The 115343-nt window shown below is 52.0% G+C and carries 82 protein-coding genes and 2 riboswitches (2 of these 84 cut by a window edge); of the genes, 67 read left to right on the forward strand and 15 right to left on the reverse strand.

Annotated features, from left to right (window positions below; genetic code table 11):
- Positions 1-100, forward strand: the 3' end of a protein-coding gene (locus tag WFJ73_RS27325; protein WP_336776102.1) for an IclR family transcriptional regulator. The gene continues 644 nt to the left of window position 1, outside the view; the window shows 100 of its 744 coding nt (coding positions 645-744); the start codon falls outside the window, past its left edge; its stop codon occupies positions 98-100.
- A 253-nt stretch (positions 101-353) separates the two neighbouring features.
- On the opposite strand, the gene acnA is transcribed toward WFJ73_RS27325, so the two are convergent.
- A complete protein-coding gene (gene acnA / locus WFJ73_RS27330) occupies positions 354-3056 on the reverse strand; it encodes an aconitate hydratase AcnA (RefSeq protein WP_336776103.1) in 2703 nt (900 codons plus the stop codon).
- A gap of 189 nt (positions 3057-3245) precedes the next feature.
- On the opposite strand from acnA, the gene WFJ73_RS27335 reads away from it, so the two are divergent.
- From WFJ73_RS27335 to WFJ73_RS27365, 7 genes are all read left to right on the forward strand, one after another.
- Positions 3246-4613 (forward strand): amidase domain-containing protein, encoded by a 1368-nt coding sequence (locus WFJ73_RS27335; RefSeq protein WP_336776104.1) that lies wholly within the window; start codon positions 3246-3248, stop codon positions 4611-4613.
- Between the two features lie 25 nt (positions 4614-4638).
- Complete coding sequence (locus WFJ73_RS27340) at positions 4639-5766, forward strand: D-alanine--D-alanine ligase (protein WP_336776105.1); 1128 nt, start codon at positions 4639-4641, stop codon at positions 5764-5766.
- A 41-nt stretch (positions 5767-5807) separates the two neighbouring features.
- Complete coding sequence (locus WFJ73_RS27345) at positions 5808-6125, forward strand: hypothetical protein (RefSeq protein WP_015842440.1); 318 nt, start codon at positions 5808-5810, stop codon at positions 6123-6125.
- A gap of 6 nt (positions 6126-6131) precedes the next feature.
- Positions 6132-7148 carry a UV DNA damage repair endonuclease UvsE gene (gene uvsE / locus WFJ73_RS27350; RefSeq protein ID WP_336776171.1) on the forward strand — a complete coding sequence of 339 codons (1017 nt, stop codon included), beginning with the start codon at positions 6132-6134 and terminating at the stop codon, positions 7146-7148.
- A 112-nt stretch (positions 7149-7260) separates the two neighbouring features.
- Entirely contained in the window at positions 7261-8079 is an 819-nt protein-coding gene (locus WFJ73_RS27355; RefSeq protein ID WP_442955997.1) for a sulfite exporter TauE/SafE family protein, read from the forward strand.
- A gap of 175 nt (positions 8080-8254) precedes the next feature.
- The gene (locus tag WFJ73_RS27360; RefSeq protein WP_336776107.1) at positions 8255-9112 is read left to right on the forward strand and encodes an inositol monophosphatase family protein; all 858 of its coding nucleotides are present in this window, start codon (positions 8255-8257) and stop codon (positions 9110-9112) included.
- A 201-nt stretch (positions 9113-9313) separates the two neighbouring features.
- The gene (locus WFJ73_RS27365) at positions 9314-13801 is read left to right on the forward strand and encodes an InlB B-repeat-containing protein (protein WP_336776108.1); all 4488 of its coding nucleotides are present in this window, start codon (positions 9314-9316) and stop codon (positions 13799-13801) included.
- A 57-nt stretch (positions 13802-13858) separates the two neighbouring features.
- Here the strand turns inward: WFJ73_RS27365 and WFJ73_RS27370 are convergent, their stop codons facing one another.
- Together WFJ73_RS27370 and WFJ73_RS27375 are read right to left on the reverse strand one after the other, a co-directional pair.
- A complete protein-coding gene (locus WFJ73_RS27370; protein WP_336776109.1) occupies positions 13859-15484 on the reverse strand; it encodes a response regulator transcription factor in 1626 nt (541 codons plus the stop codon).
- A 63-nt stretch (positions 15485-15547) separates the two neighbouring features.
- A complete protein-coding gene (locus WFJ73_RS27375) occupies positions 15548-17275 on the reverse strand; it encodes a sensor histidine kinase (RefSeq protein WP_336776110.1) in 1728 nt (575 codons plus the stop codon).
- 162 nt (positions 17276-17437) lie between these two features.
- Between WFJ73_RS27375 and WFJ73_RS27380 the strand changes: the two genes are divergently transcribed.
- The 5 genes from WFJ73_RS27380 to WFJ73_RS27400 all read left to right on the forward strand — a co-directional run bounded on the left by WFJ73_RS27380 (position 17438) and on the right by WFJ73_RS27400 (position 30115).
- A complete protein-coding gene (locus WFJ73_RS27380) occupies positions 17438-18403 on the forward strand; it encodes an ABC transporter permease (protein WP_442955998.1) in 966 nt (321 codons plus the stop codon).
- Positions 18404-18421: 18 nt separating this feature from the next.
- A complete protein-coding gene (locus WFJ73_RS27385) occupies positions 18422-19300 on the forward strand; it encodes a carbohydrate ABC transporter permease (protein ID WP_015842448.1) in 879 nt (292 codons plus the stop codon).
- A gap of 135 nt (positions 19301-19435) precedes the next feature.
- On the forward strand, positions 19436-21217 hold the full coding sequence (locus tag WFJ73_RS27390) for an extracellular solute-binding protein (protein WP_336776111.1): 1782 nt from the start codon (positions 19436-19438) through the stop codon (positions 21215-21217).
- Between the two features lie 152 nt (positions 21218-21369).
- Positions 21370-22629, forward strand: coding sequence for an S-layer homology domain-containing protein (locus tag WFJ73_RS27395; RefSeq protein WP_336776112.1), 1260 nt, complete (start codon positions 21370-21372; stop codon positions 22627-22629).
- A complete protein-coding gene (locus tag WFJ73_RS27400) occupies positions 22622-30115 on the forward strand; it encodes a hemoblobin-interacting domain-containing protein (RefSeq protein ID WP_336776113.1) in 7494 nt (2497 codons plus the stop codon). The genes WFJ73_RS27395 and WFJ73_RS27400 overlap by 8 nt, the downstream gene beginning before the upstream one ends.
- A gap of 116 nt (positions 30116-30231) precedes the next feature.
- Here WFJ73_RS27400 and WFJ73_RS27405 read toward each other — a convergent pair whose 3' ends face one another.
- Entirely contained in the window at positions 30232-31542 is a 1311-nt protein-coding gene (locus tag WFJ73_RS27405) for a glutamate-1-semialdehyde 2,1-aminomutase (RefSeq protein ID WP_336776114.1), read from the reverse strand.
- A 550-nt stretch (positions 31543-32092) separates the two neighbouring features.
- Positions 32093-33154, reverse strand: a complete 1062-nt coding sequence (locus WFJ73_RS27410; protein WP_336776115.1) for an LCP family protein — start codon at positions 33152-33154, stop codon at positions 32093-32095.
- A gap of 253 nt (positions 33155-33407) precedes the next feature.
- Here WFJ73_RS27410 and WFJ73_RS27415 point away from each other — a divergent pair, with 253 nt between their 5' ends.
- The 12 genes from WFJ73_RS27415 to WFJ73_RS27470 all read left to right on the forward strand — a co-directional run bounded on the left by WFJ73_RS27415 (position 33408) and on the right by WFJ73_RS27470 (position 48526).
- Positions 33408-34490: an ABC transporter ATP-binding protein gene (locus WFJ73_RS27415; protein ID WP_336776116.1), complete on the forward strand. Its 1083-nt coding sequence runs from the start codon at positions 33408-33410 to the stop codon at positions 34488-34490.
- Positions 34487-35281 (forward strand): ABC transporter permease, encoded by a 795-nt coding sequence (locus WFJ73_RS27420; protein WP_336776117.1) that lies wholly within the window; start codon positions 34487-34489, stop codon positions 35279-35281. Before WFJ73_RS27415 ends, WFJ73_RS27420 begins: the two co-directional genes overlap by 4 nt.
- 6 nt (positions 35282-35287) lie before the next feature.
- Positions 35288-36079 (forward strand): ABC transporter permease, encoded by a 792-nt coding sequence (locus WFJ73_RS27425; RefSeq protein WP_336776118.1) that lies wholly within the window; start codon positions 35288-35290, stop codon positions 36077-36079.
- 38 nt (positions 36080-36117) lie between these two features.
- Positions 36118-36585 (forward strand): thioredoxin-dependent thiol peroxidase, encoded by a 468-nt coding sequence (bcp, locus tag WFJ73_RS27430; protein ID WP_336776119.1) that lies wholly within the window; start codon positions 36118-36120, stop codon positions 36583-36585.
- A gap of 155 nt (positions 36586-36740) precedes the next feature.
- Positions 36741-38036 carry a polysaccharide deacetylase family protein gene (locus tag WFJ73_RS27435; RefSeq protein WP_336776120.1) on the forward strand — a complete coding sequence of 432 codons (1296 nt, stop codon included), beginning with the start codon at positions 36741-36743 and terminating at the stop codon, positions 38034-38036.
- 73 nt (positions 38037-38109) lie between these two features.
- Complete coding sequence (locus WFJ73_RS27440; protein WP_336776121.1) at positions 38110-39132, forward strand: AAA family ATPase; 1023 nt, start codon at positions 38110-38112, stop codon at positions 39130-39132.
- Entirely contained in the window at positions 39129-40631 is a 1503-nt protein-coding gene (locus tag WFJ73_RS27445) for a DUF58 domain-containing protein (RefSeq protein WP_336776122.1), read from the forward strand. Before WFJ73_RS27440 ends, WFJ73_RS27445 begins: the two co-directional genes overlap by 4 nt.
- The gene (locus tag WFJ73_RS27450; protein WP_336776123.1) at positions 40609-43080 is read left to right on the forward strand and encodes a DUF4129 domain-containing transglutaminase family protein; all 2472 of its coding nucleotides are present in this window, start codon (positions 40609-40611) and stop codon (positions 43078-43080) included. The genes WFJ73_RS27445 and WFJ73_RS27450 overlap by 23 nt, the downstream gene beginning before the upstream one ends.
- Before the next feature lie 426 nt (positions 43081-43506).
- Positions 43507-44367, forward strand: a complete 861-nt coding sequence (locus tag WFJ73_RS27455) for a polysaccharide deacetylase family protein (protein ID WP_336776124.1) — start codon at positions 43507-43509, stop codon at positions 44365-44367.
- A 105-nt stretch (positions 44368-44472) separates the two neighbouring features.
- Positions 44473-46008, forward strand: coding sequence for a glutamine-hydrolyzing GMP synthase (guaA, locus tag WFJ73_RS27460; protein ID WP_336776125.1), 1536 nt, complete (start codon positions 44473-44475; stop codon positions 46006-46008).
- Between the two features lie 199 nt (positions 46009-46207).
- Positions 46208-47113, forward strand: a complete 906-nt coding sequence (locus WFJ73_RS27465) for an AraC family transcriptional regulator (protein ID WP_336776126.1) — start codon at positions 46208-46210, stop codon at positions 47111-47113.
- 81 nt (positions 47114-47194) lie between these two features.
- Complete coding sequence (locus WFJ73_RS27470) at positions 47195-48526, forward strand: prolyl oligopeptidase family serine peptidase (protein ID WP_336776127.1); 1332 nt, start codon at positions 47195-47197, stop codon at positions 48524-48526.
- An 80-nt stretch (positions 48527-48606) separates the two neighbouring features.
- Here the strand turns inward: WFJ73_RS27470 and WFJ73_RS27475 are convergent, their stop codons facing one another.
- Positions 48607-49836 carry a helix-turn-helix domain-containing protein gene (locus WFJ73_RS27475; RefSeq protein ID WP_336776128.1) on the reverse strand — a complete coding sequence of 410 codons (1230 nt, stop codon included), beginning with the start codon at positions 49834-49836 and terminating at the stop codon, positions 48607-48609.
- A gap of 114 nt (positions 49837-49950) precedes the next feature.
- On the opposite strand from WFJ73_RS27475, the gene WFJ73_RS27480 reads away from it, so the two are divergent.
- From WFJ73_RS27480 to WFJ73_RS27520, 9 genes are all read left to right on the forward strand, one after another.
- Positions 49951-52245 (forward strand): beta-glucosidase, encoded by a 2295-nt coding sequence (locus WFJ73_RS27480; protein WP_336776129.1) that lies wholly within the window; start codon positions 49951-49953, stop codon positions 52243-52245.
- Between the two features lie 166 nt (positions 52246-52411).
- Complete coding sequence (locus WFJ73_RS27485) at positions 52412-53281, forward strand: sugar phosphate isomerase/epimerase family protein (RefSeq protein ID WP_336776130.1); 870 nt, start codon at positions 52412-52414, stop codon at positions 53279-53281.
- A 20-nt stretch (positions 53282-53301) separates the two neighbouring features.
- Positions 53302-54402 (forward strand): Gfo/Idh/MocA family protein, encoded by a 1101-nt coding sequence (locus tag WFJ73_RS27490; protein ID WP_336776131.1) that lies wholly within the window; start codon positions 53302-53304, stop codon positions 54400-54402.
- 105 nt (positions 54403-54507) lie between these two features.
- The gene (locus tag WFJ73_RS27495; RefSeq protein WP_336776132.1) at positions 54508-56250 is read left to right on the forward strand and encodes a sensor histidine kinase; all 1743 of its coding nucleotides are present in this window, start codon (positions 54508-54510) and stop codon (positions 56248-56250) included.
- Positions 56251-56255: 5 nt separating this feature from the next.
- Positions 56256-57845 (forward strand): response regulator transcription factor, encoded by a 1590-nt coding sequence (locus tag WFJ73_RS27500; RefSeq protein WP_336776133.1) that lies wholly within the window; start codon positions 56256-56258, stop codon positions 57843-57845.
- 163 nt (positions 57846-58008) lie between these two features.
- Entirely contained in the window at positions 58009-58950 is a 942-nt protein-coding gene (locus WFJ73_RS27505; protein ID WP_127496270.1) for an ABC transporter permease, read from the forward strand.
- Positions 58951-58965: 15 nt separating this feature from the next.
- The gene (locus WFJ73_RS27510; RefSeq protein ID WP_336776134.1) at positions 58966-59856 is read left to right on the forward strand and encodes a carbohydrate ABC transporter permease; all 891 of its coding nucleotides are present in this window, start codon (positions 58966-58968) and stop codon (positions 59854-59856) included.
- A gap of 116 nt (positions 59857-59972) precedes the next feature.
- Complete coding sequence (locus tag WFJ73_RS27515) at positions 59973-61526, forward strand: ABC transporter substrate-binding protein (RefSeq protein WP_336776135.1); 1554 nt, start codon at positions 59973-59975, stop codon at positions 61524-61526.
- Positions 61527-61540: 14 nt separating this feature from the next.
- Complete coding sequence (locus WFJ73_RS27520; protein ID WP_336776136.1) at positions 61541-63814, forward strand: glycoside hydrolase family 3 protein; 2274 nt, start codon at positions 61541-61543, stop codon at positions 63812-63814.
- Between the two features lie 54 nt (positions 63815-63868).
- Here the strand turns inward: WFJ73_RS27520 and WFJ73_RS27525 are convergent, their stop codons facing one another.
- On the reverse strand, positions 63869-66793 hold the full coding sequence (locus tag WFJ73_RS27525; RefSeq protein ID WP_336776137.1) for an S-layer homology domain-containing protein: 2925 nt from the start codon (positions 66791-66793) through the stop codon (positions 63869-63871).
- A gap of 162 nt (positions 66794-66955) precedes the next feature.
- Here WFJ73_RS27525 and WFJ73_RS27530 point away from each other — a divergent pair, with 162 nt between their 5' ends.
- The 4 genes from WFJ73_RS27530 (at position 66956) to WFJ73_RS27545 (ending at position 72104) form a co-directional block, all read left to right on the forward strand.
- A complete protein-coding gene (locus tag WFJ73_RS27530; protein WP_336776138.1) occupies positions 66956-67813 on the forward strand; it encodes an AraC family transcriptional regulator in 858 nt (285 codons plus the stop codon).
- A gap of 112 nt (positions 67814-67925) precedes the next feature.
- On the forward strand, positions 67926-68891 hold the full coding sequence (locus WFJ73_RS27535) for an N-acetylglucosamine kinase (protein WP_336776172.1): 966 nt from the start codon (positions 67926-67928) through the stop codon (positions 68889-68891).
- 39 nt (positions 68892-68930) lie between these two features.
- Positions 68931-70244 carry a 6-phospho-beta-glucosidase gene (locus WFJ73_RS27540; RefSeq protein ID WP_336776139.1) on the forward strand — a complete coding sequence of 438 codons (1314 nt, stop codon included), beginning with the start codon at positions 68931-68933 and terminating at the stop codon, positions 70242-70244.
- Between the two features lie 221 nt (positions 70245-70465).
- Positions 70466-70566: riboswitch (purine riboswitch) on the forward strand.
- 152 nt (positions 70567-70718) lie between these two features.
- Positions 70719-72104 carry an NCS2 family permease gene (locus WFJ73_RS27545; protein WP_015842477.1) on the forward strand — a complete coding sequence of 462 codons (1386 nt, stop codon included), beginning with the start codon at positions 70719-70721 and terminating at the stop codon, positions 72102-72104.
- A gap of 288 nt (positions 72105-72392) precedes the next feature.
- On the opposite strand, the gene WFJ73_RS27550 is transcribed toward WFJ73_RS27545, so the two are convergent.
- Complete coding sequence (locus WFJ73_RS27550) at positions 72393-73466, reverse strand: phosphodiester glycosidase family protein (protein ID WP_336776140.1); 1074 nt, start codon at positions 73464-73466, stop codon at positions 72393-72395.
- Positions 73463-73888, reverse strand: a complete 426-nt coding sequence (locus tag WFJ73_RS27555; RefSeq protein ID WP_015842479.1) for a hypothetical protein — start codon at positions 73886-73888, stop codon at positions 73463-73465. Before WFJ73_RS27555 ends, WFJ73_RS27550 begins: the two co-directional genes overlap by 4 nt.
- 325 nt (positions 73889-74213) lie before the next feature.
- Here WFJ73_RS27555 and msrB point away from each other — a divergent pair, with 325 nt between their 5' ends.
- The 5 genes from msrB to WFJ73_RS27580 all read left to right on the forward strand — a co-directional run bounded on the left by msrB (position 74214) and on the right by WFJ73_RS27580 (position 78535).
- Positions 74214-75170: a peptide-methionine (R)-S-oxide reductase MsrB gene (gene msrB / locus WFJ73_RS27560; RefSeq protein WP_336776141.1), complete on the forward strand. Its 957-nt coding sequence runs from the start codon at positions 74214-74216 to the stop codon at positions 75168-75170.
- An 18-nt stretch (positions 75171-75188) separates the two neighbouring features.
- A complete protein-coding gene (locus tag WFJ73_RS27565) occupies positions 75189-75761 on the forward strand; it encodes a nitroreductase family protein (RefSeq protein ID WP_336776142.1) in 573 nt (190 codons plus the stop codon).
- A gap of 190 nt (positions 75762-75951) precedes the next feature.
- Positions 75952-76398 (forward strand): MarR family winged helix-turn-helix transcriptional regulator, encoded by a 447-nt coding sequence (locus WFJ73_RS27570; RefSeq protein ID WP_336776143.1) that lies wholly within the window; start codon positions 75952-75954, stop codon positions 76396-76398.
- A gap of 136 nt (positions 76399-76534) precedes the next feature.
- Positions 76535-76969: a MarR family winged helix-turn-helix transcriptional regulator gene (locus tag WFJ73_RS27575; protein ID WP_336776144.1), complete on the forward strand. Its 435-nt coding sequence runs from the start codon at positions 76535-76537 to the stop codon at positions 76967-76969.
- 48 nt (positions 76970-77017) lie between these two features.
- The gene (locus WFJ73_RS27580; RefSeq protein ID WP_336776145.1) at positions 77018-78535 is read left to right on the forward strand and encodes a DHA2 family efflux MFS transporter permease subunit; all 1518 of its coding nucleotides are present in this window, start codon (positions 77018-77020) and stop codon (positions 78533-78535) included.
- A 285-nt stretch (positions 78536-78820) separates the two neighbouring features.
- On the opposite strand, the gene WFJ73_RS27585 is transcribed toward WFJ73_RS27580, so the two are convergent.
- Entirely contained in the window at positions 78821-80107 is a 1287-nt protein-coding gene (locus tag WFJ73_RS27585) for a LysM peptidoglycan-binding domain-containing protein (protein WP_336776146.1), read from the reverse strand.
- Between the two features lie 253 nt (positions 80108-80360).
- A riboswitch (purine riboswitch) is annotated at positions 80361-80461 on the forward strand.
- Between the two features lie 190 nt (positions 80462-80651).
- Between WFJ73_RS27585 and purE the strand changes: the two genes are divergently transcribed.
- From purE to WFJ73_RS27665, 16 genes are all read left to right on the forward strand, one after another.
- Positions 80652-81137 (forward strand): 5-(carboxyamino)imidazole ribonucleotide mutase, encoded by a 486-nt coding sequence (gene purE, locus WFJ73_RS27590; protein WP_336776147.1) that lies wholly within the window; start codon positions 80652-80654, stop codon positions 81135-81137.
- Positions 81134-82300, forward strand: a complete 1167-nt coding sequence (purK, locus tag WFJ73_RS27595) for a 5-(carboxyamino)imidazole ribonucleotide synthase (RefSeq protein WP_336776148.1) — start codon at positions 81134-81136, stop codon at positions 82298-82300. Before purE ends, purK begins: the two co-directional genes overlap by 4 nt.
- Before the next feature lie 7 nt (positions 82301-82307).
- Positions 82308-83603, forward strand: coding sequence for an adenylosuccinate lyase (purB, locus tag WFJ73_RS27600; RefSeq protein WP_336776149.1), 1296 nt, complete (start codon positions 82308-82310; stop codon positions 83601-83603).
- 21 nt (positions 83604-83624) lie between these two features.
- A complete protein-coding gene (locus WFJ73_RS27605; RefSeq protein ID WP_127496241.1) occupies positions 83625-84524 on the forward strand; it encodes a phosphoribosylaminoimidazolesuccinocarboxamide synthase in 900 nt (299 codons plus the stop codon).
- Positions 84525-84884: 360 nt separating this feature from the next.
- Positions 84885-85127, forward strand: a complete 243-nt coding sequence (gene purS, locus WFJ73_RS27610) for a phosphoribosylformylglycinamidine synthase subunit PurS (protein ID WP_015842490.1) — start codon at positions 84885-84887, stop codon at positions 85125-85127.
- Positions 85128-85130: 3 nt separating this feature from the next.
- The gene (gene purQ, locus WFJ73_RS27615; RefSeq protein WP_116394138.1) at positions 85131-85826 is read left to right on the forward strand and encodes a phosphoribosylformylglycinamidine synthase subunit PurQ; all 696 of its coding nucleotides are present in this window, start codon (positions 85131-85133) and stop codon (positions 85824-85826) included.
- The gene (purL, locus tag WFJ73_RS27620) at positions 85804-88047 is read left to right on the forward strand and encodes a phosphoribosylformylglycinamidine synthase subunit PurL (protein ID WP_336776150.1); all 2244 of its coding nucleotides are present in this window, start codon (positions 85804-85806) and stop codon (positions 88045-88047) included. The genes purQ and purL overlap by 23 nt, the downstream gene beginning before the upstream one ends.
- On the forward strand, positions 88032-89510 hold the full coding sequence (gene purF / locus WFJ73_RS27625) for an amidophosphoribosyltransferase (RefSeq protein WP_336776151.1): 1479 nt from the start codon (positions 88032-88034) through the stop codon (positions 89508-89510). The genes purL and purF overlap by 16 nt, the downstream gene beginning before the upstream one ends.
- Positions 89511-89534: 24 nt before the next feature.
- Positions 89535-90578 carry a phosphoribosylformylglycinamidine cyclo-ligase gene (purM, locus tag WFJ73_RS27630; RefSeq protein ID WP_127496239.1) on the forward strand — a complete coding sequence of 348 codons (1044 nt, stop codon included), beginning with the start codon at positions 89535-89537 and terminating at the stop codon, positions 90576-90578.
- Complete coding sequence (gene purN, locus WFJ73_RS27635; RefSeq protein ID WP_336776152.1) at positions 90578-91189, forward strand: phosphoribosylglycinamide formyltransferase; 612 nt, start codon at positions 90578-90580, stop codon at positions 91187-91189. The genes purM and purN overlap by 1 nt, the downstream gene beginning before the upstream one ends.
- 35 nt (positions 91190-91224) lie before the next feature.
- Entirely contained in the window at positions 91225-92775 is a 1551-nt protein-coding gene (purH, locus tag WFJ73_RS27640) for a bifunctional phosphoribosylaminoimidazolecarboxamide formyltransferase/IMP cyclohydrolase (RefSeq protein WP_336776153.1), read from the forward strand.
- A gap of 129 nt (positions 92776-92904) precedes the next feature.
- On the forward strand, positions 92905-94173 hold the full coding sequence (purD, locus tag WFJ73_RS27645; RefSeq protein ID WP_336776154.1) for a phosphoribosylamine--glycine ligase: 1269 nt from the start codon (positions 92905-92907) through the stop codon (positions 94171-94173).
- A gap of 420 nt (positions 94174-94593) precedes the next feature.
- Positions 94594-95412, forward strand: coding sequence for an alpha/beta hydrolase (locus tag WFJ73_RS27650; protein ID WP_336776155.1), 819 nt, complete (start codon positions 94594-94596; stop codon positions 95410-95412).
- An 83-nt stretch (positions 95413-95495) separates the two neighbouring features.
- The gene (locus WFJ73_RS27655) at positions 95496-96563 is read left to right on the forward strand and encodes a DUF3048 domain-containing protein (protein WP_336776156.1); all 1068 of its coding nucleotides are present in this window, start codon (positions 95496-95498) and stop codon (positions 96561-96563) included.
- A gap of 230 nt (positions 96564-96793) precedes the next feature.
- On the forward strand, positions 96794-97405 hold the full coding sequence (locus tag WFJ73_RS27660; RefSeq protein WP_336776157.1) for a DUF47 domain-containing protein: 612 nt from the start codon (positions 96794-96796) through the stop codon (positions 97403-97405).
- Between the two features lie 29 nt (positions 97406-97434).
- Entirely contained in the window at positions 97435-98430 is a 996-nt protein-coding gene (locus WFJ73_RS27665) for an inorganic phosphate transporter (protein ID WP_015842502.1), read from the forward strand.
- 48 nt (positions 98431-98478) lie between these two features.
- On the opposite strand, the gene WFJ73_RS27670 is transcribed toward WFJ73_RS27665, so the two are convergent.
- Both WFJ73_RS27670 and WFJ73_RS27675 read right to left on the reverse strand, forming a co-directional pair.
- On the reverse strand, positions 98479-99822 hold the full coding sequence (locus WFJ73_RS27670) for a lytic polysaccharide monooxygenase (RefSeq protein WP_336776158.1): 1344 nt from the start codon (positions 99820-99822) through the stop codon (positions 98479-98481).
- Between the two features lie 391 nt (positions 99823-100213).
- Complete coding sequence (locus WFJ73_RS27675) at positions 100214-100783, reverse strand: hypothetical protein (RefSeq protein ID WP_336776159.1); 570 nt, start codon at positions 100781-100783, stop codon at positions 100214-100216.
- Positions 100784-101124: 341 nt separating this feature from the next.
- On the opposite strand from WFJ73_RS27675, the gene WFJ73_RS27680 reads away from it, so the two are divergent.
- From WFJ73_RS27680 to WFJ73_RS27705, 6 genes are all read left to right on the forward strand, one after another.
- On the forward strand, positions 101125-101415 hold the full coding sequence (locus tag WFJ73_RS27680) for a YerC/YecD family TrpR-related protein (protein ID WP_015842506.1): 291 nt from the start codon (positions 101125-101127) through the stop codon (positions 101413-101415).
- A 4-nt stretch (positions 101416-101419) separates the two neighbouring features.
- Entirely contained in the window at positions 101420-102193 is a 774-nt protein-coding gene (locus tag WFJ73_RS27685; protein ID WP_336776160.1) for a sirohydrochlorin chelatase, read from the forward strand.
- Between the two features lie 35 nt (positions 102194-102228).
- Positions 102229-103143, forward strand: coding sequence for a diacylglycerol kinase (locus tag WFJ73_RS27690; RefSeq protein ID WP_336776161.1), 915 nt, complete (start codon positions 102229-102231; stop codon positions 103141-103143).
- Positions 103144-103258: 115 nt separating this feature from the next.
- A complete protein-coding gene (gene rlmD / locus WFJ73_RS27695; RefSeq protein ID WP_442955999.1) occupies positions 103259-104758 on the forward strand; it encodes a 23S rRNA (uracil(1939)-C(5))-methyltransferase RlmD in 1500 nt (499 codons plus the stop codon).
- A 331-nt stretch (positions 104759-105089) separates the two neighbouring features.
- Entirely contained in the window at positions 105090-107237 is a 2148-nt protein-coding gene (locus WFJ73_RS27700; RefSeq protein WP_336776163.1) for an ATP-binding protein, read from the forward strand.
- A gap of 7 nt (positions 107238-107244) precedes the next feature.
- Positions 107245-107949: a response regulator transcription factor gene (locus tag WFJ73_RS27705; protein ID WP_336776164.1), complete on the forward strand. Its 705-nt coding sequence runs from the start codon at positions 107245-107247 to the stop codon at positions 107947-107949.
- A 188-nt stretch (positions 107950-108137) separates the two neighbouring features.
- Here the strand turns inward: WFJ73_RS27705 and WFJ73_RS27710 are convergent, their stop codons facing one another.
- From WFJ73_RS27710 to WFJ73_RS27720, 3 genes are all read right to left on the reverse strand, one after another.
- On the reverse strand, positions 108138-110510 hold the full coding sequence (locus WFJ73_RS27710; protein WP_336776165.1) for a flagellin N-terminal helical domain-containing protein: 2373 nt from the start codon (positions 110508-110510) through the stop codon (positions 108138-108140).
- A 180-nt stretch (positions 110511-110690) separates the two neighbouring features.
- The gene (locus WFJ73_RS27715) at positions 110691-110870 is read right to left on the reverse strand and encodes a carbon storage regulator (RefSeq protein WP_336776166.1); all 180 of its coding nucleotides are present in this window, start codon (positions 110868-110870) and stop codon (positions 110691-110693) included.
- 329 nt (positions 110871-111199) lie between these two features.
- Entirely contained in the window at positions 111200-111355 is a 156-nt protein-coding gene (locus WFJ73_RS27720; protein ID WP_336776167.1) for a carbon storage regulator, read from the reverse strand.
- A gap of 351 nt (positions 111356-111706) precedes the next feature.
- On the opposite strand from WFJ73_RS27720, the gene WFJ73_RS27725 reads away from it, so the two are divergent.
- Together WFJ73_RS27725 and WFJ73_RS27730 are read left to right on the forward strand one after the other, a co-directional pair.
- A complete protein-coding gene (locus tag WFJ73_RS27725) occupies positions 111707-114853 on the forward strand; it encodes a hybrid sensor histidine kinase/response regulator (protein ID WP_336776168.1) in 3147 nt (1048 codons plus the stop codon).
- Positions 114850-115343: the 5' portion of a response regulator gene (locus WFJ73_RS27730; protein WP_336776169.1), read on the forward strand. 637 nt of this gene lie beyond the right edge of the window; only the first 494 of its 1131 coding nucleotides appear in the window; its start codon is at positions 114850-114852; its stop codon lies beyond the right edge, outside the window. Before WFJ73_RS27725 ends, WFJ73_RS27730 begins: the two co-directional genes overlap by 4 nt.

The raw sequence follows: 115343 nt of genomic DNA on the forward strand, positions 1-115343 counted from the left end.
CGTGTCCGGACCATCCAGCCGTCTAACGATAGAGACGATGCGCGAATATTCGACGGTCCTAATTGAATTCGCCAAGCGTATGGGCACAATGATCAAGTAGGTAAGGTTAAAGTGGCAAACTCCGCATTTGAATGGGGTTCTGGTTAAGTGGCAAACTCCGCATTTGAATGTTCTTCCGATCGCCATTGCTCAGGGATTCCTTGGAATTAGGTTTAATTGTGTAGGAATCCCTTCACAAAAGCGAACGCTAACGCTTCTCCAGAATCATTCAAAATGCTCCGCTTGCCATTAACCTTTTTTAGAGGAAAGAAAAAGCGACTATGCTGATACTTAGCACAGTCGCTTTTGTTTGTTTACATGATCTGGCGGAGCACGGTTTGCAGGATCCCGCCATTGCGGTAGTAGTCGACGTCGACCATGGAATCGAGACGTACGGTTACGTCGAACTCGGTTACCTGGCCGTCTTCGCCTGTCGCTTTGACATGGACCTTCTGGCCGGGCTTCACGTCGTTGGAAAGCCCGCTAATATCAATGGTTTCGCGGCCGGTCAGGCCAACGGTCTTCCAGCTCTGGCCTTCAAGGAATTGCAATGGAAGCACGCCCATGCCAACGAGGTTGGAACGGTGAATCCGTTCGAAGCTTTCGGCGATAACCGCTTTGACGCCAAGCAGCAAAGTGCCTTTTGCCGCCCAGTCCCGGGAGCTGCCCGTGCCGTATTCCTTGCCCGCGATAACAACGAGGTTCGTTCCGTCCTTCTGGTACTTCATTGAAGCGTCGTAGATGGACATCACTTCGTTTGTCGGCAGATAGGTTGTTACGCCGCCCTCCGTACCCGGAGCCACCTGGTTGCGGATACGGATGTTCGCGAACGTGCCGCGCATCATGACCTCATGGTTGCCGCGGCGGGAGCCGTAGGAGTTGAAGTCGACTCGTTCAACATTGTGGTCGGTCAAATATTTGCCTGCCGGGCTGTCGGCTTTAATATTGCCCGCAGGGGATATATGGTCCGTCGTGACGGAATCGCCAAGCAGTGCCAGTATGCGAGATGACGGAATATTTTTAATGTCGCCGACATCCCCGCTCAGATTCTCGAAGAATGGAGGGTTCTGGATGTAAGTCGAATCCGGATCCCACTCGTAGCTTTCGCCCTTAGCTACTTCAAGTGCGTTCCAGCGTTCATTTTGCGTGAAGACGTTGGCGTATTTATCACGGAACATCTCAGGACGGACTGCCGATTTGATCGCTTCATGTACCTCTTCATTGGTCGGCCAAATATCCTTCAAGAAAATCTGCTTGCCGTCAGAGCCCGTACCGATCGGGTCCTTTGACAGATCGATATTTACTGTGCCGGCAAGAGCGAAAGCGACGACTAGCGGCGGCGACGCCAAATAGTTGGCCCGAACCTGGGCATGAATGCGGCCTTCGAAGTTCCGGTTGCCGGAAAGCACCGCCGCCACCGTCATATCATTGTCGGCGATCGCTTTGCTCACTTCATCAGGGAGCGGTCCGGAGTTGCCGATGCAAGTGCCGCAGCCGTAGCCGGTCAGGTGGAAGCCAAGCGCCTCGAGCGGTTCCATCAGTCCCGCGCGGTTGAAGTATTCCGTTACAACCAGCGAGCCTGGGGTGAGGGAGGTTTTGACGTATGCCGGTACCTTTAGTCCAAGTGCGACAGCTTTCTTGGCGACAAGCCCGGCGCCAAGCATAACGCTTGGGTTAGACGTATTGGTACAACTGGTTATGGCCGCAATTACAACAGCACCGGTGCCCATTTCGCTCTCCCGTCCGTCTTTATGGTGAACCTTCACTCTTTGAGTTTTATTTTCTTCGCTTAAGCCATAGCCGCCTTTTTCAACGGACAGGTTGATAATATCGTTAAAAGCTTCCTTGAGATGAGTGAGTTCAACGCGGTCCTGCGGACGTTTTGGTCCGGCAAGGGATGGCACAACCGTGGACAGATCAAGCTCCAACGTGTCCGTAAACACCGGATCCGGGGTTTCATCGGTGCGGAACATGTCCTGTGCCTTATAGTAAGACCGAACCAGTTCAATCTGTTCTTCATCCCGTCCCGTATCCCGCATGTACCGGAGCGTCTCCTCATCAACCGGGAAAAAGCCGATAGTCGCGCCGTATTCAGGCGACATATTCGCCACCGTTGCCCGGTCAGCCAGGCTGATATTAGACAGGCCGGATCCGTAAAACTCGACAAACTTGCCGACCACGCCTTTTTTGCGAAGCATCTGAGTAACCGTTAAAGCAAGGTCGGTTGCGGTGGAGCCTTCGGCTAAACTACCGGTCAGCTTAAAGCCGATAACTTCCGGCATCACAAAATAGAGCGGCTGCCCCAGCATCCCGGCTTCCGCCTCGATCCCGCCTACGCCCCAGCCCACAACGCCAAGACCGTTGATCATCGTGGTATGGGAGTCGGTGCCGACCAAGGAGTCCGGGAAGACGACCGTGTCATCGCCGATTTTTTTGGTTGCGGCAACGGAAGCCAGGTACTCCAGATTCACCTGATGAACGATGCCGGTGTCGGGCGGGACTGCCCGGAAATTATCGAAGGCGGTCTGCGCCCAGCGCAGAAACCGGTAGCGCTCCTCATTGCGCTTGAATTCAAGCTTGATGTTGTATTCAAGCGCTTCCGGAGTACCGAAGGAATCGATCATAACCGAGTGGTCGATGACAAGGTCAACCGGCACGAGCGGATTGATTTTTTTTGGATCGCCGCCGGCACGCTTGACGGTATCGCGCATCGCGGCCAGGTCAACAACAACGGGGACGCCGGTGAAATCCTGCAGGAGAATACGCGCTGGAATAAAAGGGATTTCCTTATCGATCCGGCCGTTGGCCCAAGAAGCAATCTGCTTCACATGCTCCTCGGTTATCGCGCGGCCGTCGAATTGGCGGACAGCGGCCTCGAGCAGTACTTTAATCGAAAAGGGCAGCTTGGATACAGGGCCCAGCCCTTGCTTCTCCAGCCCCGCGATCGGGTAATACGCATAGGTTTTGCCGGCAGCATCCAGCGTGCTGCGCTCGGCAAAAGGGTTGTTCGTGGACATACGTTAGTGACCTCCTAAAAGTTTGCGAAGCAAACTTACGAAAGCATTCGCTTAAAGTTTACGGTTCGCTTAAACATTCATCTCCTGTTTACCTCAGGTAGTGTTCCCAAGCCCCCTGGCGATTGTTACATGAAATCTTACATTTGCTCATATAATGAACCAGCAAATACAGGAATGGGAGGGGTAGCCATGTCTACGCGATCGGATCAAACAAGGAATCGTCCCGACAAGCAGCGGCCAAACAAAGCTTTAGTGCTCCAACCGGCGGCGGTGCGCACAAGTCAACCGTCCGGGTTCATATTGAAGGCGGATGAGCCCGAAACGCAGCGTCCTTCTGTCGTGACGCCGGAAAATACCGCCCGCGATCAGCGGGGCGGCCAATCGTCGCTGCCCGCTGGGCTACCCGTCCAATCCGCACCTACAAAGTCTGCCCAGCCGTCTGCCGGACATACCGCCGGAAAGCAGGCCCGGGGGAAGCTTTCTTCCTTGCTTCGTTCCTCCGAGCAATCAGGAGCGGAAAAAAGGGAGAAAGCAGGGGAGTGGAAGTCCGTTATATCCCAATATGTGAACTTATATAATAAGGCCGAGACGGACCAGCATTATGCCGCTCTTGATGATTATATAGAAGACAAAGACCACTGCTTGAGGCTTCGTTACCGTCTGGAGCGGCTGCGGGAAAGGGAGCTGTACCGCGGCGTGCTTCCCGCCAGGGGCGAGACCAAGGCAGAGCTTATTAAAGTGAACGAATCCTCTGCCGAAGTATCCGTTCTATTGAAGCTTCATATTAGAAGACAGATGGAACAATCGGGGCTGCATTATCTGGAGGAGAGAACCGAAATCGAGCGGTTATGGCTGAATCAGTCGGGAGGCGCCTGGCGCATCTTCCGGATTGAGCCCGTCATTGCGGAGCGAAGGCCGAGGTTCGGCGTTTCCGAGTACACCGCAGCGATGGAGGAAGACCTGGATCAGACGCGTGAAGCTTCGGTCTTCCGGTCGACTCCTTTTTTGAACACGGATCAATATCCTCAGTTGAAGCAACGCGTAAAAGGAATCCCCTATCGCCGCGAGCTGGCGGCAGCTTACGCCGACCGATGGTGGAATGAAGGGAATCCGGCTTACGAGGAATTCGACGTGAACTGCACTAACTATATTTCCCAGTGTCTCTTTGCAGGCCACGCGCCTATGAACTATACTGGTAAAAGAGAAAGCGGCTGGTGGTACAAAGGCCGAAACGGCGGTAAAGAATGGTGGAGCTACAGCTGGGCGGTGTCCAATGCGCTGACCAATTATTTATCCGGCAAGCGCAATTCCGGCCTGCATGCAACCGTGGTTCAATCAGTGGAAGAGCTTCAGCTTGGCGATGTCATCACCTATGACTGGAACGGCGACAACCGTTACCAGCATAGTACCATCATTACCGCCTTCGACGCGGCAGGAATGCCGCTTGTGAATGCGAACACGGTTCCGAGCCGGCATCGGTTCTGGGATTACCGGGATTCGTATGCTTGGACCGAGCAAACAAGATACCGTTTTTTTCATATTGCGGACCACTTCTAAAAATAACCATACCGGAGGATACCTAATGGGGCAGAAAGTACACTTAGGGTTGATTTACGGAGGGAAGTCGGGAGAGCATGACGTGTCGCTGCGGACGGCATTTGCGGTGATGGGGGAGCTTGATTACGCAAAATATGAAATAACGCCTTTTTATATTACCCGGCTAGGCGAATGGAGAGTGGGCTCGATGCTTGGCGGGCAGCCGGGAGCCATCGACGAGCTTCGGCTTGAGCCGGTGGACGGGGCACCGGTGCCGGTTGTGCCGGACCTTCCGCTTGCCCCGCTCCTCGACCGCCTGGCCGGAGGTGCTCCGGCGGGCGGGGGACAGCCGATCGACGTTGTTTTTCCGCTGCTCCACGGTACCTTCGGAGAAGACGGGACGATTCAGGGTCTGCTCGAAATTGCGGACATCCCTTTTGTCGGGGCGGGGGTACTTGCCTCCGCTGCAGGGATGGACAAGATTACGATGAAGAAGATATTCGCCTACGAGGGTCTGCCGCAATGCGTCTTCCGGTATTTTAACCGGGCGCAGTGGGAGAAGGACGCCTCCTTTTTTATTATGGAATGCGAAGTCGCCTTAGGTTACCCGTGTTTCGTAAAGCCGTCAAACCTCGGGTCCAGCGTAGGCATAACCAAAGCAAAGAACCGCGAGGAGCTGATCGCGGCCATCGATTTTGCTTTCCGGTTCGACCGCAGGGTCATCGTGGAGGAGTTCGTTGATGCCAGGGAGATCGAAGTCAGCGTTCTTGGAAATGACGATCCGAAGATATCCGTGCCCGGGGAAATTGCTCCGTCTAACGAGTTTTACGACTACAAGGCGAAGTATGTGGACGGTAAGTCCACCATTCATATTCCGGCGAATATTCCGAACAAAACGGCGGAAGCGGTGCGGGATATGGCGCTTCGGGCTTTTCTGGCCATTGACGGGGCAGGGCTGTCGCGGGTAGATTTCTTCCTCCGCAAGACGGACGGCCAGCTGTTCATTAACGAGGTGAATACGATGCCGGGCTTTACGCCAATCAGCATGTACCCGCTTATGTGGAAAGAGTCGGGCCTGCCGTACAAGGATTTGCTGGATAAGCTGATCGAGCTGGCGTTCAAGCGTTATGCCGATAGACAGACGATTGATTACGGAGGCAGCGGCGGCAACTAAACGAAGCTATAAATCGGACTATAGGGAAAAGAGGGATAGAGATGGGTTTTGCAACAGAGTTTAATTCCGTATGCAAATTCAAATCGGAGCAAGAGCTGTATGAATTGCTTGAATACGGTAGGGGCAAAATGGTGAAGAGCGGGTTCCGCGTCTTCCCGACCGGCCAGAAAGTAATCGCGTATACGCCTAATAACGAAGCGATTGCGATCGTTCGCATTCTCGCCTCCATTGCGGAAATCAATTTCCAGGGCGAAGAAGTGACGGAAGTGGAGATGGAGCTGGTGCGCAAGCTGACGGAAGAGGAGGCGCGCATCCAGACGGCTCTCGCGTACGAGATGTTTTTCGGAGAGAGGGTATAATTGACTATGATCGTCCGGTTCGGATTTGTCGCCATGAGCACGATTCTAGAGAATGCTTCGCCGTCTCGGACGATGACGTTCGCGAACTTTAGCAAGCTGAACGACAGAGAAGCCGGCATAAGGAAGATGGAGCGGATTGCGGAGGAAAACCTGCATAACACGCTTCGGATCATGAAGCATGCCAATGCCCATGACATTCATATGTACCGGTTCTCGTCCAAGCTGATTCCGCTCTCCACGCATGAGGATCTGCTGGACTGGGATCCGTTCCCCGTCCTTCGTCCTTCGATGAAGGAAATTGGCGACTATGCGAAAAAGACGGGGATGAGGACCTCCTTCCATCCCGATCATTTCTGCGTATTCAGCACGAATCGTCCCGATGTCCTGGTCAAATCGGAACGGGATCTCGATTATCATATCCGGATGCTCGAAGCGATGGAGCTGCCGGAGACCGTGAAATGCAATATTCACATGGGCGGAGCCTATGGCGATAAGAAGCTGTCCGGCGAGCGGTTCGTTCAGCAGTTCGGCGCATTGACTGACCGGTACAAGCATCGTGTTACGCTTGAAAACGACGATAAAACGTTTGATGTCAGGGAAACGATTGCGGCTGCCGAAGCCGTTGGCGTTCCCATGGTCCTCGATATCCACCATCATGCGGTGAACAGCGGGGATGTAACGATGGACGAGCTTTCCGCCGGCTTATGGCCGCGGATTGCCCGTACGTGGACGCTGGAGGAGCAGCGTCTCGGTCTTGAAGAAGGGGGCCTTCCGCCCAAAATCCATGCTTCAAGTCCAAAAAGCTTATCCGATCCCCGTGGGCATGCCGATAACGTGGAGCCGGGGCCGCTGGTGCAGTTTCTTCGGAGCGTTGCGGCTGCAACACCGCGGATCGACTGCATGCTGGAGGCGAAGCATAAGGATGCCGCGCTGCTCAAGCTAATGGAGGACCTAAAGGAACTAGCCGCGCAAGGAAACGGAATCCGGATCCTGGATGGCGGTACCGTGGAGATCGACCCTTAAGCGATAACACCGCCAAGGACCGCCAACAGGACGGCGTTGGCGGTGTTATTTTGTGAACAGATGGTACATAGTCTAGAGACATCATGAGCGGGAAAGCGGTGAAGGTAACGTGTTGGAATGGATTCTGCTGGTGCTGCTTGGCGTTGTGGCAGCGATGTTTGGCAGTATAGTAGGCCTAGGCGGCGGTATTATTATCGTACCCGTGCTTATGCTGCTGGGACCGCAGCTGACGGGGGGCGAGATCAGCCATGCCACCGCGGTGGGCACCTCGCTGACTATGCTTATTATTACGGCGCTTGCCTCTACGTTAAGCTATGCCAAGAAGAAGCTGGTCGATTTCAAAAGCGGCTGGCTGTTCTTTATTACGAGCGGACCCGCCGCCATGATCGGATCCGCGCTGACCAGCCGGTTTCAAGGCGCTGCTTTTTCGCTGTCCTTCGGTATTTTTATGCTGCTTATGGCCGGGCTGCTCGTAGCGCGCGATTATTTGAAGCCCATTAACCGGGAATGGCCGATCCAGCGTACGATCGTAGATGCGAAGGGGCAGGAGCACACGTACGGTTATGCGATTGTTCCCGCTCTGGCCATCGGGTTTGCGGTGGGTCTTATATCAGGATTGTTCGGCATAGGCGGCGGCTCCTTGTTTGTTCCGCTTATGGTGCTCTTGTTCCGCTTCCCGCCGCATACGGCGACCGCAACGTCTATGTTCGTCATCTTTCTTTCATCGATACTGGGGAGCGGCATGCACGGCTGGCTGGGAGAAATCAATTATTGGATCGTGCTGGCACTGGTGCCGGGCGCGTGGATTGGCGGGAAGCTTGGAGCTGTAATAGCCGGCCGGATGAGCGGAAAAGGCCTGCTCTGGCTGCTTCGGGTAACGCTGCTCTTGCTGGCCGCCCAATTAATCTACGAAGGTTTGACGAAGCTTTAACACTACGGTAATATTTTAAAAATATACGAAGTATACATTCTCTCTATACAACTTGCGCGAAACTTGCAGGGGAAGTCGTTCGTATAAGAAATGAACATGCAACTTTTTTAGAACCATTGAAAAGTTTAAAAGTCCTATGTTTGGTAAAATTATGATGAGAGTAGAGTGATGGACTGTGACTGTAAGTGATCAGCAGGGCACCGTCGTCGGAGGCAAAAGCTTCGCCGCCGTGGCGATTAACTGCGCGGCTAAAGCTGGAGAATGGATTAAGTCTAAGCTAGGAAACTATGAGAAGCTTGATATAAAGTATTCCGCTCATGATTTGGTGACGGAGGTAGACAAAGGCTCGGAGACGCTGATCAAGCGTCTTGTGCTGACGCATTTCCCTCATCATTCCTTCCTCGGCGAGGAAGGCGTTGAACCGGGGCCGGAAGCATCCGCACGCGCGCTGGAGGAAGTAAGCGAAGCCGAATATTTGTGGATTGTTGACCCGATTGACGGGACGACTAATTTCGTGCACGGCTTTCCGTTCTTTGTAGTCTCCATTGCGCTTGCCCATAAAGGCGAGGTTATTCTTGGCGTTGTCTACGATCCGATGCGCGACGAATTGTTTATTGCCGAGAAGGGCAAAGGAGCTTACGTGCACGGCAAGCGGATGAGCGTGTCCCAAGAGGACAGCCTGAAGACGAGCCTTATTGCTACGGGCTTCCCGGCAGATCTGGATTATGCGCTGCCGCTAAACATGAAAGGGCTGCAGGCGCTGGCGCCGCAAGTCCGCAATATCCGCTCGGGCGGTTCGGCAGCACTTCATATGGCGTATGTCGCGGCCGGCCGGTTAAGCGGCTTCTGGGAGATTGGCCTGAACAGCTGGGACCTGGCAGCAGGCGCGCTGCTCATTCAGGAATCCGGCGGTACCGTAACCGATACGCTCGGGCAGCCATACAGCCTAGGCGTCCGCAACGTCGCAGCGTCCAATGGCAAGATGCATCAAGCCTTCCTTGACGCGCTTGCGTCTGCGGATGCCGTGAAATAACAGGATTTATTAATAAATAGAGTTTTCAAAAACCGGCTATCAACGATAGCTGGTTTTTTCGTGTGCGTTGGCAGTGACCATAGCGCTATAAACCATAGAATAGGTCGTAGGTATAATATATTAGTTCGTTAGTATGGTATATGATACTGTGTAGCATTATCGTATTGGGTGTCATATTTGAGGATGGGGATGGGTCAAGCGATGAGTAAGAACAACTGGGGAAGCGCAAGAAGTCGTCATGCATTAAGCAGGAAAATAGCGATGATATTAATCTTTGCGATAGTAGCGGGTCTGCTGCCGGTATATGGCAAAGCCTTCGCAAGCGGAGGAACGGATGCGCTGGAAGGCTTGTCCTGGGTAGCAAAGCCGTCGGGCTCGACCGATTCTACGGATTCGTTCCGTACGGCGGCATTCGGCAACGGGAAAATCGTCGCAACGGGAACCCCGCCAATGCCGTTTATCAGCAGCAATCAAGGCGATATGCATGCGGGAAGCTTGTACCGCACTTCCACAACGGGCGCGGCATGGACGGCCCTGTCTACGGGCAATCACGAGATTAGAAGCCTGGTATACGGCGGGCCTGCTAATTTTGTGGGAGTAGGGTATTCGCAATATATCATGTACGGGCAACAAAGCTATCACGGGAAAATCATGACTTCCAATGATGGCGTGAATTGGAGTTCGTATACGCCTCCCGGCGAGTCGGGAGAAACGCTGTACGGCGTAACTTACGGAAGCGCAGGTTACGTAGCGGTTGGCGCGAGCAACGATATCAACTTTAATCAGACGCAAACGATTCTGACCTCAAGCAACGGGTATTCGTGGAGCCAGCAGTTGGCTGCAAGCGGTGCGCTTAATGCGGTGGTATTCGGCGGCGGAACCTACGTTGCGGTTGGCAGCGGAGGGACGATACTAAGTTCAACGAACGGCGTGAATTGGACATCGCAAAACTCGGGTGTCACAACCACATTGCGGGGAGTTACATACGGCAATGGACTATTCGTTGCGGTCGGAAGCGGCGGCAAACTTCTCACGTCTCCCGACGGAGCGAACTGGACGTCCATTACCCCGCCCGTAAGCGGCACGTTCTACGGAGCCGCATTTGGGGGCGGCACCTTTGTAGTCGTTGGCGGCAACGGCACGATTCTGAGCTCGACGGACGGTCAGAACTGGCAGCAGCGCGCAAGCGGCACAACAGCCGTCTTGTACGGAGCGGCGTACGTCAACGGAGAGTTTATGGCGCTTGGCTCGAACGGTACTATCCTTATGGCACAGCATAAGCTCACTTATACGGCGGAATCGAATGGTACGATTAGCGGCATTGCTTCGCAAGGAGTAAGGACGGGGGGAAGCGGTACTGCGGTAACGGCCGTAGGAAATACCGGTTACCATTTCCTCAATTGGAGCGATGGCAATACGAACGCAGCCCGGACGGACAACAATATTATTGGCGATGTCAGCGTAACCGCTAATTTTGAGATCAACGTTTATGGACTCAATTATTCGGCAGGCTCGAACGGCAGCCTTACCGGGGATGAATCTCAATCGGTCACGCATGGCGGGAATGCCGCAACCGTAACGGCCGTAGCGAATCCGGGCTATCACTTCGTAAGCTGGAGCGATGGCAATACGAATGCAAGCCGGACGGACAGTAACGTTACGGGCACACTAAACGTCACCGCGCAATTTGCGATCGATACGTTTAAGCTAACTTATACGGCAAACACGGGTGGCAGCATCGATGGACAAGCATCGCGGGTGCAGACCGTCGATTTCGGCTCCGATGGTCAAGAGGTAACGGCTACACCGGATCCGGGTTATCATTTCGTTAGCTGGAGTGACGGAATCGAAACTCCCAATCGCGTGGACCGCGATGTGAGAGCGGACAAGACTGCAGCAGCCAGCTTTGCGATTAACGAATATACGTTGACTTACGCGGCAGCGGACGGCGGGAGCTTGGACGGCCTAACCTCTCAGAAGGTCGCGCATGGCTCGAACGGCAGCGAGGTAAAGGCTATACCGAACCCCGGCTACAGCTTTGTCGGCTGGAGCGACGGCGTTGGGACGGCATCCCGAACAGACCTCGCAGTGGTGTCCAACAAAAGCGTAACGGCCACTTTTGCCATTAATCAGTATACGTTGACCTATACGGCCGGCACCGGGGGGAGCATTAACCAGGATGCCGCTCAAACCGTCGATTACGGAAAAGACGGAAAGATAGTAACCGCCGTGGCGGACGAGGGCTACCATTTCGCAGGCTGGAGCGATGGCGTGCTCACGGCATCCCGCCAAGAGAAAAATGTCCAAGCCAGCGTTGCGGTAACGGCCGTGTTCGAGATTAACCAATACGATCTGGCTTATACCGCCGGAGCGCATGGGACTCTGACCGGCGTTGTTCATCAGACCATAAACCATGGCTCTAATGGAACGGAAGTAAAGGCCGTAGCGGACACGGGGTATCATTTTGTCCGTTGGAGCGACGGCGTAACGACGGCCAGCCGCACGGACCTTAATGTTACGGGCAATCTGAGCGTAGCAGCGGAATTCGCGATCGACACGTTTACGCTCACCTATTCCGCGGGAACCGGGGGAAGCGTGACCGGAGATGCCACGCAGGAAGTCAATTACGAAGCCGACGGTACGGAAGTGCAGGCGGTGCCTGCAGTCGGCTATCATTTCACCGGTTGGAGCGACGGTGTTCAGGCGGATACCCGCCAGGATACCGGGATTGTGGCTAACTTGAACGTCACGGCGAATTTCGCGATTAACGAGTACGCGTTAACTTACACGGCGGGGGATCATGGAACGCTGACTGGCAATAAGCTTCAAACTGTCACTCATGGCTCGGACGGAACGGAAGTAACGGCAGCAGCCGATGCGGGTTATCACTTTGTCCGATGGAATGACGGCGTAACGACGGCTAGCCGCACGGACTTGAACGTGACCGGCGATCTAACCGTCACGGCGGAATTCGCCATCGATACGTTTACGCTCGCCTACTCCGCGGGAACCGGAGGAAGCGTGACCGGAATGGCAACGCAAGACGTCAATTACGGAGCTGACGGTACGGAAGTGAAAGCAGTACCGGCGGTTGGTTATCATTTCATTGCCTGGAGCGACGGTATTCAGACGGATACGCGCCAGGATACCGGGATTGTGGCTGACCTGAACGTCACGGCTGATTTTGCGATTAACGAATATACGTTGACCTACACGGCTGGCGATCACGGAACGCTGACCGGAGATAAGCTCCAGACGGTTACTCATGGCTCGGACGGAACGGAGGTTACGGCCGTGCCGGATGCCGGATACCGGTTCGCCGGTTGGAGCGACGGAGTGGGAAGCGCAACAAGAACGGATCTTAGCGTAAACGGCAACCTGACGGTTACGGCTTCATTTGCCGTAATCAGCAGCAACAACGGCGGCGGTAATTCGAATCCGGCATCCGGGTTCGAGATCGTCATCGACGGGAAGTCTTACCGCTTAGGCGAGCTGAAGTCTACCACGCGGGGAGAGCAAACGGTATCGACTCTCCATCTGAGAGCGGATCAGTTGAAGGAGATTCTGGCTTCATCGGATCAGCAGGTTACGGTTGTGCTTCCAATCAAGACGGAAGCGGATGTCGCCATTGGCGAGATTCCCGGCGATCTCCTGCAGCTGCTTATTCAGAAGCAGGCCACCTTGCGGATCGAAACGGAATATGCCGTATACGCATTGCCAACCGGGCTTATCGATTTAACGAAGCTGTTTAATGGCAGCGTAAATGCCAAAGATGTCACGGTTAACGTGGAAATCGGGAAAGCAACGGCAGCAATGACAGCATTGACGCAGAAGGCTGCCTTACAGAATCAGCTTAATCTGGCAGTATCGCCTGTTCAATTCTCGGTAATTGTTTCTTATGGCGACAAGAAGGTCGAGCTCTCCGCATTTGCTTCCTATGTAGAACGAATGATTGCTATTCCGGATAACATGGCTCAAAATCCGGAGTTAACGGCCATCGTCGTGGAACCGGACGGGTCTGTCCGGCCTGTGCCAACGAAGCTGGTCAGCATTGAAGGCAAGCGTTATGCCGTTATCAACAGCCGTACGAACAGCTTGTATGCGCTTGTGAGCAAGAGCGTTTCCTTCTCTGACATGAGTAATCATTGGTCCAAGAACGCGGTGAATGATATGGCGTCCCGCCTGATTGTCGGCGGAGCGGGAGACGGGTTGTTCTACCCGAACAAAGCGATTACCCGTGCCGAGTTCGCTGCGATTATCGTTCGCGCGCTGGGACTTCGCATGGAGTACGGCGCAAGCAGCTTCTCGGACGTAAAAGCATCGGCCTGGTATTCCGATGATGTTCAGACGGCATATTCGCATCAGCTCATTAACGGGTATCCGGACGGCAGCTTCCATCCGAATGACAGCATTACCCGCGAACAAGCGATGACGATTATAGCCAAAGCGATGACAGTGACGGGCATTCAAACGGATGTTCATGAGAGCAGCGTAAAAGCCCTGATCAACGCGTTCTCGGATAAATCGAAAATCTCGGCTTGGGCGACAAGCGGCATCGCGGCTTGCCTGCAAGCCGGAATCGTATCGGGACAAAGCGCTTCGATTCTGGCTCCCGCCGCGAATATTACAAGAGCAGAGGCTGTTGTTATGATTCAACGGCTGCTATCGAAATCGGATTTGATCGAATAAACGAAAAAGACGCTTCCTGTCCTTGCGATAGGAAGCGTCTTTTGTATGTGTGTACGTCTAATTTGTTACCTTATTCCGATATTCCTGAGGGGTGATGCCAAAATGCTTCTTGAACAGCTGGATAAAGTAGCTTGGCTTCTGATAGCCCAGCATAACCGAGATTTCATAGATTTTCTCATCCGTCTGGGCAAGCAGGTCGGCCGATTTCTCCATTCTCGCGCGAAGCAGGTATTCGCTGATGCCTTCGCCCGTCTCTGTCTTGTAAATCTTCGACAGGTAGGAAGGATTGAGATAAACATGCGCCGAGATGGAGTGAAGGGAAGCCTGCTCCAGATGACTATGAATGAACTCTTGTACCTTGCGGATAATGCTGGAGCGGGAGTCTTTATCCTCGGAGGTTACCGACTTGCGGTAAGAAGCGATTGTCCGGGCTGTCCATGTACGCAGGTCATCAACCGTATGAATCGGGCTGCCGTTCGCAAACGCATGAAAATCATCGCCAATCATATCGGACAGCCATTTCTTGTTCTTATGCGCCAGGGCGGCAAGCGTAGCCGCAATCGAGAAGTAGGCTTCCAGCACATGCTCCTGGGATCCCCGCCATTCCTCCTCAATCTCGCGGAAGATCGCTTCAAGCTTCTCGCCGGCGGCATCCCATTGGCCAAGCTCCAGCATCTGCAGCACGGAAGGCGGGCGGTACAGCTCGCCAAGCAGCTGCGGCGTGCCGCGCGTGGGCTCCTTCGCGAGCGACACGAACAACTCCTGCTCGCTGCCGATGAACTGGCGGAAGTTCGTAATGGAGGTCTGATAGAGAGGGCCAACGTCCTGCGGGAATACTCCTCTTTTGCTCGTAAGAATCGAAATGCCCACTTTGAGGTACGATTTCACGACATGCTGAAGCTGGAAGGCATGGCTTTCAATCCATTCATCCAGCTCGCTTGTTATCGTTGAACCGGCTTTAGCTTTCAGGAGACAAACGATAAAGCCGTTCGAATCCTTGCAATGCCACATGTCCAGCTGGTCGCCGAATACTTCCTCCGCGATATTGGCCAGCGCATAATCGATTAAAGCCTCGCTCTCGCCGTCATCGTAGAGATGGTCTTCGTCATCAATCCGGAGCAGCATCACATGGAAATCATCGTTCTCTTGGAATGGTACCGAATAAGTAGCAAGTTTTTTGGACAAGCGCTGCAGGGACAGCGGCTGCTTGCCGCTCAGCATATCCAGAAGCAGATATTCTCTCAGCTTCGGCAGCTGCTCCCGCAAGGAGTACATCGCGCGCTGCATCGAGCTGATCTCCAGCCACTCCTGTTCGAGCTCCTTAATCGCGCGGCGAACCGAAGTCAACAGCTCGTCGTCCGAAGCCGGCTTCAGCAGATAGTCGCTGGATTTCAGCTTCAAAGCCTGCTTCGTATATTCAAAGTCGGAGTAACCGGATAGCAGAATGCATTTGGTATGCTTCCAGTTCTGCTTGATTTCCTGAATAAGCTCCAGTCCCGTCATGCCCGGCATGCGGATATCCGTAATGACGACATCTATGGCATGTTCATGCAGCAGCCCAATGGCTTCCGGACCGGAATAAGCTTTATGGACAACGTCAACGCCGGCTTCCTCCCATGGCAGCATATCTGCCAGATCGTCCGCAAGTATCGATTGGTCGTCTACAATTAGAAGTTGGCGCATCTCGAATTCCCCCTAAAAAGAATAGCTCGCAAGCTAGTGCGTCAGCTAATAGAATGGCTTGCGTCATTGATTCCCTTCACTTTCATTAGGCCAATACAGCTCGACGGTAAGTCCGCCGTCATCGCCGCGGATCAGCCGGACTCCGGCTTCCTGTCCATATTGCAGAGTCATCCGCTGGCGCGTATTCCATAGGGCGCAGCCCTTGTCCTCCGTTGGCGGCATCGACATTTGCAGCTTTAATTGGGACAGCTGCTCCTCCGTTACGCCAACTCCGTTATCGGTGACGGTGATGACGTTGTACCGGTCATTTTGCGAGCCGGTAATGCGCACCTCGCCGCCGCCGATCGGCTCGAGGCCGTGCAGAACGGCATTTTCGACGATCGGCTGGAGGATTAACCGCGGAATTTCAAGCTCTTGCATCGCTTCCGGGATCGTAATGACGTAGGTCATATCCTGGACGTTCATCGCCTGAATCGCCAGATAGCTCTTCACCAGCTCCACCTCCTCGCGCAGGTAGGCCAGCTGCCTTTCGGATCTGGTAGTATACCGGTAATACCGGCTGAGATGCAGCGCAAGCTCCATAACGGATTCTTTTTCCCCAAGTCTCGTAAGACTGCGGATCAGGGAGAAGCAATTATAGAGGAAATGCGGATTAATCTGCGACTGCAGCTGCTTCAGGTTGGCATCCCTGGAACGGATCTGCTCCAGATACACGTTCTGGATGAGCTGCTCGATCTGGGAAGCCATGTCATTAAAGCTGACGAGCAGGAAGTGGAACTCGTTGTTCGGATGGAACACCTTCAGCTTCGGATATTCGCCTTTTTTCAGTTTCTTCACGCCTCGGATCAGCTCCCGGATCGGAACCTGTACGTTGGTGTACAGCACGTAAGCCGCAATCGTACTGCCGATAAGGAGAAAGACGATACAGATGTAAAAGAGATTGCTGTTTGCCGTAATCGGCCTGACAACGTCATCGATGGGAAGGTAGTCAAAAAGGTACCAGCCAAGCTCGGGCATGTACACGCTGTTGACGGTATATTCGATGCCGTCCAACTTAATGCGGGTATATTGCGATTCCGACAGCTTTTCCAAATCCACCTTGGCAAGCAGCTTCTTCTGCAGCTCGGTATCGGAGCCGTTAACCGCAAGAATCTTCCGGTCCGGCGAACTGAAGAAGACATCTCCCTTGCTTCCCGCCTTGAAGCGCTCCAGCGCCTTCACTAATTCGTCAGCCGCGAAGCTGACTTCGACGATAACTCCCGCATTGCCGGAGGTGCTGTCGTACGGCTCGCTTAGAAACCTTACAAACCTCGGATTATTCTGATAGTAGGGGGCAACGTTCTCGGTATATTTCCAGACCTTTGAATAGTTTTTCGCTACGAGATCTTTATCGTATTGCAGATGGAAGTCGGTTGAAACGAAGGTGTTGGTGGCCGGCGCATAGATGCTTATCGTTGTATCCCAATCGGAGGAGGCATTAATGAGCCGAAGCTTGTCGGCAATGCGAATCTTCTGATCCGTTTGTTCATATAGGGTGGCTATCTCCAAAAATTCGAGGGTACGGACGTTAATGTCTTCGGTTATCATAAGGCCGCTTTTCGCCAGCTGTTCCGCCGTTTCATCGGTCTGGGCCGCAAAGTAGGACAAGTCCTTGTGCATGGAGATTTCCACTTCGTTCATCACGACGTCCATGCTTGTCTTATTCGAAAACCAGTAGAGGGCGATAATCGGAATGAGCAGCAAAACGATGATGCCGACTATTTTTGTAAACGTATTCAATCGCAGCGACATGATGGTCCGTCTCCCCGCAGCAAAGTGGATGAAAACAAAAAATCCGGGTATCGTTCTAAAATCATTGGCGCAGACTTGGCGATTCCCCGATTGCTATACTTACTATACATCATGATGAAACTCTGTCAATCGACAAATAGAATAGCGGAAAGGACAATGGGGATGGGGACAACGACAAGGGCGATAGCCGGCAATGAGGTCTTGCGACAGGAGACCGACAAATCAAAATCGAGAGGTATTCTGAAGAGGACCTGGCCGCTTCATATCATGCTGCTTCCGGCGGTAATCCTGCAATTTATATTCGTGTACGTGCCTCTCGGAGGATTGGTTATCGCTTTTCAAGACTATAAACCGTACGATGGCATTTTCCATTCCAAGTGGGTAGGGCTTGAGCATTTCAAATTTATGTTCGATTATCCGGACATTAAGCAGGTTATTACGAACACGGCGCTGATCGCCGGATTAAAAATTATATGCGGCATTATCGTGCCGTTCGTGTTTGCGCTTTTGCTGAACGAGGTGAGCTTTAATCCTTTCAAGCGCACGGTGCAGACTCTGGTGTATCTGCCTTACTTCATCTCTTGGGTATTCCTGGGAGGAATCCTGAATGACATGCTTGCGTCGGACGGGATTATTAACTCGGTGCTTCATAACTGGTTTGGCGTGAAGGAGTCCATTCTGTTCCTGGGCGACGGCAACTGGTTCCGGTTTGTCGTTGTGCTTAGCGATGTCTGGCAGCAGTTCGGTTACGGCACAATCGTGTATCTCGCGGCGTTGGCGGGCGTGAATCCGGCACTCTACGAAGCAGCGGAAGTAGACGGCGCGACTCGCTGGAAGCAAACCTGGCATGTAACGATTCCATCGCTTCTGCCGATCGTAATCGTAGTAGGGACGCTGGCGCTTGGCAATATTTTGAACGCGGGCTTTGACCAGATCTTCAACTTGTATAATCCGCTTGTCTATAGCAAAGGCGACATTATAGACACGTTCGTATACCGTACGGGTATTCTGAACGGGCAGTACAGCTTGGCCACGGCCGTTGGTATCTTCAAATCATTAATAGGTTTTGTGCTCATTATCGTCGGTTACAAGCTCGCTCAAAAATATGCGGATTACAAAATCTTCTAGAAAGGGGTACCTGCGCACATGTATCAAAAGACATTCGGTTATCGGGCTTTCTCGGTATTCAACTATTTAATCCTGGCTCTAGCAGGCCTGTTGTGTATTATACCTATCATTCATATCCTCGCGATCAGCTTTAGTGCCAGTGCTCCTGCGAATGCGCATCTGGTCGGCATGTGGCCGGTGGATTTCAATACCGAATCGTATACGAAAACAATGAACAATCCGAACTTCCTCCGGGCGTTCTGGATCTCGATCGGGCGTACGGCGCTTGGCGCATCCATTACGCTGGCGGTTATCACGCTTGGCGGTTATGCGCTGTCGAAGGATACGACCGCTTTTAAGGCCCGCTCTCGCTACGCTTGGTATTTCGTATTTACGATGTGGTTCAGCGGTGGTATCGTACCCCTGTATATCGTCATTCGCAATCTTCATATGATGAATACGATTTGGGCGCTTGTTCTTCCGGGCTCCGTTGCCGTATTCAATATGATTCTATTGATGAACTTCTTCCGCGCCACGCCAAAGGAGCTGGAGGAAGCAGCATTCATCGACGGAGCGGGACATTTCTCGATTTTGTTCCGTGTTTATCTGCCTCTGGCTATGCCGGCAATTGCAACGATGTCGCTCTTTACGATCGTTGGCAACTGGAATGCGTGGTTTGACGCTTTGCTCTATATTAACGACTACCGTAACTATCCGCTCGCAACCTTCCTGCAGACGATTATCGTACAGCAGGACTTCAGCAAGCTGAATCCGGACGTGAACGAGCTGAAGAACATTTCCCAGCGTACGGTGAAGGCGGCTCAAATCTTTATCGGGATGCTTCCGGTTCTGGTCGTGTATCCGTTCCTGCAGCGGTTTTTCGTCAAAGGGATTGTCCTCGGGGCGGTAAAAGAGTAGAAAATAAGAAGATAACAAAATGGCATGTTACTCAAAATTATGGTATTTCTATCAGTAATAACCAAGACTATAGTATTACTTGAGAGTAAATAAAGCGCTCTCATGCTATAATAATCATTTTACGGGGGGAAAAAAATGCATAATTCAATGAAAAAGCTTATGCTCGTTTCGTTGACTGGCGTGCTTGCGGCAAGCCTTGCGGCATGCGGATCAAGCAACAATAATAACGGTAATAAACCATCTAACGACCCTGCGGCTACGAACTCCGGCAACGCGGCGGCAACAAACAATGCGGGTACGGACAACGCGGGAAGCGGCGCGGACGAGACGGGCTGGGACGGCAAGAAATACGTAGAGCCGATCACTCTGACAACGGTTAAAGGCGTAGGTACGAACTACTTCTTCAAAACGGGCGAAACGATGGAGAACAACGTTTTGCAAAAGTATATGAAAGACAACCTTGGCATTGACGTGAAATACGACTGGGTTGTAACGGATACAAACGACGCTTACAAAACAAAGCTTCGCCTGATGCTTTCCTCCGGCGAGAAAATGCCTGACGTTATTACGTACCGCGGCGATATGGAAACCGTAAATATGCTGATTGACTCCGGTCAATTCATGTCGGTTAACGAGCTGTTCGACAAGTATGCCGGCGATGAGTACAAAAAAGCGGCAGCGCTGAACCCGGATACCTTCCTTCCGGTAACGCGCGACGGCGAGAAAATGGCGCTTCCGGTTCTCGACTACGCATACAACGACGATATGGTTCTGTGGCTTCGTCAGGACTGGATGGATAAACTAGGCCTTCAAGCTCCTAAAACAGTTGCCGACCTTGAGGCCATCATGGATGCGTTCACTACCAAAGATCCGGACGGCAATGGCAAAAACGACACGTTTGGTATGGCTCTCGGCTTCAAAAACGGCTTCCTAAACTGGATGACGGACGTAAGCTGGCTGTTTGGCGCTTACGGCACAATGCCGGGCCAATGGAATAAATCGGCTGACGGCACGTTGTCATTCGGCTCCGTGGATCCGGCTGCGAAGCAGGCTCTCAGCACGTTGAAAACCTGGATGGATAAAGGCTGGATCTCGAAAGACTCCGGTCTGAAGGACGATACTTCCGGCTCCGAGTTCTTCACGAAAGGTCAAGCGGGCGCAATCGTAGGCCGCAACTGGCTGCCGGACTGGCCGTTTGGCGATCTGATCAACAACGTTCCCGGAGCGAAATACAAAGCTTACCCAATTCCTGCCGGTCCAGACGGTAAAATCGGTGCCCAAAGCGGCAACCCGTCCGTTAACGGCTGGATGCTGATCAACAAAAAAGCGGCTCATCCTGAAGCGCTGCTCCGTTACTACAACTTCTTCTTCGATAACTGGGCGAACCCGCAAAAAGGCAGCGAGTTCGAGAACGGCTTCGCGGAAGGCTACGACTGGGCGAAATTGCCGGACGGCACGATCACGAAGGATCCGCAAAAATATCCGGACCTGTTCCCGAACTATGCGGACCGCACGCATCTCGTAGAGCCAATCTACTACTCGCTGACATTCGAAGGCGCTCGTCAACCGGCTCTGTATGCAGACACTATGATCAAGCTGTATAACGGCGAAGCTCCAACAACGCCGTACGAAGAGCAGACAAAAGCCGTTCGTAAACCGGAAAACCTGGAAGCGATGAAGATCGTTATGGATCAAAAAGATATCCGCATGAAAAACTACTTCCAAGGTCCTCTGACGGAAACGATGAAGTCCAAAAACGAATTGCTGAACAAACTGGTGAACGAATCGTACTCCAAAATCATCTACGGTCAAGCACCGCTTGATTCGTTCGATACAATGGTAGAGAACTGGAAAAAATCCGGCGGCGACCAAGTAACGAAGGAAGTTAACGATTGGTACGCTTCGGCTTCGAAGTAATCTAGCAATAGCTGCTTGCAACAGGATAAGGAACGCCATATTTACGCCAGGCGTTCCTTTTCTTTTGCCGGTTATCCTTTTTTGAAAATTATGAAAACGTTTACAACTAGAACAGTCACCCTGGTCATCTTGCTCGAGAGGGGAAAACAGTGTTGACTAGAAAAAGAACAAAAAGGTTATTGTCGTTAGTGATGTCGCTCGTTATCGCCGTAAGTTACGTGCCGTCAGCCGTATTTGCGGCTTCGGATACAGCAGCGGTAGCCACAAGTGCTGCGGCGCCGGATGTTGCGGGGCATTGGGCTTCGCAGCAGGTAACGGATTGGACATCCAAGGGCCTTGTTAACAGTTATCCGGACGGAACGTTCAAGCCGGAGCAAGGCATTACGCGCGCGGAATTTACGAAGCTGATTAACAGCTTGTTTGGTTTTACGGCAAAAGGCGAGAACAGCTTTTCGGATGTAGGGGCTGAAGCATGGTATGCCAATTCGGTAGCGGCCTTGAAGCAAGCAGGCTTTATTAACGGTTATCCGGATGGAACCTTTAAACCAAATGCGGCAATTACAAGACAAGAGGCGGCAAAAATAGCTGCGGGACTGTTCGGATTGCCGGCAGTAACAGGCGCTGATCCGCTCGAAGCCTTTCAGGATAAATCACAGGTTGGCGCATTTGCGGTAGAGCCGCTGGGCCAATTGGTAAGCGGAGGTTATTTGAAGGGCTTCCCGAACGGGACGGTTCAGCCGCTTAAGTCGATTACCCGTGCGGAAGCGGTTGTTCTATTAAGCCGTCTAGCAGGTGAAGTTTACGTGAAGGCGCAGACGTACAAGGATCAAAAGCTGGCAGGCAGCGGGCTGGTGAACCTTGACGGCGTAACGATCGAGAATGCGGCAATCGGCGGGAATCTTTACTTGACCGCTGGGATTGGCGAAGGCGATTTTACGCTGAAAAACACGGAAGTAAAAGGAACCATTTTTGTCAGCGGCGGCGGGGTACATAGTATTCACCTGAACAATGTGCACGTGCCAACTATCGTTGTTGATAAGAAGGAAGGACCGGTACGCGTCGTTGTTGACGGCTCGGAGGTCGGAACGATGGATTTGAATTCCGATACGGTACTGGAAACGAACAATTCGGATATCGACCATTTGAACAGCAACAAATCGGAATCCAGCCTGAACGGCAAAAATTTGGACAAAGATAAATCATATGTCGTAGACAGCGGAACAGCTCAAAGCACCGGTGGCGGAAGCAGCAGCGGTGGCGGCGGAACGCCAACACCTGCGCCGACTGCAACGCCAACGCCAACACCAACGGAGACGGCAACACCAACGCCAACGCCAACTCCAACACCAACGCCGACCCCGACATCAACACCAACGCCAACGGATGAGTGGCAGATGGTGTGGAATGGATGAGTTTGACGGAACAGGCAGCAACCTCGATACGAATGGCGTAAACCTCGACAAGTGGGGTTATCAGCTTGGCACGGGTTCGCAATACGGCCTTGACGGCTGGGGCAATAACGAACAGCAAAGCTATGAAGCGGATAATATGAAGGTAGAAGACGGCAAGCTTGTCATTACGGCGAAAAAAGAAGCAAACAGCAATAATAAGCCCTATACTTCCGGCCGGATTTTTACTCAGAATACATTCACCAAAGCCTATGGCAAGTTCGAAGCCAAGCTGAAGCTGCCGAAAGGGCAAGGCTTCTGGCCAGCCTTCTGGATGATGCCGGCAACAAGCGAATACGGCACATGGGCGTCCTCCGGCGAGATCGACATTATGGAAGCGGTCGGCCGACTGCCGGGCGAAGTTTCCGGAACGATCCATTACGGCAAAGCCGCCCCGGGTAACCGCTATACAGGCAACAAATACAACTTCCCGAACGGAACGGATTTCAGCGGCGAGCATGTCTATGCCGTTGAATGGGAGCCGGGCGAAATCCGCTGGTTGGTGGACGGAGTTGTCTATCAAACGCAAAACAACTGGAATAGCTGGGGAATTGACCAGCCGGCGAAATACGCTTATCCGGCACCGTTTGATAAACCGTTTTACATGATTTTGAACCTGGCGGTTGGCGGTAACTTCGACGGCGGGAAAATGCCGCTGGACGACAACGCCCGGACGATGGAAGTCGATTATGTCCGCGTCTACGATAAGAAGGGCGGGTATTCGGCGGAAGGCCTTGAAGAGCCAAAGGTTGAACAAGAGGCTTTGCCCGATAATCATAAACCGGCCATTGACGGCAACTATGTGCATGATGTTAATTACGCGAATGGCTTTAAGACGGTAGCAACAGACTCGGATACCTTGGATCCGGAAAAATGGAACTTCGTGCATGTCCCTACTTATAACGGCAACGGCTCCATCGGAACCGACGTCATTGGCGGCAAAACGTATGCCAAAGCGGACATTACAGCCGGAGGCTCGCAGGACTATTCCGTGCAGCTCATCCAGAACGTTACCGTAGGAAAAGGCAGATACTACAAGCTTTCCTTTGATGCCAAATCCAGCACGAACCGGACGATGTCCGCCAAGATTGGCGGCGGCGCCGACCGCGGCTGGGCAACCTACTCGGATGTCCTGTCGGCAAGCCTGACCGATGAATTCAAAACTTACAGCATGACCTTCCAGATGGCTGCCGATACGGATGTTCTGGCTCGCCTGGAGCTAAATATCGGCCTGAACACCAATCCGGTCTGGATTGGCAACGTGAAGCTGGAGGAAGTGGACGCACCGGATCCGTACAACGAGGATGCGGCGAAAGAGCCGATTAACGGCAATCATGTATACAACGGCAATTTTGACCTCGGAAGATTGGACCGTCTGACTTATTGGCATTTCAATACGGCGGACGGTGCGGAGGCAACGGCCTCCGTTGATCCGGAAGACCGCGAATTCCAGGCGAATATTGCGAGCGGCGGAGCGGATGCTTCTTCCGTTACCCTGCTTCAAAAAGGCGTCAACCTGATTCCAAGCAACGATTATCAAGTGAAGTTCAATGCAAGAGCAGCTTCCGACCGTACAATTAAGGTTGGCATTCAGAAGCAGGACGGCACGAATGTGGTCGACCCCATTGAGGTAAACCTGACCAGCGCATCCGCTGTACAAACGGTGAACTTCAACTCCGCGGCTGCAGCCGACGACAAGGCGATTCTTGTCTTTATGCTTGGCGGCAGCGATGCGGATGTCACCATCGATCATGTGGTTATGACCCGTCTGACCAACAATGGCATCGGTGATTTGCCGCTCTCCGAGCAGTTCCCGCTGAAGAACGGCGACTTCTCGAACGGTAAAGCATCGTGGAACCTGCATGTGCAAGGCTTTTATGACGGTTGGGACAAAGTGACCGGCTATAACGAAGAAGCAGGCAGCATGAAGGTTAACGTAAGCAGCGTTGGCAACAATCCTTGGGATGTCATGCTGATGCAGAACGATTTTACTCTCCGCAAGGACAATACCTATGTTGTATCCGTAGATCTCAAATCAACCGCGGAGCGCGACGTGGAGATTGTCGTGGATAATGCCGGTGGACGCCTGCTCTCGAAGATGGAGCATCTGACGGCAGACTATCAGACGTTTACGTATGAGCTGCCCGTTACGGCAGATACGTTAGCTTCCTTTAAAGTACTTCTCGGCAAGCAAGCTGCGAACCCGTCAGGCGCACATGATGTGTACGCGGACAATGTACGCGTGGAAATCAAAGGCGCCCGCGAGAAGGCTTTCCTATTAAAGAACGGCTACTTCACGGACGGAGAAGCGAACTGGTCGAAACATATTCAAGGCGTCTACGATGGTACTTCGAAAGCAACATTTGATTTTACAAGCGGCAGAGCAAAGATCAATGTCGAGAATGTAGGCGCGAATCCTTGGGATGTGATGCTCTTCCAAGAGCCGCTTCCGGTGAAGAAGGATAACGCTTATATCGTAACCTTTGACGCAAGATCAACAGTGGCCAAAACCGTTGAGGTTATTGCGGAGAACGGCACTTATACCCGTTATCTGAACCAAAAATTAACGCTAGGCGAAACAACGAAGAGCTACGCCTTCGAGTTTACGATGCCTAAGGATGATACGGTAGGCTTGAAGTACCTCCTTGGCAAGAACGGCGATGCCCTGGCAGTTCATGATGTCTTTATCGACAACGTCCGCTTCGAGCGGAAAGGCGCCAAGGAAGCATTGGGAGAAAAGGTACCGCTCGTGAACGATATCCGCCTTACTTCGGCTCCAATCGTTACGCCTGATGTGACGGACAACAGCCTGGGCAAGGACATTACGCTGACCTTTGCATCCCAGCCGGGCTGGAGCAGCTCGATTAAAGCAATCGTCGTGGACGGAGCAGAGCTTGCGCCAGAAGATTACACGGTGGGAACAAATAGTATCACGATTAAAGCGAGCGTTTTTGCGTCCGCAGGCGATCACGTTATCGTCATTAAGGCAACCGATTACGAGTTGGGTCAAGTCACGCAAACGATCGAAGCGCAGCAAATGTGGAGCCTGGTCTGGTCCGACGAGTTTAACGGAAATGCCGTTACTCCCGATACAAACGGCGTCGATTTGACGAAGTGGGGCTACCAGGAAGGCAATGGCTCCGAATACGGCGTTGCGGACTGGGGCAATAACGAGCAGCAATACTACCGCAAGCAAAATATCGCCGTTGATCCGGCAACAGGCAACCTGGTTATTACCGCGAAAAAAGAGACGTTTAACGGCAAGCCGTATACGTCCGGCCGTCTCTGGACCAGCAATACGTTTACGAAGGCCTACGGCAAATTCGAAGCCCGGATGAAGCTGCCGGAAGGAACAGGCATTTGGCCGGCCTTCTGGATGATGCCTGCCGATAGCGAATACGGCGGATGGGCCGCTTCCGGCGAGATCGATATTATGGAAGCGAGAGGCCGTCTGCCGCATGAGGTCGGCGGAACGATCCATTACGGCAAGAACGCTCCGAATAACAAAGCAACGGGTGCAGCTTACACCTTCCCTGAAGGCGAATCGATCTCCGGTTATCATACTTACTCGGTAGAGTGGGAGCCGGGCGAGATCCGCTGGTATGTGGACGGCAATCTCTATCAGACGGTTAACAACTGGAACAGCTGGGGAGTCGATCAGCCGGATAAATACGCTTATCCTGCGCCGTTTGACAAACCGTTCTATATTATCCTTAACCTGGCCGTTGGCGGTCAATTTGACGGTAACCGACTCCCAGCAGATAGCGATCTGCCAGCAAAAATGGAAGTGGACTATGTTCGCGCCTACGAACTGACGGGCCGTCCTTACCGTACGCCGGTAGAACCGGATTCGAAGGACGAGATTCCGGCTAACGCGAAAGCAATTGTCGATCAGGATTTCGAGCATGGCCTGACCGATATTACGGATTCCACGCAGGCTCTTGACGCGAACTATTGGAACTTCCTGCATACGCCGGACTTTGGCGGCGCGGGTTCCGCGGTCGTGGATACCATCGGCGACGATAAGTTCGCCAAAGTATCGATTACCAGCGGCGGCAACCAGAATTACGCTCTGCAATTGATTCAGTATGCAACCATTACGAAAGGCCATGCTTACAAAATCAGCTTTGACGCCAAAGCATCGGCTCCAAGAAACATTAGTCTGAAGGTAGGCGGCGATGCGGATAACGGCTGGGGTGCTTATTCGGATAATTTCGATGCCGCGCTGACAACCAATCTGAAGCATTACGAATACCGCTTCCTGATGAATAACGATACCGATCTTGCCGCGCGGCTGGAGCTTAATCTTGGTCTCAATACCAATACGGTATGGATCGGCAATATCAAGATCGAAGAGGTTGACGCGGTATCCGAGCAAAACGGGGCAAAAGCGCCGCTTGGCAACGGTCAGCATGTGTATAATGGCAATTTCGATCTTGGCTCGATGGACCGTATGACGTACTGGAACTTTGAAACTTTAGGCGACGCGAATGGTTCGGCTTCGGTTGACCCTGAGGCAAGACAACTTGAAGCAGCCATTACAAACGGCGGAGACAATCCATCGGATATTACCCTAACGCAAAAAGGAATCAATCTTCTGCAAAACGATACCTATAAGTTGAACTTTAAGGCTTCGGCGGAATCGGAGCGTTCCATTAAGGTTTCATTCGTAAGCAAAGACGGCCATACGGTGTATGCTTCGAAGGACTTTACAATCGGCACGGCAATGGGCAATCAGGAGTTTGCGTTTACGATGCCGGTTGGCGTAACGGATGAGGAAGGGCAGCTTGTCTTTGGACTAGGCGGCAATGACGCGGATGTTGCGATCGACAACGTCTCCCTGATTCGCACGACGAATAACAACTTCGACTTCACGGGCATGGACCTGTTCCCGCTGAAGAACGGCGATTTCTTCGCCGGCCTTCTGAATTGGGAGCAAAATACGCAGGATGGCGGGGCTGCGCAATTTTCCACGGAGAATGGCGCTGCGAAAATCAATGTCACCAGCCTGGGCAACCAGCCGTATAGCAATATGCTGATTCAAGGCGGCATGAGCTTTAAGAAAGGCTTAACCTATACGCTGGAGTTTGACGTAAAAGCCTCCGTTGCCCGCGACCTGCAGGCAACATTGGAAAATGCCTCGTACGTCCGGAGATTTGATTCCGGCGTGCAAGCCGTAGGTACGGACTGGACGCATTTGAAATTTACGGTTCGCCCTACAGCCGACGAATTGCTGGCGCTTAAGATCATGCTTGGCAAAACGCCAGGCGGTGCGGTAGGTACCGTCTGGATCGATAACGTTGTGCTTGAAGTGGAAAATGCGCCGGTGAAGCGTCCGCCAACGATGGTAGCGGATAGCACGGATAATCTCGCTGGCCAAGAGATCACCATTCCTTTTGCGGATGATGCTGCCTGGAGAGGCGCTATTACGTCGGTGTCCGTAAACGGTGCGGCTCTGATTGCAACGCAATACACGGTCACAGCAGGGGCATTAACGCTCCATTCGGACGTCTTCTCGGTTGATGGCAACTATTCTGTGAAGGTAGCCGCGACCGGATACGGCGATGCGGTCCTGACGCAGCAGGTTTTCTCCGGAGATGGCAACCTCGTATTGAACGGCAGCTTTACGAACGGTACGGCTAACTGGGAATCATGGAAAGGAGCCGACGACTACTCTTCGATTTCGGTAGAGGATGAGAAGGCGGCAATTCAAATCAACTATAACGGCGGTCTGGACCCGCAATGGAGCGTTCCGTATACGTGGTCCACGCAGTTCATGCAATCCGGCATCAAGCTGAAAGCCGGCAAAACGTATGAGCTGAGCTTTAAAGCATGGTCGACCGTTAACCGTCCGATTCTGGTCGAGCTGACCGGATATAGCGGCAATCAGCAGGTGCTGTTCAATCTTACAGGCGATTCTTCTACCGTCTACACGAAAGTATTGAAGCCAACGGCCGACATGACGCTGACGGTGAAATACTTGCTTGGTAACGTGATTAGCGGGGACATCACAACCCCATCCGTCGAGCATACGATTCATATCGATGAAGTAGCTGTCCGCGAGAAGGTGTCGCCGCCAACGGTGACAGCAGATTCAACGGATAATAAGCTGACCTATCCGATCGAACTAACCTTTACGGATAATGCCGCTTGGAGAAGCGCCATTACAGGCATTACGATTGACGGGGCAACTGTGAGTGCAGGCAAATACACGGTTGCAGCAGGCAAAATCACGCTTGACGCATCCCTGTTCCCATCGATCAAGACGTATTCGATCGCCATTCTGGCTAATGGCTATGCGGCAGCGGAAGTATCGCAGGAAGTGAAGACCAACGCGAAGAACATCGCGCTTGGCAGCACGGCAACCGCTTCGACGAACAATCAGCCTGCGTCGAACGCGATTGACGGCAAGGCAGGAACAAGATGGGAGAGCGCCGCACAGGATCCGCAGTGGATCTCGCTTGACCTGAAGAAGCTTTACAAGCTGGAAAGCATGACGCTGAGCTGGGAAGGGGCTTACGGCAAGACGTATACGGTTCAAGTCTCATCGGCGGAAACGCCGGGGGATAACGATTGGACCACCATCTTTACCGAGCCTTCCGGCAACGGCGGTATCGACAATATTACGCTGCACGGCGAAGAAGCACGCCATGTGCGGATCTACGGCACGGCAAGAGGCACGCAATGGGGCTACTCGTTATGGGAGGTTGAAGTATACGGCAATCCTACGAATCCCGATCAGGTATTGCCGCTTGGCCCAGCCATGACTGCGGATTCTACCGATAATAAGGTTGGCAATAGCATTGACCTTGCCTTTACCGGCGATTCCGCATGGGAAAGCGCGATTACGGCTGTTAAAGTAAACAACGCCGCTCTTGCAGCCAGCCAGTACACGGTTGCAGCAGGCAAAATCACACTGAAATCAGGCGTATTCGCCGCAGCAGGCAGCTACACGATTACGATCGCGGCAACAGGTTATGCCGATAACGAAGTGACGCAAGTCATCGCAGCGGATGTGAATCTTGCGCTGGGCAAGTCAGCCGTTGCTTCCTCCGTGCAGGGTGCATTCCTGGCGGCTGAAGCAACGGACGGCGATTCCGGCTCGAGATGGGGAGCGGATTGGACGACAAACACGGATAACCATCCGGAGTGGATTTACGTGGATCTTGGTGCCGTAGAGTCTTTCAGCAAGCTTGTCCTGAACTGGGAAGGAGCTTACGGCAAATCGTTCGACATTCAAGTGGCTCAGCCTGGTGCCGATCTAACCGATAACGCGAGCTGGACGACAGTCCATTCCGTGTCGGGCCAATCGCTTAGCGGAGACGGACTGAAGCAGATTATAAATCTGGATGTTCCAACGCAAGGCCAATATGTTCGAATCTATGTAACGGAGAAGGGCTTTGCTCCATACGGTCCTTCTTTATATGAAATCGAGATCTATAACAGCTAGTAAAGGTGGGCATAAGACCCTCTGAGGGTCCTATTTGCCTATCAGGGCCGCTAGTGTTCTAATGCAGAGCATATGAAAAAAAGCTGTTCCGGTCACGGAACAGCTTTCTGTATTCGTTATAGTTTCGAGAAAGCATGCTCTGCAGCAACAAGAGTAGCTGCGATGTCTTCTTTCGTATGGGCGGTGGTCAGGAACCAAGCTTCATATTTGGAAGGGGCCAGGTTGATGCCCTGCTCCAGCATAAGCTTGAAGAAGCGGCCGAATATTTCGCCGTCGGTATCCTGCGCCTCATCATAGTTGGTCACCGGATGGTTGCAGAAATGGGTCGAGAAGGAACCGCGGATCTGGTTAACGGTCAGCGGAATGCCATGTTTTTCCGCCGAGGCGCGCAGGCCGTCTGCGAGCGTTGTCGCCAGATCGTTCATGCGGTCATAGACGCCTGCTTCCTGGAGCACCTCGAGGCACGCGATTCCGGCCGAGATGGAAGCGGGATTGCCCGCCATCGTCCCTGCCTGATAAGCAGGGCCAAGCGGAGCAACTTGCTCCATAATTTCCTTGCGGCCGCCATAAGCGCCAATCGGGAGTCCGCCGCCGATGATTTTGCCAAGCGCGGTAAGATCCGGCTCGATGGCTCTGAAATCCGGGAAGACATTAAACGTTTGCGTAGTGCCGTAGTGGAAGCGGAACGCCGTGATTACCTCGTCGTAAATAACAAGGGCTCCGGCTTCGCGAGTCATTTTGCATAGGCCTTCCAGGAAGCCGGGCTTAGGCATAACCATGCCAAAGTTGCCGACAATCGGTTCCACCATAACGGCAGCCGTATCGTCGCCCCAGCGCTCCAAAGCTTCCTTCAAAGCATCCAGATCATTAAACGGTACCGTGATTACCTCATGCGCGATGCTGGTCGGGATGCCGGCGCTGTCCGGAATGCCAAGCGTAGAAGGGCCGGAGCCCGCTGCAACGAGGACAAGGTCGGAATGGCCGTGGTAACAGCCGGCGAACTTAATGATTTTATTGCGCTTCGTGAATGCGCGCGCAACCCGGATGGTTGTCATAACGGCTTCTGTGCCGGAGTTAACGAAGCGGACTTTATCCAGAGAAGGAATCGCCTCCTTCAGCATGCGGGCCATCTGGATTTCCAGCTCGGTAGGCGTACCGTACAAAGTTCCGTTCTGAGCCGCCCGGACAATCGCTTCCGTAATATGCGGATGGGCGTGTCCCGTAATAATGGGGCCGTAAGCCGCCAAATAATCGATATAGCGGTTATCGTCGACATCATAGAAGTAGGCGCCTTCCGCGCGTTTCATGAACACCGGCGCTCCTCCGCCAACCGCTTTGTAAGAGCGGGAAGGGCTGTTGACGCCCCCAACGATATGCTGCAGCGCTTCCTCGTAAAGCGCCTCTGAACGTTTGCGTTGCATAGACATGAAAGAAATCCTCCGTAGTTCGTAATATGTAAGCCGATTGCATACGCAAGCAGCCTGAATGAAGAAAAATCGACACTTCCCATTATCGCGCAGTCGGAGCAAAAAGCAAAGTGATGCTCAAGGGCGCTTCTTGCCAAACACCTGTCTATCTTCTCGTTGTAATCTATGGGCAACGCAAGCTGCGTGATCTTTATCCGCCAATGCATGGCTATGCTGCTCATTTACCTTGTACGAAATGCAGTATAGTTGCCCCAGGAAAAGGCTGCGGTCAGTTATGCTGTACAAAATGCAGTATATCACTCGGAATCCAGCCCAATTGGGTGGTTAAATCTATAATATCCTGCATTCCGTGCAGGATATAGCTGCCTACTGGGCTCAAATACGTGAATATGCTGTACTTCATGCAGTATAACGCGCGACAGCTAATGTTTAAACAAATGAATGGTTAGTGAGTTATAACTTTAACCGCATGAATGAGAAAGGACCAGATCTCGCCGGTTAGCGGGTATCTGGTCCTTTTTTTGTAAAGCAAACTCCCTTTATCTATATCCTATTGTGCTGTGCTGTTGCTGGTTGCATTTGTAGTGGTATCGGTTCCGTTCTCGGCACCCGGCGATGGGGATGGAGTAGTCTCTGTATCATCCTTCGCCAGCGTATCTTGAACCGAAGTCTTCAGTTCATCCAAGTCGCGAACGCCAATGACGGCTGCTCCGCCTACATGCTCCTCAGCAATATTGTCCATTGGAGGAATTTGCTGCGTGCCCGCCAAATGGGAATCTACGCCCAGCTGGCCAAGCTTCAGCATATCGGTAACCTGGAGGTTCGTCTCGATGTAAGGCGATACGCTGTCCAGAATCTTTTTCATCTGGACGATGTTCCAGCCCGATTTAAGCTTGTCGGCTACAGCGCCTAAAAATTCGCGTTGACGCTCGGTACGGGTGAAGTCGCTCATTGCGTCGTGGCGGAAGCGAACGTATTGCAGGGCTTTGTCGCCGTCCAGCAGCTGATAGCCCTTTTTCAGATCGATATCATATTTATTTTTGTCGGCGTTATCTGTATAGTGCATATCCTTCTCAACATCGAAGTATACGCCGCCGATTGAGTCGACTAAGGCTTTGAATCCTTCAAAATCCGTGTACACATAATATTGAATGTCGAGTCCAAGCAGGTCGCCAACGGTCTTCATGGCCAGCTGCGGACCGCCAAGCGTAATCGCCGTGTTGATCCGGCCTTTGCCGTGACCTTCGATATCAACGTAAGTGTCCCGGAGGACGGAGAATAGATGCGCTTTTTTCGTAACCGGGTCAAAGGATGCGATCATGATTGAATCGGACCGCGGTACCTGATTTTCTTCCAAACCGCGGGCGTCGCCGCCGAGAAGCAGAATATTGACGCGTTCCTTGCCCTCCCATTTCGGAGGCGCCTCAGCAGTAGTGTTGTTTTCGAATTGTCCAAACCGGGAATCTTCTTTGTTCTTGCTGAAATTGTCTAACGAATTATATACGCCGGTACCCCAGTAAACCAGGCCAGCGATGGCAATAACTATAACTACGAGAAAACCGCTAAGTACCCATTTCCAAGGTTTTCTTTTCTTTTTAGCCTTTGTAGCCATGACTGTAGTAGTGCTCCTTTCAGCAACTCATCCTGCAAAAGTGTGTAAACCCAAATCAGACAGGCGAACCATCGCTCCCGAATCGATGATGCCTGCCATTTACGCACAACAATAACTAATGTAATATTACATATCATAAAATTATAAAGCGGAACGATAGATAGACGCAAGTTTTATCGTTTCCCTTGGAAAAAACTCATAATTCCCCGGGAAATGTCGACCGTTCATAACGGAGAGGAGATTATTCGAGCTTATGCTGGCGATTGATGTCAAAGATCTGCGAAAGCAGTTTAAAGTACAAAAGAACAGAGAAGGACTGTCCGGCGCGCTGAAAGACCTGTTCAAACGGGAATACAACGAGGTTACAGCCGTAAAAGATATATCGTTTCAAATTCCGCAAGGCGAGATTTGCGGTTATATCGGCGAGAATGGCGCAGGCAAATCGACTACGATTAAAATGCTGACCGGCATTCTGGTACCGACATCCGGACAACTTAAAGTGAACGGTTATGTACCCTTCAAAGACCGCGAAAAATTTGTCGGAGGGATTGGCGTTGTTTTCGGCCAGCGCTCCCAACTTTGGTGGGATATCGGTGTTATTGAGTCTTTCCAGTTGCTGCGCAAAGTATATCGCGTATCCGAGCAGGATTTCCGCAAAAGATTGGACAACCTCGTAGAACGCCTTGATCTCGGCGATTTGCTTAACCGTCCGGTCCGCAAGCTAAGCCTTGGGCAGCGGATGCGCTGCGAGCTGGTTGCGTCGCTGCTCCATAATCCGTCGATCCTGTTCCTCGATGAACCAACCATTGGTCTGGATATCGTGGTGAAGACGGAAATCCGCGAGTTCCTGAAGGATCTGAACCGTGAAGAGGGGACTACAATTCTACTTACGACTCATGACCTTCAAGATATCGAAGCCTTGTGCTCGCGTGTCATTATGCTGGATGACGGCCGGATTATTTATGACGGCGGACTGGAAGAGCTGAAGAACCGCTGGAGCAAAGGACGCGAGATCCAGTTCCAATTCGGCGCGCCAACGTCCCTTGCGAAGCTGCAGCTGCTAACGGCAGGTCTGGATGTTACCTGGACGATGAGCGAGCAGGGCGCCTCGATGTGGCTGCCGCATACGATTAACGTGTCGGACGCGCTTGGCGTAGTCGTAGGCGGGGCGGATATCCGGGATATCAAAATCCTTGAGACCAACACCGACGATATCGTGCGCGAAATTTACCGCTCAGGTTCAGCGTCGGCATCTGCGGCCGCAACGCTGCGGGAAGCCGAGTCTCCTAAGCGGGAGGCCGAGGCGGAGCCCGAGAAGGAGACTTCTCTCCGATGATGAGCGCTTACGTCGATTTTATCCGAATCCGGTTTCTGACCATGCTGGCTTACCGCGTTAATTATTATAGCGGTATCATTATTTATGCGATTAACATTGGAGCGTATTATTTCCTCTGGAAAGCGATTTTCGGCTCGGCCGAGACGCTTCAGGGCTTTACGCTTGCTCAAATGACAACGTATATTGCCGTGTCGTGGATGGCGCGCGCCTTTTATTTCAATAACCTGGACCGAGAGATTGCGAACGATATCCGGGATGGAAGCATCGCCATGCAGCTGATCCGGCCGTATTCGTATTTGCTCGTCAAAATGATGCAGGGACTCGGCGAAGGCTTGTTCCGCCTAATCCTCTTTATGGGCCCGGGACTTGTTATCGTCTGTCTGCTGTTCCCGGTTAAGCTGCCGAAGGATCCGGCTGTATGGATTGTATATTTCATTATGCTGCTGTTCAGCTTGTTCATTAACTCGCAGCTTAATATTTTGACCGGTCTTGCGGCCTTCTTCGTGGAAAATAACGAGGGAATGATGCGGATGAAGCGGGTGCTGGTCGACCTGTTCTCCGGCGTTCTTATACCAATCGCTTTCTTCCCGGGTTGGCTGAAGGGGACGATGGAATGGCTGCCATTCCAGGCGATTACGTATTTGCCAAGCGCCGTGTTTACCGGGCGTACCCCGATGAGCCAAGCTTGGGGCGTTCTAGGAATTCAGGCGTTGTGGTTCGTTATTTTGCTAGTGCCCATCCTATTTACTTGGCGTGCGGCCCGCAAGCGGCTGTTCGTGCAAGGAGGTTAATTCAATATGCTGTATGGCGTGTTATTCTGGGAATACATTAAAAACTATGCCAAGACCCGTCTGACCTACCGGGCCGACTTCTGGGTCGAGGTTCTGTCAGACTTGATGTTCCAAGGGATGAACTTGGTCTTCATCCTTGTCGTGTTCCAGCATACGCCTTCGCTTGGCGGCTGGTCGGAGTCGGAGGTTATTTTCGTATACGGCTTCTTTATGATTCCGTACGGAATCTTCTCCACCTTCTTCGGGATGTGGAACTTCAGCGAGCGTTATATTGTAAAAGGGGAGATGGACCGCATCCTGACGCGTCCTGCCCATAATTTGTTCCAAGTGCTGCTCGAAAACGTGGATCCGCCATCCCTGATTGGCTCCGTGGTAGGAGCGGTTATCATGGCCGTCTGCTGGAATGATCTTGGACTGGCGTTTCACTGGTATTATGTCTTGATTATGCTGCTGTTCGTGCTTGGCGCCGTGCTTGTGTATGGCGGGATCTATACGGCGCTGTCGGCGATCTCGTTCTTCTCGGATGCGCCGACGGGCATCGTACCGCTTATTTACAACGTACAGAACTATGGCCGTTATCCGGTCAACATTTATAACAAAACGATTCGGTTCGTTCTGACCTGGCTGCTGCCCTTTGCTTTTGTAGGCGTAATTCCGGCATCGTATTTCCTGGATAAAAAGGCGGATGATTTGTCTCAGCTGGCCTGGTTTACGCCGGTTATGGGCGTTATCGTATTCGGGCTGGGACTTGCACTGTGGAACCATGGCGTCAAGCGGTACCGCGGCGCGGGCTCGTAGGCCCAGCAGGTTAAGGCAGGTATTGGAGGTTTAGTGGTATGAGTACGATAGAAGTAGGCAAAAAAGCGCCAGATTTCAAGCTGCCGGCATCAAACGGCGAGACGGTGAAGCTGAGCGATTACCGGGGGAAAAAGGTTGTCCTCTATTTCTACCCGAAGGACAATACGCCTACCTGCACGCAGCAGGCTTGCGATTTCCGCGATGCGTATCCCGCTATGGCGGACACCAATACGGTCGTGCTTGGCATTAGCCCGGATCCGGTCAAGTCGCATGAGAAGTTTATCGGCAAGCAAAACCTGCCGTTCCTGCTCCTGTCGGACGAGAATCATAAGGTATGCGAGAAGTACGGCGTATGGCAGATGAAAAAGCTGTACGGCCGCGAGTATATGGGCGTTGTCCGCTCCACCTTCCTCATCAATGAGAAAGGCAAGCTTGTCCGCGAGTGGCGCGGCGTAAAAATCAAAGGCCATGTCCAGCAGGTGGCAGGCGAGGCGGCAAAACTCTAATGATTGAAAGACGGGTCCTATGGGCTCGTCTTTTTTTGTTTGCGCGGACGGAAAAACATACGAAATGAATGATTATCGGGGCATTTGCTAGATTTGCCGCTCATATACTCTACTAGTTTGATTACTTACGAGAGTAGAGAAGGGTGGCAGATGAGATGCGATTGCTGGTGCAGACGGGATTATGTTTGGTTGTGTTATGGTTTGGGCTGCTTGGAGCCGGTCCGGTAACGGAGGATCAGGGGGAGGCAGCAAGCGAGCTGGCGCATGCGGGGCTGGCGAGCGAGGTGGCTGCCGCTGCCGGGAGCTCTGCGGAAGGACCCGTTGCGCATCAGGAAGAAGGAGCGGGCAGTCTCATTCTAGCGGATCAGCTGGTTAATTATAGCGCGGAGGAAGCAAAAACAGCGGCAGCCAAGCCAACCGTCTATTTGACGTTTGACGATGGCCCAAGCGAGAAGACAAAGGAAGTTCTCGCTATCCTGAAGCGGGAGGGCGTGAAGGGAACCTTTTTTATGCTGGGCAACGAAGTGAAGCAGTATCCGGATATCGCAAGGCAGGTCGTGAAGGAAGGCCATGCCATCGGCAATCATACGTACGATCATGTGTATAAAGAGCTGTACAGCAGCTTTTCCGCGTTCGCCAAGCAGGTTATGGATACCGACGATGAAATCTATAAAGTGACGGGGATACGGACCAATCTGCTTCGTGCGCCGGGAGGGACGTTTGGCAATTTTGACCAAGGTTATTACGATGCGCTTGCCAAGGCCGGCTATATCGTCAACGACTGGAACGTCGACAGCGGCGACTCGGCGCGGGTAGGCGTGCCGGCCAAAGAGATTATAAATACCGTTAAAAGCTCCAGGCTGTCCAGCAAGGTCGTTGTGCTGATGCATGACAGCTCCATCCATGGGGAGTCGGTAAAGGCGCTGCCGGAAGTGATCGGTTTCTTCAAAAACAAAGGCTATCAGTTCGCGGTCTTAACCGATCAGGTCAAGCCGATTCAATTCCGCCTCTCGCCATCGATGAAGTGGAAGCGCCCCATGGTAACGGCAGCGGAGACGCAGACTTTAGTTCAATATACGGCCCGGACGAGAACGCACCTTCCCGAGCCAAATACCCAAAGCTTAATCATTCATGCCGGCGGGGAAGACATTCCTTTTGCCCCGCAGGATTACAGGATGTTGAACGGCACCATTGATGTTCCTCTGCGACAGCTGGCTTTAGGGCTTCATGGCATTATCCGTCTCGACATGGCAAACGGAGTCGTCGAGGCCATGGTAAACAATCAAAGCGCAAGCTGGACGGCAGCGGAGGTAGGAGGCAGCGGAACGTCTCTGCCGAGCCGGATTATGGTGCCGTTAAGAGAGACGCTTCAGCAGTTTCATTTTGGTATAAGCAGAATAACGGTTACAACGGATAAAAGAGAGATTTGGGTCGAGCCGTCTTCCGTCTAGCAGGTCTAAATAGAGAGGCACATGGCGATACTGAAAGATAGAGAAGCTATTTTTCAGGAGGTCGATGATAGAGATGATCGTGCCGAAATTCGAAGGCTTGCAGGGAAGAGCGGAAGCGCAGTCTTGGCCGGAGCCGCCGCAGGTGCTGCTGCAAAGGCTTATTCATAGAGTAGATCAGGTGTTGCTAGGAAAAAGAGAAACGGTTACCCAGCTTCTGACGGCTATGCTGGCCGGCGGCCATGTGCTGCTGGAGGATGTGCCGGGCGTGGGGAAAACGATGCTGGCGGGCGCTTTTGCCCGCGTGCTGGGCGGGGAATTCAAGCGGATCCAGTTCACCTCGGATATGCTGCCTGCGGATGTGATCGGCGGAGCGGTCTGGGACAGCCGGATCAGCGAGCTTGTCTACCGGCCGGGGCCGATTATGGCCAACATTGTTCTGGCGGACGAGATTAACCGGACTTCGCCGCGTACGCAATCGGCGCTGCTCGAAGCGATGGAGGAGCGGAGAATCAGCGTGGAAGGGGAAACCCGCAAGCTGCCGGAGCCGTTTGTGCTTATCGCGACGCAGAACCCGTTAAGCTACGAAGGGACCAATACGCTGCCGGAAGCGCAGCTGGACCGTTTCATGATGCGGTTGTCCATTGGTTACCCGTCTATGGAAAACGAAGCAAAAATGCTGGAGCAGTATGCGTCCGGCTCGAGGCTGGAGCCTCATCAGCTGCGTCCGGTCCTTATGCTGGAGGAGTGGCTGCGGATGCAGCGCGAGGTGCGGCAGGCGCATGTCCATCCCGGACTGCTCGAATATATGGCAAAGGTGACGGATGCGACTAGACGCGCGCCCGAGCTGGAGCTGGGATTAAGTCCGCGCGCGGGACGCGACTGGCTTCGCGCGGCTCAGGCAAGAGCTTACGTAGAGGGAAGAAGATACGTGCTGCCGGATGATCTGTTCGCCACCGGGGAGGCTGTGCTGGCGCACCGGCTGAACGGTATAAGCGCCGGGGGAAGACAGGTATCCGAAGCACTGATCCGGATTATGAGAAGTACGCCATTGCCCGCGTCTATTGCCCCCGGTCAAGCCGCAGGGAGGCAGAAATGAAAAGGCAGGGAAACGACTCGAATGTCATGATCGCGAAAGCGGCCAAAAGACAGCCGGCGCAAGGCTTCCCACCTTCGGCCGCCAATAAAACGAAGCTGGCCGGAGCAGGAAAGGCCGGAACGGGAGCGCAGGAAGCGGTTGTAGACGAACCGGTGCATTTTGCGCGTCCTTCGGTTTACCGTACCCGTTGGGGTGCTTGGCTCCTCATATCGGCCGGCTGGCTGCTGAGTCTGGCCGGCATGTTTAGCCGGGGCGGGGCGGTGGAGACTTTTATGCTGATTGTGCTGAGTCTGCTTCCGTTGTTATCGATTGTTATGCCGCTGCTCTCGATCCTTGGCCTGACGGTCAGCCGGGTTATCCCGGAACCCAAAATCAAAGACGGCGACGACGCGGTTATACGTCTGACGTTAAAGCGTTCTTCCGTTGTGCCTTTTGTATGGATAGCCGTTCACGACGGCATGACCAATATCAGCAAGGCAAAAAAGACGCGCTTGGACTATCGTTACCTTGTGGCGCCTTTGCTGCGCAAAGAGGTGGAGATCAGCTATTCCGTTCTTGCCGTGAGGCGCGGGGAGCATCAATTCGGCCAGGTAACCGTAACGGTTGGCGATTGGCTTGGCCTTACGGCTTTTCACAAAAAGCTGGAATGTCCGGGATCCTTAATAGCCGTCCCCGCGCTTCCGGAGCAGCAAAGGCGCCGGGCAGAGCAGCTGCACGGCGCTGTGGCGGAGCAGGTATCGGGCGATTCTTCGGCGGCTTTTATAAGCGACGGCGGAGAGATCAGCGACATTACCGCGGACAGGCTTCTGCAGCAAGCCGGAATCGGACCGGACAGCAGACCGTACCGGGAAGGGGACTCGATGCGGCATATTAATTGGCGGGCTGCGGCCAAAGGACGGGGGATGTTCACGAAGCAGCATCTGCTCGAGCAGCCGGCCGAGATTATTATGATCGCGGACACGCACAGCGCTGCGTTTAATCATGACGGGCGGCTATTTGACGCTTCCCTGGCATGGCTGGCAAGAGGAATTGAACAGGCGGCAGCGGACGGCTGCGATGTCCGGCTCCTTGCAGGGACAGTCGGTACTGAAGGGGCAAAGGAGAAGCAAAAGCGGGGCGGCCAAGCCGGTCAGCAGGCTAATCAACTGCTGGAACGGCTCGCGATGCTGAAGCTCACGAAAGCGGCGGTCTCCGTTGACAGCCTCCGGATAGAGCTTGGCCGTCTGAAGCCCGGCGGGGTGATCCATGTCTATACCGCGGACTGGAGAAGCGGCCAAAGCTGGATTCAGCTTGCCGCTTATGCGGCTGATCAGAAATGCGGAATCCGTCTGCATGTCGTCACGAAGCAATCGGTTCTCACGTTTGCGATGCGCGAGCAGCAGCGCCTTCTGGAAGAAGCGGGATTGTCCGTCAACTGGCTTGCTTATCCGGATAAGATGAACCGGCCGACGCAAATTGCGGAAGGAGGCAGCCAGCATGCGAGACAATACTCCCGATAACGGGTCGCTGGGCTTCCGGGTACTAACGACCGCATTGTTATTTGGCCTGTTAGCCGAATGGCTGCTGCCGTGGCTTCATTACAAGGAATGGGCGGATGTCTACCAGATTGGCCCGCTGCTGACGGTGGTCGGCTGCGTGATGGTTATGGGGCTTTTTCGCCCGGCCTGGTATATGTCGCTCCTCATGAACGGCTTCTTATGCGTCATGACCATCATGCTTCTATTTAAAGGAAATGACGAAAACGCGCTGCAGTGGCTGGCGAATTACCCCGGCATGCTGCTGGGAGATATTAAAGAGCTGTTCACCTACGGCATGTGGACGATGACCAGCGAGCTGAGGACGCTGCTGCTTTTCGTAGGCTGGGCTATGCTGGCTCCTGCGCTGCAGGCGCTTGTATGGCTGAGGCAGGTTGCACTGGGCCTGACGGCGATTACGGTCTCTTACCTGCTGATTCTTCATACTTGGGTGGGCATCGACGTGTTTAACGGCTTGCTTCGCACAACGGCTGAGGGCTTGCTGTTAGGAGCCGTAGTAACGATGGCCAGAGTAAGGCGGATGCAGGGCGGGGGAAGCGAATTCGACCGTCAGCTCCATCCGAAATGGCTGGCTGCCGGCGAATTTCTGGTGCTTTTATGCGTGGGTGTCGGAATGCTCCTATCCAGCGGGCAGCCGAGGCAAACGGAGCCTTCGGCATGGACGGTAAACGCTGCGAATCGGCTTGAACAGGCGATGGTGGAGCTTGGCAAGGACAATTATTCGGCTGCCATGCAGGCGGCAATCGGTACGGCTGGGCAAGGCCGCGGCATGACCGGGTATGGCTTCGACGACCGGGAGCTTGGGGCGTCCCTATCCCAGGACGACACGGTGGTGTTCAGCGGTTTTTCACCGGTTCAGACCTACTGGAGAGGCGAATCCAAAGCAGTCTATAACGGACGCGGCTGGGACAGCAGCTGGAGCGGGAAGGTCCTGCATCCGGTGGAATACGGCGATAAGCCGTCCGAGCTTGCGGCCAGCACTACCGGGGATAACCGAACCATCCGGCAGACGGTCATTATGACCGAGCCTTCAACTTCGCTGGGATTGCCGCTCTTTTTCGCGGGGAGCGGGGGACGTGTGCTTAGTCTGTCGGCAATTGATCCCAACCGGCAATTAAGCACGTATGTGGAGGATGAGCTGGCAGGCGCTCTGTATGCGGCGGATAAGGAAGCGCAGGTAGAGCGCTATACCGTCGAAAGCCGGCTTCCGGTAACGGATACCTCCTTGTTGCGGGAGGCGGGCAGCTCCGCTTCTGCCGGAGAAACCGCGGCGCTTACGCAAACCGAGGAGACGGATCTGTCGGATTATTTGCAGCTGCCGGATTCTTTGCCGGATCGCGTGAAGACGCTGGCTGACAAGATTGTCGGCGGCGCACGGACCGACCGTTACGATCAGGTGAAAGCGGTCGAGCAGTATCTGAAAAATAGCTATACGTATTCGCTGGATAGCACGGTTCCGCCAAAGGGAGCGGACTTTGTCGACTACTTCCTGTTTGAGCAGGAGCGCGGTTATTGCGTGCATTTCTCCAGCGCCATGGTTGTTCTTCTCCGCGAGGAAGGGATTCCGGCGCGATGGGTAAAAGGTTTTGTATCCGGTACGCCGGTATCAACGGCGGGCGCGGATGCCGCAAGCGCAGCCGGGACCCTCTACAACGTACGCGCGAAGGATGCGCACGCTTGGGTAGAGGTGTACTTCCCCGGCGCAGGCTGGGTGCCGTTTGACCCGACGCCGGGTTTTGCCGGCGGCATGGGGCCAGCGGGTGCGGACGCCGGGGGATCGGCGTCCGACGGGTTGTCATCGGCCGGCGGAGCTGCCGATGATGCGGGGGCGCCAGAGCATGCCGATGCCGGAACGGACGGCATGCTGGCGCAGTTTGAGGCGGCGGTGGATCACGCCGCCTCGGCCGTAGCGCGAGGGGCGGATGCCCTCGCGCAGGCGGCGCGGAGCGCCGCCCATGGCGCGGCTGCGGCTTCGCCCGCCGCGCTGGCCGCCGCAGGCGCGGCCGCGCTGCTCTTCGCGGCCGGCCTTGCGGCAGCGACGCAGCGCAGGCGGCTTCGCCTCGCGCTCGCGCTGCGCCGGTACGCCGCGGCGCATGGCGCAGGCCGCGCCGGCGCAGCGCAAGAGCAGTTCGCCGCCGTATCCGCCGCGGCGTGGGTCCTGCTCGGCCGCCGCATGATGGCGCGGCCGCCGCATCATACCGCGCGCGAATACGCGGACGCCGTGTCGGCGTCGATGCCCGGCGCGCGCGCCGAAGCGCTCCGGCGATTCATCGCCTGGGACGATGCCGCCCGGTTCGGGCAGCGGGGCGAATGGACCGCCCCGCCTCCGGAGGAGCTTGCCGCCGCGATGAACGCGCTGCTCGGCAGGCCCGTCAAAGCCGTTCCGGCGGCCTCTGTGCAAACCGCCGAATAATCAAATCCCGTCCCCCGGATGTTAACCGGGGACGGGATTTTTTTGCATGAACCGTGGAATTGTTCATCCAAAGTGACCAGTTTGAAGAAGATAAGGCCCTTTAGGGACCTTAACACCCCAAAAGAAGCCGTTACTCTGCAGTTTAAGGTCCCTCAGGGACCTTAAAACTCACGAAACCGCGAAATTGGTCATCCAAAATGACCAGTTTGAAGAAGTTAAGGTCCTTTAGGGGCCTTAACACCCAAAAAGAAGCCGTTACTCTGCAGTTTAAGGTCCCTCAGGGACCTTAAACTCACGAAACTGCGAAATTCGGCATCCAAGTGAGCAATAGCACTTTCCCAACCGTATGCATACTCTCCCCGACAGTTGCCATGCTAATAAAATGGAAAACTACAACATGATTACGTACAGAAGGGGGATTTTCCATTGATTCGATTACTTGCGGCTTTCGTTATCGGTGCTCTCCTTATTTCATCAGCAACGGGATGCGCGAGCCATCACGAGAAGGAACAGGGTAGGAATACACAGCCTCAGCCTAATGCGTATTCGGAAGAAGAAATTCCTATTCAAATACAGAATGAAGATGATACGCCCGAGCTGGTAGGCGGCCCGGAGGATGTAGTCCGCAAGGAAGAGCCGCTGACGCTGGCGGAGCTCCGCAAGAAGTACAAAAGCATTTTTTTGCTGCAGGGCGACTCCAAGGAGAAGCGCGTGGCGCTGACCTTTGACGACGGTCCGGACGAGACCTTTACGCCGCTGGTACTGGACGAGCTCAAAAAAGCCGGCGTCAAAGCGACTTTTTTTGTCGTGGGCAACCGGATTGAAGCGAACCCGGATATTTTTCAGCGGATGGTGAACGAGGGACATGCGATTGGCAATCACTCCTACAGCCATCCTAATTTTTTGAAGCTGTCCGACGATAAATTCAGGGGGGAAATCGAAAAGACCGACAGGCTGATCAAGACGTATATCGGTTATCTTCCGTCGCTTGTGAGAGCGCCTTACGGGGGAGTGACGGAGAACCAGATCAACTGGCTGGCCAGCATGGAGAAAAAAATCATCAATTGGAACGTGGATTCCCTGGACTGGAAAGGGCTAAACGCCGATGAAGTGTACGCCAATATCATGAATGCAACCAAGAACGGAAGTATCGTTTTGCAGCATTCCGCGAGTGGCGAGGACGGGGATCTGACAGGGACGGTTGAAGCGCTTGGATGGGTCATTGCCCAATTAAAGGAAAAGAATATGGAGCTCGTAACCGTACCGGATCTCATTCATTTGCAATAATGCACCGAAAAGTCGACATAAATCGGGTTTTGCCCTGCTCCCCTACCTTGACTCGTCCAAAGGGCTATATATATAATTACTACATTAATTGAGGGAGGCTCGGTAATGAACAAGAATGAAATTATCATTGTACTCGACTTCGGGGGACAGTACAACCAGCTGATCGCGCGCCGCATCCGCGACTTGGGCGTATACAGCGAACTGCTGCCATTTAACACGTCGGTAGAACGGATCCGCGAACTGCAGCCGAAAGGCATCGTATTCTCGGGAGGACCGGCAAGCGTTTATGAAGAAAAGTCCCCATTGGTAGATCCGGCAATTTATGATCTGGGCGTTCCAATCTTTGGTATCTGCTATGGCATGCAAATGATGTCGCATCAGCTCGAAGGCAAGGTCGAGCGTGCCGGCAAACGCGAGTACGGTAAAGCGGAAGTGGATTTTGCGGAAGGCAGCCATCTGGCACAAGGCCTGGACGCGCGTCAAACGGTATGGATGAGCCATAGCGATCTTGTAGTCGAGCCGCCTGCGGGCTTCCGCGTCGACGCAAGCACCGAGCATGCTCCAATCGCAGCAATGAGCAATACGGATCGTAAATTCTACGCGGTACAATTCCATCCAGAGGTTCGTCACTCTGTGTATGGCAACGAAATGATTCGTAACTTCCTATACAATATCTGCGGCTGCGAAGGCAACTGGACGATGGAATCGTTTATTGAAGATACGATTCGAGATATCCGCAACCAAGTTGGCGATAAAAAAGTGCTGTGCGGTCTGTCCGGCGGCGTAGATTCCTCGGTTGTTGCGATGCTGATTCACAAAGCGATCGGCGATCAATTGACATGCATGTTCATCGATCACGGTATGCTGCGTAAAGACGAGGCTGAGAGCGTAATGGAGACGTTCGTTGGCAAGTTCGATATGAAAGTTGTGAAGATCGACGCAAGCGAGCGCTTCCTTGGCAAGCTGAAAGGCGTTACCGACCCTGAGCAAAAGCGTAAAATTATCGGTAACGAGTTCATCTACGTGTTCGACGAAGAGTCGGCTAAGCTTGGCGAGTTCGATTTCCTCGCACAAGGCACGCTGTACACCGATATCGTCGAGAGCGGTACGGCTACGGCGCAGACGATCAAGTCGCATCACAACGTGGGCGGATTGCCTGAAGATATGAAATTCGAGCTCGTTGAGCCCCTGAAGACATTGTTCAAGGACGAGGTTCGTAAAGTAGGCGCAGAATGCGGTCTTCCAGACGAAATCGTTCACCGTCAGCCGTTCCCGGGTCCGGGTCTTGCGATCCGTGTTCTTGGCGAGGTAACAGAAGACAAGCTGCATATCGTTCGCGAATCCGACGCTATTCTGCGCGACGAAATTGCAAAAGCCGGTCTTGACCGCGAGATCTGGCAGTACTTCACGGCTCTGCCTGGCATGAAGTCCGTTGGCGTTATGGGTGACGCTCGTACGTACTCGTACACAGTCGGCATTCGCGCAGTAACGTCCATCGACGGCATGACAGCTGACTGGGCACGTATCCCTTGGGATGTTCTCGAGAAAATCTCCGTTCGTATCGTTAATGAAGTGGACAACGTTAACCGTATCGTCTACGACGTAACGTCGAAGCCACCGGCAACAATCGAGTGGGAATAGGATTTAATAAAGATGATCTCTGTATTAAACAGAGGTCATCTTTTTTTATCCCCACCGGCTAGTTTGCCGAAAAAAGTCAACTTTGTGCTATAAAATAATCAATTTCTTGTTCGAAATTTTGGATGCAAACCTTTATTATATAATACGAATGAGGATGCTATATCCATTGTATGCGTCTATTTACGCTGGAGGTTATGGAATGGAATACAAATATGAAATGGTAAAAACCGATGGTCAGTTACCTGTTAAAGTTATCATTCATACCGCAGACGTACAGATGCATATACCAAGACATTGGCATGAAAGCATTGAAATATCCTATGTTCTCTCCGGGAAAATTGACGAAATCTACATAGACGGCAAAGTATATGAATCCCTGCAGGGGGATGTTGTTTTAATCAATTCCAACGCCATTCATTCTTTTTCAGTGAATTCGGGGAAAAATCGAAAGGCGGTCACCTTGCTTATCCCTTATGAGTTTATTGAGAATATTTATCCCGACATCGATCAAGCTTCATTTCATTGCATATCCGCAGGCGATACGGGAAGAAAGCTGCAGTTTGAAGAGCTGCGCAGCAATATCCATTCCATCGTGGACGCTTACGAGAAGATTGAGATTGATCCTTTGGCTTATATTAAAGTAACCAGTTTGTCCTACGAGTTAATTTATATCCTATTAAAAAACTTTAAAATTCAAAAAACGAACAACGGTAAAATTACAACGCAGAAATATTTGGAGCGGTTGTCCATGATCGCGGGGTATATCAAAGAAAATTATCGTCAGAATCTAACGATTGACCATCTCTCCACCCGGTTTCATTTATCTGCTGAATATCTGTCCCGATTTTTTCATAAACACACAGGCATGACCGTCTTGCATTATATTCAGGCTGTCCGTCTTGAAAAGTCGTATGCCGATCTCATGAATACGGATTACCCCATCCTCCGGATTGCATTAAACCACGGCTTCCCGAATGAAAAGTCCTATATCAGGGTGTTTAAAGCGTTCTTCCATGAAACGCCCTATCAATATAGAAAAAAGAGAAGCTGCAAAAGTCAGGATTTGACCATAGACAAGATAATAAAAGATGGGATTAGGAGCTAATCTTTTTTTAAAATAAAATAAGTAAGCGCTTTCTATTTGTGAAGGTTTTCAAATCTGACAGAAGACCAGGAGGTAGTTAGCATGTTAATGGCAATGAAAAAACGCGGAAGAACGGCACTTTTATGTACCTTGGCAGTTTGTACGACCCTTTCGTTTGGCACGGGAACCCTGGATGCGGAAGCGAAGGCGGAGCCGGGATCATACCGGACAGTGACGGAAATCAAGGATTGGGGGCCTGCGATAACGAAGGTCATTGTCGATGTAGGCAAGCCGATCCCGGTAAAATCCATAGCGGCGGATACGTTCAAAGTACATGTGGTCAGAAGCGATTTCCGGCAGGAAAAGCCGTTTTTGGAAGAAGGGGACCGTAAAGTAACAAAAGCTTATGTCGCGGATAAGGATGGAAAGGCCGCAGTAAAAGAAGGGAAATACGTTGTGCTCGAAATGGAGATCGGCCCGACAGTAACGTTAGGATCGGCCATGAATTTCAGTATGAGCACCTATCTTAATGATTGGATTGAAAGCAAGTATACGATTGCTCAGCAAAAGGACATCGTTACGCCGTCAGGGAAAGTTTCCGGATTAGTGATGGATACCTTAGCAGGCGAAGTAAGAGTGCTCGTGGACGATTTCTCGACGGGCAAAGCTTCCTATGATGGCGTTCAATTAACTTATGCTCATTATTCGCCGGTGAAAGACAAGAAGAAGAACCCTTTGATTATTTGGCTTCATGGCATGGGGGAAGGCGGCACGGATCCGACGCTTGCCATTGCCGGCAACAAAGCCGTTAACCTTGCTTCCGAGCAGATTCAATCCTATTTTGGCGGTGCTTACGTATTGGCCCCCCAAACGCCAACCTATTGGATGGATGGCTTGAGCGGGTTCGGAGACGGTACTTCCAAATATGAAGATGCGCTAATGAAACTCATTAAAGATTATGTCAGCACGAACAAAGACATCGATCCAAGCCGGATTTATATTGGCGGGGATTCTAACGGCGGGTATATGACCATGCTGATGATCCGCGACTATTCCAAATACTTTGCAGCGGCTTTTCCGACATGCGAGGCGCTTAAGGATTCGCTCATTACGGATGCAGACATTCAGAGCATGAAAAACCTTCCGATCTGGTTCATAGCGGCAAAAACGGATAAGACCGTTCCCGTCCAGGATTACGCCGTTCCGACCTATAACCGATTAGTCGAGGCGGGAGCCAAAGATGTTCACTTTTCCTTGTTCGATCGTGTAATTGATACTTCCGGCTTGTACAAAAAAGCGGACGGTACGCCGTTCGAATATGACGGACACTGGTCATGGATTTATGTGTATAACAATCAGGTTGCTGAAAAAATAAACGGAAAAAAAACAACGCTTATGACATGGCTGGCCAGTCAGTCTTTAAATAAAAAGTAATTTGCATTTTCGTATAACAATGCCGTAATGAAAGGGGCTGCCCCCAAGGCCAACGGCTGGGGGGGCAGCCCTTCTTTTATCTACAACGTAGCCCGATAATGCTTCGGCGTCGTTCCCGCGTGTTTCTTGAACACCTTGATGAAATGCGCCTGATCGTAAAAGCCCAAGCGGGATCCAATAGACGAGATGTTATCTCCGGTCATTTGAAGCAGCTTTTTGGCCTCCTCGATTCTTTCTTTTTGAATATAGCAAGCGATGGTCTGGCCGGTTTCTTTTTTGAACAGATGCATGAGGTAACCGCTGTTCAGCCCCGATACGGCCGCCAGCTTATCTACCGTAATTTCTTCGTAGAGATGGGTGTAGATGTATTCCCGGCAAGCCTTGACGGGTTTGGACAAAACATGAATACGGCATTGCTCGACCCTCTCCGCAAAATCCAGCAGCGCGCCTTCCATGGCAGCCCTCACCGTCTGGATGTCGTGAAGCTCCTCAATTTGCTGAATGTACAAATCGCTCAGCATGTAAGCCTGCTGTTCGTACAGGCCTCCTTCAATCGCTGCCCGCATCCCAAGCGCGATCCCGCAAATCGCCAGGTTTTTTAGACTGCGGATATGACTGCGTTTGGATAACACGCCGGCCCCGTCATAGGAAAACTCCGCTAATTTGATCATCAGCCCCGCCGGATCTCCTACCCGGATCAGATTAAAAAACTTTTTTTCTTCCATCAAGCTTTGGTGAAAAGTGAGCGACTCCCGATGAGCGGATATGGTCCGTTCGACATCTCTTTTGAAAGCCTGTGGCTGCGCGTATTTGAAGCAGTATTGAAGCACATCGGTTATCTCCAGTGACTCTTGATTAACAAGCAGGCTGGTCAGCACGCAGATATGAAGCAGACGCATCCGATTGACCTTGGGCAGGCTTTCCCAATAAGCGGCCCAGTCAGGCATTTCCCGGTACGGGATTTGATAATCGTTCAGCTGCTTGGCCCTATGCTCTCCTGCCGGAAGCTCCTCCATGGAAGGGCCGACTATAATAAAAGCCCTGTTCATGCTTTCACGCTTGACGGGGATAATGATGAACTGCTCCCAAAAGTTGGTCGTGCGAATCGAGGGGAATTCCGTCTCCGGCGCGAGAAGCGATTGAGCCAGCCCCTCCAGATCGGAAAAGAGCGGACTTAACGGAATGGCTGCGGCGGCAGCTGCGTCTATAGAAAGCTGATTGTTCTGGGTGTAAAAAACGGGAAGGCGGCAGCTCTCCTGAATCAGCTTGCATAATTGAGAAAGATCGCGTGAATAAATGGCATGCTCCACGTTATACCCACCTCAGAACGGTACAATTTTTCTGATTATTATACCATAAAAGTAAGCGCATTCATGCGAAAATGAAGGCGAGAATTGCGAAGATTTCTTAAAGGGGGATTTCAGATGGAGCGCGATATTCAGGCACTAATCGCCGAAATGACACTGGAAGAAAAAGCAGGCATGTGCTCGGGCCTCGATTTTTGGCGGCTTAAAGGCGTGGAGCGATTAGGCATTCCAAGCATTATGGTGACGGATGGACCGCATGGACTGCGCAAGCAGCAGGGCGGAACGGATCATCTTGGCATTTTCGAGAGCGTGCCTGCGACCTGCTTCCCTTCTGCTGCCGGGATGGCAAGCTCCTGGGACCGCAAGCTGATCGCAAGCGTTGGTGTGGCGCTTGGTGAAGAATGCCAGGCCGAGGATGTCGCCGTCCTGCTTGGGCCGGGAGCCAATATTAAACGCTCGCCGCTTTGCGGACGCAACTTCGAATATTTTTCCGAGGACCCTTATCTATCCTCAGAGATTGCGGCCAGCCACATTAACGGCGTTCAGAGCCAAGGCGTAGGCACCTCGCTGAAGCATTTTGCCGTGAACAATCAAGAGCACCGCCGGATGGGCGTCGATGCGGTAGTCGATGAGCGCACGCTGCGAGAAATTTATTTGGCCAGCTTCGAAGGCGCGGTACGCAAGGCTCAGCCTTGGACGGTTATGAGCGCTTATAACAAGGTGAACGGCACGTATGCTTCCGAAAATCCTTACCTGCTTACCGATATATTGAAGGATGAATGGGGCCATGAGGGTCTTGTCGTGACGGACTGGGGGGCGAACAATAACCGCGTGGACGGCCTCGCTGCCGGTCAAGAGCTGGAGATGCCGTCAAGCGGCGGCGTTAATGACCGGAAAATCGTCGCAGCTGTACAGAACGGTCAGTTGTCTGAAGAGGTGCTCGACCGCGCGGTTGAACGGATTTTGAACCTTATTTTCAAGAGCGTGGATAACAGGAAGCCGGAGGCCGATTACGACCGTGCGGAGCATCATGCGCTAGCCCGGAAGGTTGCCGGGGAAACGATGGTGCTGCTGAAAAACGAACAAAATCTGCTCCCGCTGCAGCAAAATCATAAATTGGCCGTTATTGGCGCATTCGCGCAAAAGCCAAGATATCAGGGCGGCGGCAGCTCCCATATTAAACCGACGCGGATCGATGTGCCGTTTGAGGAAGTTCAAAAGCTTGCGGGTGATGCCGCTTCCGTTGCGTACGCGCAAGGCTATCATGCGGATAGTGACGATATCGACGAGAGCTTGCTTGAACAGGCCGTTGCAGCTGCCAAAGCTGCCGATGCCGCCATCATCTTTGCGGGATTGCCGGACCGTTACGAATCCGAGGGTTACGATCGCAAGCACCTGCGGATGCCCGCCAATCAAAATCAGCTTATTGAGGCGATTGCCGCCGTGCAAAGCAACGTGGTGGTCGTTCTGCTGGGCGGTTCCCCGGTCGAGATGCCTTGGATTGGCCAGGCGGGATCGGTGCTTGAAGCGTATCTGGGCGGCCAAGCCGTTGGCGGCGCGATTGCGGATGTATTGTTCGGCATCGTAAATCCAAGCGGCAAGCTGGCCGAGACGTTCCCGGTGAAGCTCAGCGACAACCCTTCGTTTCTGTTCTTCCCTGGCGAAGGCAACCGCGTCGAATACCGCGAGGGAATCTTTGTCGGGTACCGCTATTACGACACGAAGCAGGTAAAGCCGCTGTTCCCGTTTGGACATGGGCTTAGTTATACGTCGTTTGCTTATTCCAACCTCTTGCTGAGCCGGAAGGAAATGCGGGACACGGATACCCTGGAGGTACGGGTAACGGTGCAGAATACCGGCGACCGGGCAGGCAAAGAAATCGTGCAGCTGTACGTGCGGGATGTGGACAGCACCTTCATGCGTCCAACGAAAGAGCTGAAAGGATTCGCCAAGGTTGACCTGCAGCCGGGCGAGACAACGACGGTAACGCTGACGCTGGACAAACGCTCCTTCGCTTATTACAACGTGCAAATAAAAGACTGGCATGTGGAGTCCGGCCAATATGAAATTTTGATCGGGCGTTCCTCCGAGGACATTGCGCTCCGCGATACCCTTAACGTCGAATCTACCGTTAAAGTAAAAACAAATGTCGACCGCAGCACGCTGCTTGCCGATCTGATGAACGACCCGGACCGGGCGCCGGTTGTGCAAGGGCTCATTCAGAGCTTCCAGTCGGGCATGGGCGTTTCGATGGACAGCGATTCGATGAAAGACGCGATGGGCGAAGGCATGGGCGAGATGTTTGCCGAGATGATGAAATACATGCCGCTGCGGGCGATGGTCTCTTTCAGCCAAGGCGCTTTTACGGACGAGATGCTGGATGAACTTCTAGCACAGCTCAATCAACTCTAATTATCGTGATGTGCGGAAATTCAAAAGGATGATGTCGGTTACGCGAAAGAGAGTTTGGCTCCAGTTCGTTATGATACAGATGAACGATAAACCATCGATCACGATAGAGTTGATGCTTACGAAGTAAGAATTGCTTCACAATTCTTTTTAGGAGGCTGGCCAGAAAATGACGATGAAAGCGGGCATTAATATTTTTTCGGTGTACAGGGAGCTTGGCGAGGATTACTTTGGCACTTTGCAAAAGGTTGCCGAAGCAGGGTATGAGAATATCGAGCTGATCAGCTTTAACATGAAGTCCTTCACGCGTTATATCGACGAGATTCCGATGGAGTCGCTGCGGGACAAATGCCGGGAGCTTGGCCTTACCGCCATAGCGGTTCACGAAGGAGCGCAACCGGGAGCAGATTTGCTGGCGAATGATTGGGATGGCTTGATGAGCTATTACGGCGGGATTGGCTGCGAACGGATCGTGCTGCCCTCCGTCTGGATTTCCAATCGGGAGGATACGCTTAGAGCCGCGGAGCAAATGAACCTGATCGGCAAAAAAATGAAGGATAACGGCTTCGGGTTCTATCTGCATAACCATGCTCATGAATTCAAATCCATCGGCAACGAAACGCTGTTTGATGTCCTGCTCGAGAATACGGATCCTGCTTATCTGAAATTCGAGGTTGATTTGGCGTGGGTGATGCGTGCGGGGCTCGATCCCCTTCAGGTCCTGACCAAGCTTGGAGAGCGCTGCGATATCATTCACCAGAAGGATTTGGCTCACGAGCTTAAAGGCCAGCTTAATATATTGGAGGCTGCGGAGCGGGAAGGGGACAATATGCAAAGTCCGTTCGAGGCTTATCAGAAATACGTGGGTCCTCAGGATTTTGTTGATCTTGGCACCGGCCGATTTGATTTTGCAGGCGTTTATGAACAGATCCGTTCGATGGGACTTGTACAGTATGCCTTGGTGGAGAACGAGGGAGAGTCTGCCGATAAGTTCGCCAGCATCCGCCAAGATTTAGAGATTATAAGAAAGTACATATAAAAACAGGAGGTGGATGCGAGATGACAAACCAAAAATTAAGAATCGGCATCATCGGCTGCGGCGGTATCGCCGTTCAAAAACATATGCCGTCGCTGGCCAAGCTGCCGCATTTGGGAGAAATGGTCGCGTTCTGCGATATCGTGGAAGAGCGTGCGCAAAAGGCGGCCAAGGATTTTGGCGGAGATAACGCCAAGGTTTATACCGACTACAAGGAGCTGCTGAAGGATAACTCCATCGATGTTGTTCATGTGCTCACGCCAAACCTGCAGCACTCCTTCATCAGCGTGGATGCGCTTGAAGCGGGCAAACATGTGATGTGCGAGAAGCCAATGGCGATTAACTCAATCGAAGCGAAGAAAATGGTCGATGCCGCGGAGCGAACCGGCAAAAAGCTGACAATTGGCTACCAGAACCGGTTCCGCAACGATTCCCAGGCGCTCTATAAGGCTTGCCGCGAGGGTGAGCTTGGCGATATTTATGTGGCCAAAGCGCATGCCGTCCGCAGACGCGGGGTTCCGACTTGGGGCGTATTTCTCGACAAGGAGCAGCAGGGCGGCGGGCCATTGATCGATTTGGGCACCCATGCGCTGGATTTGGCGTTATGGTTCATGGACAACTATAAGCCCGTATCGGTATCCGGCTCCGTGTTCCATAAGATGGCGGATAAATACGAAGGCAATATGCTGGGTCCTTGGGACCCGGAAAGCTATAAGGTCGAGGATTCGGCATTCGGCTTTATTAAGATGGAGAACGGCGCTACCATCTTCCTGGAGTCGGCGTGGGCTTTAAATACGACGGATTCGAGAGAAGCGATGACAACGCTTTGCGGTACGGAGGGCGGAGCGGAGATGAGAGCAAGCTCCGTCATGGGCAAGTCGGATGTTATCTTTAACAGCGTGAAGCATGGGCAGCTGGTGGAAACAAAGCCGTCCGTCAGCGGAGGCATTGCCTATTTCGGTCCGGGAGCCGAAGAGGACGGCGTAAAAGAAGCGAGACAATGGCTGGAATGTATTCTGAATGACACGGAACCTCTTGTGAAGCCCGAACAGGCTTACGTGGTGACGCAAATCTTAGAAGCGATTTATAAATCGGCTGAAACAGGAAAAGTTGTAGAGTTCTAACCAACCTCCCGTTCCTGGAACCTTCCATTACACGGGAAGGTTCCTTTGTTTTTAGCTAGAGATTCCTATGCTTATACTCCAAAGGCGCAAGGGGATGGATGCCGCTTGAAACCATTCAACCGGACCGTGTTTAATTCGCTACACATTAAGCTTATAGCCGGAATCTTCCTTATTATTGCTCCGATGGTTTCCTTTCTGATTTATAACAATTTCTATTCGATGGATGTTGTCCGCAATCAGGTTGCGCAGTCAAACAGCAATATGCTCAATCTGTACATGGGCATCATCGACAACAAGCTGAACGATATCGACCAGTACCTGCTAAAATTCGCCGCCGAGGAATCCGGACTAATTCTTCTCGAGAGCTCCTCCAAATCGGATGTGGACGGGTACAATCTGGAGCGGATCTGGCTGTTCAGCAAATTGAGAGACAACACGATTTATTACAAAGGGCTCGACTACCTTTTCGTTTATTCGCCGGTGAACGATGATTTACTGTTCGCTCCGAAGGTAGCGGGGTCTGCCGATTCGGGTAACGAACCGATCCAAAAGGCAATTATCGGGATCCTGCGCGATACTCAAGCTTCGAAGAACGCCAGCGTTTCTTACGACCGTTGGGCTGTGCTTCCCATGCAGCAGCAGGATTATCTTCTCCACATTCAAAAGGTCGGCGGCCTGTACATAGGGGCCGGAGTGAACGCTTCCGAGGTTATGGGTCCTCTTGATCTTCTTGATCTGGGAGACGATGGAAGGGCGCTTCTTGTGGATGGAGACCATGCAGCCGTACAAGACAAAGCCTTTATTAATGGACATGGGATCGACCTTGCCTTTCAGTCCGACGACTACCGTCTTACCGGCAACAAGCAGCAATATCTCGTCATTGGGAAAAATTCAAGCATCGGGGATTTCGGGCTTGCGGCGGTTGTTCCAGACGATACGATTCTGGAACGGCTGCCTTACTTGCAGAGGGTTATTCTGCTTATGGCGACAGGCTCCATTCTCATCTTGCTTGCTTCAATCTACTTCCTTCGCAGGGTAGTCCTGCTGCCCATCCGCCGGATTGTTACCGCGATGCGCAAAATCAAGGAGGGCTACCTCGAGGCGAGAATACCAGACCGGCCCACCTCCAATGAATTCGAGCTGATGAATAAGACCTTCAACAGCATGGTAGGCGAGCTCCAGCAATTAAAGATTGACGTTTACGAGGAGCAATTGAACAGCCAGCGCGCGGAGCTAAAACAGCTTCAGCTGCAAATCAACCCGCATTTCTTCTTGAACAGCCTGAACGTCGTCTACTATATGGCCCAGGAAAAGAAGTACGACCTGATTCAGGAGCTTTCCCTGTCGCTTATTCGTTACTTCCGGTTCATGTTTCGCAGCCAGACCGATTATGCGCTGCTGCAGGACGAGCTTAGTCTGACCGAGCACTACCTGAAAATTCAAGGTTTTCGGTTCCCCGGCAGCTTGTCCTACACCGTGACTGCCGAGGACGGGCTGCAGGATTGCGTTATTCCGCCTTTGATTATCCAGAGCTTTGCCGAGAACACCATTAAGCATGCGGTAAATACGGATGAGCCGACCCATATCGAGATCGCGATCGGAAAAGAGACGGAGACAGGGAAGCTGCATATCCGGATCCGGGACACGGGCTGCGGCTTTTCCGAGGATGTCTTAAGCAAGCTGAGCGAAGGAATGAATCTGACGAATGAGGGCGGAGAGCATATCGGAATCTGGAATGTCCGGCGCAGACTGCGTCTTCTGTATCGTTCGGAGGCGGAAATCACGTTCTCGAACGATCAGGGAGCCGTTATCGATATGATTTTGCCAATGTACAAGGAAACGGGGTAAGCGCTATGTACCGGTTATTGATTGTGGATGACGAAGCGATCATTGCGAATGGCATTAAAGCAAGCATGAATTGGGATTGCGTCAGGGTTACCTCCGTCACGATAGCGAGCAATGCGAGGCAGGCCAAGGAGAAATTCATGGAGCAGCCCTTTGATATTATGATTTGCGATATCGAGATGCCGCAGGGCAACGGACTTGAGCTTTACGAATGGGTGAAAGAGCATTATCCGCAGACGGAATGTGTTTTTATTACGTGCCATGCCGATTTTGGGTATGCCAAAAAAGCGCTGCAGCTTGGCAGCTTTGAGTATTTATTAAAGCCCGTGCCCCCGGACGAATTAAAGCTTGTCATGTCGAGGCTGATCAAGAAAATCAGGGATGAGAGGGAAGCGGCCGGCAGAGAGGCGGAGAGGTTCTGGCAGGATGTGCTGAATCAGGCTATCCCTTCAAGCAAGGATAAAATGATGGAGGTCATCCGGAAGCAGAAGCTGTCTTATACCGGATCGATGGAATTTCTGCCTGTCTTGATTCCGATCTCGCATTGGGAGAAGCCGTTATCCGTCCGCGATGCGCAGCTAATGGAATACGCGCTTCGCAACGCCATGGAGGAGATTGTCGTGCTGCGTTCTCCCCATGCTCAAATCGTCCGGATCAGCCCGGAGTATTTCATGATTGTTTTCCCGCGCGAGAAGGCGGAGGACCATGATCCATTCCGGAAGGAAATTCAAGGCCGCTGCATCGATTTTATCAAAGGCTGCAATCAATATTTGGGCTGCCATTTGTCCTGTTATTTCGGTAAGCCCGTACCGATGCATGAAGTGCGGAATATGGCCGAGCAATTGATGACGTTCAAGAAATGCCAGGTTAATATCGTGGACCGGGTAGTCTTCTATAACGGGCAATTGAAGGACGATTGCGAATGCCATCAGATTCCTTTGCCTCCCATACCCGTATGGTCGGAGCTAATCAAGCAAGGGAATATGAAGCAGGTCATCGATGAGGCGCAGCATTATCTGGATGCCTGGAAGCGGATCGATAACCTTGGGGTGAAGGGGCTGCAGCGCTTTTACCAAAACTTTCTGCAGATGATGTTTCATGCGCTGCAGCAGCACGGAATGCGCGCGGATGATATCTTCTCGGATCATTTGACGCCTGCGCGGGCTTTGGCCGCTACCCGGAGCGTAAACGATCTGCAGAGCTGGGTGAAAGGGATGCTTGAGGCAGCCCTTGATCATATCAACAAGGTTGATGCGAGCGAGACGATTATCGAGAAGATCAAGCGGTATATTGCTCTCAATCTCGACCAGGAGCTGTCGAGGCAATATATTGCCGATTATGTCGGGCTAAGCCCGGATTATATCGTAAAGCTGTTCAAGAAAGAGACGGGTTTATCCGTCTCGGATTATATTTTGACCGAACGGATCAAGCTTGCGAAAGAGCTGTTGGCCAAGACGGATACAACGATCAGCAACGTGGCCCTTGCGGTAGGGTTCTGCAATTTCTCGTATTTCTCCACGCTGTTCAAGAAGGAAGTAGCGATGACGCCCCAGGAGTATCGAAGGGTGAAGCAGCCGGCAATCAGGGCCTGCAGGTAGACTTGCGCCATGTCGGAAACTCGAAAACAGGATGACGGATTCTTGGAAGCCCGGGTTGCATGCCTTAAGCTACTATGAAGCTATGAAGAACAACTCATCCTAAAAAGAGGTGGTCAAGTCCGTGAATGCCAATACTCGAATTGCTGCCGTGGAGCAGGTCTCAATGCGGACGAAGAAGCGTTCGGCTTTTGCAGTAAAGCTCAAGAAGATTATGAAATACCGGGCTCTCATTCTGATGGCGCTGCCAGGTCTGTTGTATCTGTTCATTAACAATTATTTGCCGATGTTTGGCATCGTGATCGCCTTCAAAGACATCAACTTTGCAAAAGGAATCATGGGAAGCGATTGGATCGGATTTAAAAACTTCGAATACCTGTTCAAGACGCAAGACGCTTATGTCATCACACGGAATACGCTGCTGTACAACATTGTGTTTATCCTGCTGAACACGACCATTGCGTTTGCGCTCGCCATTATGCTTAACGAGATCCGCAAGCGCTTTTTATCCAGAACGTACCAAACGCTTATCCTTCTGCCGTATTTGATTTCCATGGTTATTGTCGGGTACCTGGTGCTTGGGTTCCTGGATGTCGAGAACGGCTTTATGAACAAAACCCTGCTTCCCATGCTTGGCATGGAGCCGATCTCCTGGTATTCCGAGACCAAGTATTGGCCTTGGATTCTAACGATCGTTAACGTCTGGAAGGGCGTCGGCAATTTGTGCATTATCTACTTGGCGGCCATTATCGGCATCGACCAGGAATATTACGAAGCGGCTACGATCGATGGAGCGAATAGGTGGCAGCAGGTGGTTAGAATCACCTTCCCGCTTGTTCTGCCGGTCATCACGATTATGTCGCTGCTGGCCATCGGCCGGATCTTCTACTCCGACTTCGGCTTGTTCTATCAGGTGCCGCTTAATACGGGTTCGCTTATGCCGGTAACCAATACGATCGATACGTACGTATACCGCGCATTGATTAATCTCGGGGATATCGGGATGTCCTCGGCGGCCGGTCTCTATCAGGCTCTGGTCGGCTTTATTCTCGTCATCGTTTCCAATGCGGTCGTGCGCAAATTCAACAAGGACAACGCTTTGTTCTAGAAAGGGGAAGTTTTCATGCAATCATCCGCTAGAGTTTATCAATGGCTGCTCAACCTCGTCATGATTGTATTTACGCTGTTTTGCCTGATGCCGATCTGGCTGCTGTTTTCTTCCTCCTTGACCGACGATATGGAGCTTGTCCGCAGCGGTTATGCGTTTTTTCCGGATAAAATCAGCTTCTCGGCCTATCAATATTTATGGAATACGTCTTCGGAGATTGCCAGAGCATACGGCATTACGATTCTTACAACGGTCATTGGCACGGCAGCCGGCTTGTCGCTAACCGCCATGGTGGCGTACCCGCTCTCGCGAATAGAGATGCCTTTCCGCAATTCTCTCGCGTTCTACGTATTTTTCACCATGCTGTTTAACGGAGGGCTTGTGCCTACGTACCTGCTGTACACGAACTACTTTGATTTTAAAAATACGCTTCTTGCCTTGATTATCCCCGGTTTGCTGATGAACGGTTTTTTCATTATTCTGATGCGCACCTTCTTTGCGACCTCCATCCCGACGGCGATTATTGAATCGGCCTATATCGACGGGGCGAAGGAATGGAAGATCTTCTACCGGATTGTGCTGCCGCTTTCCACTCCGGTGCTGGCTACGGTAGGCCTGTTCTATGTCATTCTTTACTGGAACGACTGGTTTAACGGCCTCATTTATTTAACGGACAGCAAATATTACAGCTTGCAGAACCTGCTTAACCGGATCCTGCTGGATATTCAATACCTGCAGTCTTCAACGCAATCAGGCAATCAGGCCAGCAGCCTATCGGCCAGAATACCGCTCGCCTCGATGCGGATGGCAATGGCGGTGATCGGAGTTGTTCCGCTGCTTGTTGCTTATCCGTTCTTCCAGAAATATTTTGCGAAAGGCCTGACGGTCGGAGCCGTAAAAGGATAACGGCTTGTCGGAAAATGAAAAGCAGCCGGACGGAATTGTGAAAGCCCGCTTCACCGGTTTCCGTTATCCTAATCAATGTAATCGCTTACAGATGATATTTTTGGGAGGTCATTGAGATGAAAAAGATGCGTTCCGTAAGTTTGGCTTTAGCACTGACGTTGTCCGTTACGGCGCTCGGCGCATGCAGCGGCGGAGGAAACAACGGTGGAAATGGCGGCACAGCAAGCAGCGGTTCAGGCACGGAAGCAAGCAGTTCGAATGGAGGCGGAAAGGAAGCGCTAAAGCCGGTGAAGCTGGTCATGGTTTTTCCGGCTGCGGGTGAGCCCAAGGATTTGCAGCTTGTCTCCGACGAGATCAACAAGATTACGAAAGAGAAAATCAACGCAACGGTTAAGCTAGTTCCGATCGGCTGGGGGGCCTGGACGCAGCAAAGAACGTTAATGATGTCGGGCAAGGAGCAGGTCGACTTGATTCTGAGCGGCCTCGGAACCTACAGCCAGGATGTAGCGAAAGGCCAGTTCCTGGAGCTTAACGATTACTTGGAGAACGAAGGCAATGGCATCAAGGAAGCGCTGGACAACCTTGATCCGGGATTTCTGAACGCAACGAAGATCGACGGCAAAATTTATGCCGTGCCGAGCATCAGGGATTTGGCGGCGGACTTCGGCATTACGATGCGCAAGGATCTGGTAGACAAATATAACATCGATACAACCTCGATCAAATCGCTTGACGATTTGGATGCGATTTTCAAAACGATCAAGGACAATGAGCCGGACGTCGTTCCAACCGTAAAATACGGCCAGTCGATATTAGACATCTACGTGCGAAGCGCATTTGACACCTTAAGTGACGGGTTCGGCGTCCTTCCCGGCAATGACAATAACTTGAAGCTTGTTGACATGTATGAGACGCCGGAATATAAAGAAATGCTGAATACGGTTAGAAGATGGTATTTGGCCGGTTACATCGCGAAGGATGCCGCGACAAGCACGGAAACGCAATACAACATGGTGAAAGCGGGCAAAGCCTTCTCGTGGCTTTCCCATATGAAGCCGGGCATTGAAACGCAGGAGTCCAGAAATACGGCTAGAGAAATGATATCGGTACATTTCAAACCGGCGATTTCAACAACGAGCGATATCACCTCCATTATGTGGAGCGTAGCAAGAAACTCCGCGGATCCTTCGCGGGCTATGATGCTGCTTAATCTGATGTATACGGACAAGGACCTCATTAATCTGTTTGACTACGGGATTGAAGGCAAGCATTACACGAAAGTATCGGATAACGTGATCGATTTCCCTCAAGGCGTCGACGCTACCAACTCCGGCTATAACCTTCAGCTGGGCTGGATGTTTGGCAATCAGTCGCTTTCCTACATCTGGAATGGAGATAGTCCGGATCTGTGGAACGAGTTAATGACATTCAACAAGAACGCTACGAAATCAAAAGCAATGGGCTTTATCTTTAACGCGGATGCCGTAAAATCGGAAATTGCAGCCGTAACCAACGTTACGAATCAATACAAGGTCGCCCTTGAAACGGGTACGGTTGATCCGGAGACCCAGCTGCCGAAATTTATTGATCAGTTGAAAGCGGCGGGTATCGATAAAATTATCGCGGAAAAGCAAAAGCAGCTGGATGCATGGGCTGCATCAAACGGCTAGGAGGTCCCCCCCGAATGAAGAACCCGATTGCTGCAACGCTTGAGCAGGCGAATATTCAATATGTAACGAATGAAGGCGGTCCTACGCTGGGGTATTGCCCGGCATCCGGTGTTGAAATTATTGAACAGGACGGACTTAAATTTAAGGATTTAAGCAAGGACGGACAATTGCATCCCTACGAGGATTGGAGGCTGACTGCCGACGAACGGGCGCGGGATCTTGCCTCCCGGATGACGATTGAGCAGATTGCCGGGCTTATGCTGTACAGCAGCCATCAGAACGTGCCTTCTCCAAGCGCCGGATTTTTTACGGGAACCTATGGAGGCAAACCATTCGAGGAAGCTGGAGTAAAGGCCTGGACGCTTAGCGATCAGCAGGCAGCTTTTCTAGCGCAGGATTACGTACGGCATGTTCTCGTTATGGCGATTAGCAGCAATAGGGACGGCGCGCTCTGGAGCAACCAGATGCAGGCTTTTGCGGAAGCCGAAAGCTTGGGTATCCCGGTAAACATCAGCTCGGATCCCCGTCACGGCATCGATATCGGCGCGGAGTTTACCGGCGGAGCGGGAAGCCGCATCTCGAAATGGCCGGAGACGTTAGGACTTGCGGCAACCTTCGACCCTGACATCGTTCGGCAGTTCGGGGAAGTTGCTTCCCGGGAGTATCGCGCGCTTGGCATCGCGACGGCCTTGTCGCCGCAAATCGATATCGCAACGGATCCGCGCTGGTTCCGGTTCAGCGGCACGTTTGGCGAGGATCCTCTTCTGTCGACGGATATGGCAAGGGCCTACGTGGACGGGTTCCAGACATCGGATGAAGGATCGGCGGATGGCTGGGGGCAAGGCAGCGTTAACGCGATGGTGAAGCATTGGCCGGGCGGCGGTTCGGGAGAAGGCGGAAGGGATGCGCATTTCGGATTTGGCAAATACGCCGTCTATCCTGGCAATAACTTTGAGGAGCATCTCGAGCCGTTCGTAAAAGGGGCTTTTAAGCTGGAGGGCAAGACCGGCGAAGCATCCGCGGTAATGCCTTATTATACGATTTCACACGGACGGGATGAAGTTTATGGCGAGAACGTAGGCAATTCGTACAATAAGTATCTCATTACCGACCTGCTTCGCGAGAAATACGGCTATGACGGCGTTGTCTGTACGGACTGGAACATTACGGCCGACGAGGGTGCAGCTATCGAATCCATGTTTGGCGGAAAATCATGGGGCGTAGAAGGACTTTCCGTCGCTGAACGCCATTACAAGCTTCTTATGGCCGGCGTCGACCAGTTCGGCGGCAATAACGATTCGTTGCCCGTGTTGGAAGCCTACCGGATGGGCGTCGTTGAACACGGAGAGGCTTATATGCGGGAACGCTTCGAGAAATCGGCGGTACGCCTGCTGAAGAATATTTTCCGCGTTGGTCTGTTCGAGAATCCTTACCTCGACTCGCAGCAAAGCGAGAAGCTTGTCGCAAGCGAGCCTTTCGTTAGCGCAGGCCACGAAGCGCAGCTCAAATCGGTAGTTATGGTGAAAAATAAAGATCAGGTGCTGCCGCTTAAGCCCCGCAGCCGCGTGTATATTCCTAACAGATACACGGCGCCGGATAAGCATTTTATCGGATTTACGATTCCGGAGCGCGATGAAGCTCCGATCGATCTTGCTTTAGCCGAACAGTTTTTCGATATCGTAGAGGATCCGGGCGATGCGGATTTTGCAATCGTGGCGATTCGCGGAGCGAAAGCGGGATTGGGCTACAGCCGGGAGGATGCGGCTGCCGGCGGCAACGGCTACGTGCCGATCAGCCTGCAATACAGGCCTTATACGGCGGAACATGCGCGCGAGACAAGTCTAGCGGGGGACGCCAGGGAGCGGGATGTGTTGAACCGTTCATACAAAGGCAAAACCGTATCGACGCATAACGAGTCCGATCTGGATCTTGTGCTGGAAACGAAGCGCAGGATGGGAGAAAAGCCGGTAATCGTCACTTTGTTTCTTATCAATCCGACCGTGGTGGAAGAGTTTGAGGCTTCCGCAGACGCGATTCTCGTTCACTTCGGTTCCAGCGACAAGGCGATGCTGGAGCTGCTGTCCGGACAAGCGGAGCCATCCGGCTTGCTGCCGCTGCAGCTGCCTGCGAATATGAAGACGGTTGAAGAGCAGTTCGAGGATGTGCCTCATGACATGGCGTGCCATGTTGATGCCCAGCAGCATACGTATGATTTTGGCTTCGGCATGAACTGGCAAGGCATCATCGAAGACGACCGTACCCGTAAATACGGTAGAAAGCGTTCATAACAGGTAAAAAACTCCCTTCCGGCTGCTATCTTGCAGCTTGAAGGGAGTTTTTAATTAAATATTTAGGGCATTGAGCAAGGCGTAAGCGACCTTCACTGCTTCAGCGCGTGTCAGGGTGTCATCCGGGCGGAAGGTACCGTCCGGATAACCGCTCACGATACCCGCGGCTGTCGTTTGACTTACGGCATCAAGAGCCCAAGCCGGAATAGCATTTGCATCGTTAAATGTCTTGCCGGTGCCGGACGGAGCGATGCTGCCAGCCTTCAGAACGCGTGCGGCGATTACCGCGATTTCCGCGCGTGTGATTCGCTGCGATGCGTTAAAGACGGAGCCGTCTTTCGTATCGAAGCCGGTCACATAGCCGGCATCGGTAGCTGCTTTCACTTGCGCTTTGGCCCAAGACGGAATCAGGCTGTCATCGGCGAAGCGGGTTGTACCGGTTGCGGCAGGCAGACTAAGCGAGTCTACCAGCAGCTTTACCCATTCTGCGCGCGTGACCGGCTGGTCCGGACGGAACGTTCCGTCTTCGTAACCGGAGATCACATTCATGCCGATTAAGCGGTCGGCATAAGGTTTTGCCCAGGATGCGTTAAGATCCGGGAAGGTTTGAGGCGCGTAGCCGAACACGCCGAATTTCGTGAAATGCTTAACGTCGACCGTAATGGTGCTACCATTTGCGTTACCGCCGAGGAAAATCCATTTCTTCAGCTTTTCGTTGTAGTAGTAGACAGCAGGCTGGCTGTTTGATGCGGCCGAATTTATCGCGTAGTTAAAGGTCAATTCAACCGACTTGCCGAACGTTGTACCCGCATTGCTTGTCATCTCTACGATTGGGCTCAGCGCCTTTAGTGAACCAAGCGGCGGCTGCTGCTCCGAGGAGAGAACCTGCGCGCCGATTGTTCCGCTTGCGGATACGGCCCCTGCCGGTATCTTGAAGGCGATCACGTCTTTCAAGCTGCCTTCCGCGCCTTTGGCCGGGTCAACGGTAACGGAAACGGACGCTGCCGGCGTGTTGCCAGGTGAAGTTGTATTTCCGCCGCCGCCCGGAGTCGAAGTTGACGGCATCGCTTTAATCGTAATGGCAAAGGTTTTGGAATCCGACGAATCGCCGCGTGAAGCGGTTGCTTTAAGCGTAACCGTCGCGTCAGGCTGTCCCGCAGCAGGACGGCTCATTTTGGCGATACCATTTTCAATTGCGACTGCGTTTGCTTGGTCAGCCGTTTCCTCCCAGGCGATTACCGCGCCATGCTCTCCTTCGGAAGGGAGAATGATATTCTCGGTAACCGCATCCGTATTGCCAAGCGTCAGCTTGTTGAGCGTATCTTGCACCGCTTGTTCATCCGTGTACGCAGCCGTATCCACAAAGATGGGATTCGAGTAGAACCACAGGTCCTGATAGTTGCGGTTGTTAATCTCGTTGAACCGGGCCGCAGCGTCGGCGGTTGTTGTTTTTGGATCGATGAGCGGATTGCCGTCCAACGTTTCGCCCGGCACATTCATTCCGAGATTCGTACCTCTCAGACGGAAATACTGATCCTTGCTTGCTTTCGGCAGGTCGTAAGTGATGACGTTGTAGCCGTTTGCGTCGGTTGTCCAATCCTCGCTAGTGAAAGTGGCAACGACACGGGTGGAATCATTCGTATCCTTGTCGTAGGCTGGAGTTCCTTTCTCCGCCGGGCCGGTCACGTCGCCTGCAATCAGGTCGATATGGTCAACCGCCGGTTTCGCGCCGCCGGATTGGCCGCTGTTGATCGGATTCTCGTAGTTATTCGTCTCCGGGCTTTTGAACTTGATCGTAAGCGTAAGCTTATCCCCTTCGGTTGCCTGCAGGGTTCCGCCCATTTCGGCATTTGCGCCGCCGTCCGCAAGGCGGAAGTCCAAGGCGTTAATCAGGTCGCCAAAGACGGAGAACGATTTACCCGAGCGCATGCCGTTCAGAATATCCTGCGTGGATTTTCCTTCGCTCCAAATATAGTTTTTAGCGTATTCGCCCGGCCAGTAGCCGCTAGAGTTGGTGTCGATGGTTTTGAAATGGTAGTCCGAATTCGCGAAATTCCAGAACTTGCGGCCTTCGCCAAGCAGGGAGTCCCATACGCCGCCAACCTTCGCTACCATGTAATCGACACCGCCGTAGGAACGGTTCTTGTAGTTGTCGTTAGCGGTAGGATTAGCGGGGTCGTATGCCGAGTTATACCCGCCGCGGTCCGGCTCCATTTGATTTCCGAGCATCCCCTCGAAGCCAAACGCGATGTCCGGTGCTGTATTGTTAAAGTCGCGGAAGTCTGAAATCTTGTATTTGCCTACGCCCCGGGAAGGATGGTTGACGATCATGTAGCTGGTCTCCGGGTAATTGCGTTTGAGCCAGTTAATCGCGGATAGACTGTCCGCATGCGTGCTGTACGCCCGGCTATCCGCGGCCTGCCACTGCAGAACATCGGCAGGGTTAAACCAGGCTGCATCGCGGTTCGTGAACAGGTACTCGAATTGGTTCGCGGCTTTCAGTGCTGCTTCGGAGCCGGGTTCATCCGTAAGAATGCCAACGGAGCCATGCTCATGTGACGGGATATCCCATTCGAAGCCGGAGAAGATTGTCTTACCCGCATATTTGCCTGCATCCTGCAAAGCTTTTATTTTTGGAACCTGATATTCGAGCAGCCCTTTCGATAACGGAATAGGACCGCCGGGAATGTCGGCGCCCGTATCATCCCGCTTGGAGGAGCGCAAATGATCCGCCAGCATGATGAAATCGAGGCCGTAGGTTGTCAGGCCGTGATCAAGCACCGATTCCAGTGAGCTCTGGGCATCGTCGGATTCAATCGTATGGGCATGGAATTCACCGGTTAACCATTGGCCCTGATCTTGCGTGGCGATTGTATCGGCTGCCGCGGCTTTAGGAATGGGGACTGCAAGGCCTGTAGACAGAATACTTGCCGAGAGAACCATAGGAAATACGATTCGAGCTTGCTTGTTAAATTTCAAAACGTTATTACACCACCAGTCTGCAAATGTGTTGCCCAAGATGAAGTAGGGGCATGATCAAGTGTACAAGTCTAACATCAAGGGGGTGTTAGGTGATGGAGTTGTTATGTTAGTTGAATGTAAAATATACTACTAGTAACTACTCTCCCAGGAGGTCCTGCCATGAAGCCGATCCCTACCGTCTCCCGCGATTTGATTGCGCTGCCGCCGACTTTTCCGATCGTCATCTCGCAGTCGGAAGGGGTCAGCCCGCTGTTTCAGCGGCTGCATTGGCATACGGCTCTGGAGATTAACTATATTAATCGGGGAAGCGGCTACTATCTGATTAACGGTACGAGGCATGACTTCCGGGAAGGGGATATTCTTCTTATCAACTCGAATGATCTGCACCGTGCTTTCGAGACTGAAGGGCTGGTTATGACAATCATTATGTTTGATCCGGCGTATTTCGCCTTGGAGCAGCGTTATGATACGGAGCTTCTGATCCCCTTCCGAGAGATCGGGATACGGTTCGATAACCTGCTCGACCGGGGTCATCCGATGCTGCCTCGGCTAGGTGCGGCGATAGAGGAGATGCGTTGCGAATTCTCCTGCCGGGAGCCGCATTTCGAGGCGGTAATCCGGTCGCAGCTTGTACAGTTTATGGCGTTCGTTAATCGTTACTTCGCAAGGGAACAGGAGCGTCGTTCGTCCCATATCCGAGGAATGGATACGATACGCTTAGCGCTGAACACCATAGAGGCGGATATTTCCCACCCATGGACGTTAAAAGAACTGGCGGCTGCCGCTCATCTTAGTCCGTCTCGCTTCAGCGCCTTGTTTGTTCAGACGGTTGGCACTTCGCCGATGGATTATTTGATTCAGCTGAGGCTGTCCGCGGCGGTTAGTCTGTTGGAGTCCTCAGACAAGAAAATTATCGAAATCGCGGAATCTACGGGATTTCGCAATTTATCCAATTTCAACAGGCTGTTCAAGCAGCATATCGGGAAGCAGCCGTCGGAGCTTCGTCCTCATCACTAATCTCAAAAACAGTAAAATTGTATCGGAACATCGTTCTTTGTTGGTAGAGGAGCGGTGTTCTTTTCTTTTATTCTCTATATATATCTTTTATAAAGCGGTAAGGGGCGTGGCAATAATGCTGTTTCTTGGAGTAGATGCCGGCGGAAGCAAGACGCATGCTTTGCTTGCGGATGAGAACGGCCGCGTGCTTGGCAGGGGTAGCGGCGGTAATGGCAACCATCAGACGGCCTTCGAAGCGGCAAGAACGGAGATTGACCGGGCTTGCGCGGAAGCGCTTCGGCAGGCTGGCGCTGCCATAGAGGAAGTCGAATTTGCTTACTTCGGCCTAGCCGGAGCGGACCGCGAACCGGATTACGCGATTCTCCGTCCAATGATCGCATCGCTGAATTTCCCCCGCCACGACATTGCTTGCGATACGATGATCGGCATGCGCGCGGGTACGCATCAAGCCTATGGCGCGGTCATTATCAGCGGTACGGGATTTAACGCCGCGGCGCGTAATGCCAAGGGCGAAGAGCTGCAGTACGGTGGCTTCGGCTATTTGTTTGGAGACGGCCAAGGTTCCGGCACGGATCTGGCGATTCATGCTTTTCGCTCGGCGGTACGAAGCTGGGAAGGACGTGAGCTCCCGTCTATTCTGACGGAGCTGGTGCCCCGGCAGATGGGTTATTCCTCCGTCCGGGAGATGTACGAGGATGCGCTTGATAACGGGGTTCGGCCAGCGAAGCCGCTGTCGCAAACGATGTTTGAAGCGGCTTCGCTAGGCGACAAGGTGGCCATCCGGATTCTTGAAGAAGCCGGACACGAGCACGGGAATGCCGTCAATGCCTTGATCCGAAGGCTTGGCATGGAGCAGGACAGCTTCGACGTTGTCTTAACGGGAAGCGTGCTCGCCAAAGGCAGCTCTCCGCATATGGTTGATGCGATCAAAGCATCGGTTGCCGCCGCGGCTCCGCACGCAAACATCGTAAAGCTCACGATCGATCCGGTCATTGGCGCGTTAATGAGCGCGATGGACAGCAGCGGCGTCACGATTTCGGCGGAGACGGATGCGGCGTTACGCCGGATTGCGTTTTAAAAGTTTGGGTAATCATTCTTTTTTAAGGAGAAAATGTCCATGACTATAAGCAGACAAGGATTAAAGGTTGCCGTGATCGGAGGAGGCTCCTCTTATACGCCGGAATTGGTAGAGGGTTTTATCAAACGGTTTGACGAGATGCCGATCCGCGAGCTATGGCTTGTTGATATTGAAGAGGGACGCCGTAAGCTGGAAATTGTCGGAAAGCTGGCGCAGCGGATGGTTGAGCAGGCAGGTGTGCCAATGGATGTGCGCTTAACCTTGAACCGCCGTGAAGCGATCGCCGGAGCGGACTTTGTCACGACGCAGATGCGCGTTGGTCTTCTGGAAGCAAGACGCCGGGATGAGCATATTCCGATCAAGCATGGCGTTATCGGCCAGGAGACGACAGGTCCGGGAGGGATGCTGAAGGCGCTTCGGACGGTTCCGGTTATATTGGATATTTGCCGGGATATCGAGGAGCTTGCGCCTAATGCGTGGATGCTGAACTTTACGAATCCGGCCGGCATTGTGACGGAAGCGGTGCTGAAGCACAGCAAGGTGAAGACGGTTGGGCTATGCAACTCGCCGATCAACTTCCAGAAGTATCTCGCCAAGCAATACGGCGTCTCGGAGAGTGAAGTGCTGCCGGAGTTTGTGGGCATCAACCATCTGCACTGGATTACGTCGGCCTACGTAAACGGCGAAGACAAACTGCAGGAGATGATTGGGGGAGGAAAAGATTACTCGGCCACTAACGTCACAGCCTTCGATTGGGATCCGGAGTTCCTGCGCTCGCTTGGCGCGCTTCCAACCTATTATCTGCGTTACTTCTACATGACCGACACGATGTACGCCGAGATGAAGGAATCGCTTGAGAAGAACGGCACGCGCGCCGATGTGGTCAGCCGGGTGGAGGAAGAGCTGTTCGAGCTGTACAAGGATGTTAACCTGAAGGAAAAGCCGAAGCAGCTGGAGAAGCGGGGCGGAGCTTTTTATTCCGAAGCGGCGGTCAATCTGATGTTTTCCCTTTACATGGACCGCAAAGACATTCAGACGTTAAATGTCCGTAACGGCGGCATTATTGATTTTCTGCCGGAGGATGCGAGCATTGAGGTGAACTGCGTGGTGACGGCGCAAGGTCCGATTCCATTGCCGCTGCAGCGGGTTCCCGAGCAGATCAAGGGGCTACTTCACGCGGTAAAGACTTACGAGTCGCTTACCATCGAAGCAGCGGTGACGGGAGACCGCGGGGCTGCGCTTCAGGCCATGGTGCATCATCCCCTGGTGCCAAGCGTTTCCGTAGCCAAAACCTTGCTTGGCGAAATGCTGGAAGCGAACAGGAAGTACCTGCCGAACTTTTTCGAAGCCTAACCGATCATTCTAATGCCGCATTCGTGCGGCATTTTTTGTCTTCACAATGTCCTTTTCACCCCATCAATCGCTCATGGATGTAACTTTATACCAGAACCGGGACGAATGGACTACCAGTATTTCGGTAAAAGACGAATGTTAGCTTTTCGAAACAAGACGAACGTTCGTAAAAATTCATTGACAAGCTGCAGGTTCCTTATTATATTAATTTACGGATAACAACTAATTAAATAATAACTTTTCGTATAATCTCAAGAATTGGCTTGAGAGTCTCTACTCGATCACCGTAAATGATCAGGCTACGAAACAGTGGAAGAGTTGCCGCGCTTTGTTATTCCATTTTAACGGAATGACATTGACTCGGTCCGCGGTATACTTTTCCCCTTTTTGCAGAGCCTAGGAGATAAATGCGTATTTGCGCATCTTTTCCTAGGCTTTGTTGCTTGTACACATTTTTGGGGGGTTAATGGGAAAATGGAACGGTTCTTTAAGTTCAAGGAACATGGTACAAACTTCAGAACGGAAATTATGGCGGGTCTGACTACCTTCATGACGATGGCTTACATTCTGGCAGTCAATCCGATCATCCTGACGCCAACGGGTCTCGACTGGACGGCAGTATTCCTGGCAACGGCAATTGCGGCAGGTATTTTCACGATTGCAATGGGCTTGTTCGTTAACTTCCCGGTCGCTTTGGCGCCTGGTATGGGCCTTAACGCTTACTTTGCTTCAACCGTTATTGCTTCGCAGGCTACTGATAAGCCAATCTCGGTTGCCATGGGTCTGACAGCGGTATTTATCTCGGGTATTATCTTTATCATCCTGACACTGACGCAAATTCGTCAAATGCTCATTACGGCTGTACCGGACAGCTTGAAGCATGCGATTACGGTTGGTATCGGTTTGTTTATTACGATTGTAGGCTTGAAAGGCAGCGGCCTGATGACGGTTGCCGTAACAGCCTTTGGCGATATTAAAGCAAATGCATATACGGATGTTTCCGGTTCGGAAACGGTTATCCATATCGGCAGCTTCGCAAACGAAACGGTTATTATGACCGTCGTTGCCCTGTTCATTATCGGGATCCTGATGGTTATGCGCGTACCGGGCGCAATTCTGTGGGGTATCCTCGGCACTACCGTGCTTTCGATCATCCTTGGTCAAGTTGATTTCAAAAAAACCTTTACGAATCAAACATGGGTGCCTGACTTCTCCACAATGAACATCGGTCACTTCGACTTCCCTGGCGTATTCGAGGTTGGTATCGTAACGGTCGTCCTGACGTTCACGTTCGTTGAATTGTTCGATACATTCGGCACGCTGGTTGGTACAGCGAACCGTGCAGGCTTTATGAAAGATCCGGTTGAAGGCAAAAAACGCGTCGGTAAAGCGATGTTCGTTGACGCCGTGGCCGTAAGCGGCGGCGCATTGCTTGGTACAAGCACGGTAACGGCTTTCGTGGAAAGCTCCGCCGGGGTTGCGCAAGGCGGACGTACAGGTCTGACTTCGATCACTACAGGCGTCTGCTTCCTGCTTGCGATCTTCCTTTCGCCGGTTGTGGCGCTGGTTCCTGCGGCTGCAACTAACGCGGCACTGATCATCGTTGGCGTATTGATGCTTCAATCGGTGAAGGAAATCGACTTCTCCGATATGGTATACGCGATTCCTTCGTTCCTGACGCTGGCGCTTATGCCTTTCACTTACAGCATCGCTAACGGTATCTCGTTTGGTATCGTGTCTTACGTTGTTCTGGCGACAGTCGGTAACGTATCGAACAAAGGCAAATACAAAGTTCACTGGCTCATGTGGATTCTGGCTATTCTTATCGTTGGCCGCTACGTGATCATGGGAACAGAATAGTATTATAATAGAAGAAACAGAAAGCAGCGCTGGACCGGCGCTGCTTTTTTTGTTGCCTGCTGCCCGGAGCGAAACGGCGTCAAGGGGTGGCAACGTTGTACGCCTCGCTCGATAAGGCAAGCGGCGTGAAAGTTCATAAATAGTGAAGCTTGCCTTATTGTTGGTCAGCGGTCATTATTGCATCCCGTTTGCTAGGCTGCGTGGGGCCAAAAAAGAGACCACTCTCATCATTTGTGAGAGTGGTCTCTAGTCCATTGCGTTTAAATGGCAGTTGCCGACAACGGCTTGTTATTTAAAAAATAAAAAGTGCGTCGGAAGCTTTCTAAGCTGTCCGTCGGAAGGCTTGTTAATAACGCGTCCGTTCCAGATCAGCGACGAGGAGCCGCCGCCGTCCAGGTTGTAGCCGTCGACGGCGCCGAACCGCTGCAGCAGAAGCTGCATCTCGGCTAGCGTTGCGCCGGAGCTGCCGCCTTCGTTGCGGCCGTCCGCTACGATGATAAGCAGCTGTCCGTCCTTGTAGTTGGCAATAACGGTGCGGGGCGCACGAGTTGGACTGCCCTGCCACTTGCTTGGTATCGTTGTTGGATTACCGTTCTTCAGAAGCACGGGAACAAACGATGCGCCAAATTTGACGTTTAGATTATCCAGCTGCTGCTTGCTTGTGAATTTGCCGCCAACCAGCTTATTGCTGGCGTTAAGACCAACAAAGAACAGGTCGGCACGGGTTGGCTCGAAGCCTTCTACATAGTCGCCGTTCAAAATGGTTGTGCTGAGCGGGTACCGCTTGCCTCCTCCATCGGCAAAGCCGCCTGCATTAACGCCGGCCACGGCGCCGTAACGTTGTACGGCAGCCAGCGTGGTTTCGGCACCGCCTACCTTATCGTTGCCGAGTACCATTTTCATCGCGTCGCCTGACTTGAGTTTAATTTTCATCGCATAGCTTTGGAAGTTGTCGGCCTTTATGTAGAATAACTGCGCGGTCAGCTTGTCCGAGCTGATCGTTCCCGAAGGGGCTCCAAGCCGTCCGGTAATGATTCTGTCGTAAATGACCAATGGGCGGTTAGCCTGGGTAGTTGCCGTATTGACGATCTGTTTCATATCGGCGTTTGTCTGGTTATACAGCTTTAGCTGCTTTTTAATGGAGGCGCTTGTCGCTGCCGCGGTCTGATGGGCCTGATCGAGTCCGCTGGCAACAGATTTCGTATGGTCTGCGGCAGCCTCTTGCTGAGTACCGGCCTCCGGGGAAATGCTGTCCGGTAGGACAATGGAAATATTCGTGACCATAAGCCATAACAACATCGCGACAAACGGTGTGCAGGCCAGCAGCATCGTTCGGTTCAGTGCTCGGATGGATAACGTCATTTGAGCACATCCAGATTTTTTTGCAGTTCGTTCAGCTTCTTTTTCACTTCGTTTAATTGCGTGTAAAGCTTATTGCTGTTATCGGTTTTGACATCAGCATTATCCTTTGTGAAGGTCAGCAGCTCGTTAAGGGCTTCTACCTTGGATTCCAATTGCGACAGCTCTTCTTTATAGCCGGTTTCCACTTTGGCAATCCGGTCATCGTATTGCTTTTGCATCTCGGCAATTTGTGCGGCTGTCTGGCGTTCCACGTCAGCAGAAATCTGCTTCTGGACATGCTCGCTGTACAGCTTGGCACCGGTGAGGCCGGCAGCAATCAGAATAACCCATACACATACAAAGATGACAAAAGCACGCTGCTTCGTAGCCTTGCGCGATTTCGTTTCATAAGAAGCATTTGTTTCTAAAGCGGTATTGCTCATGGGCGTTCACCTCGTTTTCCGTTAATAAGGAAGTGAACGGACTGCAAAAACAGCATTTAAGCTAGTCTATCATGTTAGACGAACGAACGATGCCCAAGGTTAAGGCTGTCACTACATTGTAACAAAGATTGCTAGGGAAAGAGCCAATCATTTTGTGGGAATTGAAGGATAAGGTATAATAATAACAATTACGCTAAGTTCACGCTTTCGAAGCATGAATTATCACAATTGGCTTAAAAAATTTGCAATTTGGGTGAAAATTCATTAAGCGTATGCTTACGAAGCAAGAATTGCTTCGCAATTCTTTTTAGGAGGTAATCAAAACATGACCACAGCTGTAGAACAAGCCATGTTTGCCGGAGGATGCTTCTGGTGCATGGTATCGCCGTTTGAAGAAACACCGGGTATTTTGTCCGTTGTATCGGGTTATTCCGGAGGCCATAAAGCAAATCCAACGTATGAGGAAGTATGCTCCGAAACAACCGGTCATGCGGAAGTTGTTCATATTACTTTTGATCCGTCGATTTATTCCTATGAGAAGCTGCTGGACGTGTTCTGGCATCAGATTGATCCGACCGACGCTGGCGGCCAATTCCATGACCGCGGGGAATCCTACCGGACGGCTATCTTCTATTATAATGAAGAGCAGCGCCAGAAGGCGGAGGCTTCCAAGGCGGCTTTGGCGGCAAGCGGCAGATTCGACAAGCCGATTGTTACAGCCATTGAGCCGGCGAAGGAGTTCTACCCGGCGGAGGACTATCATCAAGGTTATCATCGGACGAACCCGTTCCGTTATAAAATGTATCGCAAAGGCTCCGGCCGCGATGCCTTCATCAATAAGCATTGGACGGTTAAGAAGGATGAAGGCGAGCTTCGCTCCCGTCTTACTCCGCTCCAGTACGAAGTAACGCAGAACAATGCGACCGAGCGTCCTTTTACGGGCGAATTTTGGGATCACAAGGAAGAGGGCTTGTACGTCGACATCGTCTCGGGCGAGCCGCTCTTCACATCCCGCGAGAAATACGATTCCGGTTGCGGCTGGCCAAGCTTTACGAAGCCGGTGAAGGAAGCGTCCATTACGGAAGTGCTCGACACCAGCCACTTCATGGTTCGTACCGAGGTGCGCAGCAAAGAAGGAGATTCCCATCTGGGCCATGTATTTGACGACGGCCCGGGACCAAACGGACTCCGCTATTGCATTAACTCCGCTTCGCTCCGATTTATCCCGGCGGCGGATCTGGAGAAGGAAGGGTACGGCGAGTACGTCAACTATTTCAAATAAGCGATTGGGGGAGAAACAATGCATATTGAAGAAGCGATCCGAACGAGACGTTCCATTGGGCGCGTCAAGCAAGATCCGGTTGATCGAAATCTGATTGAGAAGGTGCTGGACGCGGCAACTTGGGCGCCCAGCCATCATAACACGCAGCCTTGGAGATTTATCGTAATGACCGGTGACGGCCGTGCCAAGCTCGGCGAAGGTTATGCGCGCGTCGCTCTTGCATCGCTTGGAGCAGGGGAAAGCCCCGAGCTGGAAGAACGTCTCCGCAAGGAGCGCATTAAAGCGTACCGCTCGCCAGTGGTTATTGCGGTGGTCTGCTCGCCGTCCGCTGATCCGCGGGCTACATTGGTGGAGGAAATTGCCGCTTCGCATACGGCTGTGCAGAATTTGCTGCTTGCCGCACACGCGAATGGGCTGGGAGCAATCTGGCGTTCCGGCGACCCGATGTACCATCCGCTTATGAACGATACGTTTGGTTTGGCTGAGAACGAGCAGATCGTCGCGCTGGTTTATATGGGTTACCCGGATATGACTCCGCCGGAACCAAAACGCACGCCGGCAGCGGAAAAAATAACTTGGCTTGAATCTTAATCTTAAGCAAAACAAGGCGCCCGTAAGGGCGCTTTTTTTGTTGTCCAATCGGGAAAAATAAACTCGGACAAGATAGAACAAATTTTTCAACAGCAAATACTTTATTTATAATTAATTTAGTGTTAAAATATTCAGAGTTAATGAAATTGCTTTGCATAATGTACTGACCGTCGCGAAAGGGGTGAGGGGAATGACCAATGCCAGCGAAGAGTTAATTAATCTTATCGGCCAGTTCCGATTGTTTCTGAAAAATGTCACGACCGAGTGGAGCAAGAAGACGATGGCCGGCATGAACACAACGCAGTTCAAGCTGTTATACACGCTTCATTCATCCGGTCCCTTGAAAGTGTCGGAGCTTGCCGATTTGCTTGGATTGACGTCCGGCGCCATTACGGGTATTGCCGACAAGATGCTGGCGGAAGGCTTGATCAGCCGCGAACGAACAGCCGATGACCGGAGAGTGGTCATTATTGCTTTGACTTCGGCAGGCGATAAGCTTGTTAACCAGGTCATGGAATGTCACGAAGAAATATTTTCTTCTTTTTTCAACGGCCTTCCGGAAGAAGATCTTCAACATTTGAGAAGAATTTTCTCGAAGCTGACGGCCAATATGGATGAAGGCAAGCCGGAAAAATAATTTTGCATGGACGGATTGACTGATTCACAAAAAAGATATATAGTAGTAAATGCTTTGTTAATAATTTATTTAGTATTAAAATATTAAATGCTAATGGATTATCGGTTCAAGCAATCGGCGGGAAAGGAGAGAGGCAATGACGACTGCCAATGAAGAGCTGATAGGTTTCATGGGACAATTCAAGACGTTCCTGAAAAACGTAAACAACGAATGGAGCCGGAAAACAATGACGGGCATGAACTATACCCAGTTCAAGCTGTTGTTTACCCTCCATACATCGGGCTCCCTCAAGGTTTCCGAACTTGCCGATATTCTCGGACTGACCTCCGGTGCTATTACGGGTATTGCCGATAAGCTGGTGGCGGAGGATTTGATCAGCCGCGAGAGGGCAAAAGACGACCGCAGGGTCGTATACATTGAATTAACGGCTAAGGGCAAGGATGTGGTTGACGACATTCTCGAGTCGCAGAAAGAGACATTTTCCTCCTTTTTCAATGTATTGCCGGAAGAAGATATTCAGCATCTGAGGAGAATTTTCACCCAGCTGCTTGCGAATATGGATAACAAATAGCGTTTCCGCTTGAATCACAGAAACATAGAAAAAGGAGAGAAAGACCCTATGAGTAATGCTGTAGCGGCATTAAAAAGAGGCCCGATCGTCGCATCGGTGCTTATCGCAGCCTTCGTAGCGTTATTGAGCCAGACGCTCCTTAACGTTGCGCTTCCGAGTATCATGACTGACCTGAAGGTCAGCGCGAATACGGTACAATGGCTGTCCACCGGTTATTTGCTTGTCAATGGCGTCCTTATTCCAATTAGTGCTTATTTGATCAGCCGGTTTTCAACCAGATCATTGTTTGTCGTAGCAACAAGTTTATTTACGGTAGGTACCATTGTCAGTGCCTTGGCACCGAACTTTGAGACCCTGCTTACAGGCCGTATTATTCAGGCAGCGGGCGCAGGTATTCTGATGCCGCTGATGTCTATCATCTTCCTGACGATTTTCCCGATTGAACAACGCGGTAAGGCAATGGGTATGATGGGGATCGCGATGATCTTCGCACCTGCCGTTGGCCCAACGCTGTCGGGTTGGGTTGTTGAGCATTACGATTGGCGTGTTCTGTTCTACATCGTATTGCCGCTGTCGCTGTTCGGCTTGATTTACGGCGCTATTTCGATGAAAAACGTTACGCAAACAGCGAAATCCAAGCTGGATGTTTTCGCCGTTATTTTGTCTACTCTGGGCTTTGGCGGCCTGCTGTACGGCTTTAGTGACGCAGGTACGGACGGCTGGAACAACGCAACCGTGTACACAAGCTTGATCGTTGGCGTTATTTCCTTGATTGGCTTTGTATGGTACCAGCTTGTTGTTAAGAAGCCAATCCTTGAAATGCGCGTCTTCAAGTTCGGCATGTATTCCCTGACTACCGTCATTAACGTCATTATCACAATGGCCATGTTCTCGGGTATGATTTTGCTTCCGATTTATTTGCAAAATATTATGGGCTTCACGCCGCTTAAATCCGGTCTGCTTCTGCTGCCAGGCGCAATCCTGATGGGTATTATGTCGCCAATCACCGGTATGATCTTCGATAAAGTCGGTGCTCGCTGGCTGGCGGTTGCCGGTCTTATTATTACCGTTTACTCGTCTTATGAATTCAGTCAGTTGACGGATCATACGACTTACGGTTACCTGATCACCATGTACACTTTGCGTATGTTCGGTATGTCCATGCTGATGATGCCGATCCAAACGGCAGGCATGAACCAGCTGCCGCAGCGCTTGAACGCACACGGCTCGGCGATGTCGCAAACGCTGCGTAACGTAGCGGGCGCTTTGGGTACGGCGTTCCTCGTTACGCTGATGACGAACAAAGCGGCTTCGGAAACAAAGCATATGGTTGCAACGCAAGGTATTGATCCTAACGATAAAGCGGCAATGGCTCATGTAATCCAAGAAGCTACGATTACGGGTATCAATCACTCGTTCGTTGTAGCAACTTGGTTCGCTGTTGCGGCGCTCGTACTGGCCTTCTTCATCCGCAAAGTTAAGCCGCATGAAGAACCGGCTACCGTAGTAAGCGCATCTTCCGAGGGTCAAGCGAAAGCTCAGCTTGCCGCGACCCAGTCGAAATAAGGATTGGTTAAACGCCAAGCTGCGCATTCAAATGTTCTTCCGATCGCCATTGCTCAGGAATTCTTTTGATTGAAAAAGTTTGATGATGGGATCCCTGAGCAAAAGCGAACACTACGTTTCTACAGAATCATTTGAAATGCTACGCTTGGATTTAACCAATGGGTGAATAAAAACGGCCGTGCAGTTTAATTTCTGCACGGCCGTTTTTGTTTTTTTATTAGAGCGGAAGCTGCATCGTTAAGGCTTTGGGACGGATTAGGCAGTTTACGTCTTTAACCTTTTCCCTTACTTTACGGGCTTATAAACATGAAAATTATACTCCAACACCTGCCAAAAGGCAGGGAACGGGACATCAAGCACCCAGGTGCTCACCCCTCGCAGATGATAGCATTTGACCAGATCAAGCTTCGCCTGCACGCTCCTCGCATCCTCGAACCAGACTTGATGGTCGCGCCCGTACTCATCCCTGTAACCGTAGTACGGCGATTCGGCGATTGTATCGTACTGAATAGCAGCGCCGTACCTGGCAGCTCTTCGCACCGCATTGCCCGAACTGACGGACATCGCCCAATCCTGACCCGGGATATAAGGAAGTGTCCAGTCATAGCCGTAAAGCGGCATCCCGAGCATAATCTTGTTGGAAGGAATCAGCGATATCGCATAGTTTAACACTTTGGCCACTTCATTCCTTGGCGCAATCGCCATTGGCTGTCCGCCTGCCCATCCCCATTCGTAAGTCATGAGAATAACAAAATCCAGAATCCGGCCTTGCTCGGCGTAATCCTGCCCTTCGAAGAGCTGTCCGTCCTGATCAGGTGAACTAACCGGCGGCAGGGTGGAGGAAACAAGGCATCCGATGGCATGAAGAGAGCCGGCAAGCCGCTCCAGGAACTGATGATACAGTTTGCGGTCGGCAGCCGGAATAAAAGCAAAATCTACGTTAAGTACCCAATACTTGTTCATCCGCATGACGTAAATGATCCGCTGGATCAGACGTTCCTTTACGGCTTCGTTCGTTAAAATGAAATGAACCAGGCTTGGGCTGAACGCATAGCCGTCAAAATTCGTAATCACCATCATGGGTGCTGCCCTTCCGCGGTAAGCTTCCCGAATAGTCGGCAAATCATTTAAAGCGCTTAGCGAGCCGTCCGGCCTAACCTGATAACTGAAGGGACTAAGGAAGGTCAGATGTCTGGCTGCAGCGGCTGCACTGGCGGTGATGCCCGAAGCCGAGACGGCAGGCTCGGCATAACCATTCGCTTCAATAGTCATCTTGCGCGGATTCGGAATGCGGAGCCTCATGCCGGGAAGAATAAGGGCGGGATTAGTAATATGGTTAACTCTGGCCAGCTCCTGCAGGGTGATGCCGTATTTTTGCGATATCGTCCATAAGGTTTCTCCCGGAATAACCTGATGGCTGTCAGCCTCAATGGGGATAATAAGCGATTGCCCGGCGACGAGAGGCTCGGTTGCCTGCATGCCATTGGCGGCAAGGATAGCTTCCGGGGACAGGCCATACTGCAGCGCCAGACTCTGTACGGTATCCCGCCCTTTGACGGTATAGATCAACATCGCCTCTCGCCTCCTTTAATTATTCGGATTCTTCTCCTACTATTCTATTCGGCAACTCCCCTAACTTAAAACCATGCCAAATAAATAGATAACGGCAGGAAAAGGAAAGGGAGATAGTTGCAATTTAAGACAAAAGCGAACTTTATTTGAACTCGTTTATTTTAATGTTCGTATTTTATACGCTTTTCATTGACAGACATAGGGGGATTGGATAAACTGAAATAGGTTAAGGCGGAACATTCGTCGAATGCTCCCTAAATAGGTTGAAAGATCTCGTATATCCTCGGGAAAAAGGCCCGAAAGTTTCTACCCGAAAACCATTATTTTCGGACTACGAGTTTGATGGAACAAATATACAGGTTGCCCCTTTAACAGGGCAGCCTTATGCTGTCTTTGCATTGAGAAACTCTTGTAATTGAAGTAAAGACAAATTGTTGCCATCTGCTCGGGTCCCGGCAGCATCCATAGAAAGTATGGTTGCGGCGCGGGATTTTTACGTTTCGCGAGATATACACAATTTATAGATGAAGGAAGGTTTGAACGCATGTCTGCGAAAGTAGGCGTCATCATGGGCAGCAAGTCGGATTGGGATACAATGAAACTTGCCTGCGACGTGTTAGAAGAGCTGCAAATTCCTTACGAGAAAAAGGTTGTTTCCGCTCACCGGACACCGGATTTAATGTTCGAATATGCGGAATCGGCTGCAGAACGCGGTCTTAAAGTAATCATCGCGGGTGCCGGCGGTGCCGCGCATTTGCCGGGCATGGTTGCTGCGAAGACGATTCTGCCGGTAATCGGCGTGCCAGTCAAATCCTCGAATCTGAGCGGTCTTGATTCGCTTCTGTCGATCGTGCAAATGCCGGGCGGCATTCCGGTTGCGACGGTAGCCATCGGCAATGCCGGCGGTACAAACGCCGGACTTCTGGCCGCTCAAATGCTGGGTGCTTTCGATCCTGAAGTACAAGCACGGGTGGAAGCGCGGCGCGAGCGGATCAAGCAAGAAGTGCTGGAAAGCAGTGAGACATTATGATGATGGAAGATAACAAGCGAACGCTTCTGCCGGGCAGCACCATTGGCGTGCTGGGCGGCGGACAGCTTGGCCGGATGATGGCGCTCGCAGGCAGCGCGATGGGATACCGCTTTGTAGCGCTTGACCCGACAATCGATGCCCCTTGCGGACAAGTGGCGGACCAGATCGTAGCTGCTTACAACGACCGCGAAGCGGCCCGTGAGCTGGCGCGCCGGGCGGACGTCATTACGTACGAGTTCGAGAACGTCGATGCCGATGTGGCCGCGATGCTTATGTCGGAATCGTACGTGCCGCAGGGCAGCGAGCTGCTCTATACGACGCAGCACCGGCTTCGCGAGAAGCGTGCGATCGAAGCGGCGGGCGTACGGGTTGCCCCGTACAGCGAAATCCGAAGCAGCGAAGAGCTTCGCGCCGCGGCCGAAAAGTTTGGACTTCCATGCGTGCTGAAGACGGCAATGGGCGGTTATGACGGCAAAGGGCAATGGGTGATTCGGAGCTTTGACGAAATTGAAGAAGCGTACGAGACGTTAAGCCGTGCCGGCGTAGAGCTAGTGCTGGAGCAATTCATTAAGTTTGACAAAGAATTATCCGTTATTGCGGCAAGAAGTCCTCAAGGTGAGATAAAAGCGTTCCCCGCTGCGGAAAATATTCATGTCGAGAATATTTTGCATCTGTCGATCGTGCCGGCCCGCATTGCCGAGAGCGTTCAGCAGGAAGCGGAGAAGCTGGCGATCAAGATCGCGGAAGGGCTTGGCGTAGTTGGCCTGATAGCCGTGGAGCTGTTCCTGACGGCCGATGGCGAGCTGTTTGTCAACGAGCTGGCACCGCGTCCGCATAACAGCGGCCACTATACGATGGAAGCTTGCCGGACCTCGCAGTTCGAACAGCATGTGCGCGCGGTATGCAATCTGCCGCTGGGCGATACGGGGCTGCTTACGCCGGTTGTTATGGTGAACGTCCTTGGTCAGCATGTAGAGCCGCTGCTTGCGCGGATGGCGAAGCATGATGAAGCGGCGGCAAGATTAAACGTTGCGCCGAAGGTTCATCTGTACGGCAAGAAGGACGCCGTATTCAAACGGAAAATGGGCCATGTAAACGTGCTTGCCGGCGATGTGCAGCAGGCGCTTGATTGGATAGAAGAGACAACTATTTGGAAGGTGTGAACGGTACATGTTAGAGCGTTACAGCAGACCGGAAATGAGAGCAATTTGGACGGAGCAGAACAAATTCCAGGCATGGCTTGAGGTTGAGCTTTGCTCCTGCGAGGCTTGGGTTGAGCTTGGCGTTATTCCGAGAGAAGACGTAGAGGCGCTTCGCAAAGCGGCTACTTTTAATATCGACCGCATTTACGAAATCGAGCAAGAAACCCGCCATGACGTAATCGCGTTCACTCGCGCGGTATCCGAGACGGTTGGTCCGGAGCGCAAATGGGTTCACTACGGCCTGACTTCGACTGACGTTGTCGATACGGCGAACGGCTACTTGCTTCTTCAAGCAAACGCGATTCTCAAAAAAGACATCGAGCGCTTCATCTCGATCCTTCGCGAGAAAGCGATCCAATACAAAGATACGCCTATGATGGGCCGTACGCACGGCGTGCATGCCGAGCCAACAACGTTTGGTCTGAAAATGGCGCTGTGGCATGAAGAGATGAAACGCAACCTTGAGCGTTTCGAGCATGCATCGAATGGCGTTCAATTCGGTAAAATTTCCGGTGCCGTTGGTACTTACGCGAACATTGATCCGTTCGTTGAAGAGTTTGTTTGCAAAAAGCTCGGCATCAGCCCGGCTCCAATCTCAACGCAAACTTTGCAGCGTGACCGTCACGCTGAATACATGGCGACGCTTGCGCTTGTTGCAACATCGCTTGATAAATTCGCTACGGAAATCCGCGCTTTGCAGAAGAGCGAATTCCGTGAAGTGGAAGAAGCTTTCGCAAAAGGCCAAAAAGGCTCGTCCGCAATGCCGCATAAGCGCAACCCGATCGGCTGCGAGAACATCTCCGGCCTGTCCCGCGTAATCCGCGGCCACATGCTGACCGCTTACGAGAACGTACCGCTCTGGCATGAGCGCGACATCAGCCACTCGTCCGCGGAACGCGTTATTTTGCCGGATGCAACGATGCTTCTGAACTATATGCTGAACCGTCTGGGCAACATCATTCAGAACCTGACCGTGTTCCCTGAAAATATGAAGAAAAACATGCAGCGCACGTTTGGCGTTCCGTTCTCCGGCCGCGTGATGACAAAACTGATCGACAAAGGCCTCAGCCGCGAGCAAGCTTACGACACGGTTCAGCCGCGCGCAATGCAGGCGTGGGAAGAGCAGCGCCAATTCCGCGATATTATCGAATCGACACCGGAAATTACAAGCCTTCTGTCGGCCGAAGAGATCGATGATGCTTTCAATCCGGCTTGGCACTTGAAGCATGTGAATACCATCTTTACGCGTCTTGGCTTGAACTAAAGGGCAAAGGGGATTCGAGGAATGACTGCACAATCGCAAGCTTTATCCACGGCGGCGGACTACATCAAAGCTCCGCTGCTGTATAAAGGCAAGGTTCGCGAGCTTTACGATCTTGGCGAGCATTACCTGATCGTCGTGACGGACCGCATCTCGGCATTCGATTATGTACTGGATCCGGCTGTCCCGCAAAAGGGCAACGTGCTGAACCGCCTGTCGGCTTTCTGGTTCGAGCAAACGGCCGATATTCAGACGAACCATGTCGTACACACGGACGTCGAGAAGCTTGGGGATATCGTTACGGCGCCCGAGCTTCTGAAGGACCGGATCATGGTGACGAAAAAAGCGGAGCGTATCGACATTGAATGCGTCGTTCGCGGCTATATCACAGGCGGCGGCTGGAGACAATACCAGCAAACGTCCGCGATCAACGGCATCGAGCTTCCGGAAGGCATGCGCAAGAACGAACGCTTCCCTCAGCCGATCTTTACGCCGGCAGCGAAAAACGACGTTGGCCACGATGAGGACATTCCGTTCGAGAGGATGCAGGAGATGGTAGGCGCCGAGCTGGCCGAAGAGCTTCGTGATCGCAGCATCAAGCTGTACGAATTCGCTCACGAATATTGCGCGAAGCATGGCATTATCCTTGCCGACTGCAAATTCGAATTCGGACTGATCGACGGCAAAGTCATTCTGATCGACGAGATCTTCACCCCGGATTCCTCGCGGTTCTGGGCGGAGAGCAACTACGCTTACGATATCGAGATCGACAGCATGGACAAAGAACCGGTCCGTACTTACCTTCTCGGCTCCGATTGGGATAGAGACAGCAAACCGGCTCCTCTTCCTGAATCCGTCGTAAACGAAACAACAAATCGTTACCTCGACATTTATAGCCGTTTGACCGGCCGTTCGTTGGTATAAGATCGCAATTATATAGTTTATGAATTTATCTTCTGTTCTTAGATTTTTTTGTTCTTATAGGTTTTGGCGTTAAAGGCGCGCTAAGCGCCACAAAACGCCCAGCTACGGTACACACGACTACCCGGGAGTGACTTTTTGGACCGGCGGGAGCCGGGAGTGAGGGAGCAAGGGTGTCTGTCGCAGAGCGACAGCGCTCGCCTTTGAAATTCGGAAAATATCAGCTTAGCAGATTAAATGAAATTTTCCGATTTCAATAGCGACGTAGACAGACACCCTTGCGACCGAGCGACCCGAGCGATCCACCCAAACGCCGCGCCAAAACCACCGCAACCGGAAAAACCATTTTCAGGAGGCCCTACTATGAAAGCAAAAGTCTACGTCACGATCAAAGAAAATGTACTCGACCCGCAAGGTCAAGCCGTTCAAGGCTCGCTGCACACGATGGGCTTCGCGGAAGTTGATAAAGTCCGCATCGGTAAATACCTGGAGCTTCAGCTCGACACAAACGACCGCGCGGAAGCCGAAGCTCGCGTGAAAGTCATGTGCGAAAAGCTGCTGGCAAACACGGTAGTCGAAGATTTCCGTTTTGAATTGGAGGGATAATCGATGAAGTTTGCGGTTCTCGTATTCCCTGGTTCCAACTGTGACATTGACTGCTTCAAAGCGGTAGAAGATACAATCGGCCAAGAGGTTGATTATGTATGGCATACAGCGACTGACCTTTCCGGTTACGACGCGATTCTTGTACCTGGCGGCTTCTCCTACGGCGACTACCTGCGCTGCGGCGCAATGGCTAGTTTTGCTCCCGTAATGAATGAAGTTGTAAAAGCTGCAGAGCAAGGCAAGTTTATCCTTGGCATCTGCAACGGTTTCCAAATCCTGACCGAAGCTAACCTTCTGCCAGGCGCACTGATTCGCAACACAGGTCTTAAATTCCGTTGTCAGCAGCAACTGCTTGAAGTGGTAAACAACGGAACAGCATTTACGAACCAATACTCGCAAGGCGAGATTATCGATATTCCGATTGCGCACGGCGAAGGCAACTACTATTGTGACGATGCAACGCTGGCCGAGCTGAAAGCAAACAACCAGATCGTATTCCGTTATGCGGGCGACACGAACCCGAACGGTTCGGTAGAGAACATTGCGGGCATCAGCAACAAGAAGGGCAATGTCGTGGGCATGATGCCTCACCCGGAGCGCGCGGTTGACCAAATCCTCGGCTCGGAAGACGGCAAACGGATGTTTACATCGATTTTGAATGCATGGAGGGAACAACATGGCGCAGCAATTAACGGCTAAGGAACCAACAGCCGAACAAATCGTCGAGCAAAAGATTTATCAACAATTCGGTGTATCGGATTATGAATTTGAGCTTATCTGCGGTTTTCTCGGCCGTACACCTAACTATACGGAAATCGGCGTATTCAGCGTTATGTGGTCCGAGCATTGCGCGTACAAGAACTCCAAGCCAATCCTGAAGAAATTCCCGATTACAGGCCCTCGCGTCCTGATGGGACCGGGCGAAGGCGCGGGTATCGTGGACATCGGCGACAACCAAGCGGTTGTATTCAAAATCGAATCGCATAACCATCCGTCCGCGGTTGAGCCTTACCAAGGCGCTGCAACGGGCGTAGGCGGCATTATCCGCGACATTTTCTCCATGGGCGCACGTCCGGTAGCTCTGCTGAACTCGCTTCGTTTCGGCAAGCTGGAAAATGACCGCGTGAAATACTTGTTCGAGAACGTCGTAAGCGGCATCGCCGGCTACGGCAACTGTATCGGTATTCCTACCGTTGCAGGCGAAGTGATGTTCGACGAGAGCTACGAAGGCAACCCGCTCGTTAACGCGATGTGCGTAGGTCTTATCGATCATGACAAAATCCAGCGCGGCGTAGCAAAAGGCGTTGGCAACCCGGTATTCTACGTTGGTCCGGCAACGGGCCGCGACGGTATCCACGGCGCGACATTCGCATCGGTTGAGCTGTCCGAAGAGTCCGAAGAAAAACGTACCGCGGTACAAGTCGGCGATCCGTTCATGGAGAAGCTTGTTATGGAGTCGACGCTTGAGCTGATCAACTCCGGCATCGTACTCGGTATTCAAGATATGGGCGCAGCGGGCCTCACTTGCTCGAGCGCAGAGATGGCTTCCAAAGCCGGTAACGGCCTGGAGCTGTACCTGGATGAAGTTCCGCAACGCGAGACTGGCATGACGCCTTATGAGATGATGCTGTCGGAATCGCAAGAACGCATGCTGTTCGTTGTTGAGCCTCAGCATGAAGCGCAAGCGCAAGAAATTTTCGATCGTTGGGGCGTTATCTGCAAGAAGGTTGGCAAAGTTACCGACGACGGCCGTCTCCGCCTGTTCCACCAAGGCGAGCAAGTTGCCGACATGCCGGTTAAAGCTCTCGTTGACGAGTGCCCGGTATACAACAAGCCATCTTCCGAGCCTGCTTACTACCGCGAGAACGCGAGCGTGGACGCAGCTGCTTTCGAAGAAATTACCGACCTTAACGGTGCTCTTGAAAAAGTACTCGCTTCGCCGACTGTGGCAAGCAAAGAGTGGGTATATAACCAATATGACTACATGGTTCGTACGTCGACAGCCGTTCAACCAGGCTCCGACGCGGCGGTTGTTACGATTCGCGGTACCCGCAAAGGTCTTGCGATGACGACGGACTGCAACGGACGTTACGTATATCTTGATCCTGAAGTAGGCGGCCAAATCGCCGTGGCGGAAGCTGCGCGCAACATCGTGTGCTCCGGCGCAGAACCGCTTGCGATTACGGATAACCTGAACTTCGGCAGCCCGGAGAAGCCGGAAGTATTCTGGCAGATCGAGAAAGCCGCAGACGGCATGTCCGAAGCTTGCCGCGTACTTGATACGCCGGTAATCGGCGGCAACGTCAGCTTGTACAACGAGAACGCAAAAGGCGCGATCTACCCGACGCCGGTAATCGGCATGGTTGGTCTCGTGCATGATGTGGATCACATCATGACTCAAGGCTTCAAAAAAGAAGGCGACGTTATTATCCTCGTAGGCGAGACGAAGGCAGAGCTTGGCGGCAGCGAGCTGCTCTACGCTCTGAACGGCTCGGCAGCGGGACGTCCGCCGCAAATCGATCTGGCAACAGAGAAGAAGACGTTGAATTCTATTCTGACAGCGATCCAAGGCGGTCTGGTTGCTTCGGCGCATGACCTGTCCGAAGGCGGTCTGGCGGTTGCGCTGGCTGAATCCGCAATCAGCGGCGGCATTGGCGCAGAAGTAAACGTTGCAACGGATCTTCGTCCGGATCACCTGCTCTTCAGCGAATCGCAATCGCGTATTCTGCTCTCGGCAACACCTGAGAAAGCTGCGGCACTGCAAGCACATTTGAACGAGCAAGGCGTAGTGAATGCAGCAATCGGCACTGTCAAAGGCAACAGCCTGACCATCAACGTAAACGGCAAATCCGGCGTAAACGCACCGGTACAACAACTGGAGAAGGTTTGGAAGGATGCGATTCCATGTCTGATGAAATAAAACAGCTGAAGCTGTGGACGGGAAATCATTACAACGAAGGCATTGGCCGTGACGATATATTTGATAAATTGCGCGAGGAGTGCGGCGTGTTCGGGGTCTTTAATGTCCCGAATGCGTCCTCCCTCAGCTATTACGGCCTTCACGCCCTGCAGCACCGCGGCGAAGAAAGCGCGGGGATCTGCGTAGTCGATACGGAGAACGGCAGCCGTTTTGCCTACCATCGCGGCATGGGTCTTGTGAAGGAAGTATTCGATAAAGAGCGGATCCAGTCGCTTCCCGGCAACCGCGCTATCGGCCACGTTCGTTATTCGACCGCGGGCGAGAGCAAGCTGGCGAATGCGCAGCCGCTTATTTTCCGTTATCGGGACGGAGATCTGGCAGTCGCAACAAACGGCAACATCGTTAATGCGCCGGAGATCCGCAAGGAGCTGGAGAGCCAAGGCTCGATCTTCCAGACTTCGAGCGATACCGAAGTTATTGCCCACTTGATCGCACGTTCGCCTAAGAGCTTCGAGGAAGCGGCGAAGGATGCGCTGCAGCGCATTATCGGGGGCTTTGCGTTCCTGATCATGACAAACGACAAGCTGCTCGTGGCTTCCGACCCTAACGGTCTTCGTCCGCTTGTGATGGGCAAATTGGGTGACGGATACGTCTTCTCTTCCGAATCCTGCGCATTCGAATCGATCGGTGCCGAGTACGTCCGCGACGTACAGCCGGGCGAGCTGCTGTATCTTGATGCGGACGGCATGCGCGAGGATCGTTACGCGGAAGTGGAACGCCGGGCAACCTGTGCAATGGAGTACATCTATTTTGCCCGTCCGGACAGCGATATTAATACAATCAACATCCATTCCGCGCGTAAGCGGATGGGTAAACAGCTTGCGATGGAGTCCTTCGTGGATGCGGATATCGTAACCGGCGTACCGGATTCGAGTATTTCCGCCGCAATCGGTTATGCCGAGCAAACGGGTATTCCATACGAGCTTGGATTAATCAAAAACAAATACACGGGCCGCACCTTTATTCAGCCTTCTCAAGAGCTTCGCGAGCAGGGCGTCAAGATGAAGCTATCCGCCGTGCGCAAAGTCGTGGAAGGCAAACGCGTCGTGATGATCGACGACTCGATCGTACGCGGCACGACATCCCGCCGGATCGTGAACATGCTTCGCGAAGCTGGCGCGACGGAAGTGCATGTGCGGATTACATCGCCGCCATTCAAGAACCCTTGCTACTACGGCATCGATACGCCGGATCGCAAGGAGCTGGTTGCTTCTTCGAGAACGGTGCAGGAAATGTGCGAAATGATCAATGCGGACTCTTTATCATTCCTTAGTCAAGAAGGCTTTATCGATTCGGTAGGCGGCAATGACGGCGCGTATAACCGCGGCATGTGCCTCGCTTGCTTCGATAACGATTATCCAACGCCGGTAAACGAAGAGTCGGATAAGAGCTGCAGCTGTTAAAAGTATAAAAAGGGGTTGACTGGTGTGTCAGAAGCGTACAAAAAAGCCGGTGTCGATATTGCGGCCGGCAATGAAGCAGTCGAACGGATGAAGAAGCATGTTAAGAAAACGTTCCGCCCGGAGGTACTGACGGATCTCGGCGGCTTTGGCGGCTTGTTTGGCCTTAACAAGGACAAATACGAAGAGCCTGTGCTCGTATCGGGAACGGACGGCGTTGGCACAAAGCTGAAGCTGGCGTTCTTGATGGATAAGCATGACACAATTGGCGTTGACGCGGTTGCCATGTGCGTAAACGACATTATCGTACAAGGCGCTGAGCCTCTCTTCTTCCTCGATTATCTGGCATGCGGTAAAGTCGTTCCGGAAAAAATCGAAGCGGTAGTCAAAGGCATCTCCGACGGCTGCGTGCAAGCAGGCTGCGCCCTGATTGGCGGCGAAACGGCCGAAATGCCTGGCATGTACCAAGGCGACGAGTACGATATTGCCGGCTTTACGGTTGGCGTAGTGGATAAAAAGAAAATTATCGACGGCACAACAATCGCTCCCGGCGACGTTGTTCTCGGATTCGCTTCGAGCGGTATTCACAGCAACGGCTACTCGCTGGTACGCCGTCTTCTTCTCGAAGAGTGCGGTTACGCGCTGGACCAACGTCTGCCTGAATTAAACGATGAGGTTCTTGGCGATGTGTTGATCGAGCCTACCCGCATTTACGTAAAATCGGCTTTGAAGCTGATCGAGCAGGTAAACGTAAAAGGCATGGCGCACATTACGGGCGGCGGCTTTATCGAGAATATCCCGCGCGTTCTTCCGGAAGGCGTAAACGTCAATATCGAATACGGTTCGTGGCCGATTCTGCCTGTCTTCCAGCTTATGCAGGACAAGGGTGCAATCACCAACCGCGACATGTTCACAACCTTTAATATGGGCATCGGGTTAGTCGTAGTGGTTCCAGCAGATCAAGCGGAGAAGGCCCTTCAAGTGGCGACTGAGCTTGGCGAAAAAGCATACCGAATCGGAACAGTAACGGAAGGCAGCCGCGTAGTTACGTTCACGGGAGCGGACGTTTAATGGGAACACTCCGAATAGCCGTCTTCGCGTCAGGGCAAGGAACGAACTTCCAGGCCCTGGCCGATGCGGTGCAGCAAGAAAGGCTCGATGCAACCATCGAGCTTCTTGTTTGTGATAAGCCTGCGGCGCCGGTTGTTGAACGGGCTCGCAAGGCAGGGATTGATACCTTTGTGTTTGTTCCCAAGGAGTATCCGTCCCGCCAGGCTTACGAAACGGAAATTCTCGCGGAGCTTCAGCGCCGCGGCATTGAGCTGGTTGTGCTTGCGGGTTATATGCGCATTATTACTTCCGTGCTCGTTGAGCCTTATTACGGCCGAATGATTAATATCCATCCGGCTTTGCTGCCTTCTTTCCCCGGCGTAAACGGAATCGGACAAGCGCTCGAATACGGCGTGAAGGTGACTGGCGTTACCGTTCATTATGTGGACGGGGGAATGGACAGCGGACCTATTATCGCGCAAAGCGTTGTTGAAGTGCAGAACGGCGACACCGAGGACACGCTTGGCGAGCGTATTCACGCAGCCGAGCAGCAATTGCTGCCCCGGGTTGTGCAGTCCATTGCAGAGGGACGCGTAACGCTAGAAGATCGTATCGTTACGGTTAAACTTTAAATATATAAGTACCTATTTTGAGGAGGCAATTTCGCGTGGCAATTCGTAGAGCGTTAATTAGTGTATCGGACAAGACTGGCATTGTTGAATTTTCTCGTGAGCTGGCAGCTCAAGGCGTGCAAATCATCTCGACAGGCGGTACGTTTAACCTGCTGGAGAAGGAAGGTATCCCGGTTATCGGTATTTCCGACGTAACAGGCTTCCCTGAAATTTTGGACGGCCGCGTTAAAACCCTTCACCCTGCGGTTCACAGCGGACTGCTGGCGATTCGCGACAATGAAGAGCATCAAAAGGTTATGCAGGAGCTTGGCCTGGATTACATCGACCTTGTGGTCGTTAACCTGTACCCGTTCAAGCAAACAATCGCAAACCCTAACGTGGAATATGAGGACGCAATCGAGAACATCGATATCGGCGGTCCTACCATGCTCCGTTCTGCTGCGAAAAACCATGCATTCGTAACGGTAGTTGTTGATGCTAACGATTATGCGGCTGTCATTGAAGAAATCAAAGCCGGCGGCGACACAACCCTCGAAACTCGCAAACGTCTGACGGCAAAAGTATTCCGCCACACGGCTGCCTACGATGCGCTGATCGCGGACTACCTGACCAAGCAAGTTGGCGAAGAGCTGCCTGAGTCTTACACGGTTACTTACGAGAAAGTGCAGGATCTGCGTTACGGCGAGAACCCGCATCAGAAAGCGGCGTTCTACAGCAAACCGCTTGCTCCTGTCGGCAACATCACAACGGCTGAGCAGCTGCACGGCAAAGAATTGTCCTACAACAACATTAACGACGCGAACGCGGCGCTTGCGATCGTCAAGGAATTCGACGAGCCAGCCTGCGTAGCCGTAAAGCATATGAATCCATGCGGCGTTGGCATTGGCGCTGACATCCATGAAGCGTACCAAAAAGCATACGCGGCCGACCCTACTTCGATCTTTGGCGGTATCGTTGCGGCGAACCGTACAATCGGCGCAGAAACTGCCGAGCTGTTGAGCCAAATCTTCCTCGAAATCATCATTGCGCCGGACTTCACGCCTGACGCGCTGGAAGTGCTGACGAAGAAGAAAAATATCCGTCTTCTTAAGCTAGGCGAGCTGGCCGGTTCCGCGGCTGAACGCAAATCCGACTGGCTGTCGACAACGGTTGACGGCGGCTTGCTTGTCCAAGAGAGCGACGTTCGCAGCCTGACCGAAGCGGATCTGCAGTTGGTTACGAACCGCAAGCCGACGGAAGAAGAGCTGAAACAATTGCTCTTCGGATGGAAAGTTGTGAAGCATGTGAAATCGAACGCGATTTTGCTGGCGAAAAACAACATGACCATCGGCGTAGGCGCAGGTCAAATGAACCGCGTTGGCGCAGCGCGTATTGCCATCGAGCAAGCGGGCGAGCAAGCTGCGGGAGCGGTACTTGCTTCCGATGCGTTCTTCCCAATGGGCGATACGGTTGAGCTCGCCGCAAAACACGGCATCACCGCAATCATCCAAACAGGCGGTTCAATCAAGGACGAAGAGTCGATCGCCGCAGCGAATGCGCATAACATCGCGATGGTGATGACGGGCGTTCGCCATTTCAAACACTAAGATAAGCAAAGCTTAAGGTAGCGGAGCTTCTTGTCGCAGCGTGCACGGGTAAGGCATGCGGCGGCAGGACTGCTTCGCTATTAAGCATTTATATTCGCTCACTATCATATCAGGGGGTATATCGAAGCAATGAGAATTTTAGTTGTTGGCGGCGGCGGACGTGAGCATGCGATTGTCTGGGCGCTGAAGAAAAGCGAGAAGGTCAAGGAAGTATTTTGCGCACCGGGCAATGCGGGTATTGCGCAAATTGCCGATTGCGTGCCGATTGCGGTTAACCAATTCGACGAGCTTGTGAAGTTTGCGAAGGATGCGGCGATTGACCTCGTCTTTATCGGTCCGGACGATCCGCTTGCAGCGGGTATCGTAGATGCGTTCGAAGCGCATAACATTCCGGTATACGGCCCGAACAAAGCGGCAGCCGAAATCGAAGGCAGCAAGATCTTCATGAAGGATCTGCTCCGCAAATACAACATTCCTACTGCGAAATACGAGACGTTCACCAATTACGAGTCGGCTCTTGCTTATTTGCGCGAGCAATCCGTTCCAATCGTCATCAAGGCGGACGGGCTTGCGGCAGGTAAAGGCGTAACGGTTGCTTACTCCATGGAAGAAGCGGAGAAAGCGCTGAAGGAAGCGATGGTCGACAAGGTGTTTGGCGAAGCCGGCAACCAGATCGTTATCGAGGAATTCCTGGAAGGCCAAGAGATGTCGATCCTTGCATTTGTAGACGGCGAGACGGTAAAAGCGATGGTACCGGCGCAAGACCATAAGCCGGTATTCGATAACGACAAAGGCCCGAACACAGGCGGCATGGGTACCTATACGCCTCTGCCTCATATCGATCAGGCCATCATCGACGAATCGATCGAGAACATCATCAAGCCAACGGCAAAAGCGATGGTGAGCGAAGGACGTCCGTTCCGCGGCGTATTGTTCGCCGGTCTGATGATCACGAAGGACGGTCCAAAAACAATCGAATTCAACGCGCGTATGGGTGACCCGGAAACTCAAGTTGTTCTGCCTCGTCTGAAGACCGAGCTGGTTGACGTGGTACTCGCATCCCTGAACGGACGCCTGGACCAGCTCGAGCTGGAATGGAGCGACGAAGCAGCGGTATGCGTTATCGTCGCATCGGAAGGCTATCCGGCTTCGTATCCGAAAGGTCGCGAAATTACCGGCCTTGATGCGGCCGAAGCGCAAGGCGCTCTCGTATTCCATGCGGGAACGGCGGAGAAAGACGGCAAGATCGTAACGAGCGGCGGACGCGTGCTTGGCGTGGTAGGCCGAGGCCGAGACATTGCGGAAGCGCGTGCCCGCGCTTACGAAGCGGTTAGCGTTATTCATTTCGATGGCATGCACAGCCGTACCGATATTGCAGCAAAAGCGCTGAAGGGCTAAGCTCTTCGGGCAGCAAAAAGACCTTCTTCTGGCCAGCGGGGCGGAAGAAGGTCTTTTTTCATTAGATCGGTTACTCCTTGTAAAACAACAGGCTGCGTTCAAGGATGATATATACTACGGCAACCACGATGCCGGCGAGCAATAGAACCGTCAGCCAATGGTCCGTTAGCCAGGATATCCACATCGGCATAGGAATCATCTCCTTGGTTGGACATTAATGTGCTGATTATAGATTGAGCAAGGAGCCGCACAACTATTCCTCCCGAAGAGCATTTTATATTGTCGACCCCTCATCATTCGGACAGAATAACAGTATTGACACGATCCTCGTCAGGATGATAATATGAACCCAATAGAATTCATAGTAAACGGGTAGGAATTATAGATAATAAGAATGGAACCGCAGGAGGACTTATCGTTATGGAGAAACAATTATTGCTGCGTCATGAAGAGCTCGAGCTTACCGCCACGCTTCATTATCCGAACGATCACCAGAAGGACAATGCCAAGAAGCAGGCCATTATTATATGCCACGGCTTTATCGGAAGCCGCGTAGGGGTTGACCGGCTGTTCGTAAAGACGGCAAGAGCGCTTGCGGCGCAAGGCTCTTACGTGATCCGGTTCGATTACGGCGGCTGCGGCGAGAGCAACGGGGATTACGGGGCGCTGGGCTTTGACAGCATGATTGATCAGACCCGCACGGTGATTGATTATATTGCCGGCATGGATTGCGTGGACCCAAGACGAATTGTTCTGCTTGGGCATAGCCTTGGAGGTGCGATTGCGCTTCTGACGGCGGTAAGGGATAAACGCGTCAAGCGTCTGGTTATGTGGTCGCCTGTTGCGTATCCGTTTAATGATATTGTAAGGATCGTCGGCCGCGCAGGTTATGACGAGTCGGTTCAGAAGGGCAGTACGGATTATGCGGGCTTTACGCTGCAGCCGGTGTTCTTCGAATCGCTGCTGCAGCATCAGCCGTTCCAAGCGGCAACGCGCTTTGGCGGAGAAGTGCTGCTTGTCCACGGCACTAGCGATGATCTGATTCCGGTTGATTACAGCTTCCTGTACCAGAAGGTATTCTGGACGCGCAGCGACGGGTTATGCGACAAGGAGATTATTTTCCAAGCAAACCATACGTACTCCACCCGCCATCATCAGGAGGAAGCGATCCGCGTAACATCCGAGTGGCTGGAAGGGCTTGATAAGAAACAGCAGGAATGGCATAACTGGAGTATTTAGGAAGACATGTCCCGCTTTTTATGTTTAAATGATAGTAATTGTTTTTTGTACGCTATCATTCTCTACTAAAAGGCGGGGAACTTATGGGAAGTCGTTTTCGCAGGGCATGGTTGATCAGCTTGGTTATTCTACTTGTTTTCGTATCCGCTTGCGGCGGTTCAGGCAAAAATACGGGAGAAACAGGACCTTCTCCCACATTATCCGAGGAACCGGAGGCTGCACCATCGGCTGAACCAACGCCGGAGCTTTCTTTCACGGCCCCTCTTACCGGGCTGAAGCGTGAAGCAGAAGCAACAGCGCGCCCTGTTGCGGTTATGGTCAACAACTTGAAGCCGGCTCGTCCGCAATCGGGGCTCACCAATGCCGATGTGGTGTGGGAAGTACTCGCGGAGGGCGGCATTACGCGGCTGGTGGCGATCTTCCAAAGCACGGACAAGGGTACCGATGCGATTGGACCGATACGCAGCATTCGTCCGTACCTGATTGATATCGGGGAAAGCTACGGCGCTATTCTGGCTCATTCGGGAGCCAGCAATGACGCCTATGATATTTTGCAGCATCAGGACAAGCCTTATCTGGACGAAATCTCGAACGCGGGTCCGTACTTCTGGCGGAGCAAGGATCGCAAGGCTCCCCATAATCTGTACTCGGAGCTGGATAAGCTTCGTGCAGGCGCAGAGAAGAAGGGGTACCGCAGCGACGTTACGGTTCCGGCTTATACCTTTGCGGAAGAAGGAGCAACTGCGTCTGGCGCGGCTGCGTCCTCGATTCAGATTAAATTTTTGCTCAAGGACTACAAGGTCTCCTACGACTATGACGCGGCAAGCGGCTTGTATAAGCGACTCGTCAATGATGAGCCGCATACCGATCTGAATAACGGCGAGCAGCTGAGTGCTTCCAACGTGGTTGTGCTTGGCGCCAATCACAAGACGCTGGATGATGTTGGACGGCTTTCGGTAGATCTGCATGCGGGAGGTTCGGCGTTAATGTTCCAGAAGGGCAAGGTCGTGGAATGCGAATGGGTTCGTGCAAGCGACAATATGGTGAGGCTGATGAAGGATGGCGTCGAGCTTCCTTTTGTACCGGGAAAAACGTTCTTCCAGGTCGTTCCGAATACGCCAACTTTCGCCGAGCATGTGATTTATGGGTAAAAACAATGGATGTCGGACACACTCTAACTAGGTGTAGAGGGTGCCGCAAAAAGAGATTAAAGCGGTGCGTTCCTTTGCGGGACGCATCTTTTTATATTTTTTTTGCAAAAACGAAAACTTTTCATAAATCCTTTACATTCCCTTAACAAATATAAAGTAAACTGTGTTAAGATATTGTGGGCTCATTTCGAAATGATGCCTAACCATCCAGTCGGGTAAAGGGGATTACGATGTTTAAGAAAAAGGATATTTTCTTTAAGACGTTTGAGGAAATGGCGGATACACTGGTTGACGCAATCGAATATTTCGCAAACGGTGTTTCGGACCTGTCGGATGTCACTCAGTTCGCCAAAATCATGAAAGAGCATGAGAGCAGAGGCGACCAGTACGTACATACGATTCTGAAAGAACTGAACAAAACGTTCATTACCCCCATTGAGCGGGAAGATATAATGGCTTTAACAAGTTCGCTTGACGATGTGCTTGACGGCATTGAAGCATGCGCATCGCGCTTTGAAATGTACAATATTCAGGAAAAAGACGAATATATAACGCTGTTTGGCGATATTTTGCTTCGTTCCGCGAACCAAATCAAGAAAGCGATCTATCTCCTTACCGACAAAAAGCTGCTGGCGATCCGCGAGCCTAACATTGCGCTCAACGAGCTGGAGAACCAGGCGGATGACCTGCTCCGCGTTTGTATCAAGAGCCTGTTCACGAATGTGACTGATCCGATTGAACTGATGAAGCGGAAAGAAATCTACGAAATGTTGGAGCAAACGACCGACTACTGCGAAGACGTAGCAAACACGCTGGAATCGATCATTATGCGCAACAGCTAAGCTTACACGGAGAGTAGGAGTCAATTCAAATGGATTCAATCACATTATGGATGGTTGTCATACTTGCGCTCGGTTTCGACTTTATTAACGGTTTCCACGATACGGCGAACGCGATCGCTACGACGGTATCTACCCGTGCCCTTAAACCAAGGGTTGCCATTATTATGGCAGCGTGCATGAACTTTATCGGTGCGGTTACGTTTACGGGCGTTGCGAAAAAAATCGGAAGCGGCGTTGCCAATCCGGCGGATCTGTCGAACGGGGTAGAAATCGTTATCGCGGCCCTAATCTCGGCGATTGCCTGGAACCTGCTTACCTGGTGGTTCGGCATTCCTTCGTCTTCCTCGCATGCTTTGATCGGTTCGCTTGCCGGCGCGGTAGCTTCGGGAGCGGGATTTGATGCCATTAACGCGCACGGGTTTATCGATATCGTTAAGGCGCTTATTTTCTCGCCGTTGATTGCTTTTTCGGCCGGTTTTATCATCATGTGGATCTTAAAGCTAATCTTCGCAAGGACAAGCCCGCATCAGGTGAACAAGGGCTTCCGGTTCGGACAGATCCTGACCGCGGCATTCCAGTCGTTCTCCCATGGTACAAACGACGCGCAGAAAGCGATGGGTATCATTACGTTTGCGCTCGTAGCAGGCGGTATCCAGGATCACTTCGAGGTTCCGCTGTGGGTTAAGATGTCCGCCGCGCTTGCGATGGCTCTTGGTACATCCATTGGCGGATGGAAGATTATTAAGACGATGGGCACGAAGATCTTCAAGATCGAGCCGATTAACGGCTTTGCCGCAGACGTAGGCTCGGCAGGCGTTATCCTGTCGGCAACGATGCTCGAGCTGCCTGTCAGCACAACGCATGTTATCACCTCTTCGATTCTCGGCGTTGGTTCCGCCAAACGCTTCTCCAGCGTGCGCTGGTCGCTTGCCGGGAAGATCGTTATCGCATGGTTTATTACAATTCCGATCACGGCGCTATTTGCAGCAGGCGTGTATTGGGTAATTGATACGGTATTTATGTAAGAATAAAATAAAAGTGCCGGGGATGGTCCCCGGCACTTTTTATTTTATTCATTGCACCTGCCACAGGGCAGGTACGTTCGAAGGCTCCCATCCGGTGAGGGAAGTATGAGCCTGAAGGCATTTATAAGTAGCTCCGTTATACGTAACCAAGGTTCCTGCAGCATAAGCCGTATTTGGCGCCCAGGCAGGCGCGCCCGTAGACGCTGCCGTTGTGCCGCTGACCGTGCTGGCGGACGATTGGTTGCCGGCCGCATCGATGGCATAAACGGCGAAGTTATAGGTTGTGCCTGCGGCAAGACCGGTAACGGTATAGGATGTTGCGGTACCGGAGGTCGTTGCGACTAGCGTGGACCCGTTATAAATTTTGTAGCCGGTAACGCCTACGTTATCGGTAGACGGACTCCACATCAGCATCATGCTGGAGGAGGTTGGAGTACCCATGATATGAAGTCCTCCCGGTGCGGTAGGTGCCGATGTATCGACGGCCGGAGGCGCCGTTGTCGTAATGCTCAGGCTGTTGCTAGCGGCGGATTCGTTGCCTGCGGCATCAACCGCTTTTACGGTAAACGTATAGGCCGTGCTTGCCGTGAGGCCGGTAACGGTATAGCTGGTGCCCGTTGCCGTTCCGGCTAGCGTGGTGCCTCTATAAATTTTGTAGCCTGTAACGCCAACGTTATCGGTCGAAGCATTCCAGGACAAGGATACGCTTGTCGCTGCCGTAGCGGTTGCCGCAAGAGAAGCTGGTGCTGAAGGAGCCGTTGTGTCGACGGGATTCGAACCGGTAAAGTTAACGTCGATGACGTTATAGAAAGCATTGGCCGTATCGGCAACCTCCCACACGGCGAGGATGACATGGTAGCCGCTTCGCTCGGGTACGTTGCATGTATTGGAGTAGGAGAACGGTGGCTGCGCGCCGTTATAAGCAACGGAGCAGAAAGGTGTCAGATCAAAGGAATCGCGGGTAAGAGCGGCATTGGGGTTCCAGGTCGGCTTGGTAATATAGTACTTCCAGCTTGCGGTTGAATGATTGGCCGTCAGCTTCCAGGTGAAGGTGTTTGTGCCCGAGGAAATGTTCACTTTCGCCCAGCGGGTTGCGGATTGCTCATCCAGCTTGGGAAAAGCACCGTTTGCGCTTGCGATTTTGCCGTCGGCAGGTCCTGCTGCTGGGAAGCCTTTAGGGGCTTCCAGGCTTTGCGGCTCATATACGATTGAACCGCAATCGGTGTTTGCTCCGCTTTTGCACAGCGCTGCCCGGCTGGCCGGTCCTTCCACATAGCCATGCGAGTACGCTTTTGCCGTCGTGAACAGCATGGAGACGGCGGCAAGCACGAGAAGAGCGCAAATCGTCATGATCTTGAATGGAGCAGGCCGCGACAGTCGTAATACAGTCATTATTCATACCTCCTAATAATTTGTTTATATAAACTCGGGGGAGCTTATATCGGGCAAACAAGGATCGGGTACAATGGCTGCAGCGATAAAGTTGTTTAAAAAGTTATAAGGTTATAATGATTGTAGTTGAAGTTAAGAAAATCCTCATGAGTCTTTTGGAGTAAAATTCCAAAATTATGAAATTTATGTTCAAAATATAGCTCTACCCGTGCAAAAACAAGTGTTGAATTTGACAACCAACGTCAGAAAGCGTTTATTCGACAATGCGGCTAGTTCTATAGTCATGGCGGAGCATAGACCAATCTTGCATAACTCGACAAACGGGCAAATAAAAAACCACCCCGTCTGCAGCCGGAAGCTGCAATCGGGGTGGTTCAGTAGGCATTGCTAATTAACGCTGCCGCTTCCGCTTGCGGCGTCTGCCGGCGGAGCCCGTTGGTTTTCTGCGGCGTTTGCGTTTCTTCGGTACGAATTCGATATCTTCGTCCGCCGCGTCGCTGCCGGAGTCCTTTTTGAAGGAGCCCAGAATGACCTTGACGAGAGGAGCCATCTGCGACACACTGGATACGACCTTTTGAACCTTGCCCACCGTGGTCAGAATGCCATCCAGTCCGCCAATCCGGTCAACAAAGCCTTTGATCTCGGTCAAGCTTGGCATGCTAAAGCCGCCGGCTTTGGCCGGTGTTGTCGTCTCCACCAATTCTGCCGCCGTAGCCGGCACGACGACAGGCAGGCTTTCCTCATGTTGTATAATAGTCTCTTCCGTCGAAAAGACAGGTGGCGCAGGTGGAATCGGGGCGCCGTCCGTACCGAAGCCAAGAGGATTCTGGAAGCTGTTAAATCCCTGACTAGTCTGGTTACGGGCATAGCCGCGCCGGTGATGGCCGCTGTGCGGTGAGTGCGGCGGATACTGGTGAGGGTTCGAATGCCCGCCCCCGCCAGGATAGTTCCGGTAATTCACGCGGATCACAACCTTTTTTCAAAGTTTATGGAACAATGTCTTCCCTACTCCGTCCGCTTCCACATGGGGGATTAGCCTGCACGCAGGTCTGGTCCCGTATGCCGTATAGGGAAGTATTCTTGGTATTAGTCTATGGCATAGGCAAACATGACGATTGGACGAATGCCCTTTTTTTATATAAATAATGCGGATATTTACCTACGGGCTGCTCTTCCGTCCTGTAAAGCGTGAATACGGTAATGCTTGAAAAAACCCCCTAAAAAAGCTACAATGTGAGCATTAGACATTAATGACAATGCCTGAAATGCGCGTGTAATCACGCCCCTGAGGAGTGGATGATAATGCAGCTTAAGAAGCTGAACGATAAAGCAATCGATCAATTATTCGAAGCGATTCTTACCCTTAAATCCGTTGAGGAATGTTATATCTTTTTTGATGATCTGTGCACGGTGAACGAAATCCAGTCGTTGTCGCAGCGTCTCGAAGTTGCGCGCATGCTGGGCAAGGGCAGCACGTACAACCAAATCGAGGCAGAGACAGGCGCCAGCACGGCGACGATTTCCCGGGTTAAGCGCTGTTTGAATTATGGCAACGATGGGTATAAAATGACTTTAGAGCGTTTAGGCAGATAGTGCCATGAAACCGGGCATTCTCGTGATCAGTCATGGTTCGAGGGAAGCTGAATGGGTTCGGCTGGTTGACGAGGCGGTTGCTGCCGCTGCAGCCTCTCCGCAAGTACAAGGCGTGCCGGTCTATTCTTCTTTTCTCGAAATTGTTGAAGGCCGTTTGATTCAGGATGGCATAGATGCGTTGGAAGAGCAGGGAGTAACGGATTTATTCGTGCTTCCTTTGTTCCTTTCGTCCGGCAGCACGCATGTCGATGAGATCGGGCAGGCATTTGGCCTGCCGCCGGTAGCCGAGCTTGAAGGCGATCTTGGCCTCTTCCGGGTTAACGCCAAGGTTCATTACGGCATGCCGATTGACGACGATCCCGATATAGCGGAGCTGCTGCTGTCGAATATTAAGCCGCTGTCTGTTCAGCCTGAAAGAGAGACGGTTATGCTTATTGCGCATGGTAGCCGGGAAAAGGTTTTCCATGAACGCTGGCAGCACGGTCTGAACCAGCTCGCGGAAAGGCTTCGGAAGCTGGGCGGATTCGCTCACTCCGCCACGGCGATGCTGCTGCCCGACCAAGCGGCGGATCATTTGAGAGCTTTGCAAGAGGAGCGGCCAAATGAAGCGGTAATCGTCGTTCCTTTATTTTTGAGCAAGGGTTATTTTACGAATACGGTCATTCCATCGCGGCTGCAGGGTCTGGATTACCGGTACAACGGGCAGGCTATGCTGCCTCATCCGGCTATTGAGCGGTGGCTGGAGCGGCGTATGACGGCTTGGCTTCAGGAGAGGTAAGTGACCGTTTTTTGAAAGAAATGGTGGGTTAATCGATGAAGCGTGCAAGATTGATTTACAACCCGACATCGGGAAGAGAAGAGATGAAACGTCGTCTCCCGGATATTCTGCAGAAGCTGGATCAGGCAGGAATCGAGACCAGCTGCCACGCGACGATTGGAGCGGGAGATGCAACGATCGCCGCAGCGGATGCAGCGGAGCGGGATTATGATCTGATTATCGCGGCAGGCGGCGACGGAACCATCTATGAGGTTATTAACGGAATGGCCAATAAGCCTAACCGGCCTCCTCTTGGCATTTTACCGCTGGGAACAACGAATGATTTCGCCCGCGCGATGGGCATCCCGAAGCATTGGGAATACGCGTGCGATCTGATTATCCAGAATTACACGCGGCCGATTGACGTCGGTCAAGCGAATGAGCGTTATTTCATTAATATCGCGGGAGGCGGCTCGCTGACCGAGCTGACCTATGATGTGCCGATTAAGCTGAAGACGATGATCGGGCAGCTGGCGTATTATTTGAAAGGCTTGGAGAAGATGACCCGCTTAAGCCCGACGGAGTTAATTATCGAAGCAGAAGGGGTAGGCAAATTCCACGAGGAATTTATGCTTTTCCTGATCTGCAACAGCAATTCGGTTGGCGGATTCGAGAAGCTGGCGCCGGATGCGAAGCCGGATGACGGGCTGTTTGACGTCGTGCTTCTCCGGAAATGCAACCTGGCCGAGTTTATCCGGATCGCTACGCTGGCACTTCGGGGCGAGCATTTGAACGATTCGCATGTGATTCATTTCCGCACGAATAAGATGAAGGTCACTTCACCAAGTTATGTGCAGATTAACCTAGATGGTGAATACGGCGGTACGCTGCCTTTTACGTTCTCGGTGTTGCCGTCGCATCTGCAGATTTTTGCCGACGAGCATGGTGAAGCTTCCTATCGCAATCGCTGATAGCAATTGGAATAAACCTCTAATAACAGGCCTGGTGCTTGTTGTTGGAGGTTTATTTCTTTATGCAGATGCATTACACTATAGGGATAATAGCACGAGGAAGCGGAGAGCAATGATGAATAGAAATCATACGCGTAATGCGGGTTCAAATAGAAAAAGCCATACACAAGGCGGCCGGAAAAGCGGAGGAGCGGGAAGAGCACCTTCGCAGGCTGTTGTGGATGCGCCGGTGCAAAAAAACGATGAGGTTGTTGTCGACATCATCGGTCTGACCCATGACGGCGAGGGGGTTGGCCGGGCGGACGGTTATACCTTGTTCATTCAGGGAGCACTGCCAGGCGAGCGTGTACGGGCGAAAGTGATGAAGGTGAAAAAAGCATACGGCTACGCGCGCCTTCAAGAGCTCCTGGATGCAAGCGCGGACCGCGTTGTACCGGTATGCGGCATTTACGACAAATGCGGCGGCTGCCAGCTCCAGCATATGGACTATGCCGCGCAGCTGAACTGGAAGCGGCAGCATGTCGTCGATGCGCTGGAGCGGATCGGGAAGCTGCGGATTGCAGGCGACGGAGAGGCGGCGTCCGGAATTATCGTTCATCCAACGGTAGGGATGAACGATCCTTGGCGCTACCGCAATAAGGCGCAGGTGCCGGTCGGGGTATCGGCGGGAGACGGAGAGCTGGTTGCGGGCTTTTACGCCAAGGGCAGCCATCGCATTATCGATACGGATGAATGCCATATTCAGCATGACCGCAACGATGAGGTTGTCCGGATTGTGAAGGCGATCGGCCGCGAGCTTGGCGTTTCAGCCTATAATGAGGAAACCGGGCAAGGACTGCTGCGTCATGTCATGACGCGGACAGGCTTTGTAAGCGGCGAGATTATGGTCGTGCTTGTGACGAACGGACGCAAGCTGCCGGAAGCCCAGCAATGGGTGGAACGGATTCGCGCTGCGCTGCCGGAAGTAAAAAGCATTGTGCAGAACGTAAACACGCGAGATACGAATGTCATCTTTGGCGACGAGACGCGGGTGTTATGGGGCAGCGAGGTTATCTATGACGAGCTTGACGGTATCCGATTCGCGATCTCGGCGCGTTCATTCTATCAGGTGAACCCGGCACAGACGGTAGCGCTCTACCGGACAGCCGTTGATTATGCGCAGCTGACAGGCAAGGAGTCCGTTATCGACGCTTATTGCGGCATCGGGACGATCTCGTTGTTCCTCGCACGGAAGGCTGGCCGGGTCTACGGCGTGGAAATTGTGCCGGAAGCAATCGAGGATGCGAAGCGGAATGCGGAATTGAACGGCATCGGCAACGCTTCGTTTGAAGCCGGTCCGGCGGAAGTAGTCATCCCGCGCTGGCGCGAAGAGGGAATTATCCCCGACGTTATCGTCGTGGACCCGCCGCGCAAGGGCTGCGACCCGGCGCTGCTGGATACCATTCTGAAGATGCAGCCGGAGCGGGTGGTGTACGTCAGCTGCAATCCTTCCACGCTGGCACGCGACTTGCGCACGCTCGAAGACGGAGGCTATAAGACGGTGGAGGTTACGCCGGTTGATATGTTCCCATGGACGAGTCACGTGGAGAGTGTCGTGTCGCTCGTAAGGAAGTAGTAGTTAAGAGCCGTATTTACCCCCGCAAATCACGGGAAATGTGGTGTAAGAAAACGGCGTCTAAATCTACCTCTGTAATCTGCATCGATAAGTCTGCATCGATAAGTCTGCATCGTTACCCCTTCCCTTCTTCTTGCTTAAAACTTAGGTTTGCACGTGAATGAACCGTCCGGAAGTGGACGGTTTTCTTTCGTTCAAAAAAAGACCTCATCGTGATGTTTGCGTTCAACGCCTCGCAGATATTTGCAGGACACATTTCCTTTAATGATGTTATTATTTAGTTAATCTACTTACTTATTGCTCATCTAGAATATTGGAGGTCGGCTTCATAATGAGGGGTATTCCCCGATTCGGTTCTCGTACTATCTTGCTTTATATAGCTGCTGCCGTTGTTGTTGGTTTGATTGCAAGCTATGCCGTCATCTCTGTACCGGACTCCCCTAAGTTCCAAAGTAAAGAAGGCATTCTGGATTTAACGCAGGTTCATGTAAGTAAGAATCCGCAAAAGTTAGAAGGGGAGTGGGCGTTCTACTGGCAAGAGCTGCTCTCACCTGAGAATCTACAGATTCGTTCGGCAAGGGACGGAAATAATGACCGCTGGATCAGCGTCCCGGGCTCGTGGCTAGGCTATCGGTTAGATGGTCAGCAGCTGAACGGTACAGGCTTTGCAACATTTCGGTTGGTCATAGAGCTTAGCGAGCAGGATAAGAATGAGCGGCTTGCTCTGCGGCTGCCTACCATCTTTCATGCGTATAAATTATGGGTTAATGGCGAGCTATTGACAGAAGTCGGTGTAGTTGGTAAGGACAAGAGCAGCGTGACACCGCAGCTGGCAACGAAGCTGGTGTTCTTCCAGCCCGAGAATGACAGGGTGGAGCTGGTTATGCAAGTAGCCAACTTCCATCATAAGCGAGGCGGCATTACCAAGTATATCGAGCTGGGCGGCAGTGATATGTTAACGGTTAGGACAAATCTGAAAATCGCCGCTGAAATGTTCATCACCGCAAGCCTGCTGGTGATTGGCGTGTATCACCTGCTGTTATACATACTGCGACGCAAAGACAGGGCTACATTGTATTTTGGTCTGTTCACCATGTTGTTCGGTATCCGATCCTTGCTGGTCGGCGAGCACTTGATCACACAATGGTGGCCAGCTGTTCCATGGGAACTGCAGTTCAAGATCGAGTACCTGATTTTGTGCAGCGGTGGATACATCATAACGATGTACTCTGAATGCATCTTTCCTAATTATGTGTCGCGTTGGTTTCTTCTTGGCTCGCGGATCGTAACAGGCGCATTCTGTATCCTTGTTGTGGTGACTCCAGCAATTATATATACAAAATTATTACTGATAATCGGTGTGATGGTTGTTCTTCATATGGTTTATCTAATGGTTGGACTGGTCTACGCGGCTGTGCGGCGTAGGGAGGGGGCGCTGATCTTCCTGCTCGTGTCGGTGGTTGCTTTAGCTACTGTCATCAACGATTTTTTATATTACAACGAATGGTCGAAGATCGGTAATACATCTCCGCTTGGTCTATTGGTGTTTACGATCGCACAGATGATTCTACTTTCTTCGAGATTTACGAGGGCGGCATCGAACGAGGAGAGGATTGCACGTGAGCTGCAGGACGCTAACAACAAGCTGACCGAAATGAACATGAATTTGGAACGGACCGTGCAGGAACGCACACAGGCCTTATCCGCAGCTCATGATGATCTCCGTACTTCCTATGACCGGTTGCTTCACTCTGAACAAGGGAGGAAGAAGCTCCTTGCCTATATAACGCATGATCTGCGTTTACCGCTGTCCAGCATGCTTGGGTATGTAGAAGCTATCCAGGACAGGGTCAAGCCGGAACATAATGAACAGTACCTGAAGTATATCCGGGATAACACGATAAGGATTAACCGCATGATCGAGGAGTTGTCCCTCTTGTCGCATCTAGAGACGGGACAAGTCTCGTACCGAATGGAGCCGGTCCATCTGATTCATTTCTTGCGTGGTTTTTTTGAACAATATGAGTTGGTTGTGCGTGACGCGGAGTTGGATTTCATGCTGGATATCGGAGAAGCGGAAGATCAACGACCTAACTTGCCTATTGTCGAGATGGATGCGCAAAGATTAGATCAGGCTTTGTTTAATCTAGTGTCGAACGCGATGAAGTTCACCACTAGGGGGGGGCTGGTGCGTATTGCGCTAGCTGTGGACGAGGTGAATCATACCCGCAATGCGATAATTAGCGTACAAGATTCTGGTATGGGTATTCCTCCAGATCAGCTCGAGCAAATCTTCGATCGCAATTACAGGTATGATCGACCTGGCGTGGAGAAGGGTGTAGAGGGCAGCGGGCTCGGCCTGGCGATTTGCAGGGAAATCGTACAAGCGCATGGAGGGACGGTTCGAGCGGAGAGCGACGGCAAGACAGGGTCGATATTCTATGTATCGCTTCCTTGTATTGTAAATGAAGAAAGGTGACGGTGTGGTGGACACTTACAAAATAATGATCGTCGATGATGATCCCCATATATGCGAGATTGTTCAGGTGTATTGCGAGAGGGAGGGTTTCATATCCTCCTACAGTCATACTGGGACAGACGCCATGAAGCTGCTTGAGTCTTTCCAGCCGGATTTGATTGTACTGGATGTACTGTTGGCAAATGAAAACGGTATTGATTGGTGCATGAAGGCACGTAGCTACACGAATGCGCCGATCGTGTTTCTGAGCAGCCGTGAGGAAGACGAAGTGAAAATCAACGCATTATCCTATGGCGGTGACGATTATGTGACCAAGCCGTTCAGCCCTGGAGTACTCATGGCCAAGATCAAAGCTCATCTTCGCAGAGTGTCGACGGGCAGAAGGGAACAACTGCTGGAGTTACCGGATTTGACGTTGGATTTCTACGCACAGTCCGTCAACATGGGTAGTGAAACCATCTTTTTATCGAAAAAAGAGTTCAGCCTATTGTCCTATCTGGCACAAAATGTTAATCGTGTCGTCAGTGTCGATACGTTGTTTCAGCTTATCTGGGGAATGGAGAGTCTGGAGGATACGAGAACGGTCGCTGTACATATCAGTAATTTACGCAAAAAAATCGAGGCTGACCCTGCCCATCCCGAGAGAGTTATTACGATTCGGGGGGCTGGATATATGCTGGTTGCAAGAAGTGCGTTGCAAGCTCGAACGTAGTTAAGGCTGATAGCTGCAATGGATTCGGCTGCTTATCTAGCGAAACTCATACTACAAGTCTCCCACATTGTCCTCAAAGTGTTCGCATGAGAGAGCGGATTCCAGACTTCATACAAGACAACCTCCATTTCCACACATGATAAAGTGGAGATGGAGGTTGTTTTTGCATATGGAATATTTTTAGAAAATTAACGGAGCAATTGCAGTACGCCTTGCGGCTGTTGGTTAGCTTGAGACAACATAGCTTGTGCTGCTTGAGTAAGAATGTTGTTCTTCGTGAACTCCATCATTTCCTTCGCCATGTCCACATCACGGATACGCGACTCAGCGGCCGTAAGGTTCTCAGAAGCAGCTCCAAGGTTGTTAATTGTGTGCTCCAAACGATTTTGGTATGCACCTAATTTGGAACGTTCGGAGGATACAGCATTAATGGAATTGTCTAGTACTTTGATTGCTGCAGAAGCCTTAGTTGCATCCGAAACATCAAGGGAGTACTCACTATTAACATTATCAGTGCCATTATTGGTGTCTTTCGTAGTTGTCCAAGCAGCACCCGCAATCACATTTCCACTTCTATCTTTAATGACTGCAGATGCATCGGCAGAACTTAGTCCGAGAGCACTTGCACGCATGTCTGCAACATTCATGGACAAAGACTGACCTTGATTTGCTCCGACTTGCATCGACAAGGACCTATCCTCAACGCTGCCTTCAACTGTAAAAACGGCTTGACCATTCGTTTTTGCGCCAATATCTACTTTGAGACCATTTCCAAAATCGATCGTGGAGTTGGCTGCAATAGCAGATTTCGTAGTCGTATCACCAGTTGTTGTGTTTGTCAGCTTAGCGTTTGTCGTTGTTCCGGCAGTAACGTTAAATCCATGAGTGGCAGGGCCAGTAAGTGTACCGACCTTGAAATCTACGCCATTACCCAGGTTATAAGTGCCGCCATCCTCAACTATAACGGTTTGCGCGCCAACCACAGCTCCGCCGCCGGCATTTTGGACTGTTGCAGTATAAGCGTCTGCCGTACCAACGGAAAGGTCGTAAGTTTTAGAATCGCTATACGTTGTAATATCAGCAGCTGTATTAACGCTTACTCCGTCTGCAAAGGTAACTGTGTTGCCGGCAGTAAATGTTACTGCGGGTCCGCCGTCCAATGATGCTGTAAGCGCATTAGTGACAGTAAAGCTATCCGTTCCGTTCCTAATTGTGTTACCAACGCCGTGGTCAATCTTGAAATCTCCAATCGTTACACTATCTGCAGCAGTGACACCTGCAACAATAGTAGCAGCACCTACGGTGTTGCCGCCTTGACTTAATGTAACCTTAGTGCTTACGTCAAAAGTTTGGGATTTTCCGTCTGCTGAGGCTGTTGCTAATTTGCCGTTAACCCCAGTAGTGGTTGTAAAGCTCACACCGAAGTCAGTAGCTGGGCTTCCTGCTAACTTGAATTGATAATTTTGTACGTTGTCATCAAGAATAACTTTTTCTGATAAAGCCGTAGTGCCGTCGGTATCCATTAATGTAACACTATAAATACCGCTGCCTTCATCTTTATAAGCAAGCTGATATCCTGTTCCATTATTCAGTGCCGAAGTATTATCCAAACTCAAAGTAAGGGCGTTAGCTGCACCTGCGCCAACAGTACCATTGCTTACCGTACCTAAAACGCCTTCTGTTTTTACATTATAGATTCCAGATACTCCGTTGGTGCCTGTAACCGTAATACCATTGGCCGTAAGACCTGTATTGCTGCCGGTGAATGCGCCGATTGCAACAGAATCTGTTCTTGTAATTGTTACATCATGTGCACCATCAGCCAAAGTAGAATTAGGATTAATCGAAACGGCTGTTACAGAGCCGGCTGGTGTTGTAAGCGATGCATTCTTCGCTTGCGTTTGATCAATGCGAATTTCATAATCGCCGCTCAGAGCTGAGTTTGCTCCAACGCTAACGTTAGTAACTACACTATCAGCAGTGTGGGTTGCGGATTTCGTTACAGTATCTATAACATCTATTGTATAATTTCCTGCCTTCAGAGAACTGTTCTTATCTAAATCCGGATTCGAAATCGTCGTCGTTCCCGCATTGAAAGGACTAGTTGTCTTATCAATCGTTACAACACCGGATTTATCCGAAATGCCCCCATTTAACAGTTTTTTCGTGTTGAACTCGGTCGTATTGCCAATACGGTTAATTTCAGCCGTCAATTGGTTCATTTCCTTCTGAATTTCGCCGCGATCATCGGCAGTGTTCGTATCGTTGGCAGCTTGCGTTGCTAGTTCTTTCATACGTTGAAGGATGCTGTGCGTTTCGGTCAACGCGCCTTCTGCCGTCTGAATCAAGGAAATCGAATCTTGCGCATTGCGCTGTGCTTGATCCAATCCGCGGATTTGTGAGCGCATTTTTTCGGAAATCGCAAGACCTGCAGCGTCGTCGCCCGCACGGTTGATACGAAGACCCGAAGATAATTTCTCTAAAGATTTGCCTGATGCTGCTGTGTTACCTGCTAATTGGCGGTGCGTGTTCTGTGCTGCGATGTTGTGGTTAATTCTCATTTCTCATTACCTCCATGTGGTGTGTTTTAAGGATGGCTATCCGTTGGCATCCTTTGAAGCGTATATCTTGTACTCACAAGTCATTGATGGATTGCGCGCTAATCCACAACAAGGATTTGTAAGTCAAACGGTTATCTTCCTTGACTTCGCCACTCGTCCTTAAGTGGTAGGGACCTCGACCTATTTTGCCGTTCCTAAGGCTATATTGTTTTCTTCCCATAACTCTCCACGAACAATAGCAATATGCTTCGGCGCTTCAATCGCCAAGCGTAAATGGCCTTCATCGCTCTTAATGACCTTTACCATAATGTTGTTGTCGATCATCACATATTCTCCGGGTTTTCTCCCTAACACGAGCATTGGCTCATCCCCTTATCCCGCTTGTTATATTGACATAAAAAAATGAGCAAACAGGTCGCTGCCCTTCTTCCTCCTGAAGAATGACTGCGACTTATTTGCTCATCCTAAGTCTCGCTATTATTTAATGATTTATTCAATTGTCAACATTTAAACAGCAAAAAGACGAATAAATAGGCATCAGTTTCAAAAAGTTCCTCCTTGAAACTACATGCGTATTTACTCGTCCATGAGTAATCGAATATATGATTAATTTATATATCGACCATTTACTTGAAATGTTTAGTCTTTCTACGAAAAAAAATTTTGCATTAAAAACCGAGATACTTGTTCTATTCTTGATCAAGCAATTCTCCGCGAACGATGGGGATATCTTTCGGCGCTTCAATAGCCAAGCGTAAGTGTCCTTCTTCACTTTTAATGACCTTTATGATAATTTTTTCGTTGATCACTATGTATTGTCCGGGTTTTCTTCCAACGACCAGCATCAGACTCACTCCTTTACCGTGAAGGATCTTATGTGATTTGAACATCTTTTACGAGAACTTTCGCGACTCTAAAACATAGCCAGATGGCTTATTCACTTCAACTTCGCCAAGAGTCGATTCTCCCCCTGAAGCATGATAATTTATATCGATTTTCCTCCTTGTATTTTATCATGGTAGATTAGCCCATTAATGAAACTCAAAGAAAACTTTAAGTTCGCGCTCGGGATAAAGGATGCCAAAGAAACAGATTACATAGATAATTGGCTGTAAGAACGTGAATTCGATTGAAGAAGGACATGAGTCTTACTTTAGCGAATATAGCTACAAACAATAGATTATTGGGTGAGGATAATGGGAACGGAACGAGATCCGGGCACAGGAAGAAAACATGTAACGGTACTAGTCGGCATGATTGTTGTCTTCACCGTTGTTACTGCACTATTCATCTATGGGTGGGTGAATCCTACGTTTCAGTATCCGGAAGCGCGAGGAGGAGTGTTAGACGCCAGACAATGGGACTTTGCAAAGCAAGGGATTGTACCGTTACGGGGAGAATGGGAGTTTTATGAGAACAAGCTGCTGACTCCTCAGGATTTCAATATAAATGGTGAAGAACTGAAAGCGGAGCGCCGAATCGTTCATGTCCCTGGAGGCTGGAAAGGTGCCGATTCCGCGGGCAGCGGTCATGGTGCGGGTACGTACCGTCTGCATATAAAGGTTAGCGACCCGAATTTTTATAGTCTTAGGGGTAAAAAAATACGCCTGTCCAGCCATGTCTACATGAACGGAACGGACCTCGGCGGCACCGGAAAACCCGATTTGTCCGCAGCTGGATTTGTACCTAGCAATCTTCCGTTTTTCGGTACCATTAAAGCGGACACCGACTCCATAGACATCATCATTCAAATCGCCAGCTACCGCTATCTGGAAGGCGGATTGGTGCAAGCGCCCGAATTCGGGTTTACGGAAGATGTATTGGCAAGGCGCGATAATGCTCGATTGGCGGATATGATTGTCATCACCACGCTGCTGGTATTCGGGATTTACTTCGCAGGTATGTTCAAGCAATGGGAAAAGGATCCTTATCTCGCTTACTTCAGCTTGTTCTGCTTGTCATTAGGGTTATTCTTCAGCTTTGACAACGAAATCGTCGTGGCGACCTTGTTTCCCGGGATCTCCTTCTTGTTATTGCAGAAGATGCTCTTTGTCTTGCCCTATGTCTCCATCTTCTCGTTTGCCCTCTATGTCTATTTGTACCTGGGCTATAAGAGAGGCTTGGAATATAAGTGGCTGAGCCGGTTTTATTATGTATCTCTGGCCTTGTTGGTGGGAATTCCGAACGAATATTTAGTTTATATTCTTTGGCTAGGGATTACTCTGCATATCACCGTTTTCGCTTTCGTTATTCGCTGGATTTTCCGTTATCGGAATGGCGGTTTTCAAGTTTACTATATTTTAATGGGTTTATTTTTCCTTATCATTAGTTGGGTATATGCCCAGACACGCTATCAGTTAGCGCTGGACAACCCGTATTATATGATCGTAACGCCGCTGCTTCTTGTTCTATCGCAATCGTTCCTCATGTCGGACCGGGCTCGCGATGCTTACTTGCGAAACGAGCGATTGGCCGAGCAGCTGATTGCGTACGATCGCCAGAAGGACGAGTTTCTCATTCATACGTCCCATGAGTTCAAGACGCCGCTGCACGGCATTATAAATCTGGCACAGGTAGTGATCGACCAGAGCGGAAAAGAGTTGGCGCAGCGGCATCGCGAGAATATCGACTTTATTATAGCCCAGGCGACCCGACTGTCTACGCTGGTGAACGATATTATCGATTTTCAGAGCTTGCAGCAAGGAAGCTTAAAGTTCCACAACCGGTTCTTCGATGTCAGCGGAACGGTGCAGGCTACGCTCGAAGCGCTGAAATTTTTGCGCAGAAACGATCAGATACAGCTGATTAATGAGGTTCCTCCGGGAACCTTCTATCTGTTCACAGATGAAAATCGTTTGAAACAGATTCTCGTGAATCTGGTAGGCAATGCGTTTAAATATACGGAACGGGGGAGCGTAGCCGTGGCCGCAGAATCGCGAGAGGGCTGGCTTCGTCTAACGTTTGCCGACACCGGGGCAGGGATGAGCAAGGAACGGCAGCGGGAGCTTTTCAAAGTTGATTTGTACAAAGCAGAAGCGGAGCCGGCAGTTTCGGCGTTTCAATCTTCCGGATTGGGTCTGAAAATATCGAAGGCGCTAGCGGTTCAGATGGGCGGCGATCTGGAGCTGCAGTGGTCGGAGCCGGCAAGAGGGACCGTGTTCGAGCTGCGTCTGCCGGAGGCTGCAGGAATGCAAAGGGAACTTGAAGCAGCCCGGGCAGAAGCCGCTACCGGCCTTGAGCCTACGCTGTTGCCTGTGACAAGTTCGCCCACGCAGGAAAAGAAACCGCCTTATAAGGAAGGAAGATCCGGCGAGGTGAAGATTTTGCTGGTGGACGACGATTCTTCCAACATTAAGGTGCTGCAGGAGTTGTTTTCTTCAAGTCGCTATCACGTTCTTGTGGCTTACAATGGAGCGGACGCGCTCAAGCTGATTAAGCAGCATCGCGGCGAACTGTCGCTTGTTCTGCTCGACGTAATGATGCCCGGGCTTTCAGGCTATGAAGTGTGCAGGCTTATTCGGGAGGACAACCCTCTCTACCAACTGCCCGTGTTGCTGTTGACGGTGCGCAATTCGCCGGCTGATATCGCGATGGGATTCGAAGCGGGAGCTAATGATTTTCTGGTGAAGCCGTTCAATGGCAAGGAGCTGCTGGCTAGGGTACAAACGTTGCTGAAAATGAAGGAAGCCGTCGAGCAGGCTATCCGCATGGAGACGCTGTTTCTGCAATCGCAGATCAAGCCGCATTTTGTCTATAACGCGTTAAGCGGCATTATATCGTTATGCTACAGCGATGGCGCGCGGGCAGGCAAGCTGCTGGGAGAATTCAGCAACTATTTGAGGCTCAGCTTTGATCTGGACCCCCGTCATGCCAAAGTAAGTCTGATACGGGAGCTGTCTCTAACCAAATCCTATGTGGAGCTGGAGCAGGCCCGTTTCGGAGAACGCCTCCATGTGGAATGGGACGTAGGTGATCCAACGGAGGCGTTGGTTCCGGCGCTGATCTTGCAGCCCCTGGTTGAAAATGCCATTCGCCATGGCGTAATGAAACGACTGTCAGGAGGCACGGTGGTCATTCGGGCAAGGCTCGATCAGCATGGCTTGCAGATTTCTGTTCAGGACGATGGGGTCGGCATGAATCCGGATCAGGTGGATCGAATTTTCAAGACAGAGCGGATGGGCGGAAGCATCGGCCTGATCAACGTGCATAAACGGCTGATGAATGAATTCGGGCAAGGCTTGCGGATCGAGAGTCTTCAGGATAAAGGTACAAACGTTGATTTTAGAATTCCATTTCGAACGGAAGCGGTTGAACCTGACGGAGAGGGGAGCGAAGCGGGATGATGAGAGCCATAGTCGTAGACGACGAGTGGCTGGTTGCGGAGCAAATAGACAGAATGCTGGTGAATGCTGGCGTAAAGGTGCTGGGATGCTGCGCGAATCCTCACGAGGCGCTTGGAATGGCCAAAGCGCTGCAACCCGATGTACTGTTTCTGGATATTGAAATGCCGGAGTTGAGCGGTCTTGAGATTGCACAGCAGGTTTATGAGGACAAGCTCGACATGGAGGTCGTTTTCATTACCGCCTATAATCAATATGCTGTCGACGCGTTCCGGGTGAATGCGCTCGACTATTTACTGAAGCCGGTGATGGAAGAGGAATTGCAGCGCTCGCTGGAACGGATTGAGAATAGACGGCAGCATCGCGCAGAAGTCGGCAGCGGCGGACAACGGAAGGTTATCGCTGAGCTGTTCGGCAAGTTCGCGCTGCGTTTGGATGATGGTTCGGATCCAGTTCGCTGGGTAACTTCCAAATGCGCGGAGCTGCTTGCCTA

It is taken from the genome of Paenibacillus sp. MMO-58, from assembly GCF_037146255.1.
Lineage (GTDB): Bacteria > Bacillota > Bacilli > Paenibacillales > Paenibacillaceae > Pristimantibacillus.

Coding starts and splice junctions, on each gene's coding strand:
- WFJ73_RS27545 (WP_015842477.1), top strand. CDS start 70,719: ATGGAACGGTTCTTTAAGTTCAAGGAACATGGTACAAACTTCAGAACG.
- WFJ73_RS27650 (WP_336776155.1), top strand. CDS start 94,594: ATGGAGAAACAATTATTGCTGCGTCATGAAGAGCTCGAGCTTACCGCC.
- WFJ73_RS27555 (WP_015842479.1), bottom strand. CDS start 73,888: ATGAGCAATACCGCTTTAGAAACAAATGCTTCTTATGAAACGAAATCG.
- WFJ73_RS27700 (WP_336776163.1), top strand. CDS start 105,090: ATGAGGGGTATTCCCCGATTCGGTTCTCGTACTATCTTGCTTTATATA.
- WFJ73_RS27605 (WP_127496241.1), top strand. CDS start 83,625: ATGACTGCACAATCGCAAGCTTTATCCACGGCGGCGGACTACATCAAA.
- purF (WP_336776151.1), top strand. CDS start 88,032: ATGTCTGATGAAATAAAACAGCTGAAGCTGTGGACGGGAAATCATTAC.
- WFJ73_RS27485 (WP_336776130.1), top strand. CDS start 52,412: ATGACGATGAAAGCGGGCATTAATATTTTTTCGGTGTACAGGGAGCTT.
- WFJ73_RS27720 (WP_336776167.1), bottom strand. CDS start 111,355: ATGCTGGTCGTTGGAAGAAAACCCGGACAATACATAGTGATCAACGAA.
- WFJ73_RS27345 (WP_015842440.1), top strand. CDS start 5,808: ATGGGTTTTGCAACAGAGTTTAATTCCGTATGCAAATTCAAATCGGAG.
- WFJ73_RS27665 (WP_015842502.1), top strand. CDS start 97,435: ATGGATTCAATCACATTATGGATGGTTGTCATACTTGCGCTCGGTTTC.
- WFJ73_RS27565 (WP_336776142.1), top strand. CDS start 75,189: ATGCATATTGAAGAAGCGATCCGAACGAGACGTTCCATTGGGCGCGTC.
- WFJ73_RS27335 (WP_336776104.1), top strand. CDS start 3,246: ATGTCTACGCGATCGGATCAAACAAGGAATCGTCCCGACAAGCAGCGG.
- acnA (WP_336776103.1), bottom strand. CDS start 3,056: ATGTCCACGAACAACCCTTTTGCCGAGCGCAGCACGCTGGATGCTGCC.
- WFJ73_RS27440 (WP_336776121.1), top strand. CDS start 38,110: ATGATCGTGCCGAAATTCGAAGGCTTGCAGGGAAGAGCGGAAGCGCAG.
- WFJ73_RS27670 (WP_336776158.1), bottom strand. CDS start 99,822: ATGACTGTATTACGACTGTCGCGGCCTGCTCCATTCAAGATCATGACG.
- WFJ73_RS27400 (WP_336776113.1), top strand. CDS start 22,622: ATGGATGAGTTTGACGGAACAGGCAGCAACCTCGATACGAATGGCGTA.
- WFJ73_RS27420 (WP_336776117.1), top strand. CDS start 34,487: ATGATGAGCGCTTACGTCGATTTTATCCGAATCCGGTTTCTGACCATG.
- WFJ73_RS27340 (WP_336776105.1), top strand. CDS start 4,639: ATGGGGCAGAAAGTACACTTAGGGTTGATTTACGGAGGGAAGTCGGGA.
- WFJ73_RS27445 (WP_336776122.1), top strand. CDS start 39,129: ATGAAAAGGCAGGGAAACGACTCGAATGTCATGATCGCGAAAGCGGCC.
- WFJ73_RS27375 (WP_336776110.1), bottom strand. CDS start 17,275: ATGTCGCTGCGATTGAATACGTTTACAAAAATAGTCGGCATCATCGTT.
- WFJ73_RS27710 (WP_336776165.1), bottom strand. CDS start 110,510: ATGAGAATTAACCACAACATCGCAGCACAGAACACGCACCGCCAATTA.
- WFJ73_RS27685 (WP_336776160.1), top strand. CDS start 101,420: ATGAAACCGGGCATTCTCGTGATCAGTCATGGTTCGAGGGAAGCTGAA.
- msrB (WP_336776141.1), top strand. CDS start 74,214: ATGACCACAGCTGTAGAACAAGCCATGTTTGCCGGAGGATGCTTCTGG.
- WFJ73_RS27550 (WP_336776140.1), bottom strand. CDS start 73,466: ATGACGTTATCCATCCGAGCACTGAACCGAACGATGCTGCTGGCCTGC.
- WFJ73_RS27520 (WP_336776136.1), top strand. CDS start 61,541: ATGAAGAACCCGATTGCTGCAACGCTTGAGCAGGCGAATATTCAATAT.
- WFJ73_RS27505 (WP_127496270.1), top strand. CDS start 58,009: ATGCGGACGAAGAAGCGTTCGGCTTTTGCAGTAAAGCTCAAGAAGATT.
- guaA (WP_336776125.1), top strand. CDS start 44,473: ATGAACAAGAATGAAATTATCATTGTACTCGACTTCGGGGGACAGTAC.
- WFJ73_RS27510 (WP_336776134.1), top strand. CDS start 58,966: ATGCAATCATCCGCTAGAGTTTATCAATGGCTGCTCAACCTCGTCATG.
- WFJ73_RS27725 (WP_336776168.1), top strand. CDS start 111,707: ATGGGAACGGAACGAGATCCGGGCACAGGAAGAAAACATGTAACGGTA.
- WFJ73_RS27540 (WP_336776139.1), top strand. CDS start 68,931: ATGACTATAAGCAGACAAGGATTAAAGGTTGCCGTGATCGGAGGAGGC.
- WFJ73_RS27680 (WP_015842506.1), top strand. CDS start 101,125: ATGCAGCTTAAGAAGCTGAACGATAAAGCAATCGATCAATTATTCGAA.
- WFJ73_RS27660 (WP_336776157.1), top strand. CDS start 96,794: ATGTTTAAGAAAAAGGATATTTTCTTTAAGACGTTTGAGGAAATGGCG.
- WFJ73_RS27450 (WP_336776123.1), top strand. CDS start 40,609: ATGCGAGACAATACTCCCGATAACGGGTCGCTGGGCTTCCGGGTACTA.
- WFJ73_RS27415 (WP_336776116.1), top strand. CDS start 33,408: ATGCTGGCGATTGATGTCAAAGATCTGCGAAAGCAGTTTAAAGTACAA.
- WFJ73_RS27425 (WP_336776118.1), top strand. CDS start 35,288: ATGCTGTATGGCGTGTTATTCTGGGAATACATTAAAAACTATGCCAAG.
- WFJ73_RS27370 (WP_336776109.1), bottom strand. CDS start 15,484: ATGCGCCAACTTCTAATTGTAGACGACCAATCGATACTTGCGGACGAT.
- purS (WP_015842490.1), top strand. CDS start 84,885: ATGAAAGCAAAAGTCTACGTCACGATCAAAGAAAATGTACTCGACCCG.
- purL (WP_336776150.1), top strand. CDS start 85,804: ATGGCGCAGCAATTAACGGCTAAGGAACCAACAGCCGAACAAATCGTC.
- bcp (WP_336776119.1), top strand. CDS start 36,118: ATGAGTACGATAGAAGTAGGCAAAAAAGCGCCAGATTTCAAGCTGCCG.
- WFJ73_RS27465 (WP_336776126.1), top strand. CDS start 46,208: ATGGAATACAAATATGAAATGGTAAAAACCGATGGTCAGTTACCTGTT.
- purD (WP_336776154.1), top strand. CDS start 92,905: ATGAGAATTTTAGTTGTTGGCGGCGGCGGACGTGAGCATGCGATTGTC.
- rlmD (WP_442955999.1), top strand. CDS start 103,259: ATGAATAGAAATCATACGCGTAATGCGGGTTCAAATAGAAAAAGCCAT.
- WFJ73_RS27380 (WP_442955998.1), top strand. CDS start 17,438: ATGGGGACAACGACAAGGGCGATAGCCGGCAATGAGGTCTTGCGACAG.
- WFJ73_RS27435 (WP_336776120.1), top strand. CDS start 36,741: ATGCGATTGCTGGTGCAGACGGGATTATGTTTGGTTGTGTTATGGTTT.
- WFJ73_RS27570 (WP_336776143.1), top strand. CDS start 75,952: ATGACCAATGCCAGCGAAGAGTTAATTAATCTTATCGGCCAGTTCCGA.
- WFJ73_RS27410 (WP_336776115.1), bottom strand. CDS start 33,154: ATGGCTACAAAGGCTAAAAAGAAAAGAAAACCTTGGAAATGGGTACTT.
- purB (WP_336776149.1), top strand. CDS start 82,308: ATGTTAGAGCGTTACAGCAGACCGGAAATGAGAGCAATTTGGACGGAG.
- WFJ73_RS27585 (WP_336776146.1), bottom strand. CDS start 80,107: ATGTTGATCTATACCGTCAAAGGGCGGGATACCGTACAGAGTCTGGCG.
- WFJ73_RS27655 (WP_336776156.1), top strand. CDS start 95,496: ATGGGAAGTCGTTTTCGCAGGGCATGGTTGATCAGCTTGGTTATTCTA.
- WFJ73_RS27390 (WP_336776111.1), top strand. CDS start 19,436: ATGCATAATTCAATGAAAAAGCTTATGCTCGTTTCGTTGACTGGCGTG.
- purN (WP_336776152.1), top strand. CDS start 90,578: ATGGGAACACTCCGAATAGCCGTCTTCGCGTCAGGGCAAGGAACGAAC.
- WFJ73_RS27715 (WP_336776166.1), bottom strand. CDS start 110,870: ATGCTCGTGTTAGGGAGAAAACCCGGAGAATATGTGATGATCGACAAC.
- purE (WP_336776147.1), top strand. CDS start 80,652: ATGTCTGCGAAAGTAGGCGTCATCATGGGCAGCAAGTCGGATTGGGAT.
- WFJ73_RS27575 (WP_336776144.1), top strand. CDS start 76,535: ATGACGACTGCCAATGAAGAGCTGATAGGTTTCATGGGACAATTCAAG.
- uvsE (WP_336776171.1), top strand. CDS start 6,132: ATGATCGTCCGGTTCGGATTTGTCGCCATGAGCACGATTCTAGAGAAT.
- WFJ73_RS27490 (WP_336776131.1), top strand. CDS start 53,302: ATGACAAACCAAAAATTAAGAATCGGCATCATCGGCTGCGGCGGTATC.
- WFJ73_RS27530 (WP_336776138.1), top strand. CDS start 66,956: ATGAAGCCGATCCCTACCGTCTCCCGCGATTTGATTGCGCTGCCGCCG.
- WFJ73_RS27385 (WP_015842448.1), top strand. CDS start 18,422: ATGTATCAAAAGACATTCGGTTATCGGGCTTTCTCGGTATTCAACTAT.
- WFJ73_RS27470 (WP_336776127.1), top strand. CDS start 47,195: ATGTTAATGGCAATGAAAAAACGCGGAAGAACGGCACTTTTATGTACC.
- WFJ73_RS27500 (WP_336776133.1), top strand. CDS start 56,256: ATGTACCGGTTATTGATTGTGGATGACGAAGCGATCATTGCGAATGGC.
- purK (WP_336776148.1), top strand. CDS start 81,134: ATGATGATGGAAGATAACAAGCGAACGCTTCTGCCGGGCAGCACCATT.
- WFJ73_RS27580 (WP_336776145.1), top strand. CDS start 77,018: ATGAGTAATGCTGTAGCGGCATTAAAAAGAGGCCCGATCGTCGCATCG.
- WFJ73_RS27515 (WP_336776135.1), top strand. CDS start 59,973: ATGAAAAAGATGCGTTCCGTAAGTTTGGCTTTAGCACTGACGTTGTCC.
- WFJ73_RS27690 (WP_336776161.1), top strand. CDS start 102,229: ATGAAGCGTGCAAGATTGATTTACAACCCGACATCGGGAAGAGAAGAG.
- WFJ73_RS27405 (WP_336776114.1), bottom strand. CDS start 31,542: ATGTCTATGCAACGCAAACGTTCAGAGGCGCTTTACGAGGAAGCGCTG.
- purQ (WP_116394138.1), top strand. CDS start 85,131: ATGAAGTTTGCGGTTCTCGTATTCCCTGGTTCCAACTGTGACATTGAC.
- WFJ73_RS27480 (WP_336776129.1), top strand. CDS start 49,951: ATGGAGCGCGATATTCAGGCACTAATCGCCGAAATGACACTGGAAGAA.
- WFJ73_RS27365 (WP_336776108.1), top strand. CDS start 9,314: ATGAGTAAGAACAACTGGGGAAGCGCAAGAAGTCGTCATGCATTAAGC.